Genomic DNA, 96,812 nt, shown 5'->3' with positions numbered 1-96,812 from the left:
ACCCGGGCGGCATGCGTAGCCTTCTACCGATCAGCGGCCTCGGGCGAGCAGGTCGTCCCACCGGTCGGCCGCCAGTAGCTACTCGTAGAGAGGGGTATGCCAGGAGGCCTCCTGGCATACCCCTCACACGTCCCGCTCTGGTCGAAGAGGGTCGACCTGTACGACCTCGGGTGCCACACTGCCCTATGTTCGCCCTGCCTGACGGGGAACAGCTTGGCCATGCGCCCGTCGTTCTACGATGGCTCCAGATCTCCACCAGGATAAGTGTGAATCACGCCCGCGATGTCCTTTCTTGTGCGGCCAGGCTCCTTGGGGCTCATAGCGTTATCTATCGGTAGAATCTAGGCGCGACGGGACAGGGAGCACGCCCGCTGTCGAGCCTTCCTCGCTCTTGATGAGAGCTCCCCTTGCTCGTAGCCACGGGCATCTAGGAGACACTCGAGCTACTAGCAGCACCTAGAAGTCTTCCTAGTCCCTACATGGGTAGAGAGCTTACCACTACGCCAATAATCTAGCGACGTCATTTCTTCCCATATCCGACATCCCTGCCGTAAATTCATGTGTAAGGATTATGCACAAGTATAGATACAGCTACAAGATAGTTGGATTCTGACGCCGCTGGGTATATCATCTCTAAAAGGGTCTGACTTTAGCTATGGGCTATGGGAGAGACATTGTGGACGCAAGACGCTGGAGCCTACTGACGCTATTAGTGGTAGGAGCCTTCTTGGCGTTCTTCGAGCTCAGCAAGCAGGTGACGGCCGTGGAGAAGCTGTGCCCATTTGGGGAGGATCCCTTTGATGCCACGAGCTCCTTCGGGCTGCAGCTAGGGATGCTATGCTCGTCCATAGCTCTCATCCGTGCCTTTCGGGCAGGCGGGAGCGACCGGCTTACTCTCCGAGCCTGTGTTGTCGCACTGCTCTCCGTTGGCACGAGCAGCTTGGCCGACCTGCTGGGGTTATTACGCTACCCAGGAGCCTGGGCAAGGGATATCAGGGGGTGGACTCTGGCCGCGTGCGTGTTGGTGCTGGCGACCCTAGCCCTCGGCCTGTGGTGGCAGCTCACTCGCCAGTACATCCGCTTCAGCTACATGATGGGCGGCATGGGCTTCCCGGCGGGACCGTTGGCCTGGGGGCTGGCTACCCTGGGACTGTTGGGGATGCTCGCCTACCCTCCCAGGTGGAACGCCAACCTCGTCGGCGAGCTGTTCTCCGTGGTACTAGGGATGAGCTTCCTGTTTGGGCTAGTGGCTTTGCTGGCCTTCGCCCGACCGCTACCGGTATCGGGGGCGCCGACCGACCTGTTGGACGACCTCTCGGCGCTGCTGCCACCGCTCCGATGCTGGGAGAGGCACCTACGACGCGGCGTATGGTCCCTAGTGGGACTCCTGGGCTTGATCGGGGGTGGCCTGCTCGTGGTCATCGAGGCCATGAGCGAGGGCTTCATAGCCACAGCAAGCCTGCCTGAGGTAGCAGCGCTGTACATAGGCTTCGAGCTCATGGGCGCGATGGTGGGCTTCCTGCTACTAGGAGATTACCTCTATCTGGTGGACCGAGCGCGGCAGCTGACCTAGCATACCCAGTCCCAACACCGGCAGCTCGTGATGACCGGTGATGACCTTAGTATGAATCAAGCTGGGATAAGGGTACCGTGAAGAGCATCAGTCGCCCCTCAAACCTAGCATCTATCCCCATTGGACGGTAACTCCCATATAGGTTATACTCAGCGAAGGTGTCGTGCGGCACCCGGAGGAGATAGTGCGTGCTGTCGGCATCGTCCTAGGATAGGAGGCGCACCCATGGTCAGTGGGCTAGCACGCTGGGCTGGTTATGCTGGGTCTCTCCTCATGGGCTGTCTTGCGGCGTTCTTCCTCGTGCTGAACTTCTTGTTCTCCGATATATTCAGCATCACAGAGCGCTTACAGACATTCGTAGCGGTAGCGGTGGTATATGTGTTACTGGGCATGGCGTTCGGTTTCCTACTGGCTTCTCGGCGCGTACTGCCGTGGATCATCGCACCGGCAGTGATAACCTGCCTGCCATTCCTGATAGCGGGCATGCTGGGCCCCGCTCCCTTAGTGGAGGTATCCATCCCGCTAGCGTACCTACTAATCGTGCTGGTCTCCAGCTACCTCGGGGTATACATAGGACTCGTGGCCGCCCGCAGAGTGGGTCGGATCCCACCGCCAAGATAGTGGTCATGCCCTCCACAGATTGAGCGCTCCCGTAATACCAAATGGCAAGGTTATTGCGATAAATCTCTTGTGACGAAGTTATGGGTGTGAGCCCGCACAGGAGGAGACTCAAGATGGCAGACAAGCAGGCAATGATCAGCATGGTAAGAGAGGACATGGAGGTCTACTGCTCGGATGGAGAGAAGGTGGGCAAGGTCGGAGAAGTCAACATAGGCACACAGACATCCGCTGGCCAGGTCGATACCGAGGAGCGAAGCTTCTTCCAGGTCAAGCGGGGGATCTTCGGGTTGGGAGATGACCTATACGTCCCCGCCGAGCAGATCCAGGAAGTGGCCGACGATCGGGTGATGCTGGCTTGCACGCAGGACGAGCTCTCACAGGTAGCCTGGCCGGACAGGCCCCTCTCCAGCGAAGAGGCAGGCACAGACCTAGAGGGCCCAGCGCCAGGCATAGCGGCCTATGGGTTGCGCAACAAGACGCAGGGCCCCGGCTCGGGCGCTACGGGGCTGTGACCTTACCCAGGTGGGGAACTAGATGGAGCTATGAGGGAGCTATCTCCCTCATAGCTCCACTTTTTAGCTATCGTCCTCGCAGCTTACACAGTTGCTAGAACCAAGCCGCATCGTAAGGGTTTAACCCTAGCCAGAGGGCTCAGTGTTATCTGCTGGGGGCTCAGTATCGATCGCCCCGAACCCGGCGTCGCCGTAGCCACCGGTGACACCAGGATCCGTGTCAGCACCCAAGCCACCAGTCTCTACCCTACTATGTGGTTGCCCCTTGAGCTGCGCGGTTAGCCTGTCCAGCACACTCCTGACTGCCTCCTGGCTTATACCCAGGTCGCTGGCTATCTCCCAAGGGTTAGCCCCCAGAGCTGCCATGTGGGCTATCTGTCGCTCCATAGCCGGCAGGGCACGGATCAGGTCCTGCCTCTCGGACAAAAGCTTGCCAACCTCCGTATATCGATCCGCCATCGCGCTCCTCCCCTCTCTGCTCTGTCGACCTTGCCTTGTTGTGCAAGAGCCGTGCCACAAGGCAGCCCTTCAGGGCAAGATCGGTATCCCCAGCAGCTGCGAGGCCCTGGCGGAGCGCTCGCGATCTATTGGGATGGCATAGATGCCGTTGGGTGTATCCACGATCCAGAGCACCTCACGAAATCCGGCGCGCTCGATTCCGCTGCGCGAGGAGTCGTTGCCTGGCCCATGCCCTACCCAGAAAGCATCGGCGATCGGCAACAGATCGCGGATGATCGCCTGCAGGAGATGTGGGTATACCCTCCTCCCACGGTACTGGGGTGCTGTCCAGAAATCCCATAGGTAATACTCCCGAGGTACAAGCACCAGGTGCGACCCAAGCTCACCAATCTCAGCCTCCCGTGTAGCTACCCACCCGTAGGCAGCTGGATCATCATCTATTGTAGCCATATACGGGATATGACCTTGGCTAATGCGTAACTGCCAGCGAGCAGGGTTGAGATCGAAGATACGAGGTGGAGTGGGAATATCATCTAGGCGATGCACTCGCAAGCCCTGCACCTGTGGGAGCCCAGGGAGTTCATCTCCCCGCCACCAGGCGTATAAGCTACCTAGGTCTCTCTGATGATCAGCCAACAGCCTGCAACCTCCTGCGCACCATCGGCACAACCTCTTCTGCAAACAGCCTGATCTGCTCCTGAGTGCTGCCAGCAACCGGCCAGTAGATGAAGGTGTCCATACCAAGGTCGGTGTAGTATCGCACCAGGATCTCTGTCCATTCCTCGGCCTCGCCGGATATAAGCCCGGGCTTGAGTCGGAGATTGGGGCTGGTAGGTGTGCGGATGTAACCCATCACGTTGTAACCTCTACGTATCTGCGTAGGCGATCTACCAGCGTCCTCCGCAGCGCGATCTATCCGTGCCTGCATGTCAGGTAGATCCTCAGGTTGCACGTAGGTATTAGAGACGATCCAACCGTCAGCCAGCCTGCCAGTCAGAGCGAGCATGCGCCTACCACGCACGCCGGTCCAGATACGTATCTTGCCCGATGGGGCAGGACCAGGCCTCGCGCCCAGCAGGCGGAACTGCTTGCCCTCGAACGTGATGGGGGTCTTGCCGTCGCCCTGCTGCCAAAGTAGATGGCAGATCTCTATGGCCTCCTCCAAAGCCTCGACTGCCTCCGAAGGGGTCCTGAACTCCCCTCCGTACGCTAGTATCTCATCAGGCGAGGAGCCAGCTCCCAGCCCCAGCTCCAACCTTCCACCGGTGAGGGCGTCGAGGGTCGCAGCCGCCTTGGCCAACATAGCGGGTGGACGCAGGGATATATTGGCGACGTTGGTAAGGAAGCGCACGCGCTGGGTGCGCACGGCGAGAGCCGTCATAAAAGTCCAAGTGTCAAAGAAATTCGGGTTAGCAGGATGATCCTGCAATCCAATGAGGTCTATGGCCATGGAGTCGGCATAAGTCGCCAGATCCAGAGCCGCATCCAGCATGCGCGGGGAGGGATCAATATTGATCCCAAACATAGCCCTGTTGGTGGTATGATGCATGGGCTCTCTCCTTGAGTATACTACCTAATATATTAGAAAAGTATATGACCTGTGCAAGATTGTAAAAGGGTTTCCAAGGAGAGAAAGATGCTCACCGTGGAGTTGGTGCCCTCAACGGCCTGGAGAAAGAATCTGAGATCGATGCTCTCTTCAAGTCAGTGGGACAGCATCAGGCGGGCAGCCTACGTACGAGCGGGCCGTCGCTGCACGGCGTGTGGCCGTCCCGGGCGCCTGGAGGCCCATGAGGTTTGGGAGTATGACGACGACGCTCACATCCAACGCTTGGTGGACGTTGTGGCGCTGTGCCACGACTGTCACATGGTCAAGCACCTGGGATACGCCTCCACTCAGGGTAAGGCGAGTAGAGCTATTGCACACCTGGCAAGGGTTAATGGCTGGTCGCTGGAGGACGCCAAACTTTACCTGGAAGCCCAGTTCGAACTGTGGGCTAGACGCAGCCGACACCAATGGCAGCTGGATCTCTCCTGGCTAGAGGGTCAAGGCATAGAGATCCCAAGCAAAGGTCTCTGACGGGGACAACCCTAAGCTGCCCCCAACACATCTTATCTACACAGGCCCAGAGTTGGGCCACACCACTCCCCCAGATATAACGTGCCACCGACCCGTTCATACAGCTGATCTGCAAGCACCTAACCTTTTGGGTAGGGAAGAACTTAAAGAGTTCACCCTTTTGGTCGAGTCAACATCACCCTGTAGGTCGTGGTTACAGTAAGCGCTCGAGTCTATCCTTGTATTGAAGTTGAGGGGAGAGGTGATATGAATATGAGACACATCGCAAGTTGGTACCTTAGCAAGATAGTTGTACTGCTAGCAACTTTATCGTTGGTGACGGCAGCCTGCACCGCTTCTTACGGGGCACAGGTGACCGAGGTGACCGGAGTCAACGAGCAGACTCCCGAGCGCTACCTACAGGCGCTGAACACCCCGGAGGCCAGCCCACAGCCAAGCCCTAGCAACGTGACCCTAAGCGGACAGACAAGTGGAGGACGATCGCAGGCCAGCAAAGTCCAGAATCAAGAGGAGATCACGGTGACCGCCAAAGAGTTCCAGCTACAGCCTTCCAGCATAGAAGTGCCGGCTGGCAAAGCTGTGAGGCTTACATTTAGGAACGAGGGCGCTGTTGAGCACGACTTCGAGGTGCAAGGGGTAAAAGCAGACAGCGTCAAGATCATCCGGCAGTCAACCAACCTCTCGGCGGCCATGAGCGCGAGCCTACGGCAGAAGGTATCAGAAGGTGCGATCTACGCCGCCGCGGCGCCAGGACAAGAGACCACTATCGAGTTCACCATCGACAGCGAGGGCAAGTACCAGGCGGCATGCATGGTGCCCGGACATAAGGAAGCAGGCATGACCGCCGAGTTTGCAGTGGTTAGCGATGGCAAGCAGGAGTCGGACCATAGCTCGCATCAAGCCTCCAGCAGCGCCATGCCGCACGTATCCCATGCTGCGGTTGTCAGAGCTGGCGAGTACGGCCTGCAGGAGCTCCAGCCACGGGTAGTCAAAGGAGTGAAAGTATTCAACCTCACGGCCAAACACGTGAAGTGGGAAGTGCTGCCAGGCGAGTTCATCGATGCATACGCCTACAATGGGATGGTCCCCGGTCCGCTCATCAGGGTCAAAGAGGGCGATAAGGTGAGGATCAACTTCAAGAACGAGCTACCCGAGCCCACGACCATACACTTCCACGGGAACACGCTACCCAACTCCATGGACGGTGTGCCGGACGTAACTCAGCCGGTGGTCAAACCCGGCCAGAGCTTTACCTACGAGTTCAAGGCTGAGCCCGCTGGCACGTTCATCTACCACACGCACCACAACTCGGCCGTTCAGGAGCCCAAGGGACTGTACGGGGTGCTGATCATAGAGCCTAGACACGAGAAAAAGCTCTACGACCAAGAAGTCATCCAGGTACTGAGCGAGGCCGAGGGCTACTACCTGATCAACGGCAAGGCGTTCCCAGCCACCACGCCCATCGAGGCCAAGAAGGGCGATAGGGTGCTGGTGCGATTGATCAACATGGGGCAGATGGTGCACCCGATGCACATGCACGGCAATCCGTTTGAGATAGTGGGTACAGACGGGCACACCGTCCCACCGGCAGCCAGGCTCACCAAGGATGTCGTGACGATCGGTCCGGGCGAACGCTACGACCTACTGGTGAAGATGAACAACCCTGGCAAGTGGATGTTCCACTGCCACATCCTCAGCCATGTACAGAACCATGGTCAAGAGCCAGGAGGGATGATCACGCTGGTCAACGTCTCGAAGTAACTCACCACCCCTTCTTCTCCCACTTGGGTGCCGGGATTAACCCGGCACCCAAGTCATTTGAGGAACTATGGTTCCACAGATATAAACATTAGGCCAATTTGGAACAAATTGACAATTTTATGCCTTCCGAGGGTAGCTTTGCTTTGCTATCATGGACTGCACACATTCCAAGGGGGTTGGGGAGTTGTCAGTGATAGCACAAGAGGGGCAGGTACAATCGGGAGGCATCCAGCGAAGAGTGTTGGGGCTAGCGTGGCCGGTGATAGGGGAGAATCTGCTGGAAACGCTGCTGGGGGTAGTCGATACCTTCTTAGTAGCGGGGCTGGGGGCTGCAGCTATAGCCGGAGTGGGCACCGCGTTGCAGGTGATGTTCTTCTTGATATCTGCCCTGTCAGCGCTGTCTGTAGGAGCCTCGGTGCTGGTGGCCCAAAGCTATGGGGCAGGGGAGCTCAGCCGTGGGAGCGATCTGGCCAGGCAATCCATCATCTGGAGCTTCCTGTTGTCGATCCCGCTGGCAGCCATTGGCTTACTCTTCTCACAGCATATAGTGGCCCTGTTCGGTGTCGAGCCCGAAGTAGCCCACATAGCCACAGCTTACCTACACGTGTCGCTGGCTACCGTTGTCGTGCTGATAGCGCTGTTCATAGGCGGAGGGGTGCTCAGGGGAGTGGGGGACTCACGCACCCCGATGATAGTCACAAGCATCGCCAACGTAATCAACGTCTTTCTGGCCTATGGGCTCATCTACGGTCACTTCGGAATGCCTCGATTGGGGGCCGTGGGCAGCGCTTGGGGCACTTTTATCGCTAGGGCTATAGCCCTGCTACTGCTGCTGTGGGTCCTATGGAGGGGACGCAACGGCATCAGCTTCCGAGAGGGCACAGGTTGGTTGCCCAACCTCAAGGTGGCCCTGGACGTCCTAAGGATAGGCATACCAGCAGCCCTGGAGCAAGTCATGATTTCAGCAGGCTTCTTCGTGCTGTCGGTGATCGTGGCCCACCTAGGCACAGATGTCCTGGCAGCATATAGGATCACCTTCACTGCACTGTCCTTCTCTTTCCTGCCAGGCATAGGCTTCGCTATTGCAGCCACAACCCTTGTGGGGCAAAGCGTTGGGGCAAGGCGGCCCAGGGAGGGAGAGATCTCCGCAAGAGTGGCTACCCTCTGGGCGATGGCCTGGATGGGCTCCATAGGGGCCCTGATATTCCTGGGAGCCGAGCCCTTCATGGAGCTGTTCTCTAGGGATCCAGACGTGGTGGAGATAGGCGCCAGCGCCCTGAGGTTGGTAGCTCTGGCACAGCCTTTCTGGGCGATAGAGTTCGTCCAGGCAGGCGCGATAAGAGGTACAGGCGACACCTGGTATCCCATGGTGGTCAATACGCTGGGGATATGGGGTACTGTGGCCATATCCTGGGCGTTGGTGCACTTTACCGAGCTCAGCCTGGTGGGCGTGTGGCTCTCCTTCATGGTGCTCTCACCGGCGATAGGCGGCACCCTGTGGTGGTACTTCAGGCGCAGGATGCGAGTGGCTGCTGCTCTACGCTGAGATCTGTTGGCGGGGCGGCTGTGTTGGCCTCATCCCTAGCATGCCGCCGGTCCTCCCGTGACTATTGGCCACTATCTCAGCCATGATCGCCAGCGCGACCTCTTCAGGCGTCCTGCCTCCAAGATCCAAGCCGATGGGGCCATGGATGCGCGCCAACTCCTCATCCCCAAACCCTAGGGCACGCAAGCGCTCTAACCGCTCCCCGCTTGTCTTGCGCGAGCCTATAGCCCCTATGTATCCCGCCCGCGACCTGAGCGCAGCCGAGAGCGCTGGCTCATCGAACTTCGGGTCATGAGTCAGCACCACCACCGCAGTGGCCTCGTCGGGCGCCAGCTCAGCTAGCGCTTCATCCGGCCACTTAACCATCAGCTCATCGGCATCAGGAAACCGCTCGCGAGTGGCAAAAGCCGACCTAGCATCCACGACAGTAGTGTGGTACCCCAACACCTTAGCAAGCGACACCAAGGGTACCGCTGTGTGCACCGCCCCTATCACCACTAGCCTGGGGGGAGGGAAATAAGGCTGAGCGAACACGTGCACGCCCGCGACTTCAAAGGCAGCTGGCTCACGGGCTTCGACCACACGCCCTGCTGCCGAGATCGCGATCGGACCCAGCGCCTCATCGGTTGCCACGACCTGCCCATCTCGCACCACCGCCATCTGCCCGGCAAGGCTCCCCTCTAAGGGCAACACGAGCACTGTAGTGCGGCCCTCTATCAAACCCTGCCTTATATTAATGAATACAGGCTCTTGGGTCAGAGGCAACACCCAGACTTTGATCTGGCCACCACAAGCTAGCCCCACGTTCCAGGCAAGCTCGTCGGCTACTCCGAACTCTAGCATCTGCGGCCTGCCCGTGCGGATCACATCCAAAGAGGCCTCCACTACTGCTCCCTCTACGCAGCCACCGCTCACGGAGCCTACGAACTCCCCACTAGGGTTAACCGCCATGTGCGAGCCCACGGGGCGGGGTGTAGAGCCCCAGGTGCTGATCACCGTAGAGAGGGCCACGACAGGATAGCGCTGCATCCAGTCATCGATTGTAGATATTATGTCACGCATCTTCGGTACTCCCTGAGTGGATTATAGCACCATACGCAAGCAGATATCGTTTGGGTGCAACTCTTGCTGAGCTCTTGACTAACTGCGTATTAGTGTTATCCTATCCCCTACCAGGGGCAATATAAGTGGAGGTAAGGGAATGAAGCTTGAAGGGAGCTACACCATGGACGCACCCCGCGATGTAGTGTTCCAGACACTGCAGGACCCAGAAGCGCTCAGGGGCTGCCTGCCAGGAGTAGAACGCTTTGATGAGGTAGGCGAGGGACGATACGAGGCTCAGGGCAAGGCCGGAGTCGCGGGCATCAGGGGAGCCTACACAGGTACAGTCACCATGACGGATCAAAAGCCACCGGAGTCCTATCAGCTGAGCGCCGAGGGCAGCTTCTCCGGCGGCAGGGTCACCGGCACCGCCACCATCACTCTGGTCGACCAGGGTGGCAAGACCCTCATCAACTACAGCGGTGAGGCCCAGCTCAGTGGGCCACTGGCAAGCGTAGGGCAGCGGCTGCTGACTCCAGCCGCCAAGATGATGGCCAGGCAGTTCTTTAAGTGCATGGAGGAGAGGGTGAAGAGCAAGCAGACAGCACCTTCCAGCTAGGCAGGCCGCTCACCTGCAAGATATCACCAACGCTAGGATAGGAGGAGTTCTATGGCTACACATCCCGTGTCCATCACAGTCAATGGCAGGAAGTACCAGAGCGAGGTCGACGATCGACTACTACTTGTCCACTACCTGAGAGACCATCTAGGTCTCACGGGCACCCACATAGGCTGCGACACCAGCCAGTGCGGCGCCTGCACCATCGTCATGAACGGTCAAGCCGTCAAGTCGTGCACGGTGTTCGCTGTGCAGGCCGACGGTGCCGAGATCACCACCATCGAAGGGTTATCGTCCAACGGTCAGCTGCACCCCATCCAAGAAGGCTTCTGGGAAGAGCATGGCCTACAGTGCGGGTTCTGCACGCCGGGCATGATCATGAGCGCTTACGACCTGCTCCAGCACAACCCCGACCCCTCCGAGATGGAGATCCGAGAGGCGCTGGAGGGTAACCTCTGCAGGTGCACGGGCTATCAGAACATAGTCAAGGCCATACGGTACGCCGCCCGCAAGATGCGCGGCGAGACCCTGCCAGAAGAGAAGTACGTGCCCGAGGACCAACACAGGCCGGCAGCCGTCGAGGGTCCTGAGGCCGTGCCCACATCATAAAGGAGGTCGAGCGATGGCAACTTACGTAGGGACTCCAGTCAAGCGGGTGGAAGATCCTAAGTTCATCACTGGCAAGGGCAGCTATCTGGACGACATCAAGCTCCCCGGGATGACCTACGCCGCCATACTGCACAGCCCACATGCCCACGCACGCATCAAGAGCATAGATACTTCCAAGGCCGAGGCTATGCCAGGCGTTCTGGCGGTGTTCACAGGCAGGGACATGGCCGATGTCAACGCCCTTCCATGTGCCTGGCAGGCAGGCGGCGTGCAGAACAACGTTGCAACACCGAGGCCACTCGAGGTGGACGAGGTCCACTACGTAGGCGACGCTGTGGCGGTGGTGATCGCCGAGGACCGCTACACCGCAGAGGACGCCCTCGGCCTTATAGAGGTGGAGTACGAGCCGCTACCGGCGGTGGTGGACCCAGAGGAAGCTACGAAAGAGGGGGCCCCGCAGCTACACGCACAGGCACCCAACAACATCTGCATGTACTGGACGGCTGGGAACAGAGACGCCACCGAGGCAGCGCTCTCCCAGGCCGAGGTGAGGGTGCAACAGAAGCTCATTAACCAGCGTCTTATCCCCACCGCTATGGAGACTCGCGGCGCGATCGGCAGTTACAACCCCGCGACCGGCGAGTACACCCTGTGGCTTACCTCGCAGGCACCACATGTCATGAAGCTGCTGCTGGCGGCGTTCGTGCTCAACGTCCCCGAGAACAAGATCAGGGTGATAGCGCCGGACGTCGGCGGGGGCTTCGGGTCCAAGATCTTCTGCTACTCAGATATGGCGATCGTCGCCTGGGCATCCAAGCAGGTGGGACGCCCCGTCAAGTATGTCGAGGACAGGCGCGAGAACTACATGTGGACCACCCACGGGCGCGACCACGTCACCTACGCCGAGATAGCGGGCACCCGCGACGGCAAGATCACGGCGCTCAAGGTCAAGACCTACGCCAACCTGGGCGCCTACCTATCTACCGCGGCTCCTGGGATCCCCACCACTCTCTACGGACGCATGATCACGGGCGTCTACAAGATTCCCAACGCCTTCGTCGAGGTGTACGGCGTGTACACCAATACCGCGATGGTCGATGCCTACAGGGGCGCAGGTAGACCCGAGGCCACCTACCTCATCGAGCGGATGATAGATCTCTTCGCTCGGGAGATAGGCATGGACCCGGCGGAGGTGCGGCGCCTCAACTTCGTGCCCCCGGATGAGTTCCCCTATCGCAACCCCGTAGGCATGCTGCCGTACGACTCCGGGGAATACGAGAAGGCGTTGAACAAGGCACTGGAGGTCTCCGGCTATGGGGAGTTCCGTCAGCAGCAAGAAGAGGCCCGTAAGCAAGGCAGGTACCTTGGCATAGGACTATCCAGCTACGTAGAGGTGTGCGGCCTCGCGCCCTCCGCATGGATCGGCCTCAATGGTGAGGGCTGGGGAGCTGCGCTGTGGGAGAGCGCCAACGTCAAGGTCCATCTGACGGGCAAGGTGGTGGTCACTACTGGGACCTTACCTCACGGCCAGGGCCACGACACGACTTTCGCCCAGATAGTGGCCGATGAGCTGGGGGTACCTCTGGAGGACGTGATAGTCGAGCACGGAGACACCCAGGGCACACCCTTCGGGTACGGCACCTACGGCAGCCGTAGCCTGGCGGTCGGAGGAGTGGCGATCTACAAGGCCGTGGAGAAGATCAAACAGAAGGCCAAGAAGATCGCCGCCCACATGCTGGAGGCTGCCGAGGAGGACATAGTCTTCCAGGACGGCAAGTTCATGGTCCGTGGAGCCCCGGAGAGCGGCAAGACCATCCAGGAGATAGCCTTGGCCGCCCACCTAGGCTACAGCCTACCCGAGGGCATGGAGCCATATCTGGATGAGACCACCTACTTCGACCCACCCAACTGCACGTTCCCCTTCGGCACGCACGTGTGCATGGTGGAGGTCATGCCAGATACCGGCGAGGTCAAGCTGCTGGGATACGTGGCGGTGGACGATGTAGGTAACGTCATCAACCCGATGATCGTCGATGGGCAACTACACGGCGGCATAGTCCAGGGCATGGCGCAGGCGCTCTGGGAGCACGGCGTGTACGACGAGAACGGCCAGCTGGTGACCGGTACACTGATGGACTACGCCATCCCCAAGGCCAGCATGGTGCCGGACTTCAAGCTCGAGCGCACCGTGACTACCACGCCCGTCAACCCGCTGGGCGTCAAGGGAGCTGGCGAGGCGGGTACGATCGCCGCGACCCCCGCGGTGGTCAACGCCGTGATGGACGCGCTCGCCCCCTTCGGCATACGCCACATCGATATGCCCCTCACGCCCGAGAGGATCTGGAGATCGATCCACTCACAGGAAAACAGGAGTTAGGAGGAGAAGATGATACCCGCCGAGTTCGACTACTATGCGCCGCAGACCATAGATGAAGCTGTTGGTATCCTTGGTGAACATGCCGAGGAGGGCAAGGTGCTCGCTGGCGGCCACAGCCTCATCCCCCTGATGAAGCTGCGGCTAGCCACTCCCTCCGTACTCGTGGATATCGGTCGCATCCCCGAGCTGCGAGGTATCAGCCGTTCCAACGGCACCGTGACCATCGGGGCGACCACCACCCACCGGATGATAGAGTTCAGCGAGGAGCTATCCCAAGCCCTGCCCATCATGACGCAAGCCGCCAAGGTCATCGGCGATCCGATGGTGCGCAATCGTGGCACTTTCGGAGGATCCCTGGCCCACGCAGACCCCGCGGGTGATTGGCCAGCGGTGGCTCTGGCCCTCGGGGCCACCATGCACGCCAGGGGCCCCGAAGGCGAACGCGCTATCCCCGCAGAGGAGTTCTTCGTCGACCTGCTCACCACGGCGTTGGAGCCAGGGGAGATACTGACACACGTAGACCTTCCAGTGCCCTCAGGCAGGGTTGGGATGTCCTACCAGAAGTTCAGGCACCCAGCCTCGGGCTATGCCGTGGTCGGCGTGGCGGCGGTGGTCACCCTGGACGACTCGGGCAAGTGCGCCGACTGTCGAGTGGGCATCACAGGTGCTGGGCCCTTCGCACAGCGGGCCACCGAGGTCGAGAACGCCCTCAAGGGCCAGCAGCTGGACGAGGGTACCGTACAGGGAGCATCAGAACTGGCAGGCAGTAACATGGAGTTCCTAGGGGACATCTTTGCCTCGGAGGAGTACCGGGCCCAACTCGTGAAGGTCTACACCCGGCGAGCGATAATGGACGCCCTCGCCAGACTGCCCTAATCCTCATCGGGTTGCCGGGTAGCACTACCCGGCAACCCACAACACTCACCAAGGAGGCACATATTGCAACCAGATGACAACGAAAACCGAGAACGCCCAGAGCGTGAGGCTCCCCCCATCGCGGGGACAGTACAAGGCGAGCACGTGGAGATCAAAGGGGGAGGGGCGGCGGCGATCATATCACAAGGCGATATGTCCATTCATGGGGGAGGCGGCGGCCTCTTGATCTCCGGCGGCAACACCGAGATCGCAGGCGGAGGAGCCGCCGTGATCATCTCGGGAGGAGAAACGGAGATAGAGCAGGGAGGCAGTGCCCTCGTGATAGCCTCAGAGGCAGAGGTGGAGCAAGGGTTTGTGGGCATAATCATCTCGGGCGAGACCAAGCTGGAAGAGGGCTCGCGAGTGCTGCTGGACACTCCCAGGGCGTTGGCCCTAGGAGCCGCCCTGGGCGTTACGTTCGCCCTTCTTAGCTGGCTTCTGCGCAGGCGATAGCCTAGTAGTCGCCAACTTGGTGCAGCCTCCAGAGGGTCCGAACTAGTATCCCAAAGCCACAACACTTTCAGTAAACCTTATATCCCCCACCCACATTGGGCAAGGTCTCAATTACTGCCCAGCGAATACAAACTAACACCAAGATAAGTATTGACAATACATATTTATATCATTTATCGTTATAATGTAGTTACCTACCCGCGCAACCTGCAAGGAGAAAGGAGATTAGCATGATTAGTCAACTGCGCCTTACGGGTGTGGTCCTCTTGACTCTGGCAAGCTCGATGCTCGCCGGATCTGCCCACGCGGAGGGCAGGTGGACATCATGGATAGGAGGAGCCAGGGTGGGTTTTGAGTCGCGCTCCTGGCACGATAACAACTCAGATAACGTCAACACGAAGATCACATTCAGTACATGCCGAGACTCAACCCCCTTCACTGACCCCAACGACTGGGCAGATGTCAGGCTCTACCGTGAGATACGTTTCAGACCGGACGCCATAGTTGGCACCAAGAGGCTGTACTGCTGGAACTCGGCCTCGGGCTTCTACGGGGACGTCGAGGAGGGGGACTACCACTTCACCATCACGGACTACAGCGGGCCGAACGAGGACTGGAACACCCTGGACGTGAGGGCTGTAGAGGTCGTCTACTAGCAACTAGGAAACGCTCATGGTAGCATACAAGGCAAGGAAGACTTGCTAGGAGCTGCGATGTCCCTTCGCTTTGAGAGCTTGACCTACGGATATTCTCGGAAGAAGAGGGTGTTCGAGGACTTCTCCTGGGAGGTCCAGCGGGGCCGCACGGTATTGCTTGGGCCTAACGGAGCAGGCAAATCTACGCTGATAGGGCTCGGCGCCAACGCACTCACACCGAAGGCCGGCAGAGTGAGTCTAGGAGAACTCGACCCCCGACACATTCGCCATCGTGCCCGCTACAGGAGGTTGGTGGGCTGGATGCCCCAGCAGATCAGGGCCGTGCCGGGGCTGACGGCGCGCGAGCAGGTAGCTTACGCAGGCTGGCTCAAGGGACTCTCCAGGACCGAGGCGTGGCAGAGGGCGGGGGAGGCGCTGGAGATGGTGGACCTGACGGCGCTGGGCGACTCCAAGGCCAGCACTCTCTCGGGAGGGCAGCTGCGCAGGGTGGGGCTGGCACAGGTGCTGGTGCACTCCCCCCAGGTGTTGCTGCTGGACGAGCCCAGCGTTGGCCTCGATCCCGCACAGAGGGCCAGGTTCCGCGACATCCTGACGAGACTGCCTGGAGAGCTGGCGGTGTTGGTCTCCACGCACCAGGTGGACGATCTGTCAGAGGTGTACGATCGGGTGGCGGTCATCACCGAGGGCAGGATAGTGTTCGAGGGCCCGGTCGGGGACTTCATGTCGCTGGCGCCCGACGGTCCCCGGAGGGCGGAGGTAGCTTACGCCGTGCTGCTGGGCGGAGAGCACTGATGCGCTGGCGAACGGTTCTGAGGGTCAGCCCCGCCAGCTGGCTGCTGCTCCCGATGGTCGCGGCCGCCTGGGCTTACGCCAGAACGATCGTGGCCGAAGGGGTGTCGGCCGATCCCTATCCGCTGGCCTGGACGGCTGCTGGAGAAGGCGTGTTGGTCTGGGTGGCTTCAGCGTGCGCGGGCCTGTGCGCCTGGGAGGGCGGTCGGCTGCGCAGAGCCCGGTGGTGGGACAAGCCACATGCGCGCTCCAAGCTTACGATAGCTGCCTGGAGCTGCGCGCTGCCCTGGACGGTCGGCATGTGCGCTATGCTGTTGGCCACGGGCTACCTATTGCTGCAGAGAGGGGTGCACGTGCCGGACTGGCGGGTGCTGGGCCTGATAGCCATACAGATTACCTGCTACTCGTTGCTGGGCTTCGCGCTGGGCGTGTGGCTGCCGTTGGTCCTAAGCGTGCCGCTCTCCATGCTCCTGGTGTGGACCTGGCTGGCGCTGCCCGTGGGCATGGAACCCGTATGGCTGCGACACCTCAACGGCAGCGGCCTGTTCCTCTGCTGCAGCGCGGAATGGGACCTGGCCCCCAAGGCCGTGCTGGCCACGGTCCTGGTCACTCTGGGAGTGGGCGCCTCAGCGATGGTGCTCATGACCATCGCCCGTTGGAGGTGGCTCGCGGTGGTCCCCCTGGCGATCGCGTTGGCGTTGGCCGTGCCCCTGGTGCGCGGCTTTGGATATGTGCCGGTCGTGGCACGGGATCCATCGCTGCTGAGGTGCGCCGGATCGCAACCCAGGGTATGCGTGTGGCCCGAGCACGCGGGCATGCTCCCCAGGATACTGAGCATGCTGGCCCAAGCCAGGGAAGCGTGGGCTTCCCAGGGAGTGAACCTGCCTGACACCCTGACTGAGGGGCAGGCCAAAGGACCTGGCGAGGCGGAGTTTGACACCAACGTCAAGACCGACGACGTCAGCCTCAAGCTGTCGCTGGCCTCGGCCGTGGTGGGAGCCGATCCGAACTGCGAGAGCGAAGAAGCCTTCGATGCCGGCATGCGGGCCACCTTCTGGCTGGGAGTGAAGGCGGGGATACCGATCTCGGAGATCGCCAAGCGTTACCAGGACCCAAGCACGTTCTCCGAGATCAGGCAGGTATCGAGATGGAACCCCCAAGAGCAGGCGTCCTGGCTCAGGGAGCAGCTGGCGGCCGCCCGCAGCTGTGGTCCTACCCAGGTGAGGGTCAGGTGAGCCTCTGGCTGAAGACCAGACGAGCGCCCCTCAGCGTCGCCCTCGTGCTGCTGCTGTCGCTCGCGGTCCCGCCGCTGTCAGGCTTGTACCTGCCCATACCCAATCTATTCGGGGGTACAGCCGACGTGCCGGTGGTGCTCATCCTCCCGGTAGGGGTGGCCATCACCACGTGTTGGAGCCTGGCCGGAGGATATACGCTGCTTGAGATGGTGTCGAGCCGTCCGGTGTGGTCGCTCGACACGCTGTGGGCGGTGTCGTTGGCGGGGTTGTTCCTGCTCGTCTGCCTAGCAGAGAGCGCGACCGCTGGACCGCCCCTGGCGGTGTCGGCCGGCAGGAACGCCCTGGGTTACCTGGGACTCGCGTTGATGGGCCGACAGCTGTTGGGCAAAGAGGCCGGCGCAGTGCTGCCCACAGCGTTTTTGCTGCTCACCGCCATGTTCGGTACCACCCCCTATAGAGAACCCCAGCCCTGGGCCTGGCCGCTTCATCCCGCCAACAGCCCCATTGCGTGGGGGCTAGCGATCCTGCTGCTGGTAGCGGGGGCTTGGCTCTCGGTCAGGAGCAACCCTCCTATCTGTGGGGAGGAGTGAGGGCTAGAGCATCTCTCTTCTGTAGCTCACCCACGAGGTTGTGCTATCATCGGTGTGCACGCAAGCCACACAAGGAGGGATGCTCATGACTCAGTTGTACGGTAGGGACTACTCCAAGGATGAGCTCGAGAGGATGACGGGCTACATGTTTCAGCTGGCAGGGGTACAGCTTGGGGAGATCACAGACGGTCGCGCTCGAGGCATGCGGGTGGCAACGGTCCGGACGGGCTCAGGGCTCACGTTCCAAGTCCTGCTCGATCGAGCGATGGACATATGGCAGGCTGAGCACTCGGGCAGACCGCTGGCATGGCTGCATCCTGCGCTAGGGGGGCCGGCGCTCTACGAGCCCCAAGGGGATGGCTGGGGACGCACCTTCGGCGGGGGACTGGTGACCACCTGCGGACTCATCCACTTCGGACACCCAGAGGTGGACCAAGGGGAAGAGCTAGGGCTGCACGGGCGCATCTCCCACTGCCCGGCCGAAAACGTGCACATCCACGAGGGCTGGGAGGGCGACAGCTACAAGATAGAGCTCCAGGGCACGGCCCGACAGGCTGTGCTCTTTGGAGAGTACCTCACCCTGGAGAGATCTATCACCACCCATCTGGGAGCCAACTCTCTCGTGCTGAGGGACGTGGTCCATAACGACGGCTACCGCCCCACGCCCCACATGATCCTCTACCACTGCAACTTCGGCTTCCCGGTGGTGAGCCCCGACTCCCAGGTGCTGGTGGAGGACGAATCCGTGAGGCCCAGGGACGAGGACGCGGAGGCCGGAGCTCATCGCTGGCACCTCTTTGAAGCTCCAAGAGCTGACTTCCGCGAGCAGGTGTTCTTCCACAAGCCCAAAGTGGGATCTGATGGCCTAGTGCGCGCAGCCATAGTCAACCGCCAGATGGGTTTCGGGGCCTTCCTGCGGTACAGAGCCAAGGAGTTACCCTGCCTAGCGCAGTGGAAGATGATGGGCACCAGGGACTACGTCTGTGCACTCGAGCCTGCCAACTACTGGGAGACACCGCGCCACGTGCTGCGGGAGGAGGGAAGGCTGAGGCACCTAGAGCCGGGGGAGACCGTAGAATACGAGATCGAGATAGGGGCCCTGCCTACGGAATCAGCGGTAGCAGCCTTCGAGGAGGAACTGAGGGAGTCCTTAAAATAAGTTTGGGGAGGGAGTTCCTCCCCAACGATAGTCGGCAGCCTTAGAGGACAAGGGGGAAACCTCTAAGAGCTGCCAAGGCTGACGGCTACCTGCTCCACCGGCAGAGGTGGTTCGGCATGCGCGGGCAGCGGCTGGGCACCTCCCTGCATTACCCTAGACAGCAGCCTCTCTTTGATGAGCCCGAACCGCTGGTCGCCCCTCTTGCGGGGACGGTCAAGGTCCACCCATTCATCAAGGGCCACCCTGCCGTGCTCCAGCAGCACCACTCGGTCGGCCAGGGCCACGGCCTCCTCCACGTCGTGGGTCACCATGATCGCCGTGAAGCGCCCCCGCCACCAGAGGGACTCCACCAGTCCTTGCATCTCGATGCGGGTCAGGGCATCCAACGCCCCCAGCGGCTCGTCGAGCAGCAGCATAGATGGGTGCGAGAGCAGCGCCCTGGCCAAAGCCACGCGCTGCTTCTGCCCGCCAGAGAGCTGGGCAGGCCAGTCGCGCTCGCGCCCTGCCAAGCCAACGTGCCGCAGCATCGCCTTGGCCTCCTCCACCGGGGCGCCCTTACGACCCAGGGCAACGTTATCCAGCACCCTCTTCCATGGCAGCAGCCTGGCGTCCTGGAACATCACCCTGGCTGCGGGGTTCCTGCCGCTCAGCGGCTTGCCGTTGATCTCGATCCAGCCCTGATCGGGACGCTCCAAACCCGACAGCAGTCGCAGCAGGGTGCTCTTGCCGCAGCCGCTCCTACCCACCACGGCCACGAACTGTCCAGGTTCTATCTCCAGGTCCAGCCCCCTCAGCACCTCGTTGCTCCCAAAGCGCTTGCGGAGGCCCTGCACCTTGATCCATGCACCGTATTCCACAGCAGTCATCTCCTTACCTCCTAAGCTTTCTGGTAGGCAGGATGCCACCTCAGCATCTGCCTCTCCATCAACCTCGCGACCGTATCGGCCAGCTTGCCAAGCACCGCGTACAGCAGTATGCCCATCACGAGCACATCGGTCTGCATAAACTCTCGGGCCTGCATGGTGATGTAGCCTATGCCGGAGCTGGTAGCGATGGTCTCGGCCACGATCAGCGTGAGCCACATGACACCTAGGGCGTAGCGCACGCCCACCAGGATTGAGGGCAGTGCTCCCGGCAGCACTATGTCTCGGAATATCTCCCAACGGGACAACCCATATACCTGCCCCATCTCCAAGAGTCCCAAGTCCACGTTCCTGATCCCGTGGTAGGTGTTGACGTACACCGGGAACAGCACACCCTCGGCTACCAGGAAGAGCTTGCCCTGCTCACCTATCCCGAACCACAGGATCACGAGGGGGATGAGGGCCAGATGAGGGATGTTCCTGATCATCTGTAGGGTGCTGTCGAGCAGGCGAGAGAGGGTAGCAGACAGCCCGTTGATCACGCCAAGCGTGAACCCCAGCCCACCACCTATGGCGAACCCGAGCAGAGCCCTGCGGGCGCTCACCGCCATATCCGTCAGCAGCTGGCCGCTCTCGGCCAACTTCCACGCGGCCAAGAGCACCTTGGAGGGCGGCGGAAGGATGCGGGCGGGCAGTACTCCCGCCCACCCTAGGGCCTCCCAGATGACCAACAGGAGGGCCGGCACCACCCAGCCCGACAGCCCAGCCAACCTGCGCCAGAGGAGCGTGATCATCGGCTGGCCTCCTGCTTGCGGTCGTTGCGGATCAAGCCCCCCTCGGCCACGATCTCGCCTATAGGACCGTAGTAGTTAGTGTAGTTGTAGCCCTCCAGGCGCTTGTGGAGGCCAAGCAGAGGGAACACCAGCTCGGCGAACCTGTGGGCTTCCTCGAGATGGGGATAACCCGAGAAGATGAAGGTATCGATGCCCAGGGCCTCGTACTCGCGCATGCGCTCCACCACCTGCTCGGGGTCGCCAACCAAGGCTGTCCCAGCACCTCCTCGGACCAACCCCACACCAGCCCAGAGGTTCGGGCCGATGCGCAGGCCGTCGCGCTTGCCGTTGTGCAGCGCTGCCATCCTGTGCTGGCCGTGGGAGTCCATCTGGGCGAACACCTCCTGGGCACGGGCGATGGTGTCATCGTCCAGCCTGGAGATAAGCCTCTCGGCGGCCTCCCAGGCCTCGCTCTCGGTCTCGCGCACGATCACGTGCATGCGGATGCCGAAGCGCACGCTCCTGCCCTGCTCCCAGGCCAACCGACGCACGGAATCTATCTTCTCCCTCACCTGCTCCGGAGGCTCACCCCAGCTCAGATACATGTCCACATGCTTAGCGGCCACCTGTTGGGCTATAGGCGATGACCCCCCGAAGTAGAGCGGCGGGTGGGGCGCCTGCAGCGGCGGGAACAACAGCCTGCCTCCCTTTACCTTGATGTGCTTCCCCTCGAAGTCCACGGTGTGCCCACTCATGATGGAGCGCCACACCGTCAAGAACTCATCGGTCACCTCGTAGCGCTCGTCGTGATCTAGATGCAGCCCGTCACCGGCTAGCTCTTGTGGGTTGCCGCCCGTCACGACGTTGATCAGCAGGCGCCCACCCGACACCCTATCGAAGGTGGCGGCCATCCGAGCGGCCAGCGTCGGCGATATCAGCCCTGGCCGTACAGCCACCAGGAACTTCATGTGCTTGGTGAGCGGCAACAATGATGAGGCCACTATCCATGCGTCCTCGCAGTTGGCCCCGGTGGGCAGGAGCGCTCCCTCGAAGCCGAGAGCGTCGACCGCCTGAGCTATCTGCTTGAGGTAGTCGAAGTTGGAGGCTCTGCCAAGATAAGATGTGCCTAGATACCTACCATCTCCACCTGTGGGTATGAACCAGAACACGTTCATCTTCAATACTCCTTTCTAGCTAAAGAACTACTTCTGATACTCCGGTAAAACTGCGTCTTGGACGTTGATCTTCTTGGGGATAAGCCCTAGGCTGTAGAACAGGTCGGCCAACTCCTGCTGTTCCCGCACGATATCGTCGCTGACGGGGATTATGCCATACACCCTGCGCTGCTCCATCTGGCGCTGCACAGACTCGTCCACGCCTGTTTGCGACGACACCAGCTTGGCCACCTCATCCCTGTGCGCCTCCGACCAAGACTCCGTATCCTGAATCTCTTTGAGAATCGTATCCACGGCATCTTTGTGCTCCGAAGCGAACTTGCGGGATGCCAGGTAGAAGGACCTATTGGCCAGGCCCGCGGACTCGCCATCGGCTATGGCCCTAGCACCGGTCTCCGACACCTCCATCTGGTAGTAGGGATCCCAGATGGACCAGGCGTCCACGCTGCCACCCTCGAAGGCAGCCTTGGCGTCAGAAGGTGTAAGGTACACAGGCTGGATATCGCTGTACTTCAGTCCTGCCTTCTCCAGCGCCTGCACCAGCAGCGCGTGCGCGCTCGAGCCCTTCTGCACGGCCACCTTCTTCCCCTTCAGGTCGGCCACGGACTTGATCTTAGAAGTTTTGGGCACTATGATGGCCTGGGTCTTCGGGGAGGGCTTGGTGGCAGCTACGTACACCAGGTCCACCCCAGAAGCCTGCGCAAAGATCGGGGGAGGCGCTCCGGTCGTGCCGAAGTCTATGCTGCCCGCACCCAAGGCCTCCAGCAACGGCGGACCTGCCTGGAACTCAGTCCACTGGAGGGTATAACCCAGCTGCTTGAGGTCCTGCTCTAGGGTGCCGTTGGCCTTGAGCACCAGCAGGGAAGATGAGCCTTTCTGGTAGCCAATGCGCACGACCTTGCCACCAGAGGACGATGATCCAGAAGAGGATCCAGAATCAGAACTCTGTACGGTCTCGCCACAACCCGCGAGGGCTAACCCTATAAACAGGGGTAACAACAGCCAAACGTAAAGTAGCTTTCGCATGTCGATCCTCCTAAGCTATCGTTTTGAGTTTACTTCTGGTGGAATCGCGCGACGTCACCACTGCGCTGCTAAGTGCTGCCAGCGCTGCAGACAAGCGATCGTCCACCTCCGGATGAAGGGTGAGAGTACCATCGGGCTGCCAACCCACCTGCGAGTCCAGGACGCACACTCCAGCCAGCACATGCCTAGCTCCCAGGGCCGACAGCACGGGCTTGAGGGCATAGTCCAGCGCCAAGCAGTGTGCCAGGGATCCCGAGGTAGTGATGGGGAGCACAGGCTTGTCCGCCAGGATACCGGGTGGCAACAGGTCCAGGAAGGCCTTGAGCACGCCCGAATAAGCTGCCTTGTATACAGGGGTAGCGATGATCACCGCCCGAGACTCCTGCACCAAACGGATGGCCTCCAACACAGAGGGACCGTCCACGCGAGCGTACAGGAGATCTGCAGGATCCAGATCGCGCACGACCACCGAGCTACAGCGCAGGCCGTTGGCCTCCAACCTAGCCCTGGCCAGCTCGAGCACCTGAGCCGAGCGGGAGGGCGTGGAGGGACTACCAGCTATGGTCACCACATCAGACATCGTATCGTACCTCCCAATATTTCTCTACTAAAATAGTAGACTTAGTAGACATTAAGAGGGTACCATCCACCGATCATCTAATCAACCCCCTGCACCCAAATATCCCTTATAATGCCTATTCAGAAGTTGCAAAATACTTATTGCGGGGGTAATAAGCTTGCACATCACAGCCAGAGCGGACTACGCCATACGAGCAGCGGTGGAGATGGCCGCACGGCACCCGGAGCCCCTTAAAGGGGAGCAGATCGCTGAAGCTCAGGAGATCCCGATAAAGTTCCTGGAGAGCATCCTCCTGGACCTCAAGCGTGCAGGTCTCGTGCGCACGCAGAGGGGCCAAGCAGGTGGCTATTGGTTAGGCCGTCCGCCTCAGGAGATATCGCTGGCGGACATCATCAGGGCAGTGGAGGGCCCCTTGGCCAACGTCAGGGGGATGAGTCCGGAGGAGATCACCTACAAGGGAAAGGCTGCTGCCCTGCGTGACGTGTGGGTCGCGCTGCGGGCAAGCATGCGAGCGGTGCTCGAGACCACTACGCTAGAGCATCTAGTGAGGGGGGAACTACCACAACAGCTAACCTACCTGCTGGAGGACCCAGATGCCTGGGTCAGAAGGGGGCGTTAATTCGTCCCGAACCTCGTGTACACTATCTGACCCGGGCGCAACCCTAGGTAATCGGCATCCTCCTTGGGAAGGACCACCTTTACGCTCTCCCCCCTCTCGGAGACAAGCGATAGTCCGACCACGGAGTCCGTCTCCCGAAGGCTCTCGACCATCATCTCGTGGGAACCAGGTATAGGTCGGTAGTCTATCTGCAACACCTGCGCCATGTCGTCGACATCGGCGTTGTTAGGGTAAGCCTCGGCAGCACATCCGGACCACACCAACCTACCCCGCCATAGCATGAAGATGCAGTCCGCAAGACCGTAGACACTGTCGTAGCTGGCTGATCCCAAGATCACCGAGGCCTCCCTATCTTTTACCCCATCGCGCAGGATATCCATCAGGGCTTGCCTCTCGGAGCGGGGCAGCGCCTCGAAGGGCAGATCGAGCAGCACGATGCTAGCCCCCTCCTCCAGGGCCTCAACGGCCTTGCGCCCAAGCTGGAGCGGCGCGTTCGGCGAGCTCTCGCGCAGCAGCACTGCCCTCCCACGCACCCTCAACATACCTGAAGTGGGGGAGCAAAGCCCAGCAATGAGCTCTAGTAGCGCGGACCTCTCAGCCTCCCGCGTGCTCACCACCGCCCCGACCCTGCCCGGACGGACCTGGAAGCTCAACCCTTCCAGTAACAGCTTGTCGTTCACTACCAAGGACACGTCCTGCAGTACAGCTAACATGCTCATCCACCTCGCAAGATTCTGATGGCAAGCATAGAACATGCACGCGCCAGGCACAACCCCGGCGCACACACAATTATCACTATTTTTCTGCCTGCATATAATTTCTTCTTATAACCAATGCTCACCACCTACCTTCACCTCGCGGCCGGAAGTACGCTAAACTGGTCACGCCTACTGCTTTCGGGAGGAAGCCATGTTCGTACAGCTGCTGCGCGCCAAGCTACATCTCGCCAGGGTAACGGGCGCCGATGTGAACTACATCGGCAGCATAACCCTGGATGCCGACCTGATAGAGCAGGTGGGCATATATCCCTACGAGCGCGTGCAGGTGGTCGACGTGGACAACGGCAATAGGTTGGAGACCTACGTCATCCCGGGGGAGAGGGGCTCGGGCATCGTGCAGCTCAACGGCGCCTCCGCCCATCTGGTACAGCCTGGGGACAGGGTGATCATCATGGCCTACTCCTACGTACCCAGCCCACCTCCACCCAACTGGCAGCCGAAGGTAGCACTGTTGGACGAAAACAATAGGATAGCTAGATGGTTGGACTCTCAGGAACCGGCGGCCGTTGGTGGCTAGGCGCTGTCGCGCACGACCAAGGTGAGTGGCACCACCTCGCTCGGAGGATCATCAGCCTCGCCAGACACGATTCCAAGCAAGCTCTCGACAGCACGCCGACCCATCTCCACCAGAGGTATCCTCACGGTGGTGAGGGGCGGCACCATCTGGGAGGCCATAGGGATATCGTCGAACCCCACGACGTCTATGTCCATCCCGATGCGCAGCCCCACCTCCGAGATCGCCACCACCGCCCCAATGGCCAAATCATCGCTGGCGGCGAATATAGCCGTGGGCGGAGTACCGCTCGTCAACAGCTCCCTAGTGCACCTGACAGCATCCCTAATCTCCCAGCTCCCGCCTACGGCGAGGACGTTATCCCCCAGACCTGCCTCCTGCATAGCACACATATAGCCTTCCAACCTTGCCCTAGCTGTGGGATACTTGAGGTCGCCCGACAGATGGGCGATGCGCGCGTGACCCTTGCTTGCTAGGTAGGCCGTGGCCCTCCTGGCGGCCTCACGATCGTCGTAGGTTATGACAGGTATGCGATAGCGAGGGTCGGGAGCGCTCTCGATACAGACGCAAGGCATCTGGGTGGAAGCTATTAGTTCCAAGATCTCGCGCGTCTGTGGGGAGTCCTCGATGAGCCTTACTATCACCCCATCGAGCCTACCACCCATCAGCAGCCTACGCAACTGTCCGACTTCCTCGCCGACTACCATGGGATACACCAGCAGGTGGTAATCGTGCTGCTTGAGCTCCTCGCTCACCCCGGTGAGGATGGATGCACAGTAGTGGGAGGTGAACACCTCAAATGGGTAGAAATCCGTGGCTATAAAGCCTATGGTGTGCGTCCTCTGGGCGCGCAGACCGCGAGCAAAGGCGTTGGGATGGTAGCCTAGCTCCTCGATCGCCTCCAACACCCGCTGGCGCACCTCAGGCGAGGTGGGCCTAGGACCGTTGTTGATGACGTAGGACACCACGGCCGTGGAGACATTGGCCCTGCGCGCTACATCCTGTAATGTCACACGTTTCTTCCGCTGCATACTATCCAACACCTAGCAAAAGAGGCCACGACATAAAGGCCAATCCATATTACCACACCGAAAGGTCTTGACAGCTGTGGTTGGCTATATTAATGTTAATCTAATCGATTAGATCTAAACATTTAGAAAAGGAGGTGAGCGGTATAGCTCTTGCCTAACAGGACCCACTTCCGTAGCAGGCAACCAACCACCATCTAGCAGGAGGAGATACAGTGATGGCTTACCATAGGTTTTCCCGTAGAGGTTTCCTTCGACGTACCGGCAAGCTGGCCCTAGGAGTGGCTTCCGCTTCGCTGCTGGCCGCCTGTGGGGCGGGCTCCGGCGGGGGTTCGGCCACCCCGGGCACATCTCCCACCACCCCATCCGGGGGGACATCACAGGGCGGCACCACCACCATCAGCATGATGGGCTGGGGTAGCCCCCTAGAGAAGCAGAACGTCCAGAAGGGTCTGGATTCATTCCAGAAACAACACCCCAACATCAAGGTCAAGTGGATCCACGTGCCCCAGGATTACGTCACAAAGCTCAAGACCGCGCTCGCTGGCGGTACTCCTCCGGACGTGTTCTGGACGGGTAACCTGGCGGACTACGTCTCGCGCGGCGTGGTGCTCGACATCACTTCTTACGTCGAGCAGGACCCAGTCATAGGCAAGGAGGACTACTTCATAGAGCCGCAGGAGAAGGAGCGGGCAACGATCAACGGTAAGTGGTTCGGCATCGGCTCCTGTTGGGTTATCCATCACCTGTACTACAACTCCGACATCCTGGAGAAGGCTGGGGTGGAGCCCCCAAGCCCGGACCCTGAGAAAGCCTGGACTTGGGACGAGTTCTTAGAGATCTGCCGCAAGCTCACCGTCGATGCCTCAGGCAAGCACCCTGGCCAACCTGGTTTCGACGCCTCTAAGGTCCAGCAGTGGGGGGTCAGCTGGCCAACCTGGTCGCTGCCACGCGACGTGTTGGTCTTCTCCAACGGCGGCGAGGCCTTTACCTCAGACTACAAGTGCCACCTGGGAGAGCCCGAAGCAATGGAAGCCATCCAGGCACTAGCGGACCTGGCAGTCAAGCATCAGGTAGCTCCACAGGCCGCCCAGATGCAGCAGCTGGGCATGAGTTCCTGGCAGATGTTGGCCTCGGGCAAGCTGGCAATACTCGTCGACGGCTCATGGGCCCTGCAGGACATCTCCAAGATGAACTTCAAGTTCGGCTGCGGAGTGCTGCCGAAGATGAAGAAGGTCGTGACCGAGGCCCAAGCTCACTGTCACGTCATCTGTAGCCGCACCAAGTATCCCGATGCCGCCTGGCAGTTGCTCCGCTTCCTTTCCTCGGATGAGTACCAGCTTGGGCTCTGCAAGGCGGGGTTGTGGCTGCCCAGCCACACCAGCCTGCTAACCGAGGACGGGCTCAAGCGCTGGATCACCCCGGGTGTCCACCCGGAGGGCTATGAGACCATAGCCACCAAGTACCTGCTCAAGTACTCCAAGAACTACTTCTACCCGGCAGGCTTCGAGCAGGCCGACCAGATCCTGACATCAGCGCTCGACCCTGTATGGATCGGGAAGATGACCGTACAGGAGGCGTTCAAGAAGACCAACGCGATCGCTCAGGTCAACCAGGTGCTGCAGCAGGCAAAGGCCAAGCTGGAAGCTCAGCTGTAGGACGGAAGGGAGGCGATTATGGCAACCGTCGCAGCTTCCAAGAGCCGCTACGCGCTCTCCATACGCACTCGCGAGGCCATATACGGTTACATCTTCATCGCACCTGCAGTGCTGGGTTTCGTGCTGTGGATAGCCGGCCCCATGCTGTTCTCAGCATGGGTGAGCCTCACTCAGTGGGACATGCTCAGCCCACCCAAGATCGTGGGAGCAGGCAACTACCGGCAGATGGTGCACGACGCCTTGTTCTGGCAGTCCCTGAAGGTCACGCTCTACTTCACCGTCGTCTCAGTGCCCCTCTTCCAGATCCTAGCCTTTGCCGTAGCTTTACTGATGAACGTGAAGGTGCGGGGCATCACGGTGTTCCGGACGATCTACTACCTACCGAGCATCGTGCCGGTGGTCGCCAGCTCGATGCTGTGGGCCTGGATCTTCAACTCCGATTTCGGCCTGCTCAACAGCCTACTGCAGGCCGTTGGGCTCCCCAAGGTGCTGTGGCTGCAGGATCCCACCTGGGCCATGCCAGCGCTAATAGTCATGAGCCTGTGGGGCATCGGCGGCACGATGCTGATCTACCTAGCGGGCCTACAGGGTGTGCCGGTGCAGCTCTACGAGGCGGCAGAGATCGATGGTGCGGGGCCATGGGGTAAGTTCTGGCATGTCACCGTGCCCATGATGTCCCCGGTGATCTTCTTCAACTTGGTGCTAGGACTCATAGGTGCCCTGCAGACCTTCACCCAGGGCTACATCATCACCAACGGCGGCCCAGGTAACTCCACCCTATTCTACGTGCTGTACCTCTACAGGCAGGCCTTCACCTACTTCAACATGGGCTATGCCTCGGCGATGGCCTGGGTGCTGTTCGTGATCATCCTAGCCCTGACCCTGCTGGTGTTTCGCTACGTAGGCAGGATGGTCTACTACGAGGACGAGTCGAGATAGCAGGAGGTATGTTATGTCCACTAGACTGCAACCATCAGCTGCCGGCGAGCTGGCAAAGAGCATCCCGCTCTACAGGGCAAGGGTCAACTATAGGCGTAGGCTGGGTAGGCTCTGCGTGTGGGTGGTGCTCTGTGCAGGCGCGGTGATCATGATGCTACCATTCCTATGGCTGATCAGCACCTCCCTAAAGGAGACGTGGCAGGTGTTTAGGTACCCACCTCAGTGGATACCCAGCCCAATCCGGTGGAGCAACTACCCCGAAGCGCTCACCACTCTACCCTTTGGCCTGTACGTGAAGAACACCTTGGTGATCACCTTGCTGAACATGGTGGGGATCTTGCTGTCCTCGTCGCTGTGTGCCTATGGCTTCGCCCGCCTACGATTTCCGGGCAGGGATATCATCTTCATGGTGCTGCTCTCCACGCTGATGCTCCCATACGCCGTGACGATGATCCCATCGTACATCATCTTCAAATATCTGGGCTGGATCGACACCTACTATCCGCTGATCGTGCCCAACTGGTTCGGAGGGGGCATATTCAACATCTTCCTGCTGCGGCAGTTCTTCCGCACCATCCCCGGCGAGCTCTCGGAGGCTGCCAGGATAGATGGGGCCTCCGAGTTCAGGATCTACTGGCAGATCATCCTGCCGCTCGCCAGGCCAGCTCTGACCGTCGTAGCTATCTTCACCTTCCTCAACAACTGGAACGACTTCATAGGCCCGTTGATCTACCTTTCATCACCCGAGAAGTACACAGTGGCTCTGGGGCTAGCTACCTTCAAGGGGTTATACTCAACACAGTGGCAGTACCTCATGGCGGCCTCCACCGTCATGATCCTGCCGGTGATAGTGCTCTTCTTCCTCGCACAGAGGTATTTCGTGCAAGGCATAGTGCTCACCGGCCTCAAAGGCTAGGCAGCCGAAGACGTTAAACAAGGAGGGATGTAAGTTGACGATCAAGCAGCAAACTAGGTCTATAGTAGTAGATACCTCCTCTAGCCCTAGGGCGCGCCTGCGTCCCGTGGCAGTGGGGGATGTCTCTCTGGGAGGTTTCTGGGCTCCTCGCCTCGCGATCAACAGGGAGCTCACCATCCCTCAACAGCGACAACACTTGGAAAGCTCGGGAGTGATGGACAACTTCCGGCGAGCCGCGGGCAAGATCCAAGGGGAGTTCAAGGGCCCGGTGTTCGCCGATTCCGACGCCTATAAGTGGCTGGAGGCAGCTTCGTGGTCGCTTGCCGGACACCCCGATCCAAAGCTGGAGGCTGAGGTGGACTCTGTCATAGCGGAGATTGCCCCCGCCCAGCGGCCCGACGGCTACCTCAACACCTACTTCACTTACGATAAGGCCGATCAGCGCTGGACGAACTTTGACCTGCACGAGATGTACTGCGCTGGCCACCTCTTCCAGGCCGCCGTGGCGCACTACCGCGCCACTGGTAAGACCAACCTACTGGATATCGCCATCCGCTTTGCCGACCACATCTGTGACACCTTCGGGCCGGCGAGCCAGGGCAAGCGCGAGGGGGTGGACGGGCATCCCGAGGTGGAGATGGGGCTCGTGGAGCTCTATAGGGCCACCGGCAACAGGCGCTACCTGGAGCAAGCCAAGTACTTCCTGGATATACGTGGTCACGGGCTGCTGGGCAGAGCCTGGGGGCACTTCGGGCCCGAGTACCATCAGGACCACCTCCCGTTCAGGGACATGAGCGAGATAGTGGGGCACGCCGTGCGCGCGGTGTACCTCAACGCGGGCGCGGCCGATATCTACGCCGAGACCGGCGACGAGTCGATCATGGCAGCCCTCCAAAGGCTCTGGAAGAACATGACTACCAAGAAGATGTACGTTACCGGGGGAATAGGCTCCAGGTACGAGGGGGAGGCCTTCGGCAGGGAGTACGAGCTGCCCAACGCTAGGGCCTACGCGGAGACGTGCGCCGCTATAGGTAGCGTGATGTGGAACTGGCGGATGCTCCTGCTAACTGCGGACCCACGCTACGCCGACCTGATCGAGCACACCCTCTACAACGCCGTCCTGCCTGGGATATCCCTTGATGGCAGCAGATACTTCTACCAGAACCCCCTAGAGGACGACGGCAGCCACCGCCGGCAGGAGTGGTTCGGGTGCGCCTGTTGCCCGCCCAACGTGGCCCGCACGCTGGCCTCCCTGTCGGGGTACTGCTATTCCACGTCGGAGGACGCGATATGGGTGCACCTCTACGCTGAAGGGAAAGCCCGTGTGACTCTGCCGGGCGGCAGCAGCGTCGGGCTCACGCAGCACACCGCCTACCCCTGGGAAGGCGAGATCTCCATCACCTTGGAGGACTCCGGCGAGTTCGCGCTGATGCTGCGTATACCAGCTTGGTGTGAAGGAGCGACGTTACGGCTCAACGACCAGCCCGTTGAGGTTGACCTAGTACCTGGCACCTACGCCCGCGTAGCAAGGACTTGGCGAGCGGGCGACGTGCTTCAGCTCACACTGCCGATGCGCGTGCGTAGGCTAGAGGCTCATCCCTACGTGAGAGAGAACTCCTGCAAGGTCGCGCTCGTCCGCGGCCCAATACTGTACTGCTTGGAAGGCGCAGATAACCCTGGCGTGGACCCGAGGGATGTGATCCTGCCCAAGGAGGCCGAGCTGAGAGCAAACTTCGAGCCCGACCTTTTGGGTGGCGTCGTGACTCTCAACGGCCAAGCCCTGGCCCGATATAGCGCAAGGGCGTGGGAAGACACACTGTATCGTCCCCAGGGATCTACTGAGTCATCAACAAGGCCTGTACAGCTGAGGGCCATTCCCTACTACGCATGGGCCAACCGAGACCCTGGGCCGATGATCGTGTGGATAGCCCAAAGGTAACATCCAGCCAGCTTGGGATGCCCGAATAGATATACTTGATGGGCATCCCAAGACATATACTCGACGATGGCAAGCGTGCATGATCAAAGGTCAATAGCTAGCGTGGGGTTGCCGTCGAGCTACGTACCACTAGGCGGGTATAAACGAGCGTCTTGGTGGGGATCTCGCGCTCTCCCTCCATCAGCCGATGCAGCTTCCGCATAGCCAGGATGCCCATCTCCTGCCGGGGTATGTGGACCGTGGTCAGAGGTGGGTGGGTGTAGGCACTCTCGGATACGTCGTCTATGCCGACCACGGATATATCCTGGGGGATCCGCAGGCCGGCCTCGCGGATGGCGTTCATCGCCCCGAAGGCAGTCTTGTCGCTGACGGCGAACACAGCGGTGGGTTTCAGGCCGGCCTGCAGGATCTCCCTCATCTGCAGGTAGCCCTTCTGTGGGTGGCCGGATACAGGAGCGGGCATAAGCTCCTCGGGAACCGATATCCTGGCCTCGGCGAGCGCGGACATAGCACCATGGAAGCGATCTACTAGGCTGCTGTACTTTGTCGGACCACGGAGCACGGCTATCTCACGGTGTCCCAGCTCCACCAAGTGTTGCATGGCGGTGTAGCCCGCGGCAAAATTGTCGCCTATCACACAGTGGAGCTCCTGGCCGGGCACGTAGCTCTCGATGAGCACCATAGGCAGGTTAAAGGAACGCAGCTGCACGACCATGTCGTGACTTATATCGCCGTCGTTAGCTACGATCAGCCCCTGCACGGATCCAAGTAGGCTGTCTCGCAGGCTGTCGAGGTTTTCCTGATCGCGGTCAAACATGTGCAGCGCCACCTGGTAGCCCAACCGCTGTGCCTCCGACTGCAAGCCTCGGATGATATCCCCATAGAAGATATCCACTATGACGGGCATCGCGCCCTTCTCGATCAGCAGGCCCACCGTACCCGTGTGGCCGTTACCTTTGACCGCCGGGGAGTACCCCATCTCGGCCATGATCGAGAGCACGCGGTGTCGTGTCTCCTCCGATACCCCTGGCTTGTTTCTGGCCACCAAGGAGACCGCGGAGACCGACACGTTGGCCGCTCTAGCGATGTCTCTCATGCTTGGCTTCTGTCTACCCATAGATCCCCTCTGTTGCTGTGAGCAATTATACAACTTTTAAGGAACCCTTTTTCATCACTAGATTATTACTAGAATGTATAGTATAAATATATTACACAAGATAGTTATATACCACATATTTTGTAGTAAACTAAGGGGGTGAGATATAGAAGCAGCCTTGCTCGCATAGGCTTACTCTGGTGCAGGAGATACTACTACAACACACATCGGAGGAAGGTATCAATGGACGATCTGCGCGAACTCATCGAGCAGCTCTCAAATGGCAGGATCTCTCGTCGGGAATTCATTCGCAAGGCGTTCATGCTGGGTCTGTCGGCAAGCACTATAGGCTCCATCCTGGCGGCCTGCGGCGGCGGAGCCGGCAGTACCCCCACGGCAGGGACATCCGGCGGCGCCGCAAGCAGCCCCTCGCCCTCTCCCTCGGGCAGCCCCAAGAGCTCGGCTTCCGCGCCACCTCCCACGCCCACGCCTTATAAGCCCCAATCGTTCGGCTCCAAGTCCGCCAAGGTGAAGATCCGCTACTGGACCATCCTGAGCAGCGTGGACGGGATCGTCATGAACGACCTCGTGCGCAAGTTCACCGAGGAGAACCCAGACATAGCTGTCGAGTCGTTGCAGGGCCTAACGGACTTCATCCAGAAGATGCAGGCCGCGGCCATCAGCGGCACCGCGCCCGACGTGGCGCTCGTCCGTCACACCTACATAGGGCCCTTCGCGCTCAAAAACGTTCTCTCGGAGCTGCAGGCCACTGAGCTCGAGGAAGCGGGCATCAAGGCAGAGGACTACTACCCCGAGGTGTGGAAGTTCACGCAGTTCGAGGGCAAGCAGTACACCGTGCCCTTGGACATGCACTGCCACGCCATGCTCTACAACAAGAAGATCCTCAAGGACAACGGCGTGAGCGTGCCCACCACGCTGGACGAGTGGACCGCGGTGGTCGAGAAGGTCACCAAGGACGGCATCATCGGCTACCAGACGTTCGCGCTGGGCGCTGGTGCCCAGGAGTACCTTACCTGGTACTGGTACGGCATCCACAAGCAGTTCGGCGGCGAGATGCTCTCAGAAGACGGCACCAAAGCGGCGTTCAACACGCCCGAGGGCATAGAGGCTGTCAAGTGGATGAAGGACATCCAGCAGAAGGGCAACCCGAAGAACGCGGCGATCACCGACCTGGCGCGGACAGGCAAGGTGGCCACATGGCCGGATGGGCCCTGGATCTCCACACTGTACTTTAACCCTGAGAAGTCGCCGGCGGCCAAGGATATAGACGTGGTACCGCTGCCGCAGCATGATCCAAAGCACAAGGCGGTGTGGGGGCAGAGCCACCAGCTGGCGCTGCCCAGGCAGCAGAGCCAGGACCAGGCTAGAAGAGAAGCGTCCCTCAGGTTCATCGAGTGGATCACGCGCCACTCGGTGGACTGGGCGAAGGCCGGGCAGATACCTGCGCGTAACTCCGCGCGACAGGAGGCGTTGCAGAGCAACGACCGCTACTTGATGAAGCTGCGCGCCTGGGCCAAGCAGCTGCCGTACCTCAAATTCATGCCCATTCACCCTGCCATCCTGGAGATCATGCCCAGGATAGCCGCCAACGTCGAGGGGGCCATACTCGGTCGGTGGAGCGTCGAGCAGGGCCTCAAGCAGGCGGAGAACGAGGTCAACCAGATACTGGCCCGCTCAGGGCAGTAATAGTTCAAGGGGGGCGTAGCTATGGACATCACACAGGCAACCTCTAAGGCAGCTAAGAGAACTGGTGTAAGGCGCCTGGTGTGGGGAGAGCAGTCAGCGTTCTACCCCCTCATTTTCATGGTGCCCTACCTGGTGTTCTTTGTGGTCTTCATGCTCTGGCCCATCTTCTACGGGCTGTACGTCAGCCTGACGAAGTGGGATCTGTTGACCCCACCTCAGTTCGTGGGACTAAAGAACTACATCGACGTCCTGCGCGATGACCTGTTCTGGCGGTCCTTCCGGAACACCGTCCTGTTCGTGGCGCTGAACGCCCCCCTATCCATCGTCATACCCTTGGGGTTGGCGCTGCTGGTCAACGGGCCGATACTGGGCAGGACGATCTTCCGGTCGGCCTTCATCTCGCCAATCATGATCTCCGTCTCGACGGTGGGCATCCTCTGGACTTGGTTCTACAATCCCAACTTCGGGCTGATCAACTACTACCTGGGTAAGCTCGGCCTGCCGGGCCAGAACTGGCTCTCACAGGCGGGATGGGCGATGGTAGCTATAGTGATCACCACAGTGTGGTGGACCACCGGGTGGAACCTGGTGCTCTTCCTGGCAGGGCTGCAGGACATCCCGGAGGAGCTGTACGAGGCGGCCAGGATAGACGGGGCAGGAGCCTGGGCGCTGTTCCAATACATCACGCTACCCGGGCTGCGCCCCACGCTGCTGTTCGTCACGGTGACCACCGTGATCGCCTCCTTCCGAGTGTTCGGGCAGGTGTTCGTCATGACCGGTGGTGGGCCGTTCGACTCCACGCGCACGCTGGTGCAGCACATATACGAGACGGGGTTCAGGTACTTCCGCATGGGGGAGGCCTCGGCCGTGGCCTGGCTGCTGTTCTGCGTGGTGGCGGTGTTCACGCTGCTGCAGTTCAGGGTAATAAGCGAGAGACAGTAGAGGAGGAGAGCGATGGCAGCTATCACGCAAAGAAGATACGGAGTAGCTACTACCCTCAGCGGCAACAGGCTGCGCCACAGGGTACTGCCCCAGACCATTCGCTTCGTGGTACTGTGTGCCCTGGCGTTCCTGTGGGCGGTGCCGGTGATCTGGATGCTGCTCACGTCCCTCAAGCCCGAGTCGCAGATCATCACCCCCACACCCCACTGGCTGCCCGACAAGCTCAGCGATTTCACCTTGAGCAACTACAAGTCGGTGCTGTTTGAACCCCGTGGTGTGGACCTGATAAAGGCCTTCAAGAACAGCCTCTTCATCTCCACCACAGGTACCTTGCTCGTGGTGATAGTGGACGTGCTGGCAGCTTATAGCCTAGCCCGCCTGACATTCCCGGGAAGGAACCTGCTGTTTGCGCTCATTATAGCCTCGCTGATTGTGCCTGGCGAGATCCTGTTAGTGCCCAACTACGTGACGGTGTGGAGGCTGCACTGGCTGAACACCTACAACGCCCTGATCTTTCCACCCCTGGCTGGGGGATTCGGCGTGTTCATGCTCCGTCAGTTCATGTTAGGCATCCCTCGGGAGCTGGAGGAGGCCGCGCGCATCGATGGCGCCGGGCGGTTCCGCATCCTATGGATGATCATCCTGCCCCTGACGCGCGGGGCCATAGCTACCCTGGCAATATTCACCTTCCTAGGATACTGGAACGAATTTACCTGGCCGTACATAGTGATCAACGCAGCCGACAGAATGCCCATGCCGGTGGCGCTCATCCAGTTCAGGGGCGACTACTGGAGCAACTACGGACAACTCATGGCTGGAGCGGCCATCTCCGCCCTGCCAGCTATGATCGTGTTCCTTATTGCCCAGAAGATGATCATCAGATCGATCACGCTGACCGGCATCAAGGCCTAGCAGTTGCTTCGGATCTAGGTGTTGGGATCTGGGGTAAATCGTTGTATCCTCAACATAAGTAAATAAGTTGGAGGGAATAGTTTAGGATGAGAGATGCTAAGACCGCAAGGATAGTGCTGGACAGGGACTTCAAGATAGGAGATGTGGATCCCAGAATATACGGCGGCTTCCTAGAGCACATGGGGAGGGCCATATACACCGGTATCTACGAGCCCGGACATCCTACCGCCGACGAACAGGGATTCCGTAGGGATGTGTTGGAGCTGGTACGCGATCTAGGGGTGCCCATAGTACGCTACCCAGGAGGCAACTTCGTCTCTGGCTACAACTGGGAGGACGGTGTGGGTCCCAAGGATCAGCGCCCGCGCAGGCTGGACTTGGCTTGGAGGTCGCTCGAGACCAACGAGGTGGGCACCAACGAGTTCGCCGACTGGACCCGCAAAGCCAACTCCCAAATGATGCTGGCGGTGAACCTGGGCACTCGGGGGATAGATGCAGCGAGGAATTTGGTGGAGTACTGTAATCATCCTGGAGGTTCGTACTGGAGCGATAAGCGCCGGGAGCACGGCTACCCTGACCCCCACAACGTCCGGGTGTGGTGCCTGGGCAACGAGATGGACGGGCACTGGCAGATAGGATTCAAGACCGCTGTGGAGTACGGCAGGCTCGCCGCGCAGGCTGGCATGGCCATGAAGCTAGTGGATCCATCGATAGAGCTGGTGGCCTGCGGCAGCTCCAGTATCAATATGCCCACCTTCGGTGAGTGGGAGGCCACAGTACTCGACCTTGCGTACCACCATGTGGACTACATCTCGCTGCACACCTACTACGGCAAGGGGGAACTAGACACTCCAAGCTATCTAGCTAGGTCCCTCGGGATGGACGAGTTCATCGAGGCGGTGGTCTCGATATGTGATTACGTGCGCTCCAAGAAGAAGCTTAGGAAGCGCATTCACCTCTCGTTCGATGAGTGGAATGTTTGGTACCATTCAAGAGAGGAAGACAGGAGGATCATGGAACAGCATGCTTGGCAGGTAGCACCACCCCTAGCCGAGGAGAGATACACCCTAGAGGACGCCCTCCTTGCAGGGTGCATGCTCATATCCCTGCTCAAACACGCGGATCGAGTGAAGATAGCCTGCGTCGCCCAGCTCGTCAACGTGATAGCTCCTATCATGACCGTGCCCGGTGGCCCTGCCTGGAAGCAGACGATCTACTATCCCTTCATGCACGCCTCCCGATACGGCAGAGGTGCAGCATTACTCATGCAGATCGATAGCCCCACTTACAGCGATCCAGACTATGACTCCGTGCCTTATCTGGAGGCCGTGGCCACCTACAATGAAGAGCAAGAGGAGCTGACGATCTTCGCCGTCAACCGCGGCCAAGACGAGTCGCTCTACCTAGAGGGAGACCTGCGCTGCTTCACAGGCTACCAGGTACAGGAACACCTGGTGTTGACGCACGAGAACCCAGCCGCCACCAACTCCGCCGACGATCCGGACAACGTAACTCCGAGCCAGGTCGTCGGGTCGCAGGTAAGCGAAGGGAGGCTAGAGGCCGAGCTACCTCCACTGTCTTGGAACGTGATACGCCTGTCTTCCCGAAGACCAATCTAGAGAGGTGATGACATGAAGGTATTAGTGACCGGAGGGGCAGGATATGTCGGCAGCGTGGTGGTCGACGAGCTCGTCGCCCGCGGCGACGAAGTGGTGGTGATCGACAATCTGTACCAGGGACATAGGGAGGCTCTGAACCCAGAGGCCAAGTTCGCGCAGGTAGACCTGCTGGATGTGCACGCGGTGGCGGAGGTGTTCGACGCCAATCCCGGCATAGAGGCGATCATGCACTTCGCCTCCCACACGCTGGTGGGGGAGTCGATGCAGCGGCCCGAGCTGTACCTGCGCAACAACATCGTGATGGGAGTCAACCTGCTGGAGGTAGCGGTGCCTAGAGGGGTGCGCAAGTTCATCCTCTCCTCCACCGCCAACCTCTTCGGCAACCCCACCAGGGTACCTATAGACGAGTCCCAGCCCCTGGACCCGGGATCCCCCTACGGGGAGTCCAAGCTGATGCTGGAGCGCATCCTGCGCTGGTACGAGAGGATCTATGACCTGAGGTACGGTGCGTTGAGATACTTCAACGCCGCGGGCGCCACCGAGCGGCGGGGCGAGCACCACGATCCCGAGACCCACATCATCCCCCTTGTGCTCAGCGTGGCGCTCGGCAAGCGCGACAGCTTCACGATCTACGGGGGCGACTACCCCACCCCAGACGGCACCTGCATCCGAGATTACGTCCACGTGTACGACCTGGCCCAGGCGCACTTGCTGACGCTCGACGCCCTGGAGGAGGGCAGCAGGACGTACAACCTGGGCAACGGCCAAGGCTTCAGCAACCTACAGGTGGTGGAGACCGCCCGCAAGGTCACCGGGCACCCCATCCCCACCCAGATAGGGCCCAGAAGGCCGGGGGATCCAGCGGTGCTCGTGGCCTCCTCCGAGAAGATACGCTCCGAGCTGGGTTGGCAGCCCAAGTACGCTGACCTGGAGAGCATCATCCGCTCCGCATGGGAGTGGCACAAGAGCCATCCATCTGGCTATAAGGAGGATTAGGTATGGCTGGTTTGTGGGAAGAGAGATGGCATCCACTGCGCCAAGAGTGGGTAGTGATAGCTGCCCATAGGCAGTCCCGTCCCTGGGTGGGGGCACAGGCGCTCGTGGCCGATGTACCTACACCAGCCTACCTGCCGGACTGCTATCTGTGCCCCGGCAACACGCGCTCGAGCGGCGCACGCAATCCAGACTACAAGACCACCTTCGTCTTCGACAACGATCATCCGGGATTCAGCATGGAGGCGCCCAGAGAGATCGAGCAGCCTCCTCCGCCCTACAAGGCCCAGCCCGCACTCGGCAAGGCACGAGTTATCTGCTACAGCCCGCTGCACAACCTCACCATGGCCGAGATGACCATCGATCAGATACAGGAAGTGGTGCGCGTCTGGCAGCAGCAGACATGCGACCTCGGCAACTACCCGGAGATCAAGCACGTGCTGTGCTTCGAGAACAAGGGAGAGCTCGTAGGCGTCTCCAACCCCCATCCGCACGGCCAAGTATACGGCTCCAGCTTTGTGTTCCGCACGATCGAGGTGGAGCTCGAGGCCTCCATCAAACACTACAACGATACCGGCAGAGTGCTCTTCCAGGACATCATTCGCGCCGAACAACAGGATGGTAGACGAGTTCTATATGAGGACGAACACGTCATAGCTTTCGTGCCTTACTTCGCCCGTTATGCCTACGAGGTGTACGTAGCTCCCAAGCGCACGGTACCCCACATTCACCAGCTACGCGATGCTGAGGTAGAGTCGCTTGCCCGGGCGCTGAAGGACGTTACCGTGCGCTATGATAATCTATGGCAGCTACCGTTTCCCTACGTCATGCCGCTGCATCAAGCTCCCACCGACGGTGGAGACTACAGCACCTTCCACTTCTTCATAGCCTTCCATCCCCCCCTGCGTACGCCCAACCTCCAGAAGTTCCTGGCAGGGCCCGAGATAGGGGGCGGTAACTTCCTCAGCGACACCTCGCCGGAGCAGAAGGCGGCAGAGCTCAAAGCGCTACCGACGGTGCACTACAAGCACAGGAGCCAGACATGATAGGCCATCACGAGCGCATACTGGGGGCAATCAAGGAGATCCACTCGCACATTCGAGACGAGGTATTGGCCGAGTGCGAACGATCCGACCTCGAGGAGCTGCAGCAAGTGGCTGAGGAAACCGAAGGGGATACCATCTTCCGCATCGACAAGGTTTCCGAAGAGGTTCTACTGCGGGAGTTCGCGCAGCTGGCCAAGGAGTTCCCCCTGGTGCTCATAGCTGAGGGAGTCGGAGAGGGTGGGCGCACGGTGCTGCCCATAGGAACTAGAGAAGAAGAATGTGTGCTGCGAGTTATAGTGGACCCCATAGATGGCACGCGTGGGCTGATGTACCAGAAGAGGGCCGCGTGGATACTCACTGGCGTGGCTCCCAACAAGGGGGAATCCACCTCCATGAGGGATATAGAGGTGGCAGTGCAGACCGAGATCCCGCTCATCAAGCAGCACCTCTCAGACTCTCTGTGGGCCGTGCGTGGGCAGGGCGCCCATGGCGAGAGGCTCAACCGGCTGACGCGGGAATCTGCCCCCCTGCACCCAGCCCCATCAAGGGCTGCTTCGATAGAGGGGGGTTACGGCCAGATCGCCCGCTTCTTCCCTGGTGGTAGGGGCTTGCTGGCGACGATCGAGGACGAGCTAGTAGAGCGCGTGCTCGGGCCCATACCTCCAGGGAAGGCGCAGACGTTCGAGGACCAGTACGTCTCCACCGGCGGGCAGCTCTACGAGCTCGTGATGGGGCACGATCGCTGGGTGGCTGACCTGCGCTCGCTGGTGTCCCCGGGGCTGTGCTGCCATCCCTACGATCTGTGCACAGAGCTGATAGCCCGCGAGGCCGGGGTGATAGTCACGGATGAACACGGGCGGCAGATAGCAGCCTCGTTGGACGTGACCTCCAACGTATCCTGGATAGGATATGCCAACGACAAGATCCGGCAGCAGGTGTGGCCAACGCTCCACGAACTGCTGACCCAACATGGCCTGCTACATAAGGAATATTAATGAAAGGAGACGGTATGTGGCAGATTGAGCCCAAGGAGGCAGCAAACCTGCCGGGTATGGCTAGGTTCTTAGACGTCATCAACGACTGCTCGGACTTCTTCTCACTCCAAACACCGCTCCACCTAGGAAGGGCTCCTGGACGGCTGGACCTTATGGGCGGCATAGCCGACTACTCAGGCTCCCTCGTGCTGGAGCTCCCTCTGGAGATGGCGGCCTTTGCAGCTGTACAGCCCGAGGACTCCGACACGTTCACCGTCCGCAGCCTGAACGCCGATCAACTGGAGGGCGCCAACGCGGAGATCGCGGTCAGGATGAGCGATCTACAAGCCGATTACAACCAAGTTCGACAGCTGTTTGCAGCTACACCCCAGGCAAGCTGGGCCGCCTACGTGGCGGGTGCCGTTACGGTTCTGCACAGCGAAGTGGGAGTGGACCTCCCTACGGGGATGCGCTTGTTGCTCTACTCCGAGGTGCCCGCCGGTAAGGGTGTCAGCTCCTCTGCGGCGATCGAAGTGGCTGCGATGCAGGCCATATGCAACGCTCTGGAGCTCGAGCTTGACCCCAGGGAGATGGCAATCCTTTGCCAGCAGGTAGAGAACCTGGTAGTCGGGGCACCCTGCGGCGTTATGGACCAGATGACGGCGGCGTGCGGTCAGCAAGACAAGTTGTTGGCGCTGCTGTGCCAACCAGCTGAGCTCATGGGCAACGTAACCCTGCCAGCAAACATCCGCGTCTGGGGTATGGACTCCGGTATCAGGCACGCTGTCTCGGGCTCGGACTACACCTCCGTGCGGGTAGGGGCTTTCATGGGTTACAGGATGATCACAGAGCTCGAGGGCCTAAGGTGGACGCCCGCAGGACCTGGCCAGGTCGACGTGCTGGACGACCTCTGGCACGGGTACTTGGCCAACGTGCCACCCTCCGTGTGGGCATCACGCTACGAGTCCCGAGTGCCTCTAGAGATCAGCGGACAAGATTTCCTTGAGAGGTACACAGGCATCACCGATAGAGTAACTAAGGTTGATCCCGAACGCACATACGCCGTCAGGCAACCCACAGCCCATCCTATACACGAGCACCACAGGGTAAGGCTGTTCAGGGCAATCTTGGGGGGAGATGTTGACGCTGAGGGTTTGGCGCTGCTGGGAGAGCTGATGTACCAATCCCATGCCAGCTACAGCGCATGTGGGCTGGGCTCGGAGGGCACCGACTTGATAGTAGAGATGGTGCGCAGTGCCGGACCATCAGCAGGTCTATATGGCGCCAAGATCACAGGCGGTGGCAGCGGCGGCACGGTCGCGATCCTAGGTACTCCCGATGCCGAGGATGCAGTGATAGAGATAGCCGAACGGTACCGCAAGGAGACAGGGTTGGAGGCACTACTCATAAGTGGCTCCTCACCAGGTGCACATGCGTCCAGAGGCATCAGCGCTGTATGGATCTAGAGGACGTTACATGTACAGGGGAAGGAGGTGAAGATGAGTTCGAGGTTGAACAGGAGGCAGTTGTTGCGAGCTCTCTTGGGGGCCGGAACCATCGTGGGATTGGCCAGCTGTGCTGGGCCCACATCCTCTGTCGCCACCGCCACCTCCCCTAGAGGGCAGAGGGATATCTACGTGCACGACCCTTCGTTGATAGAGGAAGATGACAAGCTGTACGTCTTCTCGACGGGCTACGAACCCGTCAACGATGGCACGATCATGATCAGGAGATCCAACGGGCAGATCGGCATGTGGGAGCTCGTAGGCACTGTGTTCGATCGTATACCAGATTGGGTGAGGGCCGAGGTCGGCGACATCCCGAACCTGTGGGCTCCCGATATCTCATTCTGGGATGGAAGATACCACCTCTACTACGCAGGCTCGACCTTCGGCACCAACCACTCGGTCATAGGGCTTGCCACCAACGTCACGCTCGACCCCTCTAGCCCAGACTACGAGTGGGTGGACGAGGGTCTGGTGTTCAAGTCCACCCCAGGAGACAACTACAACGCCATCGACCCTGAGCTGGTGGTGGACGCCGATGGTAACCATTGGCTTGCTTTCGGCTCCTTCTGGGATGGCATCAAGATGATCCGCATCGACCCGGCAACTGGCAAGCAATCAGCTCGGGACAAGCAGCTCTACTCCCTGGCCTCGCGCGGCGGAGGCCCCATAGAGGCCCCGGCCATAACCTACCACGATGGCTACTATTACCTGTTCGTGTCGTTCGACTTCTGCTGCCGAGGGGTGGACAGCACCTACAAGATCATGGTCGGTAGGTCGCAGCAGATCACGGGCCCGTACCTCGATAAGGAGGGAGTACCTATGCTTCAGGGCGGAGGCAGCCTGCTGCTGGATAGCTACGGCCGATTCATAGGCCCAGGCGGAGAGGACGTGTATGCTACCGGTAAGGAATACCTCCTAGTGCACCACTACTATGACGCCAAGGAAAACGGTGCGCCTAAGCTTCAGATACGCAAGCTAGAGTGGGATGGGCACGGCTGGCCACGAGCCGGGGGAGCACTCGTTGCCCCGTAGAGCCCAGCTTCTGGGCTTCCGTACCAACTTCCAGCTGTCCAAGCCATCACCGGAGCCCGACATAGCGAGGAGGCGCCCCGTGTGACTTACCAATCCTTATACTAGTAGGGGAAAGAAGATGGAGGTCACGTTGACGGGCAAGACGCATCTAGTTGGTGCTCTGCTGGCAAGTACTGTCCTGAGCTTCGGGCTAGATCCAGTGGGAACTATGGCCTTCGTGGCAACGGCGGCCATAGGCTGCAAGGTGCCGGATCTCGACCGAGTAATCAACAGTGGGCCATCACACCGTAGCCTACCCCACTCCCTTGGTATAGCAGGAGGGGCGGTGGTAGCGCTAGCTTTGTTTGCCGCCGCGCTGCCCGATGCCAACACCTTCCTAATAACCTCTGGGTTCGCCGTGGGTTACCTCAGCCACCTGCTGCTGGATGCCCTCACCCCAAGCAAGATACCCCTACTGCTTCCGGGCGGCCCTAGGTTCGGGATAGGAATCATACCCACCGGCAGCCTTAGGGAAGGAGCATGCTTCTTCCTGCTCACGCTGCTTTTGGTTGGCGTATTAGTGCTTCGTGGCCTCCAGATCCTTGGTCCAAGATAAGCTATGCAGGTGCTATAATAACGTCGCAACAATACCCGGAGAAATCCCTTTGGATAAATACATCGAGACCAATCGGCAGAACTGGAATGACAGAGTGGCCATACACGCAGCCTCCCAGATGTACGACCTAGAGGGCTTTAGGGCAGGCAAGATCCCGCTCCGCTCCATAGAGCTCGAGGAGCTGGGGGATGTGTCCGGCAAGAAGCTGCTGCACCTGCAGTGCCACTTCGGCATGGACACCCTCGCCTGGGCAAGGCTCGGGGCACGTGTCACGGGAGTCGACCTCTCCGACAAGGCGATAGATCTGGCCCGCTCGCTGAGCGAGGAGCTAGGCATCTCCGCCAGTTTTATCTGTGCCAACATCTATTCCCTGCCGGAGGTGCTCAAGGAAGAGTTCGACATAGTGTATACCTCCTATGGAGTGCTGTGCTGGCTACCAGACCTACAGCGCTGGGCACAGATCATAGCTCACTTCCTGCGAGAGGGAGGCAAGTTCTACATAGTGGAGGACCATCCCCTGGCCACCATCTTTGAGGGGGACGAGCAGTCAAGGACGCTCAGGGTAGAGTACCCTTACTTTCCAAGGCAGGAACCTATGTACTTTGAGCCAGGCCCCACATACACCGACGGCGAGGGGATCACGTCGGTGGGAGCTTACGAATGGAGCCACAGCCTTGGGGAGATCATCTCCTCGCTGAGGGGTGTCGGCCTGCGTATAGAGTGGCTGCACGAGTTCCCAGTGTGCGCCTGGCAGCGCTTCCCGTTCATGGTGCAAGGCGATGATGGCTGGTGGCGGCTGCCGGAAGACATGGTGCAGATCCCGCTGACCTTCTCGCTGCTAGCGAGCAAGCCAAAGTAAACGACAAGGGACGTTGATGGTCGTTCCCACATCACGAGCAGGTAGGCACGAGGTACCATCGCGAACAACACCCCAAGCCTCTCCATATGCACAAGTGTTGGGCATCCCACCAATGCGGGCACGCAGCTAGGTGCCCTGCAAGAAGGTTAGCTACTCAACGATTCAGCGTGCCGAACAATGGGGCAACAAGGGGTAATCCTCTACGTCCATCACGATTCGTGAACCGGAAGTAGGCTGGATCGCGAGAGCACCGACCTGGAGAGCTCGGAGAGGACTACTCCCGCCTGCCGGGACAAACCCTCAAAGGGGATTGCTGACGGTCAGCAGGCGCTAGTACACCCCTGGCGTGGCCTCTACACAGAGTTGACGAACCTTTCCCAACACCTCGGGAGTTCTAGGATCGGCGCGCATAGCCCGAACGTCTTCCAAACTTCGCCAAGGACCAAAAGAGTAGAACACAGTCGGATCCTCTACGCTGCGTAGCAGGGTTCCACCTATGGCACCGGGCAGGCTAAGGAAATACTCCGACAGGTCCTCACGCCATGCACGGATGAACTCCTCCTCTAAGCCGGGCCTCACCCTCCACATCGCCAGGGTATAAGCATCGCCATCCATCTTCTACACCTCCTGCGGCGCTGTTTGCGCCGGAACACCCCAGGTAGCCACCTAAATACCGTCATTATAGCAGTTATATGGCCTCCTGAATACACATCTACAAGCTACGATCGTTGGTCTTCATGCTGCTGTACAACCTCGAGGGATCTGAGCCTATTGAGGGCCGCAGCGATCTCGAACCTGCGCGCCAGGGCGTAGTCTCCGGGATGGCCGCTGAACGGAGATATCACGTCTATGCCGCGATCACGTATATGTTCCTCGAGCCTGTCCAGAGCTTCGGAGATCGTGCGCCTGCCATCGATGATGCCGGCTTTGAGGGCGTACACGAGCGCGTCGCCGATGAAGCGCGTCTGGCTAGGATCGACTATCTGTTCCACTTGCCGCAGGTCGATGGACTCGTACCCAAACCCCACCTCCTCAGTACCGCGTGCCTTGACCTTGGTCCTATCTCCCCGGGTGGGATCGATGCTCTGGGGCAATGGTACCCTTGGTGTTGGAGGCACCCATGCATCTGGGGGAACACCCACGTGTTGCTCGTAGCGGGAGGCTATCTCCTTGGCCTTGGAGGTCACTACTTCGGGTCGGTACTCGTGCATCCAGATCACCGTGTCGGCGACCTCGAAGTAGTCACCTGCTCCCCCCACCACTAGGATGGATGATATGCCGGCCTCTTCGTATAGCTGTCTTATGCGATCTATGAGGGGAACGATCGGCTCAGCATCCTGAGGCACCAGCTCCCTCATGGCGCGGTCGCGTACCATGAAGTTGGTGGCACAGGTGTCCTCATCCATGAGGAGAAGCCCTGCCCCCACCTCCACAGCCTCCAGGATGTTGGCGGCTTGGGAAGTAGACCCGCTGGCGTCATCGGTGGTGAAGCACTGCGTAGACCTACCAAGGGGCAGGTCGTGGATGAATGGGGAGAGGTTAACCCCTACTATCCTCCTACCGTCCTCGGCCCTGATCTTGACGGCGTCGGCGCGGGTGACGACGCGCTCCCTGCCATCGCCCGGCACGTGGTCGTACACGCCCCTGGCGAGCGCTGACAGCAACGTGGATTTGCCATGGAACCCTCCTCCCACGATCAGCGTTACCCCCTCAGGGATACCCATACCTACCACCTTTCCCGAGTTGGGGGTATCCAGCTCGACCCTAAGCTCCCGCGGCGACCTGAACGGCACCACCCTGCCCTTGAGAGGCCTCTGGCTGACGCCGCTCTCGCGGGGCAAGATTGAGTCGTCACCAACGAACGCCACGAGGCCGTTGGGACGCAGCTGCTCGCGCAGTGCATGGGCATCCTCGACGACGTCCACGAAGTGCTCGGCCTCCGAGAGGTCTGACATCCATAGAGTGGCCCTCGCCAGGCGAGGTAGAGCTTCGGTCAGCAGCTCCGCCGCGCTCCGCCCAAGGATGGTGCGACCGGCAGCCGGCAGCCCCACCGAGAGCCTGAGCTCCACCCTACCGCCGAATATGCGACAGGCGGAGCGCGGCATTACCTCTTGATCACCGGCATCTATGAATATCTGCCCGGACTTGCCAGTACCGGTACGCCTTGTGCCCAGGCTGGGCAAGATGGCCCTGGCGCGCCTCGCCAGGTAGCTCTCCAGGGCCACGCGCCTTACCTCCGAGGAGTGCTCCGGCAGGTTCAGCGCACTCTCAGGGGCTATCAGCCTAACCCTGGAGGGCGAAGCAAAGGGATCACCCTGGACGTGATCGATCGCGAGCTCTATCTGCCCCGCGCGATACACGCCGCGTATATCCTGGTAAGCCTTGTAGCCCTTGCCGTCCAACCTCTCAAGCAGCGCACGCAGTCTGTTTATGTCGCTCATGTCCTCCAAAAGCCCCCGACATCTCCAGATTACCAGGCCAATATAGCAAGACTTCGCGCACGTGGCAAAGCTAGAAGCTGGTCCGGAGCTCTATAGTCCTCCCGCTCCTAGCCGACTCCATCGCAGCCAACATGATCTCCAGTACGTGACGAGCGAACTCCCCGCTCGGCACAGGCTGTTTGTCTTCCACGATACACTCGACGAAGTGAGCTATACTGTTGTGCGGCGGCAGCTCGCCGCTGGGAGTGGCACGCTGCACGGTCAGAGGACGCGCCAGGTGACCTGAGTACACTGTGGGCTCCAGCCAGCCATCGTGCTCCAGGTACTTGCCCTTGCGCGAGAACAGCAGAAAAGGAGACGTACCAGATTCCAGATGTATAGTACCATCGGTGCCGTAGATGTTGATGGTCGGTGCCTTGTTGGCGATCGTTACGTAGTTGGACACTACGGTTCCAAGGCAGCCATCGCGGAAGCGCAGCAGGATAGTGACGTTGTCCTCTATATCCACCTTGATGGGCTCGCCGTTGATGATGCGCTCCGGCACGGAGGTGGTGGCCATCGCCGTCACCTGGGACACAGGCCCCAGGAGCCCAGTGAGCCAAGTCAGGGCATGCACCGCCAGATCAAGCATCACGCTTCCCCCACCAGCCCTCTGGAAGAGCCACGGCCTGTCGTCCGCCCCAGAGTGCGCTGAGCTGGCCTGCACCAGACATACCTTTCCCAGCGCCCCGGCGGCTATGAGCTCGCGCGAGCGGACGCAGAAGGGATTGAGCATGTGCGGGGGCTCCACCTGCAGCTTCACCCCGCGCTGCTGTGCCTCTCGAATTATCTGGTCTGCTTCGTCCAGGGTCTCGGCGATGGGCTTTTGCATCAGCACGTGCTTGCCGGCGCGTACCGCAGCCAGCCCTACCTCGGCGTGCGTGGCGATATTGGTCGCCACTATCACGGCGTCCACCTCGGGGTCGGCCAACAAATCCTCATACCGTGTGTAGTGCCTGCGGGCACCAAACTTGTTGGCGGCTCTCACAGCCTTCTCCTCCACGGCGTCGCACACCGCCACCAGCTCCATCGGATGTCCCGCGTACTCCCCCTTGATGGCCGGCAGGTAGGACAGATTAGATATAGTGCCGCATCCGATCACCCCAAACCTAACACCACCCATAGATTCCGTCTCCTCCTCAATATGTATTGATACCTGCGTAATCACTTACCCTCTGCAAGCTTGCCCAAAGCGTGCACCAGATCTCTCGTGCGCTCATAGAGCTGCAGGTAGAGCTGATACCCCCGTTCGTATATCGCGGCCTTCTCCAGATCTGGGGTTACCACCCTGGTGCCGCGCACCCAGGTCGAGCGCAACGCGTCCAGGGTGGGCACCAGGCCGACCGCAATCCCCGCGAGGAAAGCATCGCCATAAGAAGCACCTATCGTCAACTCGGGCACCTCTTGGGGCAGCCCGGTGACGTCGCTCACCACCTGCAGCCACAGAGGGCTCTTGGTGCCCCCACCCACAGCAACCAGTCGCGACGGCTCAGCGCCGGTCTGGCGCATAGTCTCCAAGTTATGCCTTACCCCATAGGCCGTGCCCTCCATTATGGCTCGGTAGATATCTCCCCTGGTGTGGGCAAGGGTCAAGCCAGCGAGCACGCCCCTTGCCTGTGGATCGTGGATGGGGGTGCGCTCCCCCTGGAAGTAGGGCAGCAGAAGCAGGCCGCGAGCCCCGGGAGGCGACTGCTCCGCTTCCCGGCTGAGGACGCTGTAAGCGCGCTCCCCACCGGACTCCTCTCGCTCCACCAGTTCCCTGGCGAGCTGGTCACGGGCCCAGCGAGTGATGGCGCCAGTGGTGGACATGCCCCCAGCGAGCGCATAGGTACCAGGGAAAGCATAGGTCGTCACCCACATCTTGGGGTTGGGCACGAAGGACTCCTGCACCAGGATGAAGAACAGCGTAGTGCCATACATCAACATCAAGTCGCCCGGATGCACCACGCCGACGCTCACCGCCTCGGCCACCGCGTCTATGGTCCCGGCGGTCACGGGAGTGCCCTCCAGGAGGCCGGTCTCCCCGGCGGCGCGCCGGTGCACCTTGCCCACTACGCTGTTGGCCCACTCCAGTCTAGGAAGCAGGCTCAGGTCACAGATAGGCTCAGCAAACTCCCCTGACCACTCCAGCTTGCGTGGGTCGAACAGGGGATTGTAGTGCGAGGCGGTGTGGTAGTCGAGCACGTACTCTCCCGTCAGCTTGTACACCAGGTAGCTGCTACAGCTCATCAGGTAGCGAGTGCGTGCAAACACCTCCGGCTCGTTGCGGCGCAGCCACAGCAGCTTGGGGCCCACCGCCTGAGAGGTTAGGTGCATACCCGAGTGCTCGTACAACTTATCTGTACCAAACCTCTCCTGCAACCACTCTATCTCCTGGGTGGCACGCGTGTCGATGCCGTAGAGTATGCCCGGACGCAGCGGGCGGCCAAGCTCATCCACAGGTAGCAGGTCGGGACCGATGCCGCTGACAGCCAGTGCAGCTACATCCCGACCAGACCTACCGGCGCTGCTCAACAGTCCACGACAAATCCGCACGCAATCTCCCCACCAGATCTCGTCCGCGTCGTGCTCCGCCCAACCAGGCCTCGGCAGCGAGAGACCGTGCTCCACCTCACTGACCGCCAACACCTGGCCATCGGGGGCGCACAACACCCCCTTGGAGCTGTAGGTCCCTATATCTATGCCCATGAGCAGCTCTGCCATATCTCTTCCCTCATCCAGAGAGCAATATTGAAGCTATCTCGGTAGGGTGGCCATCAGCCGACACCACCCCGAAACCCTGGCCCTTATATTCCCAGTTCGCCCAAGCTATGCCGTACTCGCGCAGCACCGACAGCAGGTCGGCGTACCAAGCGAGTCGGCACTCCCTGGGAGCACGGTAGTAGGCCCCAAACTCCCCACAGTATAGACGCATACCGTGCTCGCTTGCCACCCTCACGGGCACAGCTATCTCCTTCGCCATCACGTTGCGATCAAAGGGAGCGTTCGCTGTTTCTACCAGCTGCCTTTCCTCCTTCGACAGGTACCCCAACTCCTCCTCCGGCACGGGCCTGCCAGGATACTGCACGCGGCCGGAGTAACGCCCCCCGGGCCACCAGCTAGCCTGGTAGTGGGTGATGAACATGGGCTTGTAGTAATGAAAGGTGAGGATAGTGTGGGAATCCTCCGGCACCCTGAGAGCTTCGAACTGCTCGGTGGAGTTGAACCAGTTGGAGCCGAGCACTATCGTGCGCTCCGGCTCGACCTCCCTGATGGAACGAAATACTACTGATGCCACCTCGTTCCACTGCTCGGGATCACGCGCCACGGGCTCGTTGAGGAGCTCGTAGGCCACCTGGTCCGTGGCCCAACTGCGAAGGAAATCCGAGAGGTCCAGCCATAGATTCGTAAACCTCTGGACCTCGCTGGGATCGGCAAAGAGCTTGGGCTCTCGCCGATCGTTGAAGTGGTGTGTTCGAAGTATATGCAGGTCCACGACCACCCGCAGCCCGGCCGCCCTACACCAATCCAGGGCGCTGCCCAACAGCTCAAACGCCTCGGGATCCCGCTCTCCTGTCTCACTCCACAACTGTTCCTCATCCACAGGCAGGCGTATGTGATCGAAACCCAAGGAAGCGATACGTGCCAGGTCCTCACTCGTGAACCAACGCCTGCGTTCCTCGCCCCTAGCCTGACTCTGGCTAAGCCAATGAGAGATGTTGGTGCCTCTTCGTAGATCGAAAGACATCAGCTACCTCCTCGGCTATACAGGGTAGCACAAAAGCCCAACTCGCACCACAGGCTTTTGTTTGCGTACAATTAAATAAATATTGCATTAATTTGCGTTATTGATAAGAAGTTTGTTCTGCTATATCATCAAGAATAGGGATTATAGGGCCCTTTGAAGGTGGTGTTAGCAAGGGATGGCAAGAGCCGGTAATAAACGCATGATCACTTGGCAGGCGGTGTTGGGGCTAGAGCTGCTGGCTATAGCCTGCTACCTGCTGTTGCCTGCCGGGATAATTCAAGACCTGCTATACGATGTTGTTGGCCTCTTCGCCATAGGCATGGTCTTGGCAGGCAGCATCCACGGGCGAGATAAGGTGGGGTGGGCGTTCGTCGGCTTGAGCCAGGCTTTATTCCTGGCAGCAGATATCACCTACAACGTCTACACCTACTACCTGCACGTAGGGGAGTTCCCCTTCCCCTCGGCGGCCGACATCCTCTACCTGTGTGGCTACCCCTTCCTGGCGTTGGGGATAGCACTGCTGGTGAACGCGCGCGCAAGCTATAAGGGCAGTGCTGCCACGATAGATGCCGCGCTGATCACCACTGGCGCAACCATGTTGGCTTGGACCTTCGTGTTCGAACCTGCCTTCACCAGGTCGACGCTGAGCACTTTTGGGAAGCTCGTGGCAGGTGCCTATCCCTTGATGGATCTGCTGGTGCTGCTGATAGCTCTCAGGCTACTGTTCGGACGCAGGCACCTACATCCCACGGACGCGCTGTTGTTGGGCGGCATAGGTATATTGCTTGTGTCAGACATCGGCTACTCAACACAGCTAATAAACGACACGTACACGGGCAGCCCCTTGTTGGATGCTGGGTGGCTGCTCTCTTACGCTTGCCTCAGCGCGGCAGCGCTCGCAAGCCAGCTGGAACCCAAAGGCATGCCCCCACAGGCGTACCCCATCGAGAGGTTGGGCAGGCCCAGAATAGTAGCGATCATACTCGCCCTGCTCGTACCAGTGGGTATAGCTCTCGCGGAGATAGGCCTGCAGATAGGCACCAGCCCATTGCCGCTCGTCGCGGGCACATCCCTGATGTCCATCCTAGCGGTGATAAGAATGGTCGGCATCCTGCGCGATCACCAGCGAGATTACGCGCGACTCGAGGAGAGCGAGCGCAAATATTCAACCCTGCTAGCCAACACTCCAGCAGCTGTGTACCGTCGCAGGTACGACGATCGTTGGCGGCTGGAGTTCATCAGCGACTATTCCTTGGAGCTGACTGGTTACTCGCCGCAGGAGATGCTCGAACAGGGCATATCGCTGCTGGACCTAGTGGTACCTGCAGACCTGGAAAGCGTGCTAGAGAAGCTATCCACCGTTAGAACCCCTGGCCAAAGGTACCACCTGGCCTACAGGCTCCAACGCAGGGATGGCTCCGTGCGCTTCGTAGAGGAGTTCGGTCAATGCGTAGGGCTAGCGCACAACGGATCTCCCATGCTGGAGGGAGTTATTACCGATGTCACGGCACGCAAGCATGCCGAAGAGGCCATGAAGCAAGCCCAACAGCGTTACCAGGACATATTCGAGCGGATCGCCGAGGGCATATTCCAGACCTCTCTAGACGGTCGAATCCTGTTGGCCAACCCAGCTCTGGCGCGCATGCTGGGCTACTCCTCCCCCGAGGAGTTGATGAGGGAAGTCACAGACGTGGCACGTCAGATATACGCCGACCCCTCCAGGCGAGACACCTACCTGAGGATCATGCTGGAAGAGGGAGAGGTACACGATTTCGAGTTCGAGGCCGTTCGCAAGGATGGCGAGCGCATCTGGCTATCGATCAACTCGCGCTGGCTGTTCGACGAGGGCAGAGGCATCAGGATCATCGAGGGCACCTGCCAGGACATCACCCAGCGCAAGCGTGCCGAGGAAGCGTTGCGCGAGAGCATGGAGCTGTTCGTGTCGGCCTTCGACCACGCTCCCATCGGCATGGCGCTGGTGTCCACCACCGGCCGGTGGCTGCGCGTCAACCAATCCCTCTGCAACATGCTTGGGTACTCCGAGCAGGAACTACTGGGGATGACCTTCCAGGACATCACACATCCATACGACCTGGATCTCGACCTCCAGCATGTGAGGCAGGTATTGGACGGAGAGATCGAGCAGTACCAGATGGAGAAGCGCTACTACCATAAGAACGGCAGCATCGTCTGGGCGCTGCTGAGCGTGTCCTTGGTGAGGGACCCCACCGGGGAACCCATGTACTTCGTCTCACAGATACAGGATATCACGCAGCGCAAGGAGATCGAGCGTGCGATCACCGAGTCGGAGGAGAGGTACAGGAGATTAGTGGAGGCCTTCCCAGATCTGATAGCTATCGTCCAGGAGGGTCGCGTGGCCTACATCAACCCAGCTGGGGCGCGGATGCTGGGCATCCAAGACCCCAAAGAACTCGTAGGCAGGAACATCCTGGAGTTCGTGTATCCCGAACGGCGAGGCGAGATCGCGGCGCAGATCGATAGTAGAAGGGAGGATAGGCCCGAGCCCAACTCCCTCGAGGAGAAGCTCATCACGCTTGATGGGCGTGAGATCTATGCCGAGGTAAAAGTCGTGCCTACCTCTCACGAGGACCGGCCAGCCAGCCAGATCATAGCTCGAGATATCACCGAGAGCCGTAAGGTGGCCGAGGAGCTCAGGCGCGCCCGCGACCAGGCCATCGAGGCTTCCAAACTCAAATCCGAGTTCGTAGCCAACATGAGCCACGAGATCCGCACCCCGCTCAACGCCATCATCGGGATGACGGAGCTGCTCAAGGATACACCTCTCTCCGAGAGGCAGCGCGAGTTCGTGCAGACTATCCAGACCTCCTCCCAGTCGCTGCTCTCGATCATCAACGACATCCTGGACTTCTCAAAGATCGAGGCCGGCAAGATGGTGCTGGAGGAGGTGGACTTCGACCTGGTGTCCTTGGTGGAGGGCACATCGGAGATGCTCGCAGGTACTGCTAGAGGCAAGGGCATCTCATTGATGACGTTCGTAGATCCCTCCATACCTCGCACCCTGATAGGCGATCCCGCAAGGCTCCGCCAGGTGTTGCTCAACCTGCTGAGCAACGCCATCAAGTTCACCGAGCAAGGTGAGGTGCTGGTACGGGTCTTACCCAAGCGCACCATCGACAGCGAGATCGAGCTGCTGTTCGAGGTGGAGGATACGGGCATAGGTATCGCGCCCTCGGCACTATCCAAGCTGTTCCAGCCTTTCACGCAGGCAGATGCATCCACCACAAGGCGCTACGGCGGTACGGGCCTGGGATTAACGATCTCCAAGAGGTTGGTGGAGCTGATGGGAGGCACCATCTGGGCGGAGAGCAAGCTGGGATCTGGGTCCACATTCCGATTCACTGCCAAGTTTAAGATCGTCGCGGTCGAGCAGCCACAACCTCTAGAGATGTATCTTCCTGAGGGAATGAGTGTACTCATCGTAGATGATCACCAGTCCCATCGCCAGATTCTCCGTGAGTACCTGCGATCTTGGCACATGCGCTGTCGAGAGGCAGCCAACGGAGAGGAGGCGCTGAGCATGGCAAGAGCAGAAAGGTTCGACCTGGCGATCATAGATCTGTTTCTTCCGGACATGGACGGGCTAGAGCTGGCCAGGGAGCTCAGGCAGCTGGCACCCGACACGCAGCTGATCCTGCTAACTGCCCATCATGAGGATGGGCAGGGTGAGCGAGCTATGGAAGCAGGGTTCAGCGCCTACCTAATCAAACCTATCAAGCAGTCCCAACTCATGGACGTGCTGGCCAACATCTCGTCGCGTCCCTCCTATGAGGAAACATCCCAGACGGGAACTAAGCCACAAGGGGAAGACAAAGACCAGGCGCATCAAATCCAATCAGTTAAGCCAGTGTTGCTAGCCGAAGATAATCCGGTTAACCGCAGGCTTGTAAGCCTACAGCTGGAGAAGCTGGGCTATACCGTGCGCACCGTAGAGAACGGCCGACAAGCTGTGGAGGAGGTAGAGCGTCGGGGGCAAGAATACTGCCTAGTGCTCATGGACTGCCAGATGCCCGAGATGGATGGCTACGAGGCCACCAGGCGCATCCGCAGGCTGGAGACCAAGACCGGGCGCCGCATACCTATTATTGCCCTCACAGCCAATGCCATGGAGGGTGATAGGGAAACCTGCCTGGCAGCGGGCATGGACGACTACCTAAGCAAGCCCCTCACCCTCGATAAGCTGAGAGAGGTGCTGGACAGATGGACACGAGTACAGATACCGGAGGAGAGGTAAGTCACATGAGTGAGAACGCAGAGGTGCTCAGCAGACAAGCACTCGATGCCATCCGCGATATGTCGGGAGATCAGCAGATATTCCGAGACCTGCTGGAGATGTTCATCACGGACTCCAACATGAGACTACAAGCCATAAGGACAGCCTTGGAGACCAACAACGCGCAAGCTTTGGAACGGGAATCCCACGCCCTCAAGGGCAGCTGCGCCAACTTCGGGGCTGAAAGGCTGGAGGCTCTATGCCTCCAGCTGCAGCAAATGGGTAAACAGGGAGATATGGGCCCGGCAAGAGAGTTATTCCCCTCGCTCGAAGCGGAGCTGCGCAGGCTACAGGATACTTTGGTTGAGGAGATGGAGCGTACCCGGTGAAGATACTCATCGCCGAAGACGACAACCTATCCCGTAGACTTATAGAGCTGGCCGTAATCAGGATAGGTCACGAGCCCATAACCGCCAAGGACGGACAGGAAGCTCTCGAGCTATACCTCCAGCACAGGCCGGACGTCGTGCTGAGCGACTGGCTGATGCCTGGCATGGATGGCTTAGAGCTCTGCCAGCGCATACGGCAGGAGCAGGGTGACTCCTACACCTACTTCATCTTCCTGACCAGCCTTGGGGATCGCGACCACCTAGTGCACGGCATGGAGGCCGGAGCCGATGACTACCTTCGCAAGCCCCTGGACGAGGTGGAGCTGCGCGCCAGGCTGATCGCCGCCCACAGGATCACATCGCTGCATCAGCAGCTACGCGACCTCAACCAGCAGCTCTACCAGCAGGCACGCATAGATTCCCTCACGGGCACATACAACAGGCTCAGGCTACAGGAGGATATGATATCGATAGATAATCGGGTTGCCCGGTACGGCCACACCTACGCAGTGGCCCTCTTCGACGTCGATCACTTCAAGAGCTATAACGACACCTACGGCCACTCCGCTGGAGATAAAACCCTGTGCGCTGTAGCTCGCACCATACTAGGATGCTGCCGCGCCTCGGACAGCGTCTACAGGTACGGGGGCGAGGAGTTCCTCCTGTTGCTGCCCGAGCAACACTGCCACACAGCCTTGCAGGTGGCCAACAGGGTGAGATCAGCAGTGCAGGACATGGGGATACCCCACGAGGGCCGACGGGACAACCATAAAGTAGTGACGATCAGCGCCGGGGTGGCTGATGTGTCCCAGGCACCAGATAAGTCCTCACAAACTGTCATACGCCTGGCGGACGAGGCTTTATACAGAGCCAAGCAGGCCGGTAGAAACCAGGTGCTGGGGTGGATCGGCGATGCATGAGCTAGCTTCTACTCCTACGAGATGCGCGCTGAAACCTCCACAGCACAGTACGTACCCTGGCCGCCAGCTCGTTTGGGCTGAAGGGCTTTATAACGTAGTCGTCGAGTCCCGCCTCGAGCCCACGCACGATGGCATCCTCAGATTGATGCGAGGTGAGCATGATGATCGGAATTGAGGCTATCTGCTCGTCGGGATGGGAGCGCACGGCGCGCACGAACTCTAGGCCCGTCATACGAGGCATGGACTGGTCCACTATCACTAGCAGGGGAAGATCCCCGGCGGACAGCCTTTCGAACGCTGCCCGGCCGTCCTCTAGCTCCTCGACTTGGTACCCCAACCCCGAGAGCTTGACCGTCACGATGCGGCGCGTGACCCTGTCATCATCCACCACCAGGATCTTGCCTGTCTGCTCCATCAACATCTCCACCCATCACGACTACATCTACACAGATTGTACATCAGCTAAGGGTCAAAACAGGAGCTTGCCATGAACTTGATCCTCACGGCCGTCCTCGTAATGTTCATCCTCAACGTGTTGGTGCTGGTGATCACTCTAGGTTTCAGGATCACCAGGAACATCTACTCGATCTGGAAGGAAAGGACTCAAAACCGCTTTGAAGAAGCGATCAAGGACTTCCTATCTACAGGATCCACATCATCAGAACTAGTTGGGCACAAGCCCTGGGAGAGGGATGTGCTGGTTGCAGTGCTCATCCACCATATGGAGGTGTTGAGAGGCAGCGAGTTGGAGCGCCTACGACAGTTAGCAGCCGACCTTGGGCTGCGCGACCACTACATGCGGCAGCTAAGATCCTCCAGGCGCTGGCGAAGGGCACGAGCCGCAGAATGCCTGGGCTACCTGGCTGGCCCCAAGATCGTGGCCAGGCTGAGGGCGCTTCTGAACGACCCCGATGAGACCGTCAGAGCGGTCACCGCCAGGGCACTGGCCCGCATCGGGGGAGACGATGCTGCCGATGCCCTCGCGCGAGCCCTATCGGACCCATCCGAGCTCACCAGCCTGAGGGTGGCAGAGAACCTCCATCGCCTAGGTATGACAGCCATCCCCCATCTAACGCGCGCGCTAAGTAGTGGAAACCGCAGGGCACAGGTGCTAGCTGCCAGGATACTGGGTGAGCTGCGGGCATGGGAGGCCAGGCAAGCGCTTAGGCACGCAGCCACGTTCGGGCAAGACGAAAACGTGAGGGCGCAGGCTGTGGCAGCCCTGGGGAAGATAGGAGACCCCGAGGACGTGGATCTGATCGCTAGGTGTGCTCGCGACCGTGACTGGCCAGTGAGGGCTCAGGCCGCAAACGCCCTTGGTATGATAGGCGACACCTCTACCATACCCCTGCTCCGAGAGCTGATGCGAGATCCAGAGTGGTGGGTACGCCTCAATGCTAGCAGGGCACTCGCTAACATGGGGCGCAAAGGCGAGCAGGCTTTAATAGATGCGCTCTGGGATCCAGACGCTTACGCCAGCGACAGGGCAGCCGCCACACTTGAATCGGAGGGGATATTACGCAGGCTGATAGCACGTAGCAGCCATTCACAAGAGGCCGAGGAGATGCTACGCAGGGCGGTCCAGGGCCTCTCTTATACCCATAACACGGGCTACCTGCGCAGGCTGCTCGAGGAAGCCGGCAGGCACGAGTGGTTGCAACAGCTCGAGCCGATCCTCAGAGAGGGACCCAGAACTCGCACGCATCTAGCTAACAAGGAGGCATCATGAGCATCTCTGAGTTCGTCCTGGTCGTCAACGCCTTCGTGCTCTGCTACTTCCTGGTGCTCAACGGCATATACCTGCTGCTCTACGTCATCTCGTTCTTCGAGATAGTAGACTACTCTCGTAGAGAGATCTTCAGTGGGCTATCGGAGCTATTCACATCAGCTTACGCTCCCCCTGTATCTCTCATAGTGCCCGCGTACAACGAGGAAGCCACCATCGCCGACAGCGTGCGCTCCTTCTTGGCCCTGCGCTACCCTCGTCACCAAGTGGTCGTCGTAAACGATGGCTCCAGGGATCGTACCATGGAGGTGCTCAAGCGCGAGTTCGACCTGTGGGAGTCGGACCAACCTATAAGGCTGCGCCTGCGCACGGCTCCCATTAAGGGCGTGTACGCCTCCAGCAAGTACCCCAATCTATTGGTTATAGACAAGGAGAACGGTGGCAAGGCGGACTCCCTCAACGCCGGTATCTGTGCAGCTAGCTACCCCCTGGTGTGCTGCATCGATGCCGATATCATCCTCGAGGAAGATGCCCTGCTGCGTGTAGCCCGTCCCATGATAGAGTCGAGCGATGTGGTGGCCGTGGGCGGCATAGTGCGAGTCGCCAACGGCTGCAAGGTGGAGACCGGCAGAGTGGTGGACGTGCGAGCCCCCAAGGAGGCACTGCCCACCTTCCAGGTCGTGGAGTACCTACGAGCTTTCCTGGCGGCGCGCACCGCCTGGAGCCGCCTCAACTGCCTCCTGATAATCTCTGGGGCCTTCGGCATGTTCCGACGGGAGGTCCTGATATCGGTCGGTGGGTACGAAACCTCCACCGTTGGCGAAGATATGGAGGTCGTGACGCGCATGCACAGGCTGCTGCGCGAGCGCAACCGCAGGTACCATGTGAGCTTCGTCCCCGACCCCGTGGCCTGGACTGAGGTCCCGGCCACCATCAGGGTGCTCCGGCGACAGCGCGACCGCTGGCACCGAGGGCTGATCGATACCATCTGGCGACACAAGAAGATGCTGCTCAACCCCGGCTACGGGCTGATAGGCATGCTGGCCATGCCCTACTACTTCCTATTCGAGATGCTGGGCCCCGTGGTTGAGCTGGTGGGCTACTTAGCTCTGGTAGTGGGGTTGTTGCTAGGGATAGTCAACCTGCCATTCGCGATCGCCTTCTTTGCGGCAGCGATAGGTCTGGGTGTGCTGATGTCCACCGCGGCCGTGCTGCTTGAGGAGTTCAGGTTCAGAAGATACGCTCACTGGCGAGACCTCTTCAAGCTACTGCTGTTTGGAGTGCTGGAGAACTTCGGGTACAGGCAGCTCACGACTGCCTGGAGGGCCTGGGCCATAGTGTCCTACCTCCGGAAGGACAGCAGCTGGGGAGCCATGGAGCGCAGGGGCTTCTCCATAGCTCAGAAGTCATGACCAGCACCCATGACCCAGCAGCAAGGCCCTCTAAAGGTATCCAGCATGTCGCTATAGCATAGAGAGAAAGATCTCCCCTATCCGCAGCGCATCCTCCCATGGGCTGCCGTGGTCCTCCACGCCCCACCAGGCAGCAAGCACGCCGTGCACCACCGTCCAGCGCACGATCCTCTGCCCGTCCAAGCCGGTCACATCGGTTAGAATCTCTAACCTACGCTCAAACACTCGACGCGGCGCCTTATCCACATCCCCAGGGTTGAGCATGAATGGAGCCACCTCATATGCAGGATCCCCCACCACCCCTTTGGGATCTATGATCATCCATCCATCTTCAGCCGACAATATATTGTAGTGGTGAAAGTCGCCGTGCAGCAGCTTAGGCTCCACCGGAGCGGCCAACAGCTCGCGCAAGCAGGACTCAGCCGCCTCCACCAATCGGCGCGGGAATGGCCCAGTGCCGCCCCCGTAGAAGGTCCTCAACCTACAGAGCCCCTCGCACCACAGCTCCAAGGTGGGCAGTGTATGCCCTTCGGGAGGCGGCACATGCAGGTCGCGTAGCAGCCCGGCAGCCACCGCCGTCATCGCCTCGTCATCGCCCACGATGGTCAACCGGTCACCGGGAAAGGCCCTCTCGATCAGCAACGCAGTAAGCTGCCGATCCTCGGCAAGCAGCCGTACCGCCCCTCGGCCGTCGAAGGCACGCAGGGCCTCGGCTTCGTGCCAGAAGGCATCGTCTTGGGGATGCCCCAGCTTGATGACCGCCAACCGACCATCAGGCAATACCGCCTGGCATACGTAATTGTAGGAGAGATCCGGAAACGGTGGACCCGCCTCCACCCCCCAACGTTCGGACAGCTCCCCCAAGATGGCAGGCAACTGCTCTGCCCATCGCCTGCCCGCCTCCCCATACAGGTCCTGCATCGTTCTCACAACGTTATCTGGCACAAAGTACATCTTCTTTGCCTCGAAGTTCGTCGGCACCTCAGCACCCCGTTATTCGTCGTCGACCAAAAATCCAACGGCGCACGGGTCTCATTATTATGTCAAACAAACCAGGTGACGCATCGCTGGGGAGCACGGGGAGAAAGGTCCCAGAAGAGGGGGGAGCAGGGTCGTTTCCCTGCTCCCCGAACTTACTCCTGCTTGGGAGGCACCTTCTTGACGCCTCGGACCTCCAGCGTCCGCAGTATCTCCTCGGGGTCGGGGAACCTGCCCTCCTGCTTCTTTGAGAACAGCAGCTCGCCTCCCAGGCTCACCTCGAATACTCCTCCCGAGGAGGGCACCAGGACCAGTTCCCTGATGCCGGGGTGAAAGTCGTGCAGCACCTGTTCCGCCAGACCGGCGGCTCTCTTGAGATACCCTCAAGAGGTGCAGTACTCTATCCTCAACACCGACTTCTCGCTCATGACTCCCTCCAGCGATATATTTGGGTCACACCAAATTATTCTATCAGATGGGCAGATCAGCGCTTGTGCCCGCGGACCGGGAGAGTCAAGCTGGAGGGTACATGCTCCTGAGCGCGTCCTAAAGCTCGCCCAATTCCAGGGGCTCATCGCCCCAGGGCAGAGCAACGCACATCGATACTGTGCTCTAGATTTAGGGCAACGGTAGACCGGCGATCCTCTCCTAGCACCCTCCAGGTTATCTATCACGGGCAGCAGGACTTTGATTACGCGTCTGTATCACCAACACTTCCTCTTTCTACCCTGCCATTAGGAGCGTTTGGCCAATAAGGCCATTCAAACTCCAACTTAATACTAACTTAATACTAACTTAATAAATACAGTACATAATATGCTCACTAAAGTGTAAAGGAGGATATAAACACCATGTTTGAAAAGCAATGCCCAAAGCCCGAGATCTTACCAGATGCTTTGACGGCAGAATATAAGGAACATGCACGTCTGGTCCTATCCGGACTCCCGAGAGACCTATCATGGCAGACACTAGTACAGGGACGGGTAGAGGTAGTAGATCTGGAGTCCATAGACAAGTCCGCTTTGCCATTTACGCTAACTCTTTCCGTGATGGAGCAAGACTCTTATATTGCGTCTAACCCCTATGCCAGCATTAGCGGCACCTGGACTGGTGGATGGGGTGACGATACAAAGAAAGACAAGGAAAGCTATGAAGACTCTTAGAGCATAGATATATGTTAACGAGTAAGCCTTATTAGCTTTGCTCTATGATTAGCAACACTACTAAGCTACAAGGTTGCCCCAAATGAGTCCATCGCCTCTTGTGATGCTGATGACACAACCATCGGATGCTGCTATACATTGGGTGGCATCTGAGCTCGATGCCCTCGGTGTCGATCATTTCTTTTACGACTTGTCTGCCTTCCCCCTTGAAAGCAATATAGATTGCCACATTGCTTCTGGCGCGACATGGAGGGTACTCATATCATATGGGGGAAGGCAGATAGACTTGAGTGCGGTCACAGGTATTTGGAATGGTCATGTAAGTGACTTCAACTTCGGAGACAAGCTTCACAAAGACGTAATACGGTATGCAAAGGCTGAATGTGCGGAATGCGTGGGAGGAATACTCAGATCTATAGAGCCCATAGTATGGATGAATCACCCAGATGCTGGACTAAGAGCTAGCTACAAGCCTTATCAGCTTCACGTGGCTTCTTCAGTAGGCCTAGCCATACCGGCGACTATGATATCGAACAATCCTCATGAGCTCAAAGAGTTTTATCGGCATTTCGGTGGACAGATAGTATGTAAGAGCTTTCACATCGACTCGAACCCTCGACCCGGATTGATGCTCCGGGCACCTTACACCACTCTGGTGAGCGATGAGGATCTGCAAAACCTCGACTCTTGCGTGCCATGCAGCACCATGTTTCAGGAATATGTTCCACAGCTATATGCACTGCGCTTGATCTACCTACCGCAGGAGATTTATGGAGTCGAGATACACTCTTCTGATGGTAGGCTAGGTTATTCTGCACAAACAAGAGACTGGCGAAGCATCTATAACGACCTGACCTATAAAGTCCATCAGGTGCCGGTACCATTAGCCAATAAGATAAGGCATCTTATGTTAGTATTAGGGCTAAACTATGGAGCCATAGACATGCTAGTTCGAACTGATGGTACCTATGTCTTCCTGGAGGTGAATCCCATGGGAGCTTGGGGATGGCTACAAGAGCATACGGGATTGCCAATCGCTAGATCCATAGCCAAAGCCCTGGCCAATAAGACCTAAATCAATGGTTATTAACCTCGTCCTTGAGGGATCCAATGTTACAATCTTACTCTGACCCTTTTGCAGAATGGTTGCTTTTTAGAAGATATGGTGACGACTTGGATGAATTCGTCAAGATTGAGAGTTCGCTTAGTCAAGTACGCGAGCGAGTTCTTGCGAATGCCTTCATTACTCCTGGAGATACCGTCCTAGATATAGGCACTGGAACTGGTCTTCTAGCGTTCGGAGCTCTTGAAAGGGTCGGAAAACACGGTATAGTAATCTTCAATGACATATCGAAAGACTTATTAGATTATTGTAGACAAAAGGCGACTCAGGAACAGGTAATTGATAGATGTCGTTTCATACAAGCCTCAGCAACAAATCTGACTGGTATAGAAAGCGAATCTATAGATGCAGTTGTAATTCGAGCAGTGTTGATCTTCGTCACCGATAGATTAAAAGTATTTCAGGAAATATACAGAGTACTTAAGCTAGGAGGACGTTTATCTCTATTTGAGCCGGTAAGTCGACTAGGATTCATGGAGGGAAGGCAACCCTTCGATGAATATGAAGCAGGCGATGTAGGTCACTTGGTAAGCAAGGTAAGGGCTGCTTACGACCAGCTAAGCAACCCACTTGTGCAGGTCTCGGAGATCGATGAGCGTGAGTTGATCTCTCACGCTCTTGCAGTCGGCTTCGAAGAGATCTACGCCAATTTGCACGTGAGCGTATCGCAAGCTAGACCAATTAGTTGGGATACCTATATAAGACGTGCTCAGAACCCAAAGGTCCCCAGTATACTAGAGGCCATGCGGGCCGCCCTAACTGAATCTGAGATTCAACGACTTACAGCTCACTTTTTGCCCTTAGTCGAGGGCGGGCAGGGGAAGATACGAGGTGGGGGTATTTACCTCACTGCTATCAAGGGAGGGCAGTAATCCCGCGGTCATCTGCTGAGAGAAAGAATGCACTCTATGGGCTCTCTGGTCAAAAGCACTCGCAACTTCTTACGGCTGTGTGGCCGAGCCATTGAACTGGTTTGGCATACTAGCCCCAGCCTAACATTAGGTATATTGTTAACGACCATTCTACGAGCTATCCTACCAACGGCCGAGCTAGTAGCCTCAAAGCTGGTTGTCGACGGGATAGCTACCAATCTATCTGGACGCTACTCAAGCAGTCATGTTTGGTCACCCCACCTAGGATACCTGATACTAATAGCGGTCTTGATAATTACCCTAGGGCAGATCCTAGCACCATTGAATGATACCCTCAGGAGCATACTGGCAGATCGCGTTACCGGTCAGGTCAACAGAAAACTATTACTGGCTTCCAGCAAATGGCCCGGACTGGCGCATTTCGAGGATCCGCAGATAGCCGATGACTGGGAGCGTGTTCGCAGGCACGCTTCTCAGAGCGGCGTGGAGATGCTATCGGCGAGCACCAGCGCCTTCCTCAACCTCTGTACCATGGTAGGGCTGGCTGCAACACTGGCACATCTACACCCTCTGGCGCTTCCGTTGGTGTTGGCGACCGCACTGCCCCAAATGCTTGCCAGATGGAGATACGGCACTAGCACCACTAGACATCTATACACACAGACGCCGGAATCTCGTAAACTTGGTTACTGGAAGAGAACTCAACTAACTCCAGATGTTGCCAAGGACGTCCGCTCATATTGGCTCTGGCCCTACTTCCAGCTTAGATACGCCAGCAGCTTCGAACACACATTAGGACAGCTAGACAAAGTACGCCGGGGGCTCTCCGTAAGACTATCCTTAGCCTCAACCGTTTCAGCCCTGGGCATAGCCGGGGTATATATGTACCTAATATGGAACCTGACGCGAAACCCCTCTCAGGTAGGAGACTTGGTGCTGTACGGCGGTGCAGCCACGTTGATACAGTCCAGCCTACTGGAATTGAGCAGCACCTTGGGCCAGCTACCGAAGTTCGTCGTATTTCTACCAAGCTTGTTCAAGCTGCTCGACGAGCCAGAGGATCTACCGCAGACCCAAAGCCATCGGCGTGTACCCCACACCATCGAGAGGGGAATCAAGTTCCAGGACGTATGGTTTACCTATCCCGGCAGCGACAGCCCTGTTTTGAAGGGCATCTCGTTCACGTGGAAGCCAGGCCAGGCTTTGGCACTAGTTGGACCAAACGGTGCAGGCAAGACCACGATAGTCAAGCTGCTCCTGCGGTTCTACGATCCGCAGGAGGGCCAAATACTTCTGGATGGTGTGGACCTAAAGGATTACGATCTAGATGATCTAAGAAGCAGGATGTCGGCTATATTCCAAGACTTTGTTCGCTATGAGTTTACCGTCAAGGAAAACGTAGCCATCGCAGATATCAGCGGGATGGAGGATCAAGATCGGTTGCTGCTAGCCTTACAGAGAGCCGATGCATACCAACTAACGGCAAAACTCCCCAAATGGATACACACGCGCCTGGGACGCGAGTTAGGTGACACCGACCTATCTGGCGGGGAATGGCAGAAGATCGCTCTAGCTAGGGCGTTTTTCCGTGATGCCCAGATACTAATTCTAGACGAGCCCACCGCAGCCCTGGATGTTTACACTGAGAACGAACTATATTCCAGGTTCAGCAATCTAACTGGCGGCAAGATGGTGTTGTTGATCAGCCATAGGTTCTCCACCGTCAAGATGGCGGATCGGATCCTGTTTATAGACGACGGGACAGTGCGAGAGGAAGGCACCCACGAGGAGTTGATGGAGTTAGGGGGGGAGTATGCAAAGAGGTATAACGCACAATCATCGCCATATGCAATATGAAAGGTAAGCAGAACGAGCAGCACCAGAGCGATCCTATATCCAGGCTGATCCAACTTGGGAGTGGAGCGATGTCGGCCGCAGCTCTCTACTACAGAGGGTTCAAGTTGCTCGCATCCGATTCGATCGGCAGGCTGCTGGCTTACATCTGCCTGATAGTAGTGGTGGCGATTATACCTTTGATCCAGGTGTGGCTAGCTAAGCTTGTCGTGAACGCAGTCACGTCATCTTCCCCCATCAAACATATACTTCCCCTAGCGCTGTTGTACGTCTCCACGTTCTTAGCATCAGCCGCCCTAAGGCCGCTCTTAGATACGACGTCTTCGTGGCTGGAGGACCGTACCGTGGGCAGCATCGACCGCGCGCTGATGGTGGCTTCAGAGCAGATGGTTGATCTCTATCAAGTAGAAAGCCCACCTTACATCGACCGTATGTGGGCCCTAGAGGCGTCCGCGTTGTTCCTGCCCAAGATATTCTCAGCCTTCCAGGAAATACTAGGTAAGCTAATAATCCTGCTGGGGATCATAATCTTCATCGGTACGCTACATCCATTACTGCCGATCGCAATGATAATGCTCATCCTGCCGCATATGATAGTCGTAAATAAGCATAACCTATTGGCATATCAGGAGATGAAGGCGCTATCGAGATCTGCACGCGAGATGGATTACTGCATGCGCCTGGCAACAGAACCTCAATCGGCCAAGGAGGTTAGGGTATTCGGATTGGCGAACTTCTTAATCGGTAGATTCGACAAATTCCTCCACGCTACTCTATCCGAAATGACACGTATCAGATTGCGGGGTACGAAAATTTCCCTGCTAATGGCAGGCTTACATGCAGCTGGACTGTCGCTCGGTATCTGGTACGTCGCTTCGCAGGCTGCCAAAGGCAGCCTGAATGTGGGGGATGTAGTTTTCTACCTGTTTGCCATCATGACAGCACAAGCAGAGTTGATCACGCTTCCAATGTGGGTAAGCATGCTCTTTGATGCCCGCATCTATCTGCAGGATCTGTTCAGCTTCATCGATGGGGCGCAGCCGGCAATAAGGTTGCCCGGCACACACCGAGGCATCGCTGCACCTCGATCGTCCTTCTCCATAGAGTTCCGACAAGTGAGTTTCAGCTATCCAAACAGCCAGAGACAAGCCCTTGCCGGAGTCAGCTTCACAGCACCTCGGGGCAAGGTAACTGCACTGGTCGGGGCCAACGGAGCTGGCAAGAGCACTATAGTCAAGTTGATTACAAGGATGTATGATCCTCAAGAAGGTGCCGTTTTGGTCAACGGTACCCCGATCTGGAATTACGACCTGGAATCGCTCCGCAACAGCATCGCCGTAGTTTATCAGGATTTCGCCCACTTTGCGCTCACCCTGGGTGAGAACATAGCCGTGGGAGATCCTTCAGGAAAGATATCCCAAGATCGTATCATAATGGCGGCCGAATTATCCGGAGCTGATCAAACGGCCAAGAGGCTGCCTCAGGGGTACAATACGCAATTAACACGCATGTTCGAGGGAGGGGTGGAGCTATCTGGCGGGGAATGGCAGAAGGTCGCGCTAGCTAGGGCGTTTGTGCGTGATGCCCGGCTGGTGATCCTTGATGAGCCGACCGCGGCCCTGGATGCACAGGCCGAGAGGCAGCTGTTCGACCGCTTTCGCAAGCTGATCGAAGGCCGTACTGCAATCATCATAAGTCACAGATTCAGCACCGTTAGCATGGCAGATCACATAGTAGTGCTCGTAAATGGCACAGTAGTGGAACAGGGCGATCACTCACAACTCCTAGCTCTTGGTGGATACTATGCCGAGATGTTCAACATGCAAGCCAACTGGTATAGATAATGGAGACGTAACCACCCAGCATCCGGACCCGAACCATAGGATAAGGATCGGCACGTTCTTGTGGGAAGACCTACTGCCTAAGCAGCTTACGAGCGCAGGCACTCCTAATGTTCCCATCCACGGCAGGTTACTGCTAACCAAGTGGCTATGCGAGAGGATGGTAGGTCACCCAGATGTGCACGAGTTCGCGGTGATAGGAGCTGAGAAGCCAAGTATACCGGGGACGATCTCTTTATCTTTCACCAGCCTAGGGCATTGGTTGGACGTCCAAGACTTGGTGTGGTTCGAGCCAGCAAGACCTCACCTTTGGAAGCCGGCAGTGCTAAGGGCAGCCTTCGGCAAGACGTTTCCTATAGTAACCTTGATGCACGGCATCGGCTATCCCAGCCAGTTGCCAGCATTCATAGCCTCCTTAGCTGCCCCTCGTAGGCCAACGGACACGATAATAGCTCCGAGCAACGCTGTAAAGGAGGTATTTCTGAGCCATTGGGATAATATGTCATCGCTCATCGGTGTAGACACGCCTCCACCTAACATACAGGTAATTCCTTATGGTGTCCCTTGCGTACAACCCATACCCAAAAGGATTGCGCGTGCGTCATTGATGTGGGATGAAACTCCCGTTGCACTCTTCCTGGGACGTTTATCTAGCTGGGACAAGGCTGACTTCAATAGCCTATTCGAGGCCAGCGCGAAGTTAAGGGCCCGGGGGATGATGTTCAAGCTGGTGCTGGCCGGATATGCAAGTCCTGCAGACGTGCGTTCTTTACAGCTTCTGGCTGCCAATTACGGACTCTTGGACCTGCTCGAGATCCGCCCAAATATATCTGAGACGGAGAAAAACCTCCTGCTGAGCCGGTTGCGATATATTCGTGTCTCCATCAAACACCATATCCGAATCCTCAAGACCGATCAGGTTCCTCAGCTCTTTTGCCCCATACGCAAGCAAGCAGCGTAGAGACCATAATATGGACGAGTAGAGGTGCCGGGCAGCACCTCTGCAGGTTTTCCCAGAGACCACCCCATAATGCTAATTAGAAGGACGGCATCAAGCAGGAGTGTCCATCGCTTGTGCCCCAAGTGTGCAACCCATCCACCAAGACCTCTCCCGGCAGCCACCCCAAACAGCTGGATCGGCCATCAGCAGAACTCGTAAGGGGTAATCCATGCCCTATTCCGCTCGGTGGCCGCTCCCGGCTCACGGGACACCAAGCTCTTAGTACTGCACCTGTGGGCCATGGGACGCGGGCTGTGATGGCACCTCGAGACGGATCTTGCGGATGTCGGTGGAGATGCCGTTGAGCATGTACCGCAGCTCGCTGGCCATGCCGCAGAACAGGAAGCCCTGCTCGATGCGCATGTTGACCGCGTCAGCGTTGGAGCAGTGGATGCCGGGGGCAACTCCGTGACGTCGGCAGGTCTGCAGCACGTGATCTATGGCCTCCACCACCCTGGGATCGTCGCACTCCAATCCAGCGCCCAGGCCGACCCCCATGGAGGCAGCGAGGTCGTTGGGGCCCACGAAGCAGACATCTATCCCGGGCACGGATAGTATGTCGTCTGCGCGCTCGACGCCGTCGATGTGCTCTATCTGCACCGCCAGCAGGATCTCTTCGTTGGCGTGCTCATAGTACTCACCGGCGGTGGTATCAAAGCTGATGGCGTGCCTCCCTCCTCCCACCGACCTAACCCCGACCGGTGGGTATCGAAGAGAGCTGACCGCATCCTCCGCCTCCTGCCGGCTCTTGAGCATGGGCACGACTACACCCCAAGCACCGGCGTCAAGGACTCGCTTGAACGTCTCCGCCGTGTTCCATGGGATGCGCACCATGGGAGCCGCCGGCGAGCCGTTGATCGCCATGAACATCAGGGCTAGCGTGCGTATATCCACCGCGCTGTGCTCGGCATCAACGACCAACCAGTCCACCCCGAGGCGGCTCACGTACTCGGCCGCCTCGGGACTGGGCAGGGAAAGCCACATCCCCACCGAGGGTTGACCAGCTCGCAACTTCTCCAGCACGTGGTTTTTCCTCATCTACAAAGCCTCCTTTCAACTTCCGCCGGCGGCTATTGTAACTCAGAACCCGAAAAAATCCACGTGCTCACAAGCAGGATCTACGGCGATGTCCGCACGCTACTTAGAGCGGCGAACAGGGCCGCACCCACCACAGCTATGCAGAGGCACACGACCAACAGGAGGAACAGACCTGGCACCAGCACCGCCGCAGCCGCCCTACCTGTACTCATCCCGTACTGCTCGCGCACTGCCACGATATAAAGGTAGATAGCGTACAGACTGGCCAGCCATCCGATGAACGGGATCCAGGAGATCATGTAGGTTGCTCCGGAAACATAGGCTGTCAGGCGGGTGGTGGTCTCGTAGCTGGGGCTTTGTGGCTGCCCAAAGAGCAGCACCCCTACGTGGATGAAGCCAGCACCTATGAACAGGCCCATGAGGCCGAAGGCCACCGTCAGGATCATCGTCAATAGCTCCATGGCGACGGTTGGCTCCTGGCTGGCCGATTGTCCACCCAAAAACCTGTCTACGCTGGCCGTCGGAAGCAGCAGGGACAGGAGGAAGGTGAGCACGGCGTAGATTACCAGCGCCGTCGCATAATACACGATCGGCCTGCCATATCCAGCCTGCCTGGGAAGCTCCCGGAAGAACTCTATCGGCCGGAGCAGCACGTCCGCGGTGGTCCGCCAGAAGGACTGCGGGAAGTTTGCAGGATCGAACTCCCTTCCACTAATGGGTTCAGCATAACCTGGAGGTAGCTCCATTTAGATATCCCCTCCTAATAATACTTAGATGTAAGTCCCATAAAGGAACACAGCTATGCGTCTATTCTAGCCAGGTGGGCTGGCGATTGCTATCCCCTATAGGACAAATAAGGCTAGCTTAGGAGCCTGACCGAGTCCACCCTCATACCATCCATCTTCTCGACGCGCAGCTTGTGCCCTGCTACCTCGACCTCGTCCCCCTCCTGAGGGATGCGCCCAAGCCGGGCCATGATGAGCCCTCCGAGGGTCTCAACGTGATCCTCCTCCTCGATCTCCACGCCCAGCATCTCCTCCAGCTCCCGGAGGCGCATGAGGCCGTCGAGCACCTGAGGCTCCTCCGGCCGCATGGCCTCCCTCACGCCCGGCGGCAGCTCCTCCTCTATGGGTCCCACCAGCACCTCGACGAGGTCCTCGATGGTAACTATACCGGCGGTACCGCCATACTCGTCCACCACCACGGCTATCGGGCGCCTGGCCTTCCTCATCTCCTCCAGGAGGTCGTCCGCGGGCTTGCTCTCAGGCACGAGCAACGCCGGCCTTATGAGGTCGCGCAGCCTCACGGGCTTCCTGGAGTACACGGCCCTCAGGATATCGTGGACGTGCACATCCCCCAAGATGTTATCGAGATCGCCATCGTACACCAGCAGGCGCGAGTGCTGAGCGGTTGCGGCCCTGGCCACCAGCTGATCAAGCGGTATGTCCACCGGCACAGCCTCCAGCTCAGTGCGCGGGGTCATCACGCTGCCCGCGGTGACGTCCGCGAACTCGAAGGCCCTGGTGGCTATACGGGCCTCGGAAGGTTCCACCACCCCGGCCTCGCGCATGCCGCGCACCAAGAAGCGCAGCTCCTCCACACTGTGGATGTTCTCGGTCTCGGTGGCGGGTTGCAGGCCAAAAAGCATCAATATACCGTTGCCTATGGCGTTGAGCGCCGTGATCGGCCACTTGAACACTCGATAGAAGATGGTCAGCGGTCGGGCTACCCACAACACCGTGCTCTCGGTCTTCTGGATGGCCAGTCCCTTCGGGGCGAGCTCTCCCACGACGATGTGCATGGCGGTGATGATGGTGAAGGCGACGCCGATGGATATGCCGTGTGCTAACTGGGGCGCAAAGCGCCCCACCAGCCCCTCGAGCGGAGGCTCTATCAAGTGCGCGAACGCAGGCTCGCCGATCCATCCCAAGGCCAGCGAGGCCATGGTGATGCCAAGCTGGCAGGCGGCGATGTAGGCATCGAGATGCTCGACCATGTACAGGGCGATCTTGGCGGTGGTATTACCCTCGGAGGCCAGCTGTTCCAGTCGGGATCTGCGGACTGCGACTATCGCAAACTCGGAGGCTACGAAGAAGGCGTTGGCTAAGACAAATATAACAGCTGCTATAAGGGCTATCGATGATGAAACGTCCATATGTGATTGGTATGCATCACCCCTTTGTGCTTTATTTTAATAAGTATATCGCTTTGCGGCCTATTTTACACTAGGAAGGGCTATGTTGTGTACATTGGATTGGGGAGCCGAAGGACTGCTCAAGGCCGTCCGTCGTGAGGACGTAGTGGTGCTGGTGGACGTGCTCCGCTTCTGCTCCACGGCTGTGGCAGCTGTCCGGGTGGGAGTAAGTGTCATCCCGGCACCAGGGCGCTTGGAGGCCGAGGGCTTGGCGGCGGCACTGAGGTTGCCCGTGGTGAGCAGCTCCAAGGAGGGCTACGAGGCTGGCAAGCCCACCGACTCCCCACTATGGTATCCAAGATATGCGGTCACGGGTACAAGGGTGGTGTACCCATCCTCCAACAGTGGTCGGCTGCTCTCCAGCGTCAGGGGCTACCCGTACTTGGTGCTGGGTGCGCTGCTCAACGCCTCGGCGGCGGCAAGGTATGCCGGTGCGCTGGCAGGGTCACTAGGCAAGGGAGTCACGGTGGTGGCCGCCGGAGAGCTCAGCACTGACTTCGATCCCGAATCCCCTCCTCGTCTACTGTTTGCTGCGGAGGACCTATTGGGGGCAGGAGCCGTGATCGACGCTCTGTCGGCGGACCTGTCCGCGGAGGCCGCGGTGGCGCTTGGTGCCTGGGAGTCCTGCGTACAGGATAGGACAAAGTTGCTGCTCACATCCTGGAGTGACAGGCATCTCCAGAACACTGGCAGGCAGGAGGAGGTGGAGTACTGCGCACAACTCGACGTCACAGAGGTGGTCCCCATCCTAAGGCACGGAGAGATCGTCGCCGCCGAGGGTTAGCAGCACTTGTCTCCAGGACAACACCGACCTATCATAGATGCTAGCGACGGAGCAAGTGCGTGTACAGGATATACATTGTAGAGGACGAGCCCAAGATAGCCGATATGCTGGCCCGGCACCTGGAGAGGTACGGCCACCAGGTGCACATCGCTCAGGACCTTAGGCAGGTGAAGTCAGAGTTCCTCGAGATCCGTCCCCACCTGGTGATCTTGGACATCAACCTACCGTACTACGATGGCTTCTACTGGTGTAGGCAGATCCGCACAGTGTCGAGCGTGCCGGTGATCTATATCTCCGCGCGGTCGGACGACATGGATCAGGTCAGGGCCATAGAGAACGGGGGCGACGACTACCTGGTCAAGCCCTTCAGCCTGGAAGTGGCGCTGGCCAAGGTCCACAGCCAGCTGCGCAGGACATACGGCGAGTACTCCTCACCATCCACCGCGGAGGTGCAGGCGGCCGGAGGACTGTTGCTGGACGCCTCACGCCTCGTGGCGGAGCATGCAGGGCGGAGCGTGCAGCTGACGCGCAACGAGTTCTTGCTGCTGAGGCTGCTGCTACAGCAGGCGGGCAAGGTGGTCAGCAGAAGCGCCCTGCTGGAGGCGCTCTGGGAGGACTCGCAGTACGTGGACGACAACACCCTAACGGTCAACGTGGCGCGTCTGCGCCAGAAGCTGGAGGGCATCGGCCTCCAGCAGGCCATAGAGACTGTGAGAGGCTACGGCTACCGACTGCAGACGGAAAGGCAGGACGATGAGATACGATAGTACCACCCGCCACGCCCCCTCGGAGGTGACCAAGCATCCCTTGAGCGATCGCCTGAGCCTCTCAAGGTATCTGAGAGACAGGATGATGGTAGGAGCGCTCTTCCTGCTGAGCAGTGCGCTCTCGATAGCCATTATCAGGTTGGGCGTGCTCGACCGGGGCGACGTGTTGTACATCTTCCTGCTCTGCATCCTGTGCCTGGTAGTCTACCTGGCCTACGACTACATACGCCATACCCCGCTCCGCCGCGAGCTGCTATCTACCAAGGGGCAAATCGACGATCCTCTGCGCGTGCACAGCGCTGTGACAGGTGAGGAGGAAGCGCTGATAGCCCTCCTGGAAAGCTCTCATCAGCTGTATACCAACCGTCTCCAGGAGAACAAACACGCTCTCGAGAGGCATCTTGAGTACGCTCAACTTTGGGTGCACCAAATGAAATCTCCGGTATCGGTAATAGACCTGCTGATCCAGCAGGCTCCCGATGGTGTGGATCCAGAGTGGCTAGAAAGCCTTGCGGAGGAGAAAGAGAGGCTGTCGGAGGGTCTAGAGATGCTGCTCCACGCCGCTCGAATAGACAAGTTCGATACCGACTTACGACCGCGTACCGTCGACCTGGTACAGCTGGTGCGGGAGTGCGTGCGCGAGCGCCTGAACGCCTTCGTGCGTAACGGTATCAACCCTAGGATCACGGCAAGCGCAGATACAGCGGAGGTCCAGACTGACCCCAAGTGGATGCGCTTCGTGATAGGCCAGCTCCTCTCCAACGCCATCAAGTACTCCCGCCTCAAGCAGATGAGTGGCCTGCACGTGGACCTGGAGATCACCTCCGATGAAGGTCGCACACTGCTGACCGTAAGGGACGAGGGCGTGGGTATCCCTCCAGAGGATCTGCCCCGTATATTCGAGCCGTTCTTCACAGGAGAAAATGGCCGCAGGACGAACGAGTCCACTGGCATGGGCCTGTACCTTGTGCGGCAGGTGCTGGACAACCTGGGGCACATCATGGAGGTCTCCTCGGATCCAGGGAAAGGCTCAGCCTTCACCATAGCTTTCGAATCGCGCAGCATAACATCCTTATCGAGGACGCATATCTAACCTTCCAACTTACAAAAACGTAAGATTGCAGCCTCCGAACGTAAGCTTAGGAGCAGGCAACCACGGTAGGTCCTAGGTATCCTAGGGATGTAAAACCCATCGAGAGGAGTTCGTAAATGACCGCAAGCCATACCGTGAGCACGCACAGGGATACATCCCGAATCGTGTTGCACGCCAGGAACCTGACGAAGGTCTATGGCACCCCAGGCAGGGGCAGGCTGCACAAGGCGCTGGACGACGTCACCCTCTACGTCGAGCGGGGCGAGTTCGTCGGGATAATGGGGCCTTCCGGCTCGGGCAAGACCACGCTCCTGAACCTGCTGGCGACGATAGATCGCCCCACCTCGGGCAGCATAATGATCAACGGCCAGGACCTATCTAGCTTACGAGAGGGGCAGCTAGCGCTGTTTCGCAGGCGGGAGCTGGGCTTTGTATTCCAGGACTTCAACCTCTTGGACACACTGAGCATCAGGGAGAACATCCTGCTGCCGCTGGTGCTGGATCGGGTCAGGCCTCACCTCATGCACGCCAAGCTCCAGGAGATAGCGCACCAGCTGGGCATAGCCGATATCCTGGACAAGTACCCCTACGAGGTTTCCGGCGGTCAGGCCCAGCGCACGGCCATTGCCCGCGCTCTGATCCACGACCCGTCGCTGCTGCTCGCCGATGAGCTGACGGGCAACCTCGACTCCAAGTCCGCCTACGGCGTGATGTCGGCGCTCCGGGAGATGAACGAGCAGCGTGGCGCCACAATATTGATGGTCACTCACGACCCGTTCGCCGCGAGCTTCGCCCGTAGAGTGATCTTCATCCGAGACGGTCGCCTGTTCTCTGAGATCCGTAGCCCCGGTAACCGACAGACATTTTTCCAACAGATCCTGGATTCTCTAAGCGTGCTAGGAGGGAGCTTCGATGAGGTTTCACCAATTAGCTACAAGTAACATCCGCGGGAACTGGAGGCGCTACACTGCCTTCTTGTTGAGCAGTACCTTCTCCGTAATGATCTTCTTCCTGTACGCCACGCTCACCAACCACCCAGACATGGACACCAGCCACATGCGTTACGCCCAAGTGGTAGTGCAGGGCGTAGTGGCCTGCCAGATCATCATCCTGGTGTTCACCTTCTTCTTCACACTCTACTCGCTGTCGGCATTCCTGCGATCGCGCAGCCGAGAGTTTGGTCTGCTCGCCCTGTTTGGCATGACGGGAGGACAGATCAGGCGGATGGTGCTCATCGAGACCTGCGTCATAGCGCTCGCTGCCAACGTGCTGGGCATAGGCCTGGGGATCTTGTTCTCCAAGCTGTTCCTGATGGCCCTATCCCATATGCTCTACATCGACAGCCCTCTACGGTTCATGATCGTGTGGCGGGCCGTAGAGCTCACCTTCGGGTTGTTCATGGGGCTGTTCCTCTTGACCGCTGCGATCAGCATGCTCAGCTTCAGCTCCAAGTCGATCATCGAGCAGATCAGGGAGCAACGCAAACCCAAGACCCCGCCGGCGGCCTCCATCTGGTTGAGTGCGCTGGCGGCCTTCACCCTGAGCGCGGCTTATTACCTGTCCTACACCACTACCAAGGCGCAGATATTGATTCGATTCCTGCCGGTCACGCTGCTCGTGGTCGTAGGCACCTACTTCCTGTTCACCCAGGCAAGCATCTGGCTGGTCAGGAGGCTGCGCAGTAGCCGCAGCTACCTTAGAGGCACGAACATGCTAGTGGTTTCGCAGCTGGGTTACAAGCTCAAGGACAACGCCCGCATGCTGTTCATGGTTACGATGCTCAGTATGGTCGCGCTGACGGTATCGTGCACGCTGTACACCTTCCTGCAGGACATGAAGAGCAGGATAGCTGAATCCTACCCCCAGACGTTCAGCTGGACTGTGCCAGGAGAAGGTGATCAGTTCGAGCAGAGGGTAGAGCAGTTCATCAAGGCCCACGGCGGCAAGATCACCGATAGGCTGAAGCTGCAGGGCCTGATCATGCAGGTGCACGACAGGTACGGTATGATGATCATCCCCGAGTCGGCGTACAACGCCCTGACCCCTAGCGAGGAGAAGATATCGCTCGGCCGCCGTGAACTCCTCAACGTGTACCCTGAGGAGTATGCTGATGTACCGTTCTGGAGATTTCGCGAGGGCGAGACTATTCAGCTGGAGGTCAACAACGGCAAGCAACTGCTGGCGTACAGAGTGGTAGGCAACGTCGGACGGGCTCCCAGCGCCCTCAATGGCTACTCTCTTGGATGGTTGGTGATGGACGATGCCGAGTACCAATGGCTGAGTCATGGTCTTGCACGCGACTCGGTATACACTACCTACGGGCTGGAGCTGGCCAACTGGCGCGCCCACAGGCAGTTGTCGGAAGACCTGCAGCGAGAGCTGTTCGCGAACGAGCACACTAGGCTGTCCTCTCGCATAGACGCCTACTACTCAGTGCTGCAGCTGTTCTCTCTAACGCTCTTCATAGCGGTGTTCGTGTGTGTGCTGTTCTTCATCGCTGCGGGCAGCGCGATCTACTTCCGGATGTTCACCGAGCTGCAGGACGATCGGTCTATGTACGCCACGCTGCGGAAGCTGGGAGTCTCCGCGCGCGAGATGGGGACTGTAATAGGGCGCCAGCTGCTGATCATGTTCTTTGTCCCGTTTGCTGTGGCCACAGCTCACACCCTGGTGGCGATGAAGGCGCTTGCCAACACCCTCGACTCCAACATCTGGCCGTACGCCCTAACAGTGCTGGCAATCTTTCTCCTGGTGCAGGCCATCTACTACTTCATGGCCAAGCGTGTCTACATGCACGAGGTCCTCAAGACCGTTAGATAAACCCACACATCCCTCCGAGGGTCGGGAGTTGTGCATAGCACAACTCCCGACCCTATAATATCCTATGCAAGTAAGATGGGATGCTAAGGCATATGACGATCAGCTGGCCTTTGTGTCAGCGCTGGCTACAGATCTAGTAGAACTACTTGCCCCCTCCACAGGAGAGCGCGTGCTCGACCTGGGATGCGGCACAGGCGACCTAGCAGAACAAATCGCTCGTCGGGGGGCTGAGGTCGTGGGGATAGACATCTCCCCAGAGATGATCACCATGGCCCGCAGCAAGTACCCCCACATCACTTTCGAGGTGGCCGATGCCGAAAACTATCACACAGAGCACGAGTTCGATGCGGTGTTCTCCAACGCAGCGCTACACTGGATGCGCAGGCCACGCAGGGTGCTACAGGTCGTGAGGGCATCGCTCCGTCCGGGAGGCCGGTTCGTGGCGGAGTTCGGAGGTAAGGGCAACGTGCGCTCGATCTACGAGGCGCTGCGTCAGGCACTCGCAGCGCTAGGCATAGACGCTGAGGATAGGAATCCCTGGTACTATCCGTCGCTGGCAGAGTACGCGTCTCTGCTGGAGGAGTTTGGCTTTAGGGTGGTGTACGCCGCCCACTTCGATCGGCCCACACCGCTGCCAGGCGGGGAGCAAGGCATAGATAACTGGCTAGCTACATTCGCCCAACCATTCCTACGCGACCTCTCCCCAGAGAGTGTTGAGGGTGTTGTTGCAGAGATCAAGGCACTCCTTAGACCCCAGCTTTACAAGAACGGCTTGTGGATAGCCGATTACAAGCGCCTGCGTCTAGCAGCCTTGCTTGAGCTGTAGTTACAGGCCTACTCGATCTCAGGGCGGTCGTCTCCAAGCCAGTACCTTGGACCTGGGCCATGGGAGGCCAAGACATCGCCAGGGTTGAGTATCTTGCAGCGATCGAGCGAGAGACAGCCACAGCCTATGCACTCCGTGAGGCCCACCCTAAGCCTCTCCAGCTCAGCTATTCGCTCCTCTACCCGGCGCTGCCAGATCTCCGAGAGCCTGTTCCAATCCTCGCCGGTGGGGACTCTATCTTTGGGCAGCTTGTCCAGCTCTCGCTTGATCTCCTCCAACGTAAACCCCAAACGTTGGACAAACAGGATGAAGGCCACACGCCTAGCGGTTGCCCGCTGGAACCTCCTGTGACCTGAGGAGTTGCGCACAGACCAAATCAATCCCCGTTCCTCATAGAAGCGCAGCGCAGAGGGTGCAACCCCTGTACGCCTAGCCAGCTCGCTGATGGTGATCATGTCGTGTGTATCCGGCATATGGCTCATGCCGAAATGATAACAGCAGATCACCTTGACTTCAAGTGCACTTGAACTTGTATCATTCTCACCTAGACCGAAGGCTAGAGAAGCAGGCGCTTGACTCATGGAAGCAAAAAGTGTATAGAATATAGATTCTAATTGTATGGTAGAATCAAAATTTTTGCTTGGAACAAAGATATACCAACAATACATTCCGCATTGCATGTAGAGGAGGTTGTAGTTGACTCTTGGAAGTGGACTCCTGGGTTACATCCTCAGAAGGCTGTTCTGGGGAGTGCTCACCCTCTGGTTGACCATCACCCTCACGTTCTTCGCCCTAGGTATAACTTTCAGGCTAGCAAGCGGCAGCTCGCTGCTTGATGTGTTGAGGGGAGAGGTGCCTTCCGTAGGCCCCGGTGGGGGAGGATCAAGCTATGAGCTTCACGGATCGCCCCTACGTCAATACCTATCTTTTCTGTGGGGCACATTGCATCTAGACTGGGGGGAGTCCGTCTCGCAGGGAGCTCCCGTGAGGCAGGTACTGTTGGAGCGTTTCCCCGTCACCGGAAAGATAGGGCTGATCTCCTTCCTGCTGGCGGTCGTGCTAGGCATACCATTGGGCATCTACGCTGCAGTGCGAGGAGGGCTAGTGGACTTCGCTATCTCCTGGACGTCGGCCTTCGTCTACAGCTTCCCTTCGCCGGTGCTGATGACGCTCCTGTTAGCGCTCTCGGTGTACACGATCGGCATATTCCCGGTGGGGATGACCGGCGCCGACTGGAGGGGGTACCTATTGCCCTGCCTGGTGCTCGGCCTAGGTGCAGGGGGGTACATCGCGCGGATAACCCGGACATCGGTGGCCGACGAGCTCGGCAAGGACTACGTGCGCACGGCGCGCGCCAAAGGGCTACGTACGCTTGTGATCTATCGCAGGCACGTATTAAAGAACGCGCTAGCGCCCGTGCTGGCAGCCCTAGGCCCCACTCTGGGACTACTCCTAGCGGGCTCATTCCCCGTGGAGTACGCCTACGAGATCTACGGCACGGGCAGGCTGCTACTGGACGGCTTCGCGCAGCAGGATTATCCGCTCATACTGGGCGGAGTGACGTTATATACGGTGCTGGTGATCGCTTCCAACCTGCTGGGAGAGGTCGCCGCAAGCCTCATAAACCCCAGATTGAGAGCAGGAGGTTAGACGTTGGCTGGAAGTACAACACTTGAGGCCCTCGAGCAGCAGTCACTGCCTAAGGCCCCAAGAAGGCGATGGTACTTGGTGGCCCTTCGAGATCCTTCCTTCATGATCGGGTTGGTGATCCTGTTAGTCCTAGGGGGAGTGGGGCTTATGGCTCCCAGAATCGCCCCGTACGACCCCCCACGTACGAGCGACAGTGTGTACTTCCTCAACCTCTTGGCGCCGGTACACGCCCCACCCTTCTGGGCCAAGCCCGATGAGATAGACTTCCAGCGCGTCAGCATCGACAACCCGCCACCGACACCCTATGATCCCCGCTTCCCGTTGGGCACGGACAGTGAGCGCAGGGATATGCTGAGCCTCCTGGTGTACGGCACTCGCTATAGCCTCTTCATAGGGTTGTTGGCCGTGCTGCTGATCTCCCTTGTGGGAGTGGCCATGGGCACCTTAGCTGGCTGGCGTAGGGGGAAGGTTGAGAATATAGTGCTGTGGATAGCAGACACTGCGGAATCTATCCCATCGTTCCTTGCTTGTGCGTTGTTCGCGGCGGTCGTCTCGGATTGGCTAGGGAGAATGCTGTCGCACGTTGGCCTGTATATGGATGCCATCCCGCCTGTAGCGGTTTCCCTCTCATGTGTGGGGTGGGCCTCGGTCGCACGTATGGTGCGCGTGCAGGTTATAAACATCGGCGAGAGCGAGTGGGTGGAAGCCGCTAGAGCGCTGGGCGTGCCATCCAAGAGGCTAATACTGAGGCACGTCCTGCCGTTCGTGCTGGGACCCGCGATAGTCGTAGGTACATCCCAGCTGCCAACGATCCTCATCATAGATGGATTGTTGGGCGCGGTGGGCATAGGGCAGAGACCACCCTCGATCACTTTGGGACACATGATCTTTCAGGAGTTTCCCTCCACCGTCGCCGCGCCCCTGTTCATCCTTATGCCCACCGCCCTGCTGATCGCGATATCTCTGGCAGCCACCGCACTGTCAAACGGCGTCCAGCGTCTGCTCTCCCCCGAGATCAGGTAGTCCTTTCTTGCCTAAGCTTACACAATATATTAGAATTTATTTAATCAAATAATTAGGCAAGACTAAAATATCTGGAGGGCCAAATGGCGGTAGATCTGGAGAGACGGGCGCAGGGCTCCGAAGCCGATGGGATATTGGAGTTCATCAAGAGTAGACGAAGTGTAGGCAAAGTAGCGCAGGACAAACCCCCCAGGGAGCTCATAGAGAAGGTGCTAGAAGCAGCCGTGTGGGCGCCCAACCATCACCTCACGCAACCCTGGAGGTTCTTCGTCCTGGAGGGCAGAGCAAGAGAGCAGCTTGGCGAGGCGATGGCGGCTGCCGACAAGCGCCTGCACCCAGATTCCCCCGAGGTCGTGCTCGACAGAACCAGGGCCAAACCCCTTCGGGCTCCTGTCATAGTGGTGGTAGCGGTCGAGCCAAGTCAAGACCCCAAGGTCCCGGAGATAGAAGAGGTGGAGGCTGGCGCGGCGGCGGTACAGAACATGCTGCTGGCAGCCCACGCGTTGGGACTGGGCGCTATGTGGCGCACTGGAGATGCTGCCTATGCGGACGAGGTGAAGGCCTTCTTGGGGTTGAATCCCAAAGCCCATATCCTGGGGTTCGTCTATTTAGGTTACCCTGCCATATCGCCCCCACCGCAGTCGCGTACTCCCGCCAGGGAACTCACCAGCTGGTTGGGTTGGGAGGAATAATCCAAGGTAGTTGACGTGTGGGCGCGCATCTTATATCCTTAGTGCGTTCTGATGAAGGCTGGACTTGCAGCCTCTCGAAGCTTTGGAGGTAAGAACATGCGCGTCCGATACCTTATCCGCTTCCTCTCTGCGGTCGCCGTCTCCCTGCTGGCCTTCTCAAGGACCAGCGCCGCGGTCCCACTGGGATGGGTACATCCCTACGTGATGGTCATCAACCATGCCAACGGGAGGGCCTACAGGGCTTGGAACAACAAGCACGCAGGCAGGTACGCCACCAGTAGCCCCACCGGGCTATCCCCGTCAGTCATCAAGTCGGCATACAATTTCCCCACCAGCCCCACGGCAGGTGCTGGCAAGACGATCGCGATAGTCGATGCCTACGACGACCCTACTGCAGAGCAGGACCTGAACACTTTCAGCTCACAGTACGGTCTACCACCATGTACCACCGCCAACGGCTGCTTCCAGAAGGTGGACCAGAGCGGTGGCACACACTATCCAAGGAAGGACGCCAGCTGGGCACTGGAGATATCTCTTGACGTGCAGTGGGCACACGCCATAGCTCCGGGCGCCAAGATACTGCTGGTGGAGGCCAGATCCAACAGATTCACCGACCTGCTTGCTGCCGAGGACTATGCCAAGATGCACTCCCAGTACGTGTCCAACTCCTGGGGAGGTAGCGAGTTCAGTGGAGAGAGCGCCTACGATTACCACTTCTCCCAGCCAGGGGTCAGCTTCTTCGTATCCTCCGGCGACAACGGCGCCCCCGCTGAGTACCCATCCTCCTCCCCGAACGTGATCTCCGTGGGCGGCACCACCCTGCACTTCGACAGCGGCGGCCGCTTTACGGGCGAGACGGGCTGGTCGGGCAGCGGTGGGGGATGCAGTCAGTACGAGCAGGCCACTCAGGCCCAGAGCAGCTTCGGGCAGTACGCGCAGGTGAACTGTGGTGGCAAGAGGGCTACTCCAGATGTAGCGCTCGATGCTGACCAGACATCGGGAGTGTCAGTGTACGACAGCACACGCTACCAAGGGCAATCCGGATGGTTTACGGTGGGCGGCACGAGCGCATCGGCGCCGATGTGGGCAGCGATCTCCGCGGACAGCGGCGTGGTGGTGGACTCCGCCCATGTGTACTCAGAACCCTCGAGCCAGTTCCGAGATATCACGAGTGGCAACAATGGATTCCCTTGCCTAGTGGGATACGACCTGGTCACTGGGAGGGGCAGCGCGCTGGGCACTCCCTAGGTCACTGCCCCTGGCAGGACTGCACCGAATGTGCTAGTATTTGTTGGACCTAACCTTTTGCACGTGTGGAGGTGCTAAGCTTCATGTCTGATTCGGACAGTAGTCCCCGTACTAAGCGGCCCTACCACACGGCGCGATCGGGCCCTGACCTGTAGCTGAGTCTCTCACCTCGCAGGCGTTGACAGGCCCCGCGTCGTGTGGCGCGGGGCTTTTTGGTGTCACAAGAGAATAACGCCCAGGGAGGTGAGAGATGGAGACCCAGCTTTTTGATGTACAGGCAATACGTGCCAACCTGCACGACGCAATAGCCGCGCGCGATCGTGAGCATACCCATGTGTTCCTCCAGCAGCTACCGCCCGAGGAGGTGGCGCAGCTGCTGGAGAGTATGCCCTCGGAGGAGCTTGCACAGCTACTGCAGCTGATCACAGACGAGGAGTTGGCGGACCTGCTGGAGAAGATGGACGCCGCCACAGCCGCGCATATCGTCCGCAAGCTCTCCTATGCCCGTGCTGCGGACATCTTTGAGGAGATGGCCCCCGACAACGCCACCGATATCGCCGGCGAGCTGGAACCCGAGGAGGCCGAGGCGATCCTCGTGGAGATGCAGCCGGCAGAGGCCGATGACATCCGCGACCTGCTGTCTTACCCACCCGACACGGCGGGAGGCCGGATGACACCCGAGTTCGTCGCCATATCCCCCAACCTGACGGTCGATGAGGCGCTAGTGGCGCTGCGCAAGGTCGCATCCGAGGCCGAGACGATCTACTACGTCTACGTTGTGGACGACCACGACCGCCTGATAGGGGTGCTCAACCTGCGCGACCTGGTGGTGTCACCTCCTGGGAGGTCCGTGGGGGAGATCATGATCCGGGAGCCTATAAAGGTCAGGGCTTCCGAGGATCAGGAGACAGCGGCCAGGCTGCTGGGCGAGTACAACCTCTTGGCTATCCCCGTGGTGGACGACGATGACCGTCTGCTGGGCATCATCACCGTGGACGACGCCGCCGACATCCTAGAGCAGGAGTTCAGCGAGGACTACCTCAAGATGGCCGGTACCGACGCGGAGGCTATGGAGAGGCGTACCCCTGCCCAGGTGGCCATGATCCGCCTGCCTTGGCTGCTGGGCACGATGACGATCGAGCTGCTGGCGGGGCTGGTGATCTCCCGCTTCGACCACGTGCTCCAGCAGGTGATCCTGCTGGCCTCCTTCATGCCGGTGATCTCGGCGGTATCAGGCAATGTAGGGCTGCAGGCAGCGGCAATAGTCGTGCGTGGGCTGGACACAGGGCACGTCAGCCTGCGGAACTGGGGGCGGCAAGTGTTCAAGGAGCTGTCGGCATCCCTGCTCATGGCGATCAGCTGCGGTCTTGTGCTGGGCACCATCGGGGCGGTCTGGTCCCGTCATCTGCCGTTCGGGATAGTGATCGGGGGAGCAATGATCTGTTCCATGCTCACCGCGGGCTTCATGGGCACCATGATGCCTATGATCTCCAAGAGGTTAGGGTTCGACCCGGCCACCACCGCTGGGCCATTTGAGACCGCCTTCCAGGACGTTATAGGCTTCGGGGTGTTTCTGTGGCTGGCCTCTATTCTCATTCACTGGCTCAGCTGAGCCCTTGGCACGGAGGCTGCTATGGAGCATTCAGCACAGCTTGGAGGGACGAAGCATATATGGAACCACCCGAAGACGAGATCGAGGAGCGCCGCGTGGTGCGGCGCAGGTACGTGGGCGGTGACCCAGTTATGTCGATCATAATGCTGATCGTGTTGGTCGTCATCGTGCTCCTGCTGCTGGACATCCTGGGGGTGATCAACGTGATTCCCGGCATAGGCCCGGGCGGAGGGAGCAACCCGTTGCCCGCCAGCACACCAGCGGTGGGAGGCTGGCGACCCTAGCACCGATCACTCGCATACAGCCGGCACATCCTCGACACAACCTGAGCGACACGTGTCCTAAGCTGCAACGGCTCAATCACCTCGCAATCCTCTCCTAGGCCCAGCACGTAGCACTGGGCCTCTTCCGGCGTCTCCATTACCACCCAGCAGGTGACCCAACCATCCTCAGGGCCCTCCTCACGCTCGAATGTGGCGTAGCGCCATAGAGACTTGGCTAACTCCAGCGCCTCGGCCCTGATCCGCAGCAGGGTAAGATAGCGAGGAAGGCTCTCCTGGAACCGCTTCTGGGAGTCGCGCCAGTACCTAGCAAGATCGAAGCCTGCAGGCCGATCGAAGTGCTCACCGAGCTCCACGCTCGTCATGCGGGAGACCCTATAGGTCCTGACCTCACCTTCCACTGCACCCACCAAGTACCAAGATCCTCCCTTGACCACAAGCCCCAATGGCTGGAGGTATCGCTCGACCTCTTGGCCATCAGCCCTGTGGTACCTTACGCGCACGGAGCATTCCTCCCACACGGCCCTGTAGAGGGTTGGCAGCAGGTCTACGGACTCCTCGCGCGGGCGCCAGCCTACGGGATCGACGTACAGGCGCTCGCGCACCCTATCCAAACTCTCTCTATGTCGGGATTGAAGAGCTATCGCCAGCTTGCTATATGCCGCCTCCAGCTTGCTGCCCAATCCCAGGTCCGATAGTAGCTTAGGGCTGTGCCCCAAGAGCAGCACCTCCAGCTCCTCAGGGCCGATACCTGGGACGTCCAATTCGTACCCCGGTAGGAGGGCCCATCCGCCCCCCGCTCCACGCTGGGCGTAGATCGGCACGCCCGCCATCCCCAGCGCCTCCATGTCCCGATGTATGGTCCTCTCGGAGACCTCTAGCTTATCCGCCAACTCCCTGGCAGTCACCCTGCCACGTCGCCGCAGGATCAGCAGTATGGCCAATAACCTGTCCGCGCGCACTCCTAACCTCCACGCCGTAGTAGGCGATTGTAGCAGAACCAACACAAATATGTCGTTAGGTGTCATATTTTGCTGGTTACAATCGCTGTTGGAATCTTATTAGAGGAGGTACATAGCTTTTGGACGGTACGGCAAGCAACACATCATTCCCCAGGGCCAGCAGGCCATACATCCCAGGCTACGGCGTGCCCGACTCGGAGGAGGGCATGCTCCCCTGGGAGCACGTGACCAGCAAGCTCACGAGCGCCAAGAACTACTGGGTGTGCACCGCTAGCAAGGACTGCAGGCCACACTGCACCCCCATCTGGGGCACCTACCTGGACGGAACGCTATACTTGGAGGGCAGCTCCCGCACCCGGCGCGGGAGGGACATAGCGCAGAACCCGCACGTGGTGGTGCACCTGGAGAGCGGGGACGACGTGGTGATCCTGGAGGGCGTCGCCGAAGAGATAGTACCCGACAGCGACTTGGCCCAGAAGCTGGCCGAGGCCATAGGGAGCAAGTACGAGGGCTACCAACCCGAACCCGAGCAATGGAGCGAGGGAGGGCTGTACAAGGTAAGCCCGAGGGTCGTGTTTGCCTGGAAGCAGTTTCCTGTAGATGCGACCAAATGGACCTTCGAATAGCTAGAGAGGCTTCCTGGCCGCCTGTATGCCAAACCCGGGCATGGTGATGAGCTTCCTGTACCTCTGGGGAGCCAGCCCCGCATCCCTCTGCCAGCTGATGACGCTCTCCAGGGGCCAAGCACCCGAGAGGCTGGTGGCTGCAAAGTAGAGATCCGCCAGAGCTTCGAGCTGTCCACGCCCGCCAGGGGTGCAGAACGTGTCCACAATCGCGAGGTATCCACCTGGCCTCAGAGCACGAGCGCACCTCTGAAATAGGTCGCGATTGATGCCCTCGTCGAAGTGGTGTATTAGGTTAGCTATGAGCACCAGATCGTAGGCCTCGGCCCCCATATCGTAGTAGCGAGCATCACCGACGACGTGCACCACTCGCTTGCCCATACCCTCCTGCGCCAGCAGCGGCCTCGAGGCCTCCACGGCTCCCGGCAGGTCTAGCACCTCGGCGTGCAACCCCGGATAGCGTCTGCAGAGCGCGACCGATAGCAGCCCGTGGGCCCCGCCCACGTCGAGCATGCGGCGTGGGTACTTGGGCACAGGCACCCTGCGAGACACCTCAGGAGCTGACAGCCTGGCCAGCGAGCGCATGCCCCTCTGGTACAGCTCCCAGCCTTCGGGTGTCATCTCCTCGTGCATCCGCACGGGATTGCCGGTGCGCACGTACTCCTCGGCACGCTCTATGTACTCCCACTCTAGGTATCGAAACAGCATGCTGTCGTGGAGCGACGAGGGGCTATCCCTCAGGAGCCACCTCCTGGAGAGGCGCGTCAGGGTGTATAGCTCACCGCGCCTGCGCAGATAACCGGAGGCCACGAGCACCTCCAGCACCCTCCGCGTGCCCTCCTCCGTCAGCCCGCAGGCTCGGGCTACCTCGGCCGCGGGCAGGGATGCACCAGCTAACGCCTCGAAGATCCCCATCTTGGTGGCGCCCATAAGCACCCTGCCAAGCCCCACGGCGTGCAAGGTCTGCAGGAACGGCACGGGCACCAGGCCCAATCTCAGCGCCAGCCGCTCCAGTAGGTTGTCCGCTATCACACCTAGCCGCATGTTGCCTCCCCACAAGGTCTCCCGAGATTGTACATCAAAGTCGATCAGCAGGAGCCGGTCCATCCAGATGGATGATATAATTGGGCTCCAAGAGCTTGTTGCCTTATGTCAATACATGTGAGGAGGTGCATCATGAGCAAGCAGGTTCTCAGGACCATCATCGAGCTGGCGACCGCCGCCTTCGGCTTAGTGGCCGCGCTTGCGTGGAACGCGGCGATCCAGGCGTTGTTCGAGGCGATACTGCCACAGGCGGGCGACGTGGTAGCCAAGTTTGCCTACGCCGTCGTGGTGACTATCATCGCCGTGGTGGTCATCATGAGGCTTGGTAGGTTAGCGGAGCGCATGGGGCTGGGAGAGGACCGATCCTAGGCAAATTCTCCAAATTAAAAGCCTCAAGGGGCTTGCACTGCAGGACGATAGAGTTATAATTCGGTTAGAAGGTCCGGTCGTTAGCAGAAGGGAGGATCATTATGGCAAGACTCATCATAGCCAACCGGAGAGGACACCAGGTACTTGAGTGGGATCCCGCCACCGACACCGAGGAGGTGAAGGCCGTGATCGCTGAGGCCGAGAGGATCATCCGCGAGGCCCGCGAGCAGGGCTGCAAGATCTCCCGTAAGGTGGGCGATCATCACGAACTATACGACGGACCGTTTGACCCCAACGTGGAGGAGTACCAGATCATAGCCCCGATCGCCGGTGGCTGATGCCCCTCGCAGAGGGTCGGACATGTGGGCCTTTATCAGGAGGCTTCTAGGGCTTGCAGAGCCCCAACAGGAGCTGTCGGGTGACATTGAGCTACCTTGGCGCCGGCGTTGGCACCAGACATTAAAGCGCAGCGCCGGCCCAGACTTCACTCGGCAGGACTACCGACTGGCGCGAGAGCGTGCCCGTGAGGTTGCTCGCGTCACTTTGGGTGAGGAACTCTGGCAGCAGCTCGAGAGGCAGGGGTATCTGGACGTACCCTCCAAGCGCTTTCCCGGCGTGACGTACAGGCTAAGGGTCGGCCTGCGTATCGAGGTGATATGCGCCCCGGGGGTGGAGTGCCCTTGGCCGTTCCCCTACCTGTGCATCAACCCTAAGTATCCTCTGCCCGAGCTGGAGTTCTTCGCCCACCTCTACCTTTACGTCCGCGACAGGGAGGACGAAATCATAAGAGTGGCAGCTCCCCAGCCCTGGAACCAGGTGCTCGGTCGCACCTTCTAAGATCACGGGGAACAATAAGTCTCCTACCTCAAGTCTAATCTGCGGACAAACCTTACGGGAGGGAGGAGATGTCGCAGTTACCGGCCTTGGACGAAGTTGGTCCCGGCAGCGTGACATGGAAGATCCACCGAGAGAGGCTTTTGATCCTGGGATGGGGCAGAGCGGTGCTCATGCAGGTAGCCCATCCCAAGATAGCCGAGGCTGTGTATGCGCACTCGTACTTCAGCCACAGCGGCCAAGCCTACATTAAGAGGCTGAGGGGCACGATAGGTGCCATGCTCTCTATGACCTTCGATCCCCCCGAGAAGGCACTGGCTACGATCCAGCACATCAACAAAATCCACGAGCGCGTGCAGGGCGAGATGTCCGCCAACTGCTCCCCCTACAGCAAACACACCCCCTACAGTGCCCTAGAACCTAAACTGCTGCTATGGGTCTATCTCACCCTATTGGACACGCATATCCGTACGTACGAGATGCTCATAGAGCCCCTCACTGATCAGGAAAGGGACACATATGTAAGGGAGAGCCGATTGGGTGGCCAGCTGCTGCTCATACCGCCAGAGATGCTTCCTTACACCTGGGGGGAGGTGCAGGCACTGGTGAAGCACGAGTTACAGGGCCCCGAGGTAAAGGTATGTGAGCACGCTCGCTATATAGCCCAGATGCTAGCTGAGCCACCTTTCATCCAGCCGGTGCGATCGCTATTCGGTCTGTGGAAGGTGATCTCGATCGGCATGCTGCCGGATACCCTAAGGGAGCAGTACAGGTTCGACTGGGGACGCCCCCAATCTGGCGCCTACAACGCCGCCATAAAGATCATCAGGACTACCGTGCCTGTGTTGCCGGATCGCGCCAGGTACTGGCAGAAGTACTTACTGGCCATGAAGAGGCTGCGGGCAGAGGCAGCCTAGCGCCTTCAGTAGCCCTCTGCTCGAGCCATACCCCCTCCGCCAGTACGGGGCATCCGGGGCAGAGAGCGCGCGTCCGCACCCCTGTAGAGCAGGATCGTGGACCGGTAAACGACCCTTTCGCTCTGGCCTCGGCCAACTGAGTAAGCTCCAGACCAGGACTCCTCCAGGCCATCAGCGCTCGGGCTGATCATCTGACCCCTCTTATCAAGTCTCTCGATCTTGCCGGTGACCAAGTCGTACTGCACCTGTCCGCCGTCGTAGGAATGCCAGGAGAGCACCCTTTCACCCATCACCACTGGAGAGCTTGCCAGGCAGCGGTTGTCGTCGACCCCATAAGGGCACTCTATGCGGAGAACGCGGGCTGCTCGACCCAAGGAGATCTGGTAGAGCACCAGATATCCCGGAGATTCTAGGTCGCTCGTCCTGATCCAAGCCACGCGCCCGGCCGCCAGATCTGGATGCCAATCGCGACCAGAGCTAGATATCACCTTCCCTCTGTGGGTGGAGAGGTCGTACAGGTAAACCCTGGCGGTGGCCGAGGGCTTGCCGGTCTCTTGGGCCGTGATGAGGGACCACACCACCAGGTTGCCGTCGATCGCCACCTCGTGCACGTACCTGGGCCAGCGATAGGTGCGCAGGACCCGATCCCGACCACTCCTAAGATCCACGAGATGAACCTCGCTCGTGGGACTCAACGGATCTCCTCGCACAACGCGGTAGATCACCCTGCCAGATGATAGATCAAGCTGGGGCAGAGTCGTCGTGGGGTAACCCGGCAGGCTGGAAGCAGCCAACAGCTTACGCTGGCCTGTGGTGAGATCTAGGGCGTAGATCCATGCCCTGTTGGGCCTAGCTCCTGGGGGAACCTTTGCGGGCACTGGTACGCCGGAGTACCACTTGTAACGCAGACCCTGCTCCTCCGCCAATTGGTACTTGGCGTACACCACCCATCGACCATCCGCCCTCGAAGACAGCACCGGACCTCGGTCCAGATCGTAGGCTCTCTGGCTGCGTAGATCGTACAGCCTTAGGAGCCGGCCTGGACCAAGCAGCAACGCGTGGGCTCCGGACACGTACTCGACACGGCCGTCCAGGGATAGTATGACGTAGTCGCAGGTGGTACGCTTATCATTTAAAATATGCAGCTCGCTCGACGGCAAACTGGCATCGGGCACAACCCCGGGCAGCCTCGAGATATCCACGGGGGGCCTTCCGCCACAAGCATCCGCCATCGCCCTGCCCGCGCCCCAAGGCAGAAGCAGCACAGCCAACAGGAGCAACCACGCCCTCATTCCCGATCTCCTTGTCATACGGAATATGCAAAAGTAATGCATATTCTATGCATGGCATGACGCCGTGTCAATATCTCTGGATGAGCTTCTAGGTGAAGATGGTCAGCAGAAATGCACCTCCGGTCCCGGACCCGACCGCGTGGGGTTCGCCAGCGCGCAGCGCCACCACCTCCCCCTCAGCAAGTCGCCAGGCGGTCTCCTCCCCCCGCACCGTGATGTCCCCCTCCAGGACATGGATCGTGATGTCTCCAGGCGCTATGTGGCGGGGGATGTCTCCCCCGGGCGACAGCACGGCGAGCACCAGCCGCATGCTGCCATGCCTATGGATCACCTCCATCACGTAGCCCTTTTCCTCCAGATCCCGATGGGATCGCAGCGTGCGCACCTGCTCCCTCAAGTTGAAGCACCTCATAGTCATGCCTCCAAATCAACTCTATGGTAATCCCCTGACCAGCAGCACGGCCACAGCCAACACGGCCAACGCTACCAGCCCCATCACCTGGGCGGCGATCGACGAGAGTCGCCTGTAGCGGGCCGCCCGGGCCACGTCCTCCCTGGAGACGTCCTTGCGACGCATCGTCCTTCCCGCAGACACCAGCAGCAGGTCGTGCGTCAGCGACAGCACGATCATCGTGCCCACCAGCAGGACCTTAGCCACGAACAGTCTGCCCCAGCTGCTCTCCCAGAGCTCGCCGGTGAGTAGCAGCCGAGGCACGCCCCGCAGGTAGGCTATGACTAGTCCTGTAGCCACCCCCAGGGCAAGGGCTGCCCACCCCACCACTCGGAACTTGCGCCCCACGGCGGAGATCACCTCTGTGCGCTGGGGCATCCCCCTGGTTGCCGGCACCAGCACCAGGGGGATGAACACCACCCCTCCTATCCACACCACTGCCGAGAGGATGTGCACGAACACCAGCAGCTGGTACACACAGCCACCCCCACGCTACCGAGCGCGCGTAATTAGCACCCGCCAGAGCTCGGGTCCCTGCTCGAGATACTCCCAGTCAAACAGCCCCTGCTTCTCGGCCATAAGCTGGTAATAGAGCGGCTTGGGGTCGTGATCCACCATGATCAGCAACCGCTGCCCTGCATCTAGGCCATCAAGCGTCTCGAATATCAACCTGTGCCTGTCGCGGGGCTCGATCTCCCGCACATCGATGGTCATCTCGGGCGCAATGTCTCTCTCCAGACTCATTTAGGTCACCTCCTATGTAACATACTTCTACCATCTCCCAGGGGAGCCACTCGCTTGAGCGCATGGCTCCCTATAGAGACCGCGTTGATCAGGAAACAGTCCACACCCAGCATCATCAGCAGGCCCGGCAGCCCCGTGACCGGCCAGCCTTCCAGCAAGACCAAACTGGCCGCTAGCAACCCCACTGTCCAGGCTACCCAGCCCGCAACCCCCAGCCTAACGTAGTACATCTCCTCCAGGCGAGGCACTCTGCCGCGACCGGCGAAGGGCGCGTAGCGATGCAGCCATACCAGAAAGGTGAGGATCTTGTAGAGGAAGCCTTGGATAGCCGTCTCGGCCATGCCGAAGAGTGTCAGCCACGCCGCCAGCGTCCAGAGCGCGAGAGAGTCTGCGGGTCGGGTGATCCCATAGAACAAGGCTATCGCCGAACCCACCTCGCAGATGGCGGCGGTGAGGGCGTAGGGGATGTGGATGTCGAACCTGCGACGTCGGCGGCCCTGGTAAAGCCACAGCAGGTGAGCCAGAAACAGCAGCGCCCCGAGCAGCAGCAGAAGCGCTCCCACACCCCCCAGCGGGCGGGACCCCAGCAGGGCCGCCGACGCCACGGTCCAGGTCCCAATCTCCATCAGCGCCAGCTCCGCCCACACCAGGCGCGGGACGATGCGATCCTCTGACAAGGTGAACATGCCCACCAGCCGGTAGGCCACGCCCATAAACATCATGGCCACCCAGCCCCCCAGCATCACCGTGGCGTGGGCCGCGAGCATCCGCAGGGTCATCGGCCCCAGGAAGCCCTCCCCCTTGTTCAGGGCTAGGGTGAGCCCCAGCAGGTAGCCTAGGCCACAGTTAGAGGCCGCCAGCAGGATGTGCCACACGATGCCGTCCCGCCTGCCCGCCCGCAGGAATGTGCCCACGATCACCCACACATACATCAGGACGGCCAGCCCAAGCAGCACGGCGCCCGCCGCCAGGAGGACCTCCTCTATCGTGGCCAGCCCCAACGCCAGCAGCAGCGCCCCCGGCAGGTACGTCCAGAACGAGAGCAGCGCCGCCTGCTGGGCGGCCAAGGGTCGACCGAGCACCACAGGCACCAGCTGGAAGTTGGCCCCTATGATCACCGCCCCCACCACCCCCAAGGTGTTGAGGTGGACGAAGGCCAGAACATGCGGGGAGTAGAAGCTCGAACTACCAAGCGCCGGCAGGAACGGCAGGAGGCTTCCACTCAGCAGGAGCACAGCAATCCCGAGAGCCATGTACCTGCCCGGCAGACGCAGGGGAGGGGCCTGCGATGTGGAGACGGGGCCTATCATACCCCACCACCCGCCGGCTTGTGGATCAGTATCTCCACCCGGCCGGACTCGAGCTCGCGCGTCCTGTGAGGGTAGCCCAGCTCGTCCAGCCTTGGGTAGAGGAACATAGGGCGGCGGTGGTGGTGTACCCGCAGAGTGCTGCCCGGCGGCAGCTCCTCCAAGGCCCGCAGGATCTTCACCATGGGCTCCGGAGGCACCAGCTCGCTCACGTCGATGTTCACGACCGCATCCACCTCTTCCCAGTCAGGCTCCCAAGAACCTTCGACAGATGGGCTCTTAGTTGTACCGCTCCTATAGAACAGCACCTCCCAGCGGTCGTCGGCCACCTTACGGGTCCAGTGGTCGAACCCTTTGGGGGCGAGGGCACCGTACAACGGCACGGGCTCGAAGTTGGCTATGAGCTTGAAGCCGCCCTCGACCTCTACCTTGGAGGCCAGCTGCATGATGCGGCTGAAGGGCTCTCCTCCGGCCTGCAGTATTGGGCGGACGTCCAGCTCCTCGATCTGCCTTCCCTCTAGCTTCGACACCCAAGGAGGAGGGGGCGAGGACTCCGCCTCACCCCCTTCGATAGGATGGGAGGAGGGCGACCGGGGGAAGTCGCCTGGGGTAAGTCCAGCGGATGCGTTGAGACGGCGCACCAGGTCATCGGGATCCATGCCCGCTATCCGGGCGGCCTGCTCCACCGTCACCAGGCGGGACTGCACCTTACGAAGCACAGGATTGCGTAGCTTCTCAAAGGCGGGGCTCAGCTCCACCAGCACCTCCAGCAGGTTGGGGTACCTCCCCAACACCTGGCTGATCTTCCAATCCTTGCCTATCAGGTCCATAGCCCCAACTCCCTCCTGCCGGCCTCGGTGATCCTCTCAGGCGACCAGGGCGGATCCCATACCAGTTCGACCTCCACCTTCTCAGCATCGGGCATGATGTACCTCACGGCCTCATCCACCGCCGAGCTGATGGAGTCATGTAGGGGGCAGCCGGGCACCGTGAGCGTCATACGGATGTGCACCGATCTGCCCTCCACGCGCACGCTGTATATCAATCCTAAGTCCACCACGTTGACCCCCAGCTCTGGGTCGTACACGAACCTCAGCGCTTCGATCACGTCATCCTCAGACACGGGTAGAGACAGGCTCTCCATGCGATCAGCTCCCCTTTAGCTGGAAGTACTCGGCGTTGATGCGAATGAAATCCTGCCACTGCTCGGGCACGCTGTCCTCTGGGTAGATGGCGCTTACGGGACACTCGGGCTCACACGCCCCACAGTCTATGCACTCATCGGGGTTAATGTAGTACTGAGGGGCGTCATCATCTGTGTAGATGCAGTCCACCGGGCAGACCTCCACGCAGGAGGCGTCCTTGACCCCTATACACGGGGCAGTGATCACGTAGGGCATTTTCTTTCTCCTTTTCAGTAACCGATCTCTGCACAAGTGTAGTCCGGGCAGACAACATCTTCTTTGCTCCAGCGCAAACTACTGCGCGAATTCGCAGAAACTACCCCAAAGGGTGGGGGTGGCTTCTCCGCTCTCGTACGCGTGGACAGGTTCAGAACTATCCCCCTAGACGACCAGAACCACCCCTGCGGCCGTGTCGGGGAGAGCACCCCCGAAACTATCCTAGGGGTAGAGACCTGGAGAAAGGAGGCGTGAAGAATGATTAACGCCATCAGCAAGAGAACTTGGACTTGGATAAGTATATTAATGGTGCTAGCCTTGTTACTTGCAGCCTGCGGAGCTTCCTACGGCACACCTGTGCCGCAGGTCACGGGCTATAACGAGCAGACAGGTGCACCCCCGACGCCAACGCTAACCCCTTCGCCTTCACCATCACCTTCACTTTCGCCGTCACCTTCGCCCACACCCACCCAAGCAGCTGGTGCCCAGATGGACCACAGCATGCATATGAGTGGGCAGGGCTCAGCCGGCCAGAGCGTTGCTGACCTCCAGCGACTGCCACTGCCCAAGGTAGCACCTCCGGTAGGCAACCGTCCTCCCAAGCTGGTGAAGGTGTACCTGGAGACCAAGGAAGTGCGGGCGCTGATAGATGATAACGTGCCATACACCTTCTGGACTTTCAACGGCACAGTCCCCGGTCCGATGATCAGGGTACGCGTGGGCGACACGGTAGAGATAACCCTCAAGAACTCCATGAACAGCAAGATGTACCACAGCATTGACCTGCACGCCGTTAGTGGCCCCGGTGGCGGCTCAACGGTCACCCAGGTAGGACCTGGGCAGACCGCGGTGTTCAGGTTCAAGGCCCTCAACCCCGGAGTGTACATCTACCACTGCGCGACGCCTCCGGTCCCTGAGCACATAGCCAACGGTATGTACGGCCTGGTAGTGGTAGAACCGCCCGGAGGGCTGCCGAAGGTCGATAGGGAGTTCTACGTGATGCAGGGCGACTTCTACGTCGACAACGGTCAGTTCTCGCTCCAGAAGATGCTCGATGAGAACCCCACCTACGTGGTGTTCAATGGCTCAGTAGGTTCGCTGCAAGGTTCTAGGGCCCTGCAGGCCAAGGTAGGCGACAGGGTCAGGATCTTCTTCGGAGTCGGGGGTCCCAACCTGGCATCGAGCTTCCACGTGATCGGCGAGATATTTGATCGGGTCGCTCCAGAGGGTGCAACTACCTGGGAGAAGAACGTGGGCGTTACCCTGGTGCCGGCGGGAGGCACAGCGATAGTTGAGTTCACCCTCAACGAGCCCGGCGACTACACGCTGGTCGACCACAGCATAGGCAGGACGATGAAGGGCGCGGTGGGCACCATCCACGTCGAGGGCAAGAGCAACCCCGCCATCTTCAAGTCCATCAAGAACCCCAATCCCAACATGAGCGGCGGACACGGAGGCGGCCAGGGCTCGTATGGAAACGAGCAGGGCGCGAGCTCGCAAAAAAGCGTTGCCAGCATCACGGTGAGGGCCTCGGAGTTCAAATTTGAGCCCTCGACGATCAAGGTGCAAGCGGGCAAGGTCACTAAGCTGACCTTCGTCAACGAGGGCGTGGTCGAGCACGACCTGGAGGTGAAGGGACTGAAGGCCGATGAGGTCAAGGTTCTGGAGCAGAGCACTGGCCTATCCCAGCAGCTGGCCTCCCAGCTGCAGCAGAAGACTTCCGAAGGCTTGGTCTATGTGGCCGCAGCTCCCAAGCAGCAAACCACGATAGAATTCAAGGCCTCCCAGACCGGCACCTACCAGATAGCCTGCACGATTCCCGGCCACGAGCAGGCCGGCATGCATGGTGAGCTGGTGGTCTCAAAGTAAACTTCAGAGCGAGGCTGGGCCGCGGCCCAGCCTCGCTTCTTTAATAGGAATAGGAGGCACGGCATGAGGAAACCACAAGGAACAGCGAGGCGAAGAATGCGGGAAAAGATACGATCTTGTCCCCTCCAAAAGGAGCAGGACTCCGACT

General features: G+C 59.3%; 100 protein-coding genes. 64 read left to right on the top strand and 36 right to left on the bottom strand.

The genetic code is table 11. The features are described 5' to 3' along the window. The 4 genes from N2245_RS09165 to N2245_RS09150 form a co-directional block, all read left to right on the top strand. The coding region (locus tag N2245_RS09165) for a hypothetical protein (protein ID WP_494536435.1) at positions 1 to 338 on the top strand (338 nt) is incomplete at its 5' end. A 338-nt stretch (positions 339 to 676) separates the two neighbouring features. After that, positions 677 to 1,573 (top strand): hypothetical protein, encoded by an 897-nt coding sequence (locus N2245_RS09160; protein ID WP_494536434.1) that lies wholly within the window; start codon positions 677 to 679, stop codon positions 1,571 to 1,573. Between the two features lie 225 nt (positions 1,574 to 1,798). After that, positions 1,799 to 2,194 carry a DUF6954 family protein gene (locus N2245_RS09155; RefSeq protein ID WP_494536433.1) on the top strand — a complete coding sequence of 132 codons (396 nt, stop codon included), beginning with the start codon at positions 1,799 to 1,801 and terminating at the stop codon, positions 2,192 to 2,194. A gap of 113 nt (positions 2,195 to 2,307) precedes the next feature. Continuing rightward, positions 2,308 to 2,706, top strand: coding sequence for a DUF2171 domain-containing protein (locus tag N2245_RS09150; protein ID WP_494536432.1), 399 nt, complete (start codon positions 2,308 to 2,310; stop codon positions 2,704 to 2,706). Between the two features lie 126 nt (positions 2,707 to 2,832). Here N2245_RS09150 and N2245_RS09145 read toward each other — a convergent pair whose 3' ends face one another. The 3 genes from N2245_RS09145 to N2245_RS09135 form a co-directional block, all read right to left on the bottom strand. Next, a complete protein-coding gene (locus tag N2245_RS09145) occupies positions 2,833 to 3,165 on the bottom strand; it encodes a hypothetical protein (RefSeq protein ID WP_494536431.1) in 333 nt (110 codons plus the stop codon). A gap of 69 nt (positions 3,166 to 3,234) precedes the next feature. After that, positions 3,235 to 3,801, bottom strand: coding sequence for a GNAT family N-acetyltransferase (locus N2245_RS09140; RefSeq protein ID WP_494536430.1), 567 nt, complete (start codon positions 3,799 to 3,801; stop codon positions 3,235 to 3,237). After that, on the bottom strand, positions 3,794 to 4,714 hold the full coding sequence (locus N2245_RS09135; protein ID WP_494536429.1) for an LLM class flavin-dependent oxidoreductase: 921 nt from the start codon (positions 4,712 to 4,714) through the stop codon (positions 3,794 to 3,796). The genes N2245_RS09140 and N2245_RS09135 overlap by 8 nt, the downstream gene beginning before the upstream one ends. Before the next feature lie 87 nt (positions 4,715 to 4,801). Here N2245_RS09135 and N2245_RS09130 point away from each other — a divergent pair, with 87 nt between their 5' ends. The 3 genes from N2245_RS09130 to N2245_RS09120 all read left to right on the top strand — a co-directional run bounded on the left by N2245_RS09130 (position 4,802) and on the right by N2245_RS09120 (position 8,552). Then, positions 4,802 to 5,245, top strand: a complete 444-nt coding sequence (locus N2245_RS09130) for an HNH endonuclease (RefSeq protein ID WP_494536428.1) — start codon at positions 4,802 to 4,804, stop codon at positions 5,243 to 5,245. 246 nt (positions 5,246 to 5,491) lie between these two features. Further along, positions 5,492 to 7,006 (top strand): multicopper oxidase domain-containing protein, encoded by a 1,515-nt coding sequence (locus N2245_RS09125; protein WP_494536427.1) that lies wholly within the window; start codon positions 5,492 to 5,494, stop codon positions 7,004 to 7,006. 190 nt (positions 7,007 to 7,196) lie between these two features. Further along, positions 7,197 to 8,552 (top strand): MATE family efflux transporter, encoded by a 1,356-nt coding sequence (locus N2245_RS09120; RefSeq protein ID WP_494536436.1) that lies wholly within the window; start codon positions 7,197 to 7,199, stop codon positions 8,550 to 8,552. Here the strand turns inward: N2245_RS09120 and N2245_RS09115 are convergent. Continuing rightward, the gene (locus tag N2245_RS09115; protein WP_494536426.1) at positions 8,544 to 9,614 is read right to left on the bottom strand and encodes an XdhC family protein; all 1,071 of its coding nucleotides are present in this window, start codon (positions 9,612 to 9,614) and stop codon (positions 8,544 to 8,546) included. The genes N2245_RS09120 and N2245_RS09115 overlap by 9 nt on opposite strands. Before the next feature lie 139 nt (positions 9,615 to 9,753). Here N2245_RS09115 and N2245_RS09110 point away from each other — a divergent pair, with 139 nt between their 5' ends. The 8 genes from N2245_RS09110 to N2245_RS09075 all read left to right on the top strand — a co-directional run bounded on the left by N2245_RS09110 (position 9,754) and on the right by N2245_RS09075 (position 17,246). Next, positions 9,754 to 10,212, top strand: a complete 459-nt coding sequence (locus N2245_RS09110) for an SRPBCC family protein (protein WP_494536425.1) — start codon at positions 9,754 to 9,756, stop codon at positions 10,210 to 10,212. A 51-nt stretch (positions 10,213 to 10,263) separates the two neighbouring features. Then, on the top strand, positions 10,264 to 10,821 hold the full coding sequence (locus N2245_RS09105) for a (2Fe-2S)-binding protein (RefSeq protein WP_494536424.1): 558 nt from the start codon (positions 10,264 to 10,266) through the stop codon (positions 10,819 to 10,821). A gap of 13 nt (positions 10,822 to 10,834) precedes the next feature. Next, the gene (locus N2245_RS09100) at positions 10,835 to 13,198 is read left to right on the top strand and encodes a xanthine dehydrogenase family protein molybdopterin-binding subunit (RefSeq protein WP_494536423.1); all 2,364 of its coding nucleotides are present in this window, start codon (positions 10,835 to 10,837) and stop codon (positions 13,196 to 13,198) included. A 9-nt stretch (positions 13,199 to 13,207) separates the two neighbouring features. Further along, a complete protein-coding gene (locus N2245_RS09095; protein WP_494536422.1) occupies positions 13,208 to 14,074 on the top strand; it encodes an FAD binding domain-containing protein in 867 nt (288 codons plus the stop codon). Between the two features lie 63 nt (positions 14,075 to 14,137). Next, positions 14,138 to 14,566: a hypothetical protein gene (locus N2245_RS09090; RefSeq protein WP_494536421.1), complete on the top strand. Its 429-nt coding sequence runs from the start codon at positions 14,138 to 14,140 to the stop codon at positions 14,564 to 14,566. A 230-nt stretch (positions 14,567 to 14,796) separates the two neighbouring features. Continuing rightward, entirely contained in the window at positions 14,797 to 15,222 is a 426-nt protein-coding gene (locus N2245_RS09085; RefSeq protein ID WP_494536420.1) for a hypothetical protein, read from the top strand. Positions 15,223 to 15,279: 57 nt separating this feature from the next. After that, positions 15,280 to 16,014 carry an ABC transporter ATP-binding protein gene (locus tag N2245_RS09080; RefSeq protein WP_494536419.1) on the top strand — a complete coding sequence of 245 codons (735 nt, stop codon included), beginning with the start codon at positions 15,280 to 15,282 and terminating at the stop codon, positions 16,012 to 16,014. Then, positions 16,014 to 17,246, top strand: coding sequence for a DUF7224 domain-containing protein (locus tag N2245_RS09075; RefSeq protein ID WP_494536418.1), 1,233 nt, complete (start codon positions 16,014 to 16,016; stop codon positions 17,244 to 17,246). Before N2245_RS09080 ends, N2245_RS09075 begins: the two co-directional genes overlap by 1 nt. On the opposite strand, the gene N2245_RS09070 is transcribed toward N2245_RS09075, so the two are convergent. Next, positions 17,239 to 17,409: a hypothetical protein gene (locus N2245_RS09070; protein WP_494536417.1), complete on the bottom strand. Its 171-nt coding sequence runs from the start codon at positions 17,407 to 17,409 to the stop codon at positions 17,239 to 17,241. The two genes, N2245_RS09075 and N2245_RS09070, sit on opposite strands and share 8 nt — an antisense overlap. A gap of 46 nt (positions 17,410 to 17,455) precedes the next feature. On the opposite strand from N2245_RS09070, the gene N2245_RS09065 reads away from it, so the two are divergent. Then, a complete protein-coding gene (locus N2245_RS09065) occupies positions 17,456 to 17,836 on the top strand; it encodes a hypothetical protein (protein ID WP_494536416.1) in 381 nt (126 codons plus the stop codon). Positions 17,837 to 17,921: 85 nt separating this feature from the next. Next, on the top strand, positions 17,922 to 18,995 hold the full coding sequence (locus tag N2245_RS09060) for an aldose 1-epimerase family protein (protein WP_494536415.1): 1,074 nt from the start codon (positions 17,922 to 17,924) through the stop codon (positions 18,993 to 18,995). A gap of 62 nt (positions 18,996 to 19,057) precedes the next feature. Here N2245_RS09060 and N2245_RS09055 read toward each other — a convergent pair whose 3' ends face one another. Genes N2245_RS09055 through ssuE form a run of 5 tightly spaced genes read right to left on the bottom strand, consistent with a single transcriptional unit; the run spans position 19,058 to position 23,412 of the window. After that, positions 19,058 to 19,861 (bottom strand): ABC transporter ATP-binding protein, encoded by an 804-nt coding sequence (locus N2245_RS09055; RefSeq protein WP_494536414.1) that lies wholly within the window; start codon positions 19,859 to 19,861, stop codon positions 19,058 to 19,060. An 11-nt stretch (positions 19,862 to 19,872) separates the two neighbouring features. After that, positions 19,873 to 20,652 (bottom strand): ABC transporter permease subunit, encoded by a 780-nt coding sequence (locus N2245_RS09050; protein ID WP_494536413.1) that lies wholly within the window; start codon positions 20,650 to 20,652, stop codon positions 19,873 to 19,875. Beyond that, on the bottom strand, positions 20,649 to 21,806 hold the full coding sequence (gene ssuD, locus N2245_RS09045) for an FMNH2-dependent alkanesulfonate monooxygenase (protein WP_494536412.1): 1,158 nt from the start codon (positions 21,804 to 21,806) through the stop codon (positions 20,649 to 20,651). The genes N2245_RS09050 and ssuD overlap by 4 nt, the downstream gene beginning before the upstream one ends. 27 nt (positions 21,807 to 21,833) lie before the next feature. Continuing rightward, positions 21,834 to 22,832: a sulfonate ABC transporter substrate-binding protein gene (locus N2245_RS09040; protein ID WP_494536411.1), complete on the bottom strand. Its 999-nt coding sequence runs from the start codon at positions 22,830 to 22,832 to the stop codon at positions 21,834 to 21,836. 10 nt (positions 22,833 to 22,842) lie between these two features. After that, positions 22,843 to 23,412 (bottom strand): NADPH-dependent FMN reductase, encoded by a 570-nt coding sequence (ssuE, locus tag N2245_RS09035; RefSeq protein ID WP_494536410.1) that lies wholly within the window; start codon positions 23,410 to 23,412, stop codon positions 22,843 to 22,845. 157 nt (positions 23,413 to 23,569) lie between these two features. On the opposite strand from ssuE, the gene N2245_RS09030 reads away from it, so the two are divergent. Then, the gene (locus N2245_RS09030) at positions 23,570 to 24,031 is read left to right on the top strand and encodes an RrF2 family transcriptional regulator (protein ID WP_494536409.1); all 462 of its coding nucleotides are present in this window, start codon (positions 23,570 to 23,572) and stop codon (positions 24,029 to 24,031) included. Here the strand turns inward: N2245_RS09030 and N2245_RS09025 are convergent. Next, a complete protein-coding gene (locus N2245_RS09025; RefSeq protein ID WP_494536408.1) occupies positions 24,028 to 24,744 on the bottom strand; it encodes a P-loop NTPase family protein in 717 nt (238 codons plus the stop codon). The two genes, N2245_RS09030 and N2245_RS09025, sit on opposite strands and share 4 nt — an antisense overlap. A 196-nt stretch (positions 24,745 to 24,940) precedes the next feature. Between N2245_RS09025 and panD the strand changes: the two genes are divergently transcribed. Beyond that, the gene (panD, locus tag N2245_RS09020; RefSeq protein WP_494536407.1) at positions 24,941 to 25,327 is read left to right on the top strand and encodes an aspartate 1-decarboxylase; all 387 of its coding nucleotides are present in this window, start codon (positions 24,941 to 24,943) and stop codon (positions 25,325 to 25,327) included. Here panD and N2245_RS09015 read toward each other — a convergent pair. After that, positions 25,324 to 26,355 carry a LacI family DNA-binding transcriptional regulator gene (locus N2245_RS09015; RefSeq protein ID WP_494536406.1) on the bottom strand — a complete coding sequence of 344 codons (1,032 nt, stop codon included), beginning with the start codon at positions 26,353 to 26,355 and terminating at the stop codon, positions 25,324 to 25,326. The genes panD and N2245_RS09015 overlap by 4 nt on opposite strands. 215 nt (positions 26,356 to 26,570) lie before the next feature. On the opposite strand from N2245_RS09015, the gene N2245_RS09010 reads away from it, so the two are divergent. The 4 genes from N2245_RS09010 to N2245_RS08995 are packed head-to-tail and all read left to right on the top strand — an operon-like array spanning position 26,571 to position 31,804. Next, positions 26,571 to 28,010 carry an ABC transporter substrate-binding protein gene (locus N2245_RS09010; protein ID WP_494536405.1) on the top strand — a complete coding sequence of 480 codons (1,440 nt, stop codon included), beginning with the start codon at positions 26,571 to 26,573 and terminating at the stop codon, positions 28,008 to 28,010. 18 nt (positions 28,011 to 28,028) lie between these two features. Further along, entirely contained in the window at positions 28,029 to 28,949 is a 921-nt protein-coding gene (locus N2245_RS09005) for a carbohydrate ABC transporter permease (protein WP_494536404.1), read from the top strand. A 13-nt stretch (positions 28,950 to 28,962) separates the two neighbouring features. Continuing rightward, on the top strand, positions 28,963 to 29,865 hold the full coding sequence (locus N2245_RS09000) for a carbohydrate ABC transporter permease (protein ID WP_494536403.1): 903 nt from the start codon (positions 28,963 to 28,965) through the stop codon (positions 29,863 to 29,865). Between the two features lie 34 nt (positions 29,866 to 29,899). Then, positions 29,900 to 31,804: a glycoside hydrolase family 127 protein gene (locus tag N2245_RS08995; protein WP_494536402.1), complete on the top strand. Its 1,905-nt coding sequence runs from the start codon at positions 29,900 to 29,902 to the stop codon at positions 31,802 to 31,804. 97 nt (positions 31,805 to 31,901) lie between these two features. Here N2245_RS08995 and N2245_RS08990 read toward each other — a convergent pair whose 3' ends face one another. Further along, on the bottom strand, positions 31,902 to 32,921 hold the full coding sequence (locus tag N2245_RS08990) for a LacI family DNA-binding transcriptional regulator (protein WP_494536401.1): 1,020 nt from the start codon (positions 32,919 to 32,921) through the stop codon (positions 31,902 to 31,904). Positions 32,922 to 33,115: 194 nt separating this feature from the next. Beyond that, positions 33,116 to 33,388 carry a hypothetical protein gene (locus N2245_RS08985; protein WP_494536400.1) on the bottom strand — a complete coding sequence of 91 codons (273 nt, stop codon included), beginning with the start codon at positions 33,386 to 33,388 and terminating at the stop codon, positions 33,116 to 33,118. Between the two features lie 88 nt (positions 33,389 to 33,476). On the opposite strand from N2245_RS08985, the gene N2245_RS08980 reads away from it, so the two are divergent. From N2245_RS08980 to N2245_RS08930, 11 genes are all read left to right on the top strand, one after another. Continuing rightward, on the top strand, positions 33,477 to 34,607 hold the full coding sequence (locus N2245_RS08980; protein WP_494536399.1) for an extracellular solute-binding protein: 1,131 nt from the start codon (positions 33,477 to 33,479) through the stop codon (positions 34,605 to 34,607). Between the two features lie 21 nt (positions 34,608 to 34,628). Next, positions 34,629 to 35,549 (top strand): carbohydrate ABC transporter permease, encoded by a 921-nt coding sequence (locus tag N2245_RS08975; protein WP_494536398.1) that lies wholly within the window; start codon positions 34,629 to 34,631, stop codon positions 35,547 to 35,549. Between the two features lie 12 nt (positions 35,550 to 35,561). Next, entirely contained in the window at positions 35,562 to 36,461 is a 900-nt protein-coding gene (locus N2245_RS08970; protein WP_494536397.1) for a carbohydrate ABC transporter permease, read from the top strand. Positions 36,462 to 36,547: 86 nt separating this feature from the next. Continuing rightward, a complete protein-coding gene (gene arfA, locus N2245_RS08965; protein WP_494536396.1) occupies positions 36,548 to 38,080 on the top strand; it encodes an arabinosylfuranosidase ArfA in 1,533 nt (510 codons plus the stop codon). 12 nt (positions 38,081 to 38,092) lie between these two features. After that, on the top strand, positions 38,093 to 39,076 hold the full coding sequence (gene galE / locus N2245_RS08960) for a UDP-glucose 4-epimerase GalE (protein ID WP_494536395.1): 984 nt from the start codon (positions 38,093 to 38,095) through the stop codon (positions 39,074 to 39,076). 2 nt (positions 39,077 to 39,078) lie between these two features. Further along, the gene (gene galT / locus N2245_RS08955; RefSeq protein ID WP_494536394.1) at positions 39,079 to 40,119 is read left to right on the top strand and encodes a galactose-1-phosphate uridylyltransferase; all 1,041 of its coding nucleotides are present in this window, start codon (positions 39,079 to 39,081) and stop codon (positions 40,117 to 40,119) included. Next, positions 40,116 to 41,114, top strand: coding sequence for an FIG domain-containing protein (locus N2245_RS08950; RefSeq protein ID WP_494536393.1), 999 nt, complete (start codon positions 40,116 to 40,118; stop codon positions 41,112 to 41,114). The genes galT and N2245_RS08950 overlap by 4 nt, the downstream gene beginning before the upstream one ends. A gap of 14 nt (positions 41,115 to 41,128) precedes the next feature. Continuing rightward, positions 41,129 to 42,559 carry a galactokinase gene (locus N2245_RS08945; RefSeq protein ID WP_494536392.1) on the top strand — a complete coding sequence of 477 codons (1,431 nt, stop codon included), beginning with the start codon at positions 41,129 to 41,131 and terminating at the stop codon, positions 42,557 to 42,559. A gap of 33 nt (positions 42,560 to 42,592) precedes the next feature. Beyond that, positions 42,593 to 43,633: an arabinan endo-1,5-alpha-L-arabinosidase gene (locus N2245_RS08940; protein WP_494536391.1), complete on the top strand. Its 1,041-nt coding sequence runs from the start codon at positions 42,593 to 42,595 to the stop codon at positions 43,631 to 43,633. Between the two features lie 118 nt (positions 43,634 to 43,751). Beyond that, positions 43,752 to 44,228 carry a metal-dependent hydrolase gene (locus N2245_RS08935; protein WP_494536390.1) on the top strand — a complete coding sequence of 159 codons (477 nt, stop codon included), beginning with the start codon at positions 43,752 to 43,754 and terminating at the stop codon, positions 44,226 to 44,228. A gap of 49 nt (positions 44,229 to 44,277) precedes the next feature. Next, positions 44,278 to 45,087 (top strand): class I SAM-dependent methyltransferase, encoded by an 810-nt coding sequence (locus N2245_RS08930; protein ID WP_494536389.1) that lies wholly within the window; start codon positions 44,278 to 44,280, stop codon positions 45,085 to 45,087. A 330-nt stretch (positions 45,088 to 45,417) separates the two neighbouring features. Here N2245_RS08930 and N2245_RS08925 read toward each other — a convergent pair whose 3' ends face one another. The 5 genes from N2245_RS08925 to N2245_RS08905 all read right to left on the bottom strand — a co-directional run bounded on the left by N2245_RS08925 (position 45,418) and on the right by N2245_RS08905 (position 51,294). Then, positions 45,418 to 45,702, bottom strand: a complete 285-nt coding sequence (locus N2245_RS08925) for an antibiotic biosynthesis monooxygenase family protein (protein WP_494536388.1) — start codon at positions 45,700 to 45,702, stop codon at positions 45,418 to 45,420. Positions 45,703 to 45,806: 104 nt separating this feature from the next. Beyond that, positions 45,807 to 47,528, bottom strand: a complete 1,722-nt coding sequence (locus tag N2245_RS08920; protein ID WP_494536387.1) for an ABC-ATPase domain-containing protein — start codon at positions 47,526 to 47,528, stop codon at positions 45,807 to 45,809. 70 nt (positions 47,529 to 47,598) lie between these two features. Beyond that, positions 47,599 to 48,690, bottom strand: coding sequence for a Gfo/Idh/MocA family protein (locus N2245_RS08915; RefSeq protein ID WP_494536386.1), 1,092 nt, complete (start codon positions 48,688 to 48,690; stop codon positions 47,599 to 47,601). 41 nt (positions 48,691 to 48,731) lie between these two features. Further along, on the bottom strand, positions 48,732 to 50,270 hold the full coding sequence (locus N2245_RS08910; protein ID WP_494536385.1) for an FGGY-family carbohydrate kinase: 1,539 nt from the start codon (positions 50,268 to 50,270) through the stop codon (positions 48,732 to 48,734). 10 nt (positions 50,271 to 50,280) lie between these two features. Continuing rightward, positions 50,281 to 51,294 carry a glycoside hydrolase family 5 protein gene (locus tag N2245_RS08905; protein WP_494536384.1) on the bottom strand — a complete coding sequence of 338 codons (1,014 nt, stop codon included), beginning with the start codon at positions 51,292 to 51,294 and terminating at the stop codon, positions 50,281 to 50,283. A gap of 175 nt (positions 51,295 to 51,469) precedes the next feature. Here N2245_RS08905 and N2245_RS08900 point away from each other — a divergent pair, with 175 nt between their 5' ends. Genes N2245_RS08900 through N2245_RS08890 form a run of 3 tightly spaced genes read left to right on the top strand, consistent with a single transcriptional unit; the run spans position 51,470 to position 56,855 of the window. Next, positions 51,470 to 55,567, top strand: a complete 4,098-nt coding sequence (locus N2245_RS08900) for a PAS domain-containing hybrid sensor histidine kinase/response regulator (RefSeq protein WP_494536383.1) — start codon at positions 51,470 to 51,472, stop codon at positions 55,565 to 55,567. A gap of 5 nt (positions 55,568 to 55,572) precedes the next feature. After that, positions 55,573 to 55,935, top strand: coding sequence for an Hpt domain-containing protein (locus N2245_RS08895; RefSeq protein WP_494536382.1), 363 nt, complete (start codon positions 55,573 to 55,575; stop codon positions 55,933 to 55,935). Beyond that, on the top strand, positions 55,932 to 56,855 hold the full coding sequence (locus N2245_RS08890) for a GGDEF domain-containing response regulator (protein WP_494536381.1): 924 nt from the start codon (positions 55,932 to 55,934) through the stop codon (positions 56,853 to 56,855). The genes N2245_RS08895 and N2245_RS08890 overlap by 4 nt, the downstream gene beginning before the upstream one ends. Position 56,856: 1 nt before the next feature. Here N2245_RS08890 and N2245_RS08885 read toward each other — a convergent pair whose 3' ends face one another. Beyond that, positions 56,857 to 57,270, bottom strand: coding sequence for a response regulator transcription factor (locus N2245_RS08885; protein ID WP_494536380.1), 414 nt, complete (start codon positions 57,268 to 57,270; stop codon positions 56,857 to 56,859). 72 nt (positions 57,271 to 57,342) lie between these two features. On the opposite strand from N2245_RS08885, the gene N2245_RS08880 reads away from it, so the two are divergent. Together N2245_RS08880 and N2245_RS08875 are read left to right on the top strand one after the other, a co-directional pair. After that, complete coding sequence (locus tag N2245_RS08880) at positions 57,343 to 58,584, top strand: HEAT repeat domain-containing protein (RefSeq protein WP_494536379.1); 1,242 nt, start codon at positions 57,343 to 57,345, stop codon at positions 58,582 to 58,584. Further along, positions 58,581 to 59,993, top strand: coding sequence for a glycosyltransferase family 2 protein (locus N2245_RS08875; protein WP_494536378.1), 1,413 nt, complete (start codon positions 58,581 to 58,583; stop codon positions 59,991 to 59,993). The genes N2245_RS08880 and N2245_RS08875 overlap by 4 nt, the downstream gene beginning before the upstream one ends. Before the next feature lie 51 nt (positions 59,994 to 60,044). Here N2245_RS08875 and N2245_RS08870 read toward each other — a convergent pair whose 3' ends face one another. Both N2245_RS08870 and N2245_RS08865 read right to left on the bottom strand, forming a co-directional pair. After that, on the bottom strand, positions 60,045 to 60,974 hold the full coding sequence (locus N2245_RS08870; RefSeq protein ID WP_494536377.1) for an aminoglycoside phosphotransferase family protein: 930 nt from the start codon (positions 60,972 to 60,974) through the stop codon (positions 60,045 to 60,047). 152 nt (positions 60,975 to 61,126) lie between these two features. Next, positions 61,127 to 61,399 carry an Rdx family protein gene (locus N2245_RS08865; RefSeq protein ID WP_494536376.1) on the bottom strand — a complete coding sequence of 91 codons (273 nt, stop codon included), beginning with the start codon at positions 61,397 to 61,399 and terminating at the stop codon, positions 61,127 to 61,129. 423 nt (positions 61,400 to 61,822) lie between these two features. On the opposite strand from N2245_RS08865, the gene N2245_RS08860 reads away from it, so the two are divergent. From N2245_RS08860 to N2245_RS08835, 6 genes are all read left to right on the top strand, one after another. Beyond that, on the top strand, positions 61,823 to 62,134 hold the full coding sequence (locus N2245_RS08860) for a hypothetical protein (RefSeq protein WP_494536375.1): 312 nt from the start codon (positions 61,823 to 61,825) through the stop codon (positions 62,132 to 62,134). An 82-nt stretch (positions 62,135 to 62,216) separates the two neighbouring features. Continuing rightward, positions 62,217 to 63,209 (top strand): MvdC/MvdD family ATP grasp protein, encoded by a 993-nt coding sequence (locus tag N2245_RS08855; RefSeq protein ID WP_494536374.1) that lies wholly within the window; start codon positions 62,217 to 62,219, stop codon positions 63,207 to 63,209. A 35-nt stretch (positions 63,210 to 63,244) separates the two neighbouring features. Next, the gene (locus N2245_RS08850) at positions 63,245 to 64,129 is read left to right on the top strand and encodes a class I SAM-dependent methyltransferase (protein WP_494536373.1); all 885 of its coding nucleotides are present in this window, start codon (positions 63,245 to 63,247) and stop codon (positions 64,127 to 64,129) included. Between the two features lie 135 nt (positions 64,130 to 64,264). Continuing rightward, on the top strand, positions 64,265 to 65,986 hold the full coding sequence (locus N2245_RS08845) for an ABC transporter ATP-binding protein (RefSeq protein ID WP_494536372.1): 1,722 nt from the start codon (positions 64,265 to 64,267) through the stop codon (positions 65,984 to 65,986). A gap of 68 nt (positions 65,987 to 66,054) precedes the next feature. Continuing rightward, positions 66,055 to 67,827 (top strand): ABC transporter ATP-binding protein, encoded by a 1,773-nt coding sequence (locus tag N2245_RS08840; protein WP_494536371.1) that lies wholly within the window; start codon positions 66,055 to 66,057, stop codon positions 67,825 to 67,827. Continuing rightward, positions 67,787 to 68,785, top strand: coding sequence for a glycosyltransferase family protein (locus tag N2245_RS08835; protein WP_494536370.1), 999 nt, complete (start codon positions 67,787 to 67,789; stop codon positions 68,783 to 68,785). Before N2245_RS08840 ends, N2245_RS08835 begins: the two co-directional genes overlap by 41 nt. 258 nt (positions 68,786 to 69,043) lie before the next feature. On the opposite strand, the gene N2245_RS08830 is transcribed toward N2245_RS08835, so the two are convergent. The 3 genes from N2245_RS08830 to N2245_RS08820 form a co-directional block, all read right to left on the bottom strand. Then, positions 69,044 to 69,862, bottom strand: a complete 819-nt coding sequence (locus N2245_RS08830) for an HpcH/HpaI aldolase family protein (protein WP_494536369.1) — start codon at positions 69,860 to 69,862, stop codon at positions 69,044 to 69,046. 80 nt (positions 69,863 to 69,942) lie between these two features. Then, positions 69,943 to 70,608 carry a YIP1 family protein gene (locus N2245_RS08825; RefSeq protein ID WP_494536368.1) on the bottom strand — a complete coding sequence of 222 codons (666 nt, stop codon included), beginning with the start codon at positions 70,606 to 70,608 and terminating at the stop codon, positions 69,943 to 69,945. A 113-nt stretch (positions 70,609 to 70,721) separates the two neighbouring features. Beyond that, on the bottom strand, positions 70,722 to 72,017 hold the full coding sequence (locus N2245_RS08820; RefSeq protein ID WP_494536367.1) for a hemolysin family protein: 1,296 nt from the start codon (positions 72,015 to 72,017) through the stop codon (positions 70,722 to 70,724). An 82-nt stretch (positions 72,018 to 72,099) separates the two neighbouring features. On the opposite strand from N2245_RS08820, the gene N2245_RS08815 reads away from it, so the two are divergent. The 6 genes from N2245_RS08815 to N2245_RS08790 all read left to right on the top strand — a co-directional run bounded on the left by N2245_RS08815 (position 72,100) and on the right by N2245_RS08790 (position 78,346). Beyond that, positions 72,100 to 72,840 (top strand): 2-phosphosulfolactate phosphatase, encoded by a 741-nt coding sequence (locus N2245_RS08815; RefSeq protein WP_494536366.1) that lies wholly within the window; start codon positions 72,100 to 72,102, stop codon positions 72,838 to 72,840. A 59-nt stretch (positions 72,841 to 72,899) separates the two neighbouring features. Next, entirely contained in the window at positions 72,900 to 73,607 is a 708-nt protein-coding gene (locus N2245_RS08810) for a response regulator transcription factor (protein ID WP_494536365.1), read from the top strand. Continuing rightward, on the top strand, positions 73,594 to 74,700 hold the full coding sequence (locus N2245_RS08805) for a sensor histidine kinase (RefSeq protein WP_494536364.1): 1,107 nt from the start codon (positions 73,594 to 73,596) through the stop codon (positions 74,698 to 74,700). The genes N2245_RS08810 and N2245_RS08805 overlap by 14 nt, the downstream gene beginning before the upstream one ends. A gap of 116 nt (positions 74,701 to 74,816) precedes the next feature. After that, positions 74,817 to 75,641: an ABC transporter ATP-binding protein gene (locus tag N2245_RS08800; protein ID WP_494536363.1), complete on the top strand. Its 825-nt coding sequence runs from the start codon at positions 74,817 to 74,819 to the stop codon at positions 75,639 to 75,641. Further along, a complete protein-coding gene (locus N2245_RS08795; protein WP_494536362.1) occupies positions 75,613 to 77,520 on the top strand; it encodes an ABC transporter permease in 1,908 nt (635 codons plus the stop codon). Before N2245_RS08800 ends, N2245_RS08795 begins: the two co-directional genes overlap by 29 nt. 64 nt (positions 77,521 to 77,584) lie before the next feature. Continuing rightward, positions 77,585 to 78,346, top strand: coding sequence for a class I SAM-dependent methyltransferase (locus N2245_RS08790; protein WP_494536361.1), 762 nt, complete (start codon positions 77,585 to 77,587; stop codon positions 78,344 to 78,346). A gap of 8 nt (positions 78,347 to 78,354) precedes the next feature. On the opposite strand, the gene soxR is transcribed toward N2245_RS08790, so the two are convergent. Continuing rightward, positions 78,355 to 78,819 (bottom strand): redox-sensitive transcriptional activator SoxR, encoded by a 465-nt coding sequence (gene soxR / locus N2245_RS08785; protein ID WP_494536360.1) that lies wholly within the window; start codon positions 78,817 to 78,819, stop codon positions 78,355 to 78,357. 223 nt (positions 78,820 to 79,042) lie between these two features. Between soxR and N2245_RS08780 the strand changes: the two genes are divergently transcribed. The 6 genes from N2245_RS08780 to N2245_RS08755 all read left to right on the top strand — a co-directional run bounded on the left by N2245_RS08780 (position 79,043) and on the right by N2245_RS08755 (position 84,855). Then, positions 79,043 to 79,996 carry an ABC transporter permease gene (locus N2245_RS08780; protein WP_494536359.1) on the top strand — a complete coding sequence of 318 codons (954 nt, stop codon included), beginning with the start codon at positions 79,043 to 79,045 and terminating at the stop codon, positions 79,994 to 79,996. A gap of 3 nt (positions 79,997 to 79,999) precedes the next feature. Next, positions 80,000 to 81,019, top strand: coding sequence for an ABC transporter permease (locus N2245_RS08775; RefSeq protein ID WP_494536358.1), 1,020 nt, complete (start codon positions 80,000 to 80,002; stop codon positions 81,017 to 81,019). 83 nt (positions 81,020 to 81,102) lie between these two features. Further along, on the top strand, positions 81,103 to 81,711 hold the full coding sequence (locus N2245_RS08770) for a nitroreductase family protein (protein WP_494536357.1): 609 nt from the start codon (positions 81,103 to 81,105) through the stop codon (positions 81,709 to 81,711). A 96-nt stretch (positions 81,712 to 81,807) separates the two neighbouring features. After that, on the top strand, positions 81,808 to 82,959 hold the full coding sequence (locus tag N2245_RS08765; RefSeq protein ID WP_494536356.1) for a S53 family peptidase: 1,152 nt from the start codon (positions 81,808 to 81,810) through the stop codon (positions 82,957 to 82,959). Positions 82,960 to 83,209: 250 nt separating this feature from the next. Next, positions 83,210 to 84,571 (top strand): magnesium transporter, encoded by a 1,362-nt coding sequence (gene mgtE, locus N2245_RS08760; RefSeq protein ID WP_494536355.1) that lies wholly within the window; start codon positions 83,210 to 83,212, stop codon positions 84,569 to 84,571. A gap of 59 nt (positions 84,572 to 84,630) precedes the next feature. Next, positions 84,631 to 84,855, top strand: a complete 225-nt coding sequence (locus N2245_RS08755; protein ID WP_494536354.1) for a hypothetical protein — start codon at positions 84,631 to 84,633, stop codon at positions 84,853 to 84,855. Here N2245_RS08755 and N2245_RS08750 read toward each other — a convergent pair. Continuing rightward, positions 84,852 to 85,814 (bottom strand): helix-turn-helix transcriptional regulator, encoded by a 963-nt coding sequence (locus N2245_RS08750; protein ID WP_494536353.1) that lies wholly within the window; start codon positions 85,812 to 85,814, stop codon positions 84,852 to 84,854. The two genes, N2245_RS08755 and N2245_RS08750, sit on opposite strands and share 4 nt — an antisense overlap. Positions 85,815 to 85,933: 119 nt before the next feature. Here N2245_RS08750 and N2245_RS08745 point away from each other — a divergent pair, with 119 nt between their 5' ends. Beyond that, on the top strand, positions 85,934 to 86,440 hold the full coding sequence (locus tag N2245_RS08745) for a pyridoxamine 5'-phosphate oxidase family protein (RefSeq protein WP_494536352.1): 507 nt from the start codon (positions 85,934 to 85,936) through the stop codon (positions 86,438 to 86,440). Here N2245_RS08745 and N2245_RS08740 read toward each other — a convergent pair whose 3' ends face one another. Beyond that, positions 86,441 to 87,481: a methyltransferase gene (locus N2245_RS08740; RefSeq protein WP_494536351.1), complete on the bottom strand. Its 1,041-nt coding sequence runs from the start codon at positions 87,479 to 87,481 to the stop codon at positions 86,441 to 86,443. A gap of 132 nt (positions 87,482 to 87,613) precedes the next feature. On the opposite strand from N2245_RS08740, the gene N2245_RS08735 reads away from it, so the two are divergent. The 4 genes from N2245_RS08735 to N2245_RS08720 all read left to right on the top strand — a co-directional run bounded on the left by N2245_RS08735 (position 87,614) and on the right by N2245_RS08720 (position 89,601). Continuing rightward, complete coding sequence (locus tag N2245_RS08735; RefSeq protein ID WP_494536350.1) at positions 87,614 to 87,850, top strand: DUF5654 family protein; 237 nt, start codon at positions 87,614 to 87,616, stop codon at positions 87,848 to 87,850. Positions 87,851 to 87,951: 101 nt separating this feature from the next. Continuing rightward, on the top strand, positions 87,952 to 88,188 hold the full coding sequence (locus tag N2245_RS08730) for a hypothetical protein (RefSeq protein ID WP_012876094.1): 237 nt from the start codon (positions 87,952 to 87,954) through the stop codon (positions 88,186 to 88,188). 22 nt (positions 88,189 to 88,210) lie between these two features. Further along, the gene (locus N2245_RS08725) at positions 88,211 to 88,687 is read left to right on the top strand and encodes a hypothetical protein (protein ID WP_494536349.1); all 477 of its coding nucleotides are present in this window, start codon (positions 88,211 to 88,213) and stop codon (positions 88,685 to 88,687) included. A 68-nt stretch (positions 88,688 to 88,755) separates the two neighbouring features. Beyond that, positions 88,756 to 89,601 carry an oxygenase MpaB family protein gene (locus N2245_RS08720; protein ID WP_494536348.1) on the top strand — a complete coding sequence of 282 codons (846 nt, stop codon included), beginning with the start codon at positions 88,756 to 88,758 and terminating at the stop codon, positions 89,599 to 89,601. A 5-nt stretch (positions 89,602 to 89,606) separates the two neighbouring features. Here N2245_RS08720 and N2245_RS08715 read toward each other — a convergent pair whose 3' ends face one another. From N2245_RS08715 to N2245_RS08695, 5 genes are all read right to left on the bottom strand, one after another. Further along, positions 89,607 to 90,893, bottom strand: coding sequence for a hypothetical protein (locus tag N2245_RS08715; protein WP_494536347.1), 1,287 nt, complete (start codon positions 90,891 to 90,893; stop codon positions 89,607 to 89,609). A gap of 88 nt (positions 90,894 to 90,981) precedes the next feature. After that, positions 90,982 to 91,305: a cupin domain-containing protein gene (locus N2245_RS08710; RefSeq protein WP_494536346.1), complete on the bottom strand. Its 324-nt coding sequence runs from the start codon at positions 91,303 to 91,305 to the stop codon at positions 90,982 to 90,984. Positions 91,306 to 91,326: 21 nt separating this feature from the next. Beyond that, on the bottom strand, positions 91,327 to 91,821 hold the full coding sequence (locus tag N2245_RS08705; RefSeq protein WP_494536345.1) for a CopD family protein: 495 nt from the start codon (positions 91,819 to 91,821) through the stop codon (positions 91,327 to 91,329). 15 nt (positions 91,822 to 91,836) lie between these two features. Continuing rightward, positions 91,837 to 92,088 carry a DUF2249 domain-containing protein gene (locus N2245_RS08700; RefSeq protein WP_494536344.1) on the bottom strand — a complete coding sequence of 84 codons (252 nt, stop codon included), beginning with the start codon at positions 92,086 to 92,088 and terminating at the stop codon, positions 91,837 to 91,839. Positions 92,089 to 92,093: 5 nt separating this feature from the next. Continuing rightward, positions 92,094 to 92,963 carry a hypothetical protein gene (locus N2245_RS08695; RefSeq protein WP_494536343.1) on the bottom strand — a complete coding sequence of 290 codons (870 nt, stop codon included), beginning with the start codon at positions 92,961 to 92,963 and terminating at the stop codon, positions 92,094 to 92,096. Between N2245_RS08695 and N2245_RS08690 the strand changes: the two genes are divergently transcribed. Then, on the top strand, positions 92,955 to 93,467 hold the full coding sequence (locus N2245_RS08690; RefSeq protein ID WP_494536342.1) for a hypothetical protein: 513 nt from the start codon (positions 92,955 to 92,957) through the stop codon (positions 93,465 to 93,467). The two genes, N2245_RS08695 and N2245_RS08690, sit on opposite strands and share 9 nt — an antisense overlap. Here the strand turns inward: N2245_RS08690 and N2245_RS08685 are convergent. Genes N2245_RS08685 through N2245_RS08675 form a run of 3 tightly spaced genes read right to left on the bottom strand, consistent with a single transcriptional unit; the run spans position 93,395 to position 94,795 of the window. Beyond that, positions 93,395 to 94,225 carry a DUF2249 domain-containing protein gene (locus N2245_RS08685; protein ID WP_494536341.1) on the bottom strand — a complete coding sequence of 277 codons (831 nt, stop codon included), beginning with the start codon at positions 94,223 to 94,225 and terminating at the stop codon, positions 93,395 to 93,397. The genes N2245_RS08690 and N2245_RS08685 overlap by 73 nt on opposite strands. Continuing rightward, positions 94,216 to 94,539, bottom strand: coding sequence for a metal-sulfur cluster assembly factor (locus tag N2245_RS08680; protein WP_494536340.1), 324 nt, complete (start codon positions 94,537 to 94,539; stop codon positions 94,216 to 94,218). Before N2245_RS08680 ends, N2245_RS08685 begins: the two co-directional genes overlap by 10 nt. A gap of 4 nt (positions 94,540 to 94,543) precedes the next feature. After that, entirely contained in the window at positions 94,544 to 94,795 is a 252-nt protein-coding gene (locus N2245_RS08675) for a 4Fe-4S dicluster domain-containing protein (protein ID WP_012876082.1), read from the bottom strand. 258 nt (positions 94,796 to 95,053) lie between these two features. Between N2245_RS08675 and nirK the strand changes: the two genes are divergently transcribed. Continuing rightward, positions 95,054 to 96,664: a copper-containing nitrite reductase gene (gene nirK / locus N2245_RS08670; protein WP_494536339.1), complete on the top strand. Its 1,611-nt coding sequence runs from the start codon at positions 95,054 to 95,056 to the stop codon at positions 96,662 to 96,664. Positions 96,665 to 96,812: the final 148 nt, after the last annotated feature.

The sequence above is a fragment of the Thermobaculum sp. T2p genome (assembly GCF_059335935.1).
Note: the sequence above shows the minus strand (reverse complement) of the source record. Positions and strands in the feature narration are given on the sequence as shown.

Bases quoted from the DNA above. Each gene is read 5' to 3' on its own strand.
- ssuE (WP_494536410.1), bottom strand. From the start codon at position 23,412: ATGTCTGATGTGGTGACCATAGCTGGTAGTCCCTCCACGCCCTCCCGC.
- N2245_RS09055 (WP_494536414.1), bottom strand. From the start codon at position 19,861: ATGACTGCTGTGGAATACGGTGCATGGATCAAGGTGCAGGGCCTCCGC.
- N2245_RS08875 (WP_494536378.1), top strand. From the start codon at position 58,581: ATGAGCATCTCTGAGTTCGTCCTGGTCGTCAACGCCTTCGTGCTCTGC.
- N2245_RS08700 (WP_494536344.1), bottom strand. From the start codon at position 92,088: ATGAGTCTGGAGAGAGACATTGCGCCCGAGATGACCATCGATGTGCGG.
- N2245_RS08895 (WP_494536382.1), top strand. From the start codon at position 55,573: ATGAGTGAGAACGCAGAGGTGCTCAGCAGACAAGCACTCGATGCCATC.
- N2245_RS08735 (WP_494536350.1), top strand. From the start codon at position 87,614: ATGAGCAAGCAGGTTCTCAGGACCATCATCGAGCTGGCGACCGCCGCC.
- nirK (WP_494536339.1), top strand. From the start codon at position 95,054: ATGATTAACGCCATCAGCAAGAGAACTTGGACTTGGATAAGTATATTA.
- N2245_RS09040 (WP_494536411.1), bottom strand. From the start codon at position 22,832: ATGCGAAAGCTACTTTACGTTTGGCTGTTGTTACCCCTGTTTATAGGG.
- N2245_RS08680 (WP_494536340.1), bottom strand. From the start codon at position 94,539: ATGGAGAGCCTGTCTCTACCCGTGTCTGAGGATGACGTGATCGAAGCG.
- N2245_RS08920 (WP_494536387.1), bottom strand. From the start codon at position 47,528: ATGAGCGACATAAACAGACTGCGTGCGCTGCTTGAGAGGTTGGACGGC.
- N2245_RS08940 (WP_494536391.1), top strand. From the start codon at position 42,593: ATGAGTTCGAGGTTGAACAGGAGGCAGTTGTTGCGAGCTCTCTTGGGG.
- N2245_RS08770 (WP_494536357.1), top strand. From the start codon at position 81,103: ATGGCGGTAGATCTGGAGAGACGGGCGCAGGGCTCCGAAGCCGATGGG.
- N2245_RS09080 (WP_494536419.1), top strand. From the start codon at position 15,280: ATGTCCCTTCGCTTTGAGAGCTTGACCTACGGATATTCTCGGAAGAAG.
- N2245_RS09060 (WP_494536415.1), top strand. From the start codon at position 17,922: ATGACTCAGTTGTACGGTAGGGACTACTCCAAGGATGAGCTCGAGAGG.
- N2245_RS09050 (WP_494536413.1), bottom strand. From the start codon at position 20,652: ATGATCACGCTCCTCTGGCGCAGGTTGGCTGGGCTGTCGGGCTGGGTG.
- N2245_RS08825 (WP_494536368.1), bottom strand. From the start codon at position 70,608: ATGGAGCTACCTCCAGGTTATGCTGAACCCATTAGTGGAAGGGAGTTC.
- N2245_RS08990 (WP_494536401.1), bottom strand. From the start codon at position 32,921: ATGGGTAGACAGAAGCCAAGCATGAGAGACATCGCTAGAGCGGCCAAC.
- ssuD (WP_494536412.1), bottom strand. From the start codon at position 21,806: ATGAACGTGTTCTGGTTCATACCCACAGGTGGAGATGGTAGGTATCTA.
- N2245_RS09155 (WP_494536433.1), top strand. From the start codon at position 1,799: ATGGTCAGTGGGCTAGCACGCTGGGCTGGTTATGCTGGGTCTCTCCTC.
- N2245_RS09110 (WP_494536425.1), top strand. From the start codon at position 9,754: ATGAAGCTTGAAGGGAGCTACACCATGGACGCACCCCGCGATGTAGTG.
- N2245_RS08755 (WP_494536354.1), top strand. From the start codon at position 84,631: ATGGAACCACCCGAAGACGAGATCGAGGAGCGCCGCGTGGTGCGGCGC.
- N2245_RS08725 (WP_494536349.1), top strand. From the start codon at position 88,211: ATGTGGGCCTTTATCAGGAGGCTTCTAGGGCTTGCAGAGCCCCAACAG.
- N2245_RS08830 (WP_494536369.1), bottom strand. From the start codon at position 69,862: ATGAGGAAAAACCACGTGCTGGAGAAGTTGCGAGCTGGTCAACCCTCG.
- N2245_RS09130 (WP_494536428.1), top strand. From the start codon at position 4,802: ATGCTCACCGTGGAGTTGGTGCCCTCAACGGCCTGGAGAAAGAATCTG.
- N2245_RS08880 (WP_494536379.1), top strand. From the start codon at position 57,343: ATGAACTTGATCCTCACGGCCGTCCTCGTAATGTTCATCCTCAACGTG.
- N2245_RS08720 (WP_494536348.1), top strand. From the start codon at position 88,756: ATGTCGCAGTTACCGGCCTTGGACGAAGTTGGTCCCGGCAGCGTGACA.
- N2245_RS08910 (WP_494536385.1), bottom strand. From the start codon at position 50,270: ATGGCAGAGCTGCTCATGGGCATAGATATAGGGACCTACAGCTCCAAG.
- mgtE (WP_494536355.1), top strand. From the start codon at position 83,210: ATGGAGACCCAGCTTTTTGATGTACAGGCAATACGTGCCAACCTGCAC.
- N2245_RS08685 (WP_494536341.1), bottom strand. From the start codon at position 94,225: ATGGACCTGATAGGCAAGGATTGGAAGATCAGCCAGGTGTTGGGGAGG.
- N2245_RS08820 (WP_494536367.1), bottom strand. From the start codon at position 72,017: ATGGACGTTTCATCATCGATAGCCCTTATAGCAGCTGTTATATTTGTC.
- N2245_RS08855 (WP_494536374.1), top strand. From the start codon at position 62,217: ATGAGTCCATCGCCTCTTGTGATGCTGATGACACAACCATCGGATGCT.
- N2245_RS09125 (WP_494536427.1), top strand. From the start codon at position 5,492: ATGAATATGAGACACATCGCAAGTTGGTACCTTAGCAAGATAGTTGTA.
- N2245_RS08790 (WP_494536361.1), top strand. From the start codon at position 77,585: ATGCAAGTAAGATGGGATGCTAAGGCATATGACGATCAGCTGGCCTTT.
- N2245_RS08835 (WP_494536370.1), top strand. From the start codon at position 67,787: ATGCCGAGATGTTCAACATGCAAGCCAACTGGTATAGATAATGGAGAC.
- N2245_RS09000 (WP_494536403.1), top strand. From the start codon at position 28,963: ATGTCCACTAGACTGCAACCATCAGCTGCCGGCGAGCTGGCAAAGAGC.
- N2245_RS08710 (WP_494536346.1), bottom strand. From the start codon at position 91,305: ATGAGGTGCTTCAACTTGAGGGAGCAGGTGCGCACGCTGCGATCCCAT.
- N2245_RS09105 (WP_494536424.1), top strand. From the start codon at position 10,264: ATGGCTACACATCCCGTGTCCATCACAGTCAATGGCAGGAAGTACCAG.
- N2245_RS08740 (WP_494536351.1), bottom strand. From the start codon at position 87,481: ATGCGGCTAGGTGTGATAGCGGACAACCTACTGGAGCGGCTGGCGCTG.
- N2245_RS09085 (WP_494536420.1), top strand. From the start codon at position 14,797: ATGATTAGTCAACTGCGCCTTACGGGTGTGGTCCTCTTGACTCTGGCA.
- N2245_RS09015 (WP_494536406.1), bottom strand. From the start codon at position 26,355: ATGCAGCGGAAGAAACGTGTGACATTACAGGATGTAGCGCGCAGGGCC.
- N2245_RS09150 (WP_494536432.1), top strand. From the start codon at position 2,308: ATGGCAGACAAGCAGGCAATGATCAGCATGGTAAGAGAGGACATGGAG.
- N2245_RS08970 (WP_494536397.1), top strand. From the start codon at position 35,562: ATGGCAGCTATCACGCAAAGAAGATACGGAGTAGCTACTACCCTCAGC.
- N2245_RS09005 (WP_494536404.1), top strand. From the start codon at position 28,029: ATGGCAACCGTCGCAGCTTCCAAGAGCCGCTACGCGCTCTCCATACGC.
- N2245_RS08675 (WP_012876082.1), bottom strand. From the start codon at position 94,795: ATGCCCTACGTGATCACTGCCCCGTGTATAGGGGTCAAGGACGCCTCC.
- N2245_RS09135 (WP_494536429.1), bottom strand. From the start codon at position 4,714: ATGCATCATACCACCAACAGGGCTATGTTTGGGATCAATATTGATCCC.
- N2245_RS09070 (WP_494536417.1), bottom strand. From the start codon at position 17,409: ATGGCCACCCCTACCGGGAGGATGAGCACCACCGGCACGTCGGCTGTA.
- N2245_RS08795 (WP_494536362.1), top strand. From the start codon at position 75,613: ATGAGGTTTCACCAATTAGCTACAAGTAACATCCGCGGGAACTGGAGG.
- N2245_RS08935 (WP_494536390.1), top strand. From the start codon at position 43,752: ATGGAGGTCACGTTGACGGGCAAGACGCATCTAGTTGGTGCTCTGCTG.
- N2245_RS08730 (WP_012876094.1), top strand. From the start codon at position 87,952: ATGGCAAGACTCATCATAGCCAACCGGAGAGGACACCAGGTACTTGAG.
- N2245_RS08945 (WP_494536392.1), top strand. From the start codon at position 41,129: ATGTGGCAGATTGAGCCCAAGGAGGCAGCAAACCTGCCGGGTATGGCT.
- N2245_RS08850 (WP_494536373.1), top strand. From the start codon at position 63,245: ATGTTACAATCTTACTCTGACCCTTTTGCAGAATGGTTGCTTTTTAGA.
- N2245_RS08800 (WP_494536363.1), top strand. From the start codon at position 74,817: ATGACCGCAAGCCATACCGTGAGCACGCACAGGGATACATCCCGAATC.
- N2245_RS09095 (WP_494536422.1), top strand. From the start codon at position 13,208: ATGATACCCGCCGAGTTCGACTACTATGCGCCGCAGACCATAGATGAA.
- N2245_RS09025 (WP_494536408.1), bottom strand. From the start codon at position 24,744: ATGTTAGCTGTACTGCAGGACGTGTCCTTGGTAGTGAACGACAAGCTG.
- N2245_RS08975 (WP_494536398.1), top strand. From the start codon at position 34,629: ATGGACATCACACAGGCAACCTCTAAGGCAGCTAAGAGAACTGGTGTA.
- N2245_RS09075 (WP_494536418.1), top strand. From the start codon at position 16,014: ATGCGCTGGCGAACGGTTCTGAGGGTCAGCCCCGCCAGCTGGCTGCTG.
- N2245_RS08860 (WP_494536375.1), top strand. From the start codon at position 61,823: ATGTTTGAAAAGCAATGCCCAAAGCCCGAGATCTTACCAGATGCTTTG.
- N2245_RS08815 (WP_494536366.1), top strand. From the start codon at position 72,100: ATGTTGTGTACATTGGATTGGGGAGCCGAAGGACTGCTCAAGGCCGTC.
- galE (WP_494536395.1), top strand. From the start codon at position 38,093: ATGAAGGTATTAGTGACCGGAGGGGCAGGATATGTCGGCAGCGTGGTG.
- soxR (WP_494536360.1), bottom strand. From the start codon at position 78,819: ATGCCGGATACACACGACATGATCACCATCAGCGAGCTGGCTAGGCGT.
- N2245_RS08900 (WP_494536383.1), top strand. From the start codon at position 51,470: ATGGCAAGAGCCGGTAATAAACGCATGATCACTTGGCAGGCGGTGTTG.
- N2245_RS08765 (WP_494536356.1), top strand. From the start codon at position 81,808: ATGCGCGTCCGATACCTTATCCGCTTCCTCTCTGCGGTCGCCGTCTCC.
- N2245_RS08715 (WP_494536347.1), bottom strand. From the start codon at position 90,893: ATGAGGGCGTGGTTGCTCCTGTTGGCTGTGCTGCTTCTGCCTTGGGGC.
- N2245_RS08950 (WP_494536393.1), top strand. From the start codon at position 40,116: ATGATAGGCCATCACGAGCGCATACTGGGGGCAATCAAGGAGATCCAC.
- N2245_RS08885 (WP_494536380.1), bottom strand. From the start codon at position 57,270: ATGGAGCAGACAGGCAAGATCCTGGTGGTGGATGATGACAGGGTCACG.
- panD (WP_494536407.1), top strand. From the start codon at position 24,941: ATGTTCGTACAGCTGCTGCGCGCCAAGCTACATCTCGCCAGGGTAACG.
- galT (WP_494536394.1), top strand. From the start codon at position 39,079: ATGGCTGGTTTGTGGGAAGAGAGATGGCATCCACTGCGCCAAGAGTGG.
- N2245_RS08915 (WP_494536386.1), bottom strand. From the start codon at position 48,690: ATGGGTGGTGTTAGGTTTGGGGTGATCGGATGCGGCACTATATCTAAT.
- N2245_RS08980 (WP_494536399.1), top strand. From the start codon at position 33,477: ATGAACGACCTCGTGCGCAAGTTCACCGAGGAGAACCCAGACATAGCT.
- N2245_RS08905 (WP_494536384.1), bottom strand. From the start codon at position 51,294: ATGTCTTTCGATCTACGAAGAGGCACCAACATCTCTCATTGGCTTAGC.
- N2245_RS09145 (WP_494536431.1), bottom strand. From the start codon at position 3,165: ATGGCGGATCGATATACGGAGGTTGGCAAGCTTTTGTCCGAGAGGCAG.
- arfA (WP_494536396.1), top strand. From the start codon at position 36,548: ATGAGAGATGCTAAGACCGCAAGGATAGTGCTGGACAGGGACTTCAAG.
- N2245_RS09100 (WP_494536423.1), top strand. From the start codon at position 10,835: ATGGCAACTTACGTAGGGACTCCAGTCAAGCGGGTGGAAGATCCTAAG.
- N2245_RS08805 (WP_494536364.1), top strand. From the start codon at position 73,594: ATGAGATACGATAGTACCACCCGCCACGCCCCCTCGGAGGTGACCAAG.
- N2245_RS08840 (WP_494536371.1), top strand. From the start codon at position 66,055: ATGTCGGCCGCAGCTCTCTACTACAGAGGGTTCAAGTTGCTCGCATCC.
- N2245_RS08925 (WP_494536388.1), bottom strand. From the start codon at position 45,702: ATGGATGGCGATGCTTATACCCTGGCGATGTGGAGGGTGAGGCCCGGC.
- N2245_RS09010 (WP_494536405.1), top strand. From the start codon at position 26,571: ATGGCTTACCATAGGTTTTCCCGTAGAGGTTTCCTTCGACGTACCGGC.
- N2245_RS09115 (WP_494536426.1), bottom strand. From the start codon at position 9,614: ATGCGTGACATAATATCTACAATCGATGACTGGATGCAGCGCTATCCT.